The sequence below is a fragment of the Pseudophaeobacter sp. TrK17 genome (assembly GCF_042192375.1).
In the GTDB taxonomy this organism is placed as follows: Bacteria; Pseudomonadota; Alphaproteobacteria; order Rhodobacterales; family Rhodobacteraceae; genus Pseudophaeobacter.
Genome location: NZ_CP071700.1, coordinates 3,417,946 through 3,528,962, shown reverse-complemented (window position 1 = coordinate 3,528,962; position 111,017 = coordinate 3,417,946). Strand labels below are relative to the sequence as shown.

Here is a 111,017-nt window from a genome sequence, read left to right as displayed (position 1 = left end):
CTTTCCTGGCTGAAAGATCACCTCGACACTGACGCATCAGTGGATGAGATCGCTGAAACCCTGACGGACCTTGGCCTAGAGGTCGAAGAGATCAGCAATCCCGGCGATCGGCTCAAGGATTTTACCCTGGGCTATGTGAAACACGCCGAAAAGCACCCGGATGCGGATAAGCTGCGGGTCTGCAAAGTGGACACGGATGAGGGCGAGATGCAGATCATCTGTGGCGCCCCCAACGCCCGCGAAGGCATCACCGTGGTGGTCTGCAAGCCGGGCATGTATATTCCCGGCCTCGACATCACCATTGGCGTCGGCAAAATCCGCGGCGTCGAAAGCTTTGGTATGATGGCCTCTGAGCGCGAGCTGGAGCTGTCGGATGAACACGACGGCATTATCGAGCTGCCCTCGGGCGAAGTGGGGGATCGCTTTGTTGACTGGCTGGCGGAAAACCAGCCCGCCAAGGTGGATCCGGTGATCGAGATTGCCATCACTCCAAACCGCCCCGATGCGCTGGGCATTCACGGCATTGCCCGTGATCTGGCGGCCCGTGGGCTTGGTACGTTGAAAACCTCAGACTTTGCCCCCGTCGCCGGCAGCTTTGCCTGCCCGATCAAGGTTACCATTGATGAGGATACCCAGGATGGCTGCCCGCTGTTCACCGGTCGCCTGATCAAAGGCGTCAAGAACGGCCCCAGCCCCCAGTGGCTGCAGGATCGGCTGACCGCGATTGGTCTGCGCCCGATCTCGACGCTGGTCGATATCACCAACTTCTTCACCTATGACCAGAACCGCCCGCTGCATGTCTTTGACGCGGCCAAGGTCGCTGGCAATCTGCGGGTGCATCGCGCCGCAGGCGGCGAGACCCTGAAGGCGCTGGATGAGAAAGAATATACCTTTGCGCCCGGGCAGATGGTGATCTCGGATGACAACGGCGCCGAAAGCATTGCCGGCATCATGGGCGGCGAAGACACCGGCTGTACGGATGAGACCGTGGATGTCTTCCTCGAGAGCGCCTTTTGGGATCACGTGCAGATCGCCCTTGCCGGTCGCGCGCTCAAGATCAACTCGGATGCGCGCTACCGCTTTGAACGCGGCGTCGATCCTGAGTTCACCATCCAGGGCCTGCATCTGGCGACCCAGATGATTCTGGAGCTTTGCGGTGGCGAGGCCTCGGAGGTGGTGATTGCAGGCGATGTGCCCGATCACTCCCGCGCCTATAGGCTGGATGCGGAACGGGTGCAGTCGCTGGTGGGCATGGATATCCCCGAAAGCGATCAGCGCCAGACCCTGACCCGCCTGGGTTTCCGCCTGGAAGGGAATATGGCCCATGTGCCCAGCTGGCGCCCTGATGTGCAGGGCGAGGCGGATCTGGTGGAAGAGGTTGCGCGCATTGCCTCGCTGACCAAATTGCAGGGCAAGCCGCTGGCACGGATGACTGATGGAATCCCCAAGGCCGTGATGACCCCGCAGCAGCGCCGCCAGCAGATGGCGCGGCGCACCGCCGCCAGCCTCGGCTATAACGAGGTGGTGAGCTACACCTTTATCGACCAGGCTTCGGCGGCCCTGTTTGGCGGCGGCGATGACGCCACTATGCTGGCCAACCCGATCTCGTCGGAAATGTCCCATATGCGCCCTGCTTTGCTGCCGGGCCTGTTGCAGGCGGCAGCGCGCAATCAGGCGCGTGGCTTCATGGATCTGGCGCTGTTTGAGGTTGGTCCGGCCTTCCACGGCGGCGAGCCGGGCGAGCAGCACAATCTGATTTCGGGCATTCTGGTGGGCAACACCGGCCCCAAGGATGTGCATGGCGCGGCGCGCGGCGTTGATACCTTTGACGCCAAGGCCGATATCGAAGCCATCCTGGCCGCCATCGGTGCCCCTGCCAAGGTGCAGATCCTGCGCGGCGCACAGGACTGGTGGCATCCCGGCCGTCACGGCAAGATCTGCCTCGGCCCCAAAAAGGTGCTGGGCATCTTTGGCGAGCTGCACCCCAAGGTGATCAATGCCATGGGGATCAAAGGCCCGGTTGTTGCCTTCAGCATCTGGCCGGATGAAGTACCGCTGCCGCGCAAAAGTGGCGCCACCCGGGCTGCTCTGGGACAAAGCGATCTGCAGGCGGTCGAGCGTGATTTTGCCTTTGTGGTCGATGCCGAGGTCGAAGCGCTGACGCTGGTCAATGCCGCCTCTGGTGCCGACAAGGCGCTGATCACCGATGTGCGTATCTTTGACGAATTCATTGGTGGGTCGCTGGGCGAGGGCAAAAAGAGCCTGGCCCTGACGGTGCGCCTGCAACCCAGTGACAAGACGCTGAAGGAAAAGGACATCGAGGCAGTGAGCGAGAAGATCATTACCAAGGTGACTAAGGCCACAGGCGGCACCCTGCGGGGCTAGTGCCGGTCTGGCGCTATCAGATCCAACGCAGTAAAACGCGCCTTTCGGGGCGCGTTTTATTTTGCTGCAAAGAACTCGGCCAGCAGATCATAGACCAGACGAATGCGTCGGCTGCTGTGTAGCTCACGGTGGGTTGTCAGCCAGACGGGAAAGCGGATGGGGGGCTGATCGGTCAACAGCCGTTCGACGCCGCTGGAGTGTTCGACAACATCATCTGCCATTGCTCCAATGCCAAAGCCCTGCCTGACCAGCTCCCAGGCCGCGAGCCCGCTGTTGGACCCGATACGAAAATTATCTGGTGTCAGGTGGACGCCAAGCGGTGCAAGAAATTCGATAGAACGCTGGATATCTCCAAAATTTACAAATTCATGGGAAGACAGCGCGGCCAGTGAGCCGGGCTGACCTCGGCGAGCCAGGTAACTGGGCGCGGCGTAGAAATGCGCCGTGGCCTCTTGCACCAGACGGGTGATTAGCTCTGGTTGGTCAGGGCGCACATGGCGAATGGCAATATCAGCCTCACGCCGCATCAAATCGCGGATGTCATTTGCGGCCACAATATCGATGGACAGACGTGGGGCCTGTTGGCGCAGTATCTGCAACACAGGAGGCAGCACAAAGGCTGACATCATGTCGCTGGCGGTGATGCGGATTGTGCCTTCGATGGACTGCGCCTGGGCACTGGCGGCAAGGCAGAGCCCATCGGCACCCTCTAACATCTTGCGCCCATGCGGCAAAAGTTCCCGCCCGGCATCCGTTAGGGCAAGTCTGCGCCCAAGGCGCTCAAACAGCATGACGCCCAGACTTTCTTCCAGTGCCGAGACCTGCCGGGACAGGGTTGGCTGGGTCAGGCTCAGTTGGCGCGCTGCTGCTGACAGCGTGCCAGCGTCGGCAGTCGCGAGAAAGGCGCGAATATGGGTCCAGTCAGGTTTGTTCATGCAAATATGTATAAGTTATCCCCGAATTTTAGCAATTTATATGTTGTTTCTGTATGGATAAGCTGGGCGTAAATCAGGAGAGACTGGATGAAAACCGACGCACCGTTCTGGGACAAAATTGCCCCCAAATATGCTCAAAATCCTATTCGCGATGTGGCGGCCTATCGTCAGGCGTTGGCGCGTACCTGTAGCTACCTCAAACCTGATGATCGGGTTTTAGAATTGGGCTGCGGTACGGGCTCGACAGCAATTGAGCTGGCGAGCCAAGTGGCAGAGATCACCGTTTCAGATCTGTCACAGGGCATGCTTGCCATTGCACGGGAGCGGGCCGCCACCGCCGGGGTGGGCAACATGCAGTTTCATCAGGGCAGCGTGGCGCAGGCCCCAGAGGGCACATATGATGTGGTCTTGGCGCATAACCTTTTACACCTGCTGCCCGATTTGCAGGCCGCATTGGCGCTGGTCTCTGCGCGCCTGCCAAAGGGCGCTTTGTTCATATCCAAGACACCCTGCCTAAGGGAATCGCGGAGCAGTGCCAAATATTGGTCATTCAAGGTCATGATCCCGGTGATGCGTCTTCTTGGCAAAGCGCCAACCAGCCCGGTGCATTTTTTCGATATCCCCTCGCTTGAAGCAGCGATTGAGGCCGCCGGTTTTGAGCTGGTTGAAACCGCAAATTACCCGGTTTCGACGCTGGGGCGCTATATCGTGGCCCGCCGTCTATGATTTGTGCTCTGGTGCGGCTGGGCGATCCGACATAGGTCTGGGGCAAACCAACTGGAGCAGGAGCGCAACATGACACTCAACGTTTATCTTTCTGGCGAGATCCATACCGATTGGCGCGAGCAGATCACCGAAGGTGCCAAGGGGCAGGATGTGAGCTTTCAAAGCCCGGTGACAGACCATGCCGCCAGCGATGATTGTGGCGTGGCGATTATGGGGGCTGAGGACAACAAATTCTGGCACGATCACAAGGGCGCCAAGCTCAACGCCATTCGCACCCGTAAAGGAATTGAAGATGCGGATGTGGTGGTGGTGCGCTTTGGCGAGAAATACAAACAGTGGAACGCAGCCTTTGATGCGGGTTATGCGGCGGCGTTGGGGAAATCCATCATCGTGCTAAGCCAGCCCGAGCATCAGCACGCCCTGAAAGAGGTCCATGCCGCAGCCCTGGCGGTGACGGATGAGCCGCGCCAGGTGGTAGAGATCCTGACCTATGTGTTGCAGGGCACGCTGCCCAAATGACAGCTCCAACCTTGTGGACAGAGCGGCTGATCCTGCGCCCACATGGGGTGCAGGATTTTGACGATGTGGCGGCGCTCTGGGCCGACCCGGTCGTGGTGAAATACATCGGCGGCACCCCCAACAGCCCTGAACAGTCCTGGGCGCGACTGCTGCGCTACATGGGCCATTGGCAGGCTTTGGGCTATGGCTATTGGGTGGTTTGCGATCGTGACAGCGGCGCGTTCCTGGGGGAGGTTGGCTTTGCCAATTATCGCCGCGCGGTGGCGCCACCGCTGCCGGATGTCCCCGAGGCAGGCTGGGTTCTGGCGACACAGGCCCATGGGCGCGGAATTGCCAGCGAAGCGGTGGCCTGCATCCACAACTGGGCCGACCAGACGCAGGACTGGGCACAGACGGTGGCAATTTTTGCACCTGAACATGCGGCCTCGCAGCAGGTTGCGGCAAAACAAGGGTATCAAACCTCTGGAGAGGCCACATATTTTGGCGACAGGATCCTGATCATGTCCCGTCAAAAAACTGCGGCACTTTAAAGCGTTTGGCCTCGGCAAAAACCACTCGTTAACGGGCGCTGTCTAGACTGTGGCGCAGCACATTCTTATCCCACCACTTGGTGAGCCCCGCTCTGGGGCTCCAACGGACGATACCTATGCAGAACCGAAGACGCGCGCCGAAAGAGATTACAGTCACAAGTGAAGACCAGGGCCTGTTCAAAAAGGACCTGGGTCAGTTTCGGGTTGCTTTGGTGCCGCATATCAAACGCAGCAGTCGTGGCGACCTTGTGGTGCGTGGCTACCTCGACAACACCAGAGAGGTCTTTGTGATCTTTGCTGGGCGTCGTGCCAAAGAGGCCCTGCCGATCGAGAGCCGGGTGAAAGCCATGTTTGTCCAGGCCAGCCAAGCAGCTGCAAAAGCAGGCCGCAAGCCACCAGAGGTCAATGCAATCCGGCTGCCGATACATGTCGAAGGCTCTTGGCGGTCGCGGTTTCAGCGGGATGTTTCCGGCTGGGACCACAGAAGCTTCCAGCTGCTGGCCTCTCGTTGGGCCTTTTCAGATGCCGACGGCATGACAAATCTGGGTGGTCGCCCTCCGTTTTCGTAAAAACACCCCGCCAAAGGCGGGGTGCTGGGCCCAACGGGAAGAGGGTTTTTCAAAATCCCGATGACGGGCGGGAGAATTAGGAGTCGCGTTTGATTTCCACAGTGTGGGGATAGGGGATCGAGATACCCTTGGTGTCAAAGGCTTCTTTCACCGCCTGGGTCATGGCAAATTTCACTTCCCAGTAATCGGCTGCATCCACCCAGACGCGGGTGGTCAGATCAACCGAGCTATCGCCCAGATTGGTCACCCGCACCCATGGCTCGGGGTCCTGTTTGATACGGCTGTCCGCAGCGGCCTGTTGCAGAATGATCGCTTTGGCCGCATCGGCGCTGTCGCCGTAGTCGATGCCAAAGACCATATCAACACGGCGGGTTGCGTGGTGCGAGAAGTTGGTGATCACCGCGCCCCAGGCCTGGCCATTGGGAATAATGATCTGCACATTGTCCGGTGTTGCCAGCTCTGTCACAAACAGGTTGAGATCTTTAACCGTGCCTGATGTGCCGCCAATATCGACGTATTGGCCAATCTTGTAGGGGCGAAACAACACCAGCATGAAACCGGCGGCCAGATCGCTCAGCGTGCCCTGCAGCGCCAGACCAATCGCCAGAGTGGCCGCGCCCATCATCGCCACCAGGCTGGTGGCTTCGATGCCAAAGATGCCCAGTACGGCAATCATCACCACGGCAATCAGTACCCAACGCACCATGCTGGCAACAAAATTACCCAGGGTGGCGTCGATTTCTGGGGTGGCATTGATGCGTTTGCGCAGGGCGCTGCTCACCATTCCGGCAGCGATCCAACCAATGATGAGAACGGCCAGGGCCTTGCCGCCGTTCAGCACCATGGGCCAGTAGGTAAAGCCCTTTTCAATCATATCGTCCATATCAGTCTCACTCTTCCGGTTATGTGGTTTTGCGCGGATGAAGCACAGGTGGGCGGATCCAGACAAGGGGAGATCCATAAGAAAAGGCCCCCAAAGTGATCTGGGGGCCTGCGTCTGTAAATTATGCCTATGATCCGCGCCCGGCAACAGTATCTGCGTGTTACCGTCTGAGCACAAAACGGCCCGCCGGTCGGTGGAAACTGGCGGGCCATCAGTTTGGCGGGGGGGTTAGGATTTGAGCGCCAGGGTCGGCGAGATCACATCCAGCCCCAGGGCCTTACCAACGGCATTGTAGGTCAGCTTGCCGGCATGGACATTGAGACCGTTCAACAGATGCGGGTCATCCTCGCAGGCCTGACGCCAGCCTTTGTCTGCCAGGCTCAGCATGAAGGGCAGGGTCGCATTGCCAAGCGCCTGGGTCGAGGTGCGGGCAACCGCGCCGGGCATATTGGCGACACAGTAGTGCATGATGCCATCGACCTCATAAATCGGATCGGCATGGGTGGTTGCACGGGAGGTCTCAAAACAGCCGCCCTGGTCGATGGCCACATCCACCAATGCCGCGCCGGGCTTCATATCGCTGAGCATGGCGCGCGATACCAGCTTGGGGGCTTCGGCGCCCGGGATCAGCACAGCGCCAATAACCATGTCGGCCTCGCGGACCAGCTCGGCGGTGGCACCGGCGGTGGCATACTGGTTTTTGAAGTCGCGGCCGAAGACATCATCGAGATATTTCAGCCGGGGCAGAGAACGGTCCAGAATGGTGACATCCGCGCCCATGCCAGCAGCGATCTTGGCCGCGTGGGTGCCGACAACGCCGCCGCCAATGACCACAACCCTGGCCGGGGCCACGCCGGGCACGCCGCCCATCAGAATGCCGCGACCGCCGTTGGCCTTTTGCAGCGTCCAGGCGCCGACCTGCGGCGCCAGACGGCCGGCTACTTCGGACATGGGCGCCAGCAGGGGCAGGCCGCCGGAGGCGTCGGTGACGGTTTCATAGGCGATGGCGGTGCAGCCGCTTGCCAGCAGGTCCTGGGTTTGCGCTGGATCGGGGGCCAGGTGCAGATAGGTGAACAGCAGTTGACCTTCGCGAAGCATCTTGCGCTCAACCGCTTGCGGCTCTTTTACCTTCACAATCATGTCGGCATTGGCAAAGATCTCTTCGGCGGTGTCGAGGATCATTGCCCCGGCGGTGATGTAATCCTCATCGGTAAAGCCGGCACCCAGACCGGCACCCTTTTGAATAAGGGCCTGATGGCCATGATTGACCGCTTCGCGGGCCGCGTCAGGCGTCATGCCAACCCGGAATTCCTGTGGCTTGATCTCTGTGGGGCAGCCGATTTTCATTATCTATCCTCCGTTTCCTTAGCGTCAGTCTGACGCAGGTCTGGCAACAGATGCTGCTTTTTTGGGCGGAATAAAAACATGACATTCGAAGAATCTTCACCTAAACGGGCGGAACCTAGCAAGGATCTTTGAAGAAATGTCTCTTGATAACACGGATCGTCGGATTCTACAGGTTCTGCAACGGCAGGGGCGGATCTCCAACGCCGAGCTGAGCGAGCGGGTAAACCTGTCGGCCTCCGCCTGCCATCGGCGGGTGCAGCGGCTGGAAAGCGACGCCTATATTAAAAGCTACGTTGCCCTGCTGGATGCTCGCAAGATGGCGGTGCCTACCACGGTTTTTGTCGAGATTACATTACAAAGCCAGGCGGATGAGCTGCTGGATGCATTTGAACGGGCGGTGGCGCGTATTCCGGATGTGCTGGAGTGCCATCTGATGGCCGGAACCGCAGACTACCTGCTTAAGGTTGTTGCCGAAAATACCGATGATTTTGCCCGTATCCATCGCCAGCACCTGACCCGGCTGCCGGGGGTGGCGCAGATGCAGTCAGCTTTGCCCTGCGGACCGTGTTCAAAACCACCGCGCTGCCGGTCTAGGGGCAACGGGCAAGGCTCTGAGGGTCAAGGCTTTGATGACAGTGGGTTTTGCAGATTTCCCTCTGTCGCGCTGGGTGCATCTGTGGTCTGTTGCGGAAAAACTGAGGCAGGAGACGGGCGATGGAGTGGGACTATATCGTGGTGGGCGCTGGCAGCGCTGGCTGTGTTGTCGCCAAGCGGCTGAGCGAAGCAGGCCATAAGGTCCTGCTGCTGGAGGCGGGCGGCAAAGACAATTATCACTGGGTCCATATCCCCATGGGCTATCTCTATTGTATCGACAATCCCCGCACCGACTGGATGTATCGCACCGCTGCCGAGGCAGGGTTGAATGGGCGCAGCCTGCTGTATCCCCGTGGCAAGGTGCTGGGGGGATGTTCGTCGATCAACGGCATGCTTTATCTGCGCGGGCAGGCGGCGGATTATGACGGCTGGCGCCAGCGTGGGCTGGCGGGCTGGGGCTGGGACGATGTGCTGCCCTATTTCAAAAAGTCCGAAGACTATGTGGACGGCGCGTCTGAAATGCATGGCGCTGGCGGCGAATGGCGGGTGGAAAACCAGCGGCTGCACTGGGATGTCCTGGACGACTGGATGCAGGCTGCCGCCAGCTGGGGCCTGCCCAAAGTCACCGATTTCAACACCGGCAACAACGAGGGCGTCGGCTATTTCCGGGTCAATCAGCGCGGCGGCTGGCGGATGAACACCGCCAAGGCCTTTTTGCGCACGGTCACTGGCAGCACCCTGAAGGTTGAGACCAAGGCCCATACCCGTCGCATCCTGATCGAGGACGGCCGCGCGGTTGGCGTGGAATATGACAAGGGCGGCAGCACTCATCAGGTGCGGGCGCGTGCTGAGGTGGTGCTGTCTGCCGGGGCGGTGAATTCGCCGCAGATCCTGCAACTGTCCGGGCTGGGGCCGGGGGAGCTGTTGCAGCGCCACGGCATTGCGGTGCAGCGGGATATGCCAGCGGTGGGCGCCAACCTGCAGGACCATTTGCAACTGCGCTGTGCCTGGCGGCTGGAGCGAGGAAAGACCCTGAACACCCTGGCGAACTCAACACTGGGCAAGGCCAAGATTGGCTTGGAATATGCGCTGAAGCGCTCGGGGCCGATGTCGATGGCGCCGAGTCAGCTGGGGGCGTTTTCGCGCTCGCGTCCTGATCTGGCAACTCCGGATCTGGAATATCACGTGCAGCCCCTGACACTGGAGGCCTTTGGCCAGCCGCTGCATGATTTCCCCGGGCTGACCGCCAGTGTCTGCAACCTGCGGCCTGAAAGCCGGGGCACGGTGCAGATCACGTCGGACGATCCCCATCAGGCGCCTGAGATTGCGCCAAATTACCTGTCCACCGAGGGCGATCGTCAGGTGGCGGTGGCGGCAATCCGACAGGCGCGCCAGATTATGGCGCAGCCGGCCATGCAGGGCTATGGCCCGCAGGAGATGAAGCCCGGGGGGGCTTCGGATGCGGTGGAGGATCTGGTAAAGGCCGCCGGGGAAATTGGCACCACGATTTTTCACCCCACCTGTACCGTGCATATGGGGGCAGAGGACACCGCGCCGCTGGATGCAGAGCTGCGCCTGCGAGGGGTCACAGGGCTGCGGGTGGCGGATGCCAGCGCCATGCCCACCATTCCCAGCGGCAATACCAATGCCCCCAGTATCATGATCGGTGAAAAGGCTGCGGATCTGATCCTTGCGGCTGCGCGCGGTTAGCGCTGCTGATCCTTTGAGCAGAGGGGCGATGCAGTGGTGCCGGGATGTCGCAACCGCAGAAATTGCGGTTGCACCCCAGGGGGAAACGCGGTTCCATTGACCCATGGCAGAGTGCCGTGACGGGTCCCGATTTGACTGACCAGACGCGGCTTTGCTCAACAGTCGCGATCCCGCAGTTTTTTTTGCGCGTGACATCAAAGGATCACACTGGCTTGGTAGTGGGATCGACAAAAGACAACACAATATAAGGAATACGCCTGTGACCAGCGATATCGACTCCGACTCCTATGATTGGCTTGAGGCTGAGCTGCAGGACACTTTGGACGAGGATATCGAAATTGAATTTGCCGAACCGATGTTGTCCATGGAGCTGCGCAAGATCTACCGCGAACAGCACCCGGAGATGTTGGATCGCAAAGTCTATTTCCGCAACCTGCTGCGGCTTCAGGCAGAGCTGATCAAGCTGCAGGATTGGGTGGTGGAGACTGGTGCCAAGGTGCTGGTGATCATGGAAGGGCGCGACAGTGCCGGCAAGGGCGGGGTGATCAAGCGGATCACCCAGCGGCTCAATCCGCGGGTGGCGCGGGTAGTGGCGCTGCCGGCCCCCAGCCGACGGGAGCAAAGCCAGTGGTATTTCCAGCGCTATGTGCCACATCTGCCTGCGGGCGGTGAGATCGTGTTGTTTGACCGCTCCTGGTACAACCGCGCCGGGGTGGAACGGGTGATGGGCTTTGCCGACGACGACCAGGTGGAAACCTTCTTTCGAGATGTGCCGGAATTTGAACGCATGCTGGTGCGTTCAAACACCATCGTGTTGAAATACTGGTTCTCGATCACCGATGAAGAGCAGCAGCTGCGATTCATGATGCGCATTCACGACCCGATGAAACAGTGGAAACTGTCTCCGATGGATCTGGAAAGCCGCATCCGCTGGGAACAGTATACCACCTCCAAAGAAGAGATGTTTGAGCGCACCAACATCCCCGAGGCGCCATGGTATATCGTTGAAGGCAACGACAAAAAGCGCGAACGCCTGAACTGCATCGAGCATCTTTTGAGTAAGATCCCCTATAAAGAGGTGAGCAGCGAAAAAGTGTCTTTGCCGGATCGGGAGTATAATCCTGATTATGAACGCCGGGTGCTGCCGGATGAGCTGTATGTGCCAAAAATCTACTAAGATCTAAGGTCATAAAGGCAAAGGGGGGGGCTCCCGCCAGCTTAGCGACCTTCTGACGAAGGCCCCACACTGTTGGGCCTGGCGCTGTGCCTGAGGGCACAGCGCAGGGGCGCCTAAGGTGAGGTTTCGATATTGGCCAGAAACCGTTGCATGTAGGTGATAAACTGGGCGGTCTCTTCGGGGGTGAATCCTTTTAACAAATCCTGCTGACGTTCCAGCGCGCGGGGCAGGATTTTGCCGTGAAGATCCTGGCCTTTTGGGGTGAGGCTCCAGGACTTGCGCCGCTCATCTCCGCTCTGGGCCTCAGACTGTGCCAGCCCGGTGCTTTCGAGCCGCTGCAAAGACCGGCTGACGGCGGCCTTGTCGATGCCTGTAAGGCGGGCCGCCTGGGCGACAGAGCAGCCAGGGCTGCGGGTCAGCATCACCAGCATACGCCAGTCCATCACGCCGATGCCAAATTCGGCCTGATAGGCGCGGGTGGCTTCCCGGGTCAGCCGGTTGCCGGCAAAGGTCACCAGCACAACAGGGCTGTTGCGCAGGCTCAGCGTTGGCGCCGCTGGATCTTCCGCGCTGCCGGTGGCGGTGACCAGGAACATATCGTCAGGCAGGGATTGTCTCTCACTCATGGCTCCATCTTAGAGCTCACGTGTTGACATGACAACTCACTCACCTTTCAGTGAAGACATGCACAACAAGGGGGCGGTGATGGAGCGGGCTGAACGGTATGATATTGACCTTGATCGGTTTTGGCAGGACCCCTATCCCGACCTTGCCCAGATGCGAAAGCGGGCTGCGGTGGTCTATGTGCCGCAGCTGCAGGCCTATTTGATCACACGCCGCGACGACATTTTTCACCAAGAAAAGAAAGTGGCGGTTTTCTCCTCCGAGCAGCCGGATGGGTTGATGGTCCAGTTGATGGGCGAGAACATGATGCGCAAAGATGGCGACGCGCATATGCAAGAACGCCGGGCGATTTTCCCCACGGTCTCTCCCAAAACGGTGCGTGATCACTGGTTGGCGCAGTTTCAGACCCTGACCCAGGATGTGCTTGCGGAGCTGGTGCCCCAGGGCGGCTGTGACCTGGTGCGTGACTACGCGATGGTTGTCTCGGGTGAGGCGCTGAAGCGGATCACCGGGCTGACCAATTTGACAGCTTTTGAGATGGATCAGGTCAGTCAGCATATGATTGATGGCTGTGCCAATTATGCAGGCGATGCCGATATTGAACGCCGCTGCCACGCAGCAACCGACAGGATTGATGCCTGCATCAGCGCCAGGCTGGCGCAACCTTTGGATCCCGAAGATCGCTCTCTTTTGGCGGTGCAGCAACGGGCAGGGCTCAAGGATGCGGCGATACGGGCCAATATCAAGCTTGCCATCTCTGGCGGCCAGAATGAACCACGCGATGCCATTGCCGGCACGGTCTGGGCCCTGTTGCGCCACCGCGACCAGCTGCAACAGGTTCTGTCGGGGCAGATTTCCTGGATGCAGGCCTTTGAGGAATACGCGCGATGGATTTCTCCCATTGGGATGTCGCCGCGCCGGGTGGCACAAGAATACCAACTGCAGGGGGCGACCCTGCTGCCAGAGGATCGGGTGTTTTTGATGTATGGCTCGGGCAATCGGGATGAACGCATCTTTGAACGGCCCGATGCCTTTGATTTGCATCGCGATTGCGCTGCCGCGATTTCTTTTGGGGCCGGGCCGCATTTCTGCGCCGGGGCCTGGCTGTCCAAGGCGCTCATCAGCCAAGTGGCGCTGCCGATGCTGTTCGAGGCGACGCAGGATCTGCGCCTTACAGGAGATACCCAGTTCGGCGGCTGGGCCTTTCGAGGACCAATCTCAGTTCCGGTTACCTGGTCCGTCCCGCCAAACTGAGCGCCCAGCCGGTGAGCGGATCCGGGCAAGGGGTGAGGTCCGCAATTTGAAACCCGGCAGTCGCGGGGAGCAATACGGGCAAGGCTCGGGGAAAGAAGGAAAAGGTCCCGAGGTGACATATGCCTTGAGCGCAGGGGGGCAAGGCGCGCCTAATAACTAGGGGGTGCGCTATGTCACCTCGGGTAGAGCCGGGTGTTCCAAATCCGGCTGCAAGCACATGGGCGGGGAAACCCAGAGGTGTCGCCCAATGCATCCAGTATAGAACCTGTGTGAAAAAAATACACGCTTAAGTTTAGCTGTAGGGGGTTTTTTGCCTACAGGCTGAAAAGACAGGCCGTCACGACTTTGCTCAGCAAGCAAAGCGGGTGCGTCCATGGTGCTAAGCGGCCTGCGCGGAAGGGCGGTAGACGGGATAGCTGGCGGTCTGGATAAGGGGTGCTAGAAATGACAAACCCCCGAGCCATGGCGCGGGGGTCATCAACTTTGTGTCCAGAAAAGAACTGGAAGCCAAAAAGGCCGATAGAAGGAGCTTAGAGCATACCTTCGCGCTGTGCTTTCTTACGCGCCAGTTTACGGGCACGGCGGATCGCTTCAGCTTTCTCGCGCGCTTTTTTCTCGGACGGCTTTTCGAAATGTTGCTTGAGCTTCATTTCGCGGAAGACGCCTTCACGCTGCAGCTTTTTCTTCAGAGCGCGGAGCGCCTGATCGACATTGTTGTCACGAACACTAACCTGCATGTGGTTTTCACCACCTTTCTAGATAGAGTTGCAAGGATTTGCAGGAAGTGGCCATATAGCAAAGCTCCTGTATGTTGTCTAGTACTGTGATATCAGGGCGCGACTCCCCAGATACCGGGGGCCTCATCACTTTCATTTCGGGAGATCCCCCATGAGCAGCCAGGAAAATCAGACAGACCAGCCGAGCGATCTGATGAGCCAATTGCTGGATGCAGCGCTGCTGCATGTGGTGTTTGATGGCTGGTCCGAGGCAACATTTGAGGCGGCGATTGCCGACACCGGCACCAATCCGGTGCTGGCGCGGGCGATCTGCCCCCGTGGCGCGGTGGATCTGGCCCTGGCCTATCACCGGCGCGGTGATCAGATGATGTTGGCGCGTCTGGCGCAGAGCGACCTGTCGGCGCTGCGGTTCCGTGACCGAATCGCTGCCATGGTGCGCTATCGGCTAGAGGTGGCCGACGATAAAGAAGCGGTGCGCCGGGGGGTGACGCTGTTTGCTTTGCCGCAACATGCCGCAGCGGGGGCCAAGGCCGTTTGGGGCACTTGTGATGCGATCTGGACAGCGCTGGGCGACGCCTCGGATGATCTGAACTGGTACAGCAAGCGCACCATTCTGTCGGGGGTCTATTCCTCGACGCTGCTGTACTGGCTGGGGGACGATAGCCCTGACCATCAGGCGACCTGGGAGTTTCTGGACCGGCGCATCGACAACGTGATGCAGTTTGAAAAGGTAAAGGCAGGCCTGCGCAAAAATCCTTTGCTCAAGCCGCTGCTGGCGGGGCCTGAATGGCTGTCCTCCCAGATCAAACCGCCTGCGGCGCAGGATGATCTGCCGGGGCGCCAGGACTAGGGCCAGGGGCCTGGAGGCGGGGTAGGTTTAGGCCTGAATTCAGCGCCATCGGTTTGTGACGCAGGATCCGGCTGGGCTTTGCCCGGCAAAGCGATCAGGGTAGCGTGCAAATCAAGATAGCGGCCGGAGCTGACCACCGGACCACAGCAATAAGGAAATCCAGATATGAGCGACACAATGCGTGCCATTGAAATCTCCAGCCCCGGCGGGCCAGAGGTGTTGACCCTTTGCCAACGGCCAATGCCGCAGCCAGCGCATGGTCAGGTGGTGCTGAAAGTGGCCTACGCAGGGGTCAACCGTCCGGATGCGCTGCAACGGGCCGGGGCCTATAACCCGCCTCCCGGTGCCAGCGATCTGCCAGGGCTGGAGGCTTCAGGCGAAGTTGTCGCCCTGGGTGCTGGGGTCACCGGATTGGAAATTGGCGACCGGGTCTGTGCCCTGTTGCCCGGCGGCGGTTATGCCGAATATGTGGCAACCCCGGCGGCGCATTGCCTGCCCATCCCGGGTGGTATGAGCCTGAAACAGGCGGCCTGCCTGCCAGAGACCTGTTTCACCGTCTGGTCCAATGTCTTCACCCGTGGCGGACTAAAAGCGGGCGAGCGGTTTTTGGTGCACGGTGGATCATCGGGCATTGGCACCACGGCGATCCAGCTGGCCACTGCGCTGGGCGCGCGGGTTTTTACCACCGCCGGGTCGGATGAAAAATGCCAGGCCTGTCTGGATCTTGGCGCCGAGCGGGCGATCAACTACAAAACCGAGGATTTTGTCGAGGTGCTGCGCGCGACGGGCGGTGCTGATCTGATCCTCGATATGGTGGGCGGCGACTACATTCCCCGCAATATCAAGACCCTCGCCGATGATGGCCGCATGGTGCATATCGCCTTTCTGTCCGGTCCCAAAGCCGAGCTGAACTTTGCCCAGATCATGGCCCGGCGCCTGACGGTGACAGGATCCACCCTGCGGCCACAAAGCGATCTGGCCAAGGCGCGCATTGCCCAGGATCTGTTCGAGGTGGTCTGGCCGCTGATTGAATCCGGCAAACTGGCACCGGTAATGGACAGCGAATTCCCCCTGGAGGAGGCCGCCGCCGCCCATGCCCGGATGGAAAGCTCAGGCCATATCGGCAAGATCGTGCTGAAGGTCGCTGGAAGCTGAGTTCTGAAACTTTCCCCGCGCAGGCCACCAAGGTTTGGCTGCGCGGGGGAGCTTTTGATCTGTTGGGGGCCGCCTACCTAGCTGTTGGACATGACCCAAAGCGTTCGCAGGAGCAATGGGATCTGTTGGGCGATGGTGGCGAAGGCCAGCCCTCCCATTAGGATCGCAAACAAATTCAGCGCTGATAGGGTCCAAAAGGCCCAGCGAAACTTGTTCCACATACGGGCGGCAATCTGATTGCATGTGAACAGTAGAATCACCGCAAGCCAGTACAGAACTTGGCGCTGGCTGCTGTGCTGCAACGTCGTTGTGAGGATGTAGGAACTGACCCAGGGCAGTGCAACGTTCAGAAGCACGAGCCAGGCAACCGGCTTGTGCCAGGAATCACCGAATAGGCGCAAAAACCGCATCCTTTAGCGAACAGTCCTTGATCACGTCACGCCCGCAGGGCACGGGCTGCAGGTCGCGGGACAGGCACAGGCGGACCTCCTGGATGTGGTGATCACGGCAGGTCACGGTGACGCTGTCGGCATCAAACTGCGGGTTGGCTTGCAAAAACGCCTGTTCCACCAATGTGGCAGGCAGGGTCACGGGGCGCTCCAGCTTGCGAAAGATTTCCGGCCGGTTGACGCTGTCATAGGCCGTGCGTGACAGGTCCAGATAGGCCCGCGCGCTGAGGCCGGAACAGGTGCCGTGTTTTTTCCACTGGTGCCAGGCCAGACCGGGAGTCCCCATGATATCAGCCATTTGTGCAGTATCACTGCGCCGTGGTGGGGCCTCGGCGGTGTTGCAATAGGAGGGCCAGCCGCGATGGAACTGCGGCCAGAGCCCGTGCAGGGTCCAGCCATAATCATGGCGCGGATCACATTGATCGGAGTTTTTGGCATCGCCTTCGATCTCGCACCAGTTGGGCGACCAGCTGAGCGCCAGTACGTAATAGTCAAACTCACCCGCCTTGTCGCCCTCTGCCCAGGCGGCGGGGGCAAATACCCCGGTGAGAGCCAAAATAGCTGCGAACAAGAACCTGTGCATCGCCTCTTTCCTTATGAAAACAGCGCGACTATATAGGATTGAAGTTCCCCGACAATGGAAACCGACCCCAAATCACCGGGGCAGCCTAATTCAGGCGGCGGGAAAGTTGTATGTTGGGACAGGGTGCAGTTTAGGAGATGAGCACATGGCAAAACCATTGATGGCCAAGGCAACCGCTGTGTGGCTGGTGGACAATACAACGATCAGCTTCAAACAGATCGCGGATTTTGTTGGCATGCACGAATTGGAAATTCAGGGCATTGCGGATGGCGATGTGGCCACTGGGGTCAAAGGGTTTGATCCGGTGACCAACAATCAACTGACCCAGGACGAGATCGATAAGGCCGAGGCCAGCCCGCTGTACAAGCTGAAGCTTAAATTCAACGCTGCAGCGGCTGGTGAAGAAAAACGCCGTGGCCCGCGCTACACGCCCCTGTCCAAACGCCAGGACCGGCCCAACTCGATCCTCTGGCTGGTAAAGTTCCACCCGGAACTGTCGGATGCGCAGATTGCCAAACTGGTAGGCACCACCAAGCCGACGATCCAGTCGATCCGCGAGCGCACCCACTGGAACATCTCCAACATGCAGCCGATTGACCCGGTTGCTCTGGGTCTGTGCAAACAGTCCGAACTGGACTCGATTGTACAAAAGGCCGCCGCCAAGAAGGCTGCCGAAGGCGGCGTGATGAACGATGATGAGCGCCGTAAGCTGGTCTCCACCGAGCAGTCTTTGGGGGCGGAGGCCGAACCCAAGATCCCTGCCGGGATTGAAGGTCTCGAAACCTTTACTCTGGGTGGCGGCAATGAGCGCCCCTCGGCTGATCCTATGGTCGATGCGGATAGCTTCTTTAACCTTCCCGATGCGGATGACGAAGACGACGAAGACAATTCGGATGACCCACGCGGTTAATCGTATCTGCTCTGATGCGCAGAGGTTCAAAGGCCATGCCCCCTGGGTGTGGCCTTTTTTGCTGCCCGGTTTGCGTGGCTGGCGCCGGTGGGGAAAGGTCATTGTGACCGAAACAATAATCTCTTTGTTTTTGCGCCTGACCGCCCCTAGTTTCACACTGGATCAGCTACAGGAGAGCGCAAAGTGAACCAATATGCAGGCACGAGCCCCAGCCTGGGGCGCAATCAGCCGCTGTGTGATTTGCGCAGTGATACAGTGACCCGACCGGATGCAGGTATGATGGCGGCAATCGCTGCGGCGGATCTTGGCGATGACGTCTACGGCGAAGACCCGTCCGTCAACCGGTTGGAGGCCCTGCTTGCCGAACGTCTGGGCAAAGAGGCTGGGCTGCTGCTGCCCACCGGCACCCAAAGCAATCTGGTTGCGCTGCTGGCCCATTGTGGGCGCGGCGAAGAAATTCTGGTGGGCGTCGATTACCACGTCAACAAATATGAGGCCGCCGGGGCGTCGGTGCTGGGGGGCATCGCGCTATGCCCTTTGCCGATCCAAGAAGATGGCAGTTTGCACCCGGATGCAATTGCTGCTGCCGTCAAACCCGATGACAGCCATATGGCGATCAGCCGGTTATTGTCGCTGGAAAACACCCATAACGGCCAGGTTGTTTCGTTGGCGCAGACCCAAGCCGCCGCCGATGCGGCGCGCCGGGTGGGGCTGGCGGTTCATCTGGACGGGGCCCGGTTCTTTAACGCAATCGCGGCGCTTGGATGTGCCGAGCAGGATCTGGCCCAGATCCCTGATACCATTTCGATCTGTCTCTCCAAAGGTCTGGGCACACCTGCAGGATCGGTTCTGGTGGGCCCCAAGGATCTGATCAGCAAGGCGCGCCGCTGGCGCAAGATGCTGGGCGGCGGCATGCGGCAGTCCGGGCTGCTGGCGGCGGCGGGGCTATATGCGCTGGACCACAATGTCGCCCGTCTGAGCGAAGACCACGCGCGGGCCGCAGCTCTGGCCGCAACGCTTGGGAACCTGCAATCTGGCGCGGTAACCCAGGCCAGCAACATGGTCTTCTTTACCCCCGGCGACGGGCGCAATATGGATCTTCAGGCGCATCTGGCCGAAAATGGCGTGGTGATTGGCACCGGGGAAACCGGGCCGATCCGTTTGGTGCTGCACCGTGATGTCAGTGACGCAGGGCTGGAACTGGTGACCCAGGCTGTGCAACAGTTTTACGGCTGACACCCCGACAGGTCTCACCGGTCGTCGGCATCGTACTGTTCTGATTTCAGAGCTGTTTACGGGCTTTGAGCGCGGCAATGATTGTACCGTCATCCAGATAATCCAGCTCGCCGCCAATTGGCACGCCCTGTGCCAGGGTGGTGAGCTGGACCCGATCCTCCAGTTGGTCGGCAATGTAATGGGCGGTGGTCTGGCCGTCGATGGTGGCGTTGAGCGCCAAAATGACCTCGCGCACGCCTTCGCTGGCAACCCGGTCCACCAGTCGCGGAATACGCAGGTCTTCGGGACCAATGGCATCCAGCGCCGACAGGGTGCCACCCAACACATGGTAGCGGCCTTTAAAGCTGGCGGCGCGCTCCATCGCCCAAAGATCCGAGACCGTTTCCACCACGCAGATCTCCCCGTTGGCCCGCCGCTCATCGGTGCAGATGCCGCAGATGTCACGGGTGCCGACATTGCCGCAGTTCAGGCATTCGCGCGCGCTGGTCGCCACCTGTCCCAGACTTTCGGCAAGCGGCGTAAGCAACAGCGCCCGTTTGCGGATCAGATGCAGCACCGCCCGACGGGCTGAACGTGGCCCCATGCCCGGGAGTTTTGCCATCAGAGCAATCAAATGCTCGATCTCGCTGATGCTGTCGTCGTTCATGTCTTGGGTCCTTTGCGATTGCTGCATATAGGCGCAAAGCACCCCGGCGCTGCAAGACCCATGGTGCAACCGCGCGGGCTTTGTTTCCGGGTGTGGTCAAGATCAAGACAGATAAGGCGGGCAAGGCGGGAAACCTGCCTCAATAGGGTTCCGAATCAAGGGCAAATGGGCGCAGCCAGACCCGGCGAAGCCCTGAAAAGCCCCAGCAACAGCGGTTTTAGTCAGGTAGTTTCTGCCATTTGCGTAAAAGGTCGAAAAAAACTTTGGCACCAGAGGAGGCGGGCAGGCTGGGCAAAGAACAGGTAAGGCGCCAGAAAACGACCGCAAGTTGGGCAAAAACGCAGATTTTGCCATATTTTTAGCAAGATAGGCGCTGCTCAGGGGCAATCACCATTTTTGATTGCAGAGGCGCTAAACAGCCTTGGACGTATATTCACCCTTGAAAAAAAATCGACCTCCGCGCATATAGGCACTGCTAACGTTTTTCTTTTTCGACCCACTGTCTCCCGTTTACGGCGTTCAGTCTTCGATCCAGACCTACAACGCCGGGCTGCCGCACCAACGCGGGCAGCATTTAATAGGAGATTACGGACATGGCTTCAGGCACCGTAAAATGGTTTAACTCGACCAAAGGCTTCGGCTTCATTGCACCCGATGGTGGCAGCAAAGACGTATTTGTTCACATTTCTGCTGTTGAGCGTTCCGGTCTGACCGGTCTGGCCGACAACCAGAAAGTGACTTTTGACATCGAACCCGGCCGCGACGGTCGTGAGTCCGCTGTGAACCTCGAACTGGCGTAAGCCTTTTTCGAGCCAGAATTTTGAAAACGCGGTCTTCTTTGGAGGCCGCGTTTTTCTTTTGCGCTTGGCCCTGCGGACACAGGGTCAAAGCCGCAGACAGACAAAAGGCGACCCCTGAGGGCCGCCCTTTGAGCTAGGGTCATGTGCTGCGCAGTTAGAAGGGCAGCTTGATATCCTTGGGCAGGCCCATGCTTTCGGTCAGGTTGGTCATTTCTTCCTGTGCCTTCAGCGCCGCCTTGGACTGGGCATCCTTGATCGCGGCCAGGATCAGATCCTCGACAACTTCTTTGTCATCCCCGGAAAAGATCGACGGGTCAATATCGAGCTCTTTCAGCTCACCCTTGGCCGAGGCCGTGGCTTTGACCAGGCCAGCCCCTGCTTCGCCCACCACCATGACATTGTGCAGTTCTTCCTGCATCTCTGCCATTTTGGTCTGCAGTTCCTGTGCTGATTTCATCATCTTGGCCATATCGCCAAGCCCGCCGAGGCCTTTGAGCATCTGTCTTCTCCTAAAAAGTTCTGTTGGGACCTAAATACGAAGCCAGGGCCAGGCGCACAAGGGTAAGCGCGCGATTAAAGGGGTGGTGCTCCTAAGGCCTGCGAGACTGCGGCGCGGTGCGAAACCGGTCGCGATAGGCACCGGGGGTGAGGCCGGTGACGGCTTTGAAGGCGCGCGAAAAGGCTGGCAGATCCGCATAGCCGACGGCCCAGGAAATCTCGGCAACCGTGGCGGTGCTTTGCTCCAGCCGGTTGCGGGCTTTTTCAATGCGCAGGCTTTGCAGGTAGGCCGCAGGAGTATAGCCGGTGGCTCGGTCAAAGTGGCGGCTGAAGCTGCGCAGGCTCATACTGGCAACCTTCGCAAGGTCGGCGCTGGCCAGGGGCGCGGCAAGATTCTGGTCCATGTGGCGCTGGGCCTTCAGAATGCCGCTGTTGCCATGGCTGCGGTTGGGGCGAAAGCTGGAGTAATGCCGCTGCGCCCGCCCGGCCGGATCGACCAGTAGGTGCCGCGACAGCTTTGACACCATACTTGGCCCATACCATAGCCCGGCAAGGTGCAGCCCCAGATCCAGCCAGGCCATGAGCCCGCCGGCGGTGATCACATCGTGATCATCAATCAGGATCTCTTCTGCCTGCAGGTCGACCTGTGGAAACCGTGTCTGAAACTCCTGCTCTAATGCCCAATGAGTGGTGGCGGGACGTCCCTGCAACAGGCCAGCAGCGCCCAGCCAAAAGGCGCCGGCACAGACCGAACAGGCAATCGCCCCGCCGTGGTGCTGGGATTTGGCCCAATGGGCCAGCGGGTCCTGCGGGCTGCCACGCTGTTGTTCCAGCGAAGGTGGGAACACAAAGGCGGTGAAGCTTTGCTTGGGCAGGGTGGCGGTGCTCACCAGGGTGATCTCTGGCCCGGGCACATCCGGGGCCAGGCGCGGCACCAGCGAAAACAGATCCGCCAGCCCCCAAAGCGCGGATTTCTGCACGCCGGGGTAATCAACCAGCGCAAGGGAGATATTTGGCAGTTCCTGCATATCTATTGTCGTACGCGCCAATGTGTTTTGCAGTCAAGTCCGGGCAATCCTGAGACCATGAAATCAAAAGGAGGCTCAAGATGAGCAAGACTGCATTACTGTTGGTGGATATTCAGAACGATTACTTCCCAGCTGGCGACTGGGAGCTGCATGGGATGGAGCAGGCGGCGGAAAATGCCGCGTCTCTGCTTGCCTCGGCCCGTGAGGCTGGTCAGATGGTGGTGCATATCCGCCATGAAAACCCGTCGCCCGAGGCACCGTTCTTTCGCGCGGGCAGCCACGGGGCTGACATCCATAGCGCCGTTACCCCCACCACAGGTGAGCCGGTTTTGACCAAGGCGCGGCCCAATAGTTTTGTCGACACGGGCCTGTTGGATCTATTGCAAGAGGCCCGTGTTGAGGCGTTGACCCTTTGTGGCGCCATGAGCCAGATGTGCATTGATGCGACAGCGCGGGCGGCGCGTGATCTTGGCTTTGACGTTACTGTGGCAGAAGATGCCTGCGCCGCGCGGGCCATGGTGTTTGGTGGTGTCGAGCTGAGCGCCCAGCAGGTCCATGCGGCCTTTATGGCGCCTCTCGCCATGAGCTATGCGCGGGTCGTTTCAACCGCTGAGGTCCTGAAGGCCCGATAGCCGCCTGACGCGCTGCGATCCATCCCTCGGACCGTAACCTGCGCGGGCAGGAGGTTGCCGACGGCAACCTCTTGGCCCTGCTGTCGCAGTTTAACTGCGCTGCGGCGGCGGGGGCGGCCGGAACAGGACAGGCCAGAACAGTGCAGCACAGGGTTAGTCCTCTTCAAAGGGATCCCATTCGTCTTCCACCTCTGGCAGGGCTTCGGCTTCGACTTCGGCGGCCAGTTCCTGTGCGGTGCGGATGCGGGTGATCTTGGCCTTGGGAAAACTCTCCAGCACGGCCTGCACCAGCGGGTGTTCGCTGGCCTTGGCGCGCAGGGCGTTTTCGGCGGCGTTTTCCAGCTCGGTAATGGTATCGCCACCGCCGTCATTTGCCAGCGAGATGATCCAGCGAGCCTGGGTCCAGTTTTGCAGCTGTTGCCCCAGTCTGGCGGCCAGATCCTTGGGGGCGTCCGCCGTTGGCTGGATGGCAATGCGCCCGGGCTGATAGGAAACCAGACGCAGATAGGTTTTTACATATTCCAGCAATAACCCGTCGCGGCGCTGGCGGATCAGATCGACCACATGCTCAAAGCTTGGGTAGCGGGCGAGGGCCTGAAGGGTTTCTGGCGCCAGCGCTGTTGCGGTGCCGTTGCCACCCTGCGCAACCGGCGCGCCGTGAGGCGCGCCACCGGATGCCATGGGCGCTCCGTCAGGAGCGCCGCCGCCCGCCGCAGGCGCACCCATGCCCTGCATGGGGCCAGAACGCCCTGTGCCAGAGCCGCCTGTGCCATAGCCAGTCGTCGCCATTCCACCGCCGGGGCCACCGTTAGGGGGCGGCGGAGGCGTGTCCTGCAATTTGCGGATCAGCTCTTCCGGGCTGGGCAGGTCGGCCACATGTGTGAGGCGGATCACCGCCATTTCAGCCGCCATCATCGCATTTGGTGCAGCGGCGACTTCTTCCAGTGCTTTCAGCAGCATCTGCCACATCCGGGTCAGAACCCGCATCGCCAGGGCCTCTGCCATGTGCTGGCCACGGGCGCGTTCATCCGGGCTGACGGTGGGGTCTTCTGCCGCGTCAGGGGTGATTTTCACCACTGAGACCCAGTGGGTGATCTCGGCCAGATCGCGCAGGACCGCCAGGGGATCAGCGCCTTCGGCATATTGCGCGCCCAGCTCTGTCAGGGCACCGGCGGCATCGCCGCGCAGGATCATGTCCATCAGATCCAGCACCCGCCCCCGATCGGCCAGACCCAGCATGGCGCGCACCTGATCGGCGGTGGTTTCGCCGGCGCCATGGGAAATGGCCTGATCCAGCAGCGAGGTGGCATCGCGCACCGAACCTTCGGCGGCGCGGGTGATCAGGGCCAGGGCATCCTCGTTGATCTCGGCGTTCTCAGCAGTGGCGATCTTGCGCATCAGGGCGATCATCACTTCCGGTTCAATCCGGCGCAGATCATAGCGCTGGCAGCGCGACAGCACGGTCACCGGCACCTTGCGGATCTCGGTGGTGGCAAAGATGAATTTGACGTGGGCGGGCGGCTCTTCCAGGGTTTTCAACAGCGCATTAAAGGCGCTGGTGGAGAGCATATGCACCTCATCAATGATGTAGATCTTATAGCGAGCGGATGCGGCGCGATACTGGACCGAATCGATGATCTCACGAATGTCGCCGACGCCAGTGCGGCTGGCGGCATCCATCTCCATCACATCAACATGACGGCCTTCCATGATGGCGGTGCAATGTTCGCAGACCCCGCAAGGCTCGGTGGTGGGCTGACCGGTGCCATCGGGGCCGATGCAGTTCATCCCCTTGGCGATGATCCGTGCCGTGGTTGTTTTCCCGGTGCCGCGAATACCGGTCATGATAAAGGCCTGGGCGATGCGGTTGGTTTCAAACGCATTTTTCAGCGTCCTGACCATGGCGTCCTGGCCAACGAGATCGGCAAATGTCTCGGGGCGGTATTTCCGCGCCAGGACTTGATACTGAGGCTGGCTGCTGTCGCTTGTGCTGTCGTTCATAGGTCTCTTGCCGGATTCGGAAGGCGGGATCGCGTCCGGGCAAGGTACGCGGGCTGGCGGGCTTCGTCCACCGCTGTTGACCAACTGGGGTTCGGCAGGTCAGAGTTTGGGGGCGGTGCCTGATTTTGTGCCGGGTGCTGGCCCTTGTGGGGGGCGGTTTTGCTGAGTTGTGCGGCCCCTGTTTTCAACCAGCTTTTTAACAGGGGGTGGGCTCGTGCTGCCTGGGTTGTTTGATATGAGTATGCCAATGTCCAAAAACACCGGATTTTGTAGGCGCTGCCTGATACCATCTGCCTGCGCGGCCGGACAGCAGGAAGGGGCGCGGCATGAATGATCACCTTGCTGACCAATCCGTACGATCCCTGACCCTGCATGCCCTGAGTGTCGCGGATGGCATTCTGGCGCTGTGTCCGCTGCCGGGCAGCGGTGGCGACTACAGGGGAGACATGGATCATCTGCATGACTGGCAGCCAGGACTGGTGATCTCGATGACAACCGAAGTCGAACATGTGGGCGCGGGTGCCGCGCCTTTGGGGCAGGATTTTCAGGCCATGGGGTCGCGTTGGATCCACCTGCCCTTGCCGGATTTTTCTGCCCCGACCAAAGCGATGCTGGCGCAATGGCCCGAGGTCAGCACGCTGGCCCTGCAGGCGTTGCGGGGCGGCGGCCGGGTGCTGGTGCATTGCAAGGGCGGCTGCGGGCGCTCCGGCATGGTGGTATTGCGTTTGATGATCGAAGCTGGGGAAGACCCCGACAAGGCGCTGCGCCGACTGCGTGCTGTGCGCGCCTGTGCGGTCGAGACCGAGGAACAGATGACCTGGGCGCTGGCCGCTGCAAAACGCGCCGGGACACGGAAAGCCAGAAACAAATAAGAAGGGCGAGACGCCCTCCTTAATGGCTTCGACGATGCCGGGGCTACAGGGCAGGGTGGACGGTTTGCGCTGTGGTCTGTTGAGGCAGGGGTTTTGGCAGGGCCTCACCCATGGCGCAGGGGGGCTGATGCAGTTTGGTGGTGGAAAATGCCCGGCTGTCTGGTTGGAACAGGGTATCAGCAAACAGATCCAGGGTTGCTGTATCAGCTGCTTCGCTGACGTCACAAAACACCCGAATGCGGTCATGGCTGGCAATGAACCGGGCTGGGCAATGACGGGCGCAGCCATCCAGCAGACTGTCTCCGCAGAGCTCAAATTCGGCGGATGTCACCGGGCGGGCCTTATCCAATGCCCCGGCAAGCGCCGTGAGCATCCGGCTCAGGGCCGGGCAGGGTTTGCCCAGGTGCATACAGATGCTTTGGGAAAAGTGATGTGTTTCTTTGGTCGTTGTCTGGTCCATCGCTGTCATGATGCGCCCTCCGCGCGCTGGCGGGGAAATCAGTGGCGCAGGCATGAGACCGGGCGGGGCGTCGCCCACATTCACCTCATGCACTCGCCCGGACTCCCCGTCCAGTTTCGAGTTACATTGGTGATGGCAGGTCTCCTGACTTGCGGGTCGATACGGTTTCGGTCCTTCCCGGCCGGGATTACATCCCTGTACCAGTGGTTTACCCGAAGCGCTCGCCGCTTACAGTTGCGGGGGCAGTCGCGGAGTTGGCAGGGCTGCAAAAGCCTGGCCGCACCGCGTTCCCTTTTCATTCTGGACGCAAGGTTATGCGTCGCAGAAACCATCTCTTAATCGCTATCGTTGACGGGTATGAGTCGTCAATCAAGAATTGAGAGCTTGGACAGGACGGCTGATATCGGCACACAGAAACCTGCAAGCAGCAGTCCAGCACGCAGAAATCCGCAGGGGCTGGCCTGCTGCTGGTCAGGGGACACTGTCTGGCAGGCTGCAACCGGGATCAGGCGCTGCGGTTTGCCCGGTCTTCGGTCAGGCTGGCAAACTCTGCCACACGTTGCTTGAAACGGGTGTTGATCTTTGAGCGCGCCAGTTTGAGCGATTGCAACAACAGACGCCCGGACAGGGTTTTGGCCTGCAGATTGACCTTCACCGAAAGACGGGTCCGCCGCGGAGAGAGCGCCAGAAGCTCAATCTGGCCCTTGCCTGACAGGCTGGGGCTCTCGCCATCAAACCCAATCAAGGTTGTGGGCTCATAGCTGGAAAGCTTCAGGTGCAATTTACGCGGTTTGCCGCGAAACTCGGTCTGGATATCCCAAGCCATGCCAACCTGAGGGGTCGGATCATCGCTCAGACGCTGTACCTCGATGCCGCGCCGGATTGCCGACCGTTCAAAGCTGGCAAAATCGGAAATTGCTTCAAAGACTTCAGCCAGAGGCGTGTCGACGTCCTCTTTACTCGTTAATTCCATGATATGCCGCCTGACCTGTCGTCAGCCCTTAGAGAGTAGTGTAGGATTTGGTGATAGAATAATCTCCTTAATCCAAGGTGTCCGCAAGCCAGTTTTCCAGAAGAAAATGTGCAATTGCTCCTTTTCGCGCCGGTTTGATGACAGGGTGTTCTCCTGCAAAGACAGTCATCATATCCTGACGACTGACCCAGATTGCATCTTCGATTTCCTTGGGGTCGATGGTGATGTCGCGGCTGGTGGCCCGACCGCTGCAGCCAAACATCAGTGACATGGGAAAGGGCCAGGGCTGACTGGAGAGATAGCCAACCTCAGCCACAGAAACGCCTGTCTCTTCAAATACTTCCCGCCGCACGGCAGCCTCCAGTGTTTCTCCGGGTTCCACAAAGCCAGCCAGCAGCGAATACATGCCCTCTGGCCACCCAGGGGATCGCCCCATCAGGACGTCATCGCCATGGGTGATCAGCATGATGACAACCGGGTCGGTGCGGGGGAAATGCAGCGCTTTGCAGCTGGGGCATTGGCGCTGCCAGCCGGCCTGCGTGACCAGGCTTTGACCGCCGCAGCGGGCACAGAACTGGTGTGACTGATGCCAGGACAGCAGGGCCTTGGCCGTGGCAGCCAGCTCTGCCTCCAGCGGAGACAGGCGCGCCATGATGCGGCGCAGCTCGGCAAGGACATAGCCTGCGGGCAGGTCCGGGTGCTGTTGTTCGCTGGTATCGGCAAAACTGGCCAGGGCCATTTCATCCAGGGCGTCCGGCTGCCAAGTGCCAAGGTCGCAGGCAAACCGTTCTGCCCCGTCAGGGCTGGCGCCAAGATAGAGCGCCGCGCTGCGGTATTCCATGGCCACGGGGTGGCTGGAGGCAATCCAGGCCAGACCATCTGGCCCGCGATCCGGGTCAGAGCGCTGGCTGAGAACCTTGCCGCGCCAAGTCATCAGAACCTGCGTTTCCGGGGCGGCCCAGGCGGTCTCCAGTGCGGAGGGATCTTCTCGCAGCTGCGCTTTGCGATCCAAACCGCCGCCACCGCCAAAGGTTACCTGTTCTGCTCGTTTCATCCACCGCTCCCCGCATTGACTGTGATGCCAGAGACACGGGGGCCTATCCCGCGATCTGGCGCATTTCTCCAAAGTGATGACGCCTTGGCGCACGAAATACCAGAGTATCTCTGATTTATTGCGCCTCAGGGGCTGTCGGAGTGTTGTCTTGACTTTGGTTGCGCTGGGGCTAGCTCCCCTGCAACTTGGTTAATTTTTCTTAAAGATGATGTGTTTGAAGGCTTTGCAAATTTGTGAAACGCTGTTTCAAATGGGTGGCGGTTCTCAGAAGGGGGGCTGGTGAAGCAAGAGATTGGACCAAGCAGTGACAGCTGTGATATCAGCACAATGACAGATTTGGCCTCTTCCAAATCCGAAGCCTCCGGCGTGTTGCGCATTCTTGCGACAACGGATCTGCACTGTAACCTTCTCAGCCGAGATTACTACGCGGACCGCGAGGACCCGGGCGTTGGCCTGTCGCGCCTGGCCAGTCTCATTTCGGACGCCCGCAACGAGGTCCAGGCTCAGGGGGGTGCGAGCCTCTTGCTGGACAACGGGGACGCTTTGCAGGGCTCGCCGATTGGGGAAACCGCCCTGAAGCTCGACCCAGAAAGCTCCGCCCCCTGCAGCGCTGCCGTGCATCCTTTGATGTCAGCCTTTGCGGCATTGAACTATGATGCCTTGGGGCTGGGCAACCATGATTTCAATTTTGGCCTGCCGGTGCTTGAGGATGTATTGAAAGATGCACCCTGTGCGGTGGTATGCTCCAACATGTCTGCGGTTTCGCCCGGTCGCGCGCTTCCCTTTGTAAAAACAAAGATTATCGAACGGCATCTGGCTGCGCTGCCCGAGGCGCCAGGTCTGCGGATCGGAATTCTGTCGGTGCTGCCTCCGCAGACGATGATTTGGGATGCGGATTTGCTGGAAGGCGAGGTTCAGGTCCAAGACATGGTACGGGCTGCCGCAGCCAGCGCCGCAGAGCTGCGGGCGGCGGGATGTGATCTGGTCGTTGCCTTGGCGCACACCGGGGTTGGCGGGGAGCTCTCTGTTCCGAATATGGAAAACGCCCTGCGTCCGATTGTGGCCACGGCTGGCATTGATGCGGTGATTGGTGGCCATACGCACCTGGTTTTGCCTGACCCTGAACATGCCTTTGCAAAACCCGTGGTGATGCCCGGGGCACATGGCTCCCACCTGGGGCAGATCGACCTGCACCTGCGGTATGGGCCTGACGGCTGGCAGGTGGAGACCTGGCAGGCCAGCGCCCTGCCAATTTCCCGCCGGGATGCCTGGGGCAGGCTGACGCCTCTGGTGGAGGAGGATCCGGCCCTGGTCGAGATCCTGGCAGAGGCGAACGCGCAGACCCAGGCCCGGATGAAAGAACCGGTTGGATATAGTTCCGACGCTCTGCATTCGTATTTTATTTTCTTTGGTCAGGACCATGGTCTGGCCCTGACAGCCTGCGCTCAGATGGCAGCAATGCGCCCTTTGCTGGCCGGATCCCGGGCGGGGGATCTGCCGCTTTTGTCGGCGGTGTCACCGGGCAAATTTGGCGGTCGCTCAGGGCCGGAAAACTACACGGATATTGCGGCGGGGGATCTCTGCATGCGCAATGTTGTGGATTTGCAGGTGTTCCCCAATGCTATCTGGGGCGTGACCGTCACCGGGGATCAGCTGCGGGATTGGCTGGAAATGTCTGCTGGCATGTTCAATCAGGTCACCCCGGAAAGTCGCGACACTGAGCTGATCAACCTGGAGCGCGCTGGGCATAATTTTGATGTGATATTTGGCCTGGAGTACGAAATTGATGTCTCGCAGCCACCGCGATTTTCGTCTTCTGGTCTGGTGATCAACCCGGATTCGCACAGGATCCGAAATCTGCGCTGGAACGGGGCACCGGTTATCGGCACGCAGCAGTTTTCAGTTGCGACAAACAGCTATCGGGCCAGTGGCGGCGGCAACTTCAAAATGGTGCAGGAGGCAGAGAAACTGAACCTGCCCCGGATCAAAATCCGCGATGCGATCTGCGATTACGTATCAGGACGCCTGCCCAAAGATGCCCTGGCACAGGCCGACTACCCCTGGCGGCTCAGTCGGCTTCCAGAGACACGGGTGGACGTCTATACCGGGCCGGTCGCGCGCAATTACCTGGCTGAGTTGCCCGAAGGTCTGGTTGAAGACCGCGGCGTGACGCCAAATGGGTTTCTAAAGCTCCGGCTGAGCCTTTAACCCTGCCCGCTCTGGCCAAGCCTGCTGTTGGGGTTATTTGAAAGCAAGTGAGCTGAGGAGTTGAGCAGCTGCAAACCCGCCAAGGGGCTTATGTTTGCTGCAGGCCATGACCGCATCGCTCTTGTCATCGGGGCAAACTCTGCCTATATCGGGATTCGAGAGGTTGGCGCGGGCAGGCGCCTCGCCAACCTGGTCAGATCCGGAAGGAAGCAGCCACAACGAGCCCCGCTTGGGTCGATGTCCAACCTCTCACCTTATCTCCTGCTAAGTCATTGATCATAAATAAACCCCTTGCAGACAAGGCATTATGCCCGTTTTGTTGTTACAACATTGGTTACAAACGGGGGTTGGTGATGACCGGAAAAATCAAAAATATGGTCAACCGGAAGGGTCGTTATTTTGCCCGACTGGTCGTTCCAAAGGATCTGCGCGGAATTGTTGGGAAAACGGAGTTGCGGACTCCTCTTGGTGGGGATTTTAGGGCGGCCGTCAGACTCCTGCCTGGGGCTGTTGCCCAACTTCAGAATCGGATCGCAGTAGCAGAGCGTCAGGCAAAGCCGCCGCGTGCCCAGGTGCGTTACCCCTTGGCGCCTGATCAGATAGCGCATAGCCATTACGCACAACGCTTGGCCTTTGATGATCAGCTTAGAAACGATCTGCGCTATGCCAGTGTTGGAATTGATGATGTTCTGGTAAGTCGGTTGCGAATGGCGATTGCAGGTCGAGCAGATGATGATGAACTGTCCGCGCTTGTGGGCGCTCAAATCGAACGTTTTCGGCGAACCGGAAATCTTGATGCTGAGGCAGGCAGCCAAGAGTGGCGTGTGATTGCACGTGCACTATGCAGTGCAGAGCTAGAGGCGCTGGCACGGGTCGCAGAGCGTGACGAAGGTGACTACAGTGGTCAGCCTACTGCACCTATCATCAAGGGCGCACAGCCGCCGGATGATCATTCTCAACCGGTGAGCGTGAAACAGCTTTGGAGCGACTATGTATTCAGGCGCCAAAAGCTTGGCTACATGCGTGATGGCGGTCGGAGGCAGGTGCTCGCCGTGGACAGCCTGGTTTCGTTTTTACGCCATGATGACGCCGCCAAAATTTCCAAGAAGAATATGACTGAATGGTTAGACCATACGCTTACTCAAAAGCATCCTACGACAATCAGCAAAGTCTATCTGCCGACGATCCGAAGTCTGTTCAAGTGGGCGGTAGAAAAGCAGCTGATAAAGGAGAATCCAGCTTCTGATATCCGCTTGCCTACCCTCAAGAAAACCCAAACGCGCGAGCGCGGTTATACAGACAGGGAAGCGCTTAAGGTTCTTATGGCAACTCAGAGTTACAGGCCGAAAACGTCGCCCAAGGGCAAACCGCTGGAAGCTCCGAAAACAACTGCAGCAAAAGTGTGGATACCTTGGCTTTGCGCTTTTTCTGGCGCACGAGTGGCTGAAATCGCTCAATTGCGGCGTGAAGATTTCCGAGAAGAAGATGGTGCGCATGTTGTTCGAATTACGCCAGATGCAGGGGTAATCCCCCCATTTTTAATTGGGTCCAGCCGTAGAATTCACGCAGCCGTTTTCAGTTTCATGGCGGGTGTCATGCCGCCGATGCCCATGTTGGGTCGCTCGTTGTTGTAAGTCCAGAGCCATTGTGTTGCCTGGTCCTGTGCCTCCTCGATGGTTTCGAAGATGTATTGCCCCAGCCATTCGCCACGAACGGTGCGGTTGTAGCGCTCGATATAGGCATTCTGTTGGGGCTTACCGGGCTGGATATATTCGAGCCGCACATTGCGTTTCTCAGCCCATTCCATGAGCTTCCCGCTGACGTATTCTGGGCCGTTGTCCACACGAATAGCTTGGGGCTTTCCGCGCCACTCAATGATCTGGTTCAGCGCACGCACGACACGTTCAGCAGGCAGCGAGAAGTCGACCTCAATAGCCAGTCCTTCGCGATTGAAGTCATCCAAGACGTTTAATGCCCTGATCGACCGGCCATCCGCCAGCTGATCCGCCATGAAGTCCATGGACCAAGTTTCATTTGGTCTTTCAGGCACAGCCAGTGGTTCCGGCTTGTCCCGCTTCAAGCGTTTCTTCGGCTTGATACGCAGGTTCAACGCCAGCTCACAGTAGACCCGGTAGACACGTTTATGGTTCCAGCCATAGCCCTGCACGTTGCGCAGATACAAAAAGCACAGGCCGAAGCCCCAGGTCCGCTTGTTAGCCGTCAAGCGTTCAAGCCAATCTGCGATCTCTTCGTTGTCATCGCTCAGCACAGGGCTGTATCTATAGCAGGTCTCGCTGATCTCGAACGCACGGCAGGCCAGAGCTATGCTGACCCCATATTGCGCAACTGCATTCATGGCCATCTCTCGCCGATGAGACGGCCTTAACGCTTTTTTCCAAGCGCTTCTTTCAGCAGGTCGTTTTGCATGCTCATCTCGGCATACATGCGCTTCAGACGACGGTTCTCTTCCGCCATATCCTTCATCTCGGAAATCAAGGACGCGTCCATGCCGCCAAACTTGGCCCGCCATTTGTAAAAACTCGCGCTGCTCATTCCGTGCTCGCGGCAAAGCTCAGAGACCGGCACACCGCCCTCCGCCTGCTTCAACACTGCCATGATTTGCGCGTCGCTAAATCGTCCATTCTTCATCATAAATCTCCTCAGATATCTTGCCGAGAAAATTCTACTTTGGAACACCACTATTTTTAGGGGGGATTACCGTTCGACGCGTCTGTTTCAGGCCCCCCGCCGATGTGTACCCAGGAGCAAAAGAAAGACAAAAGCCGCCCCAACCGATGTGGTGACGATCCCTACGGGCAATTCTTGCGGCGCCAGAAGCAAGCGCGACACGATATCGGAAGCGGTCAGCAGAACCGCGCCGATTATGGCGGCCATGGGCAACAGGCGCCCATGCATCGGCCCGGCAAGCCCACGGGCGATATGGGGCACCATAAGGCCGACAAAGCCGATAACGCCGGCGACGGAAACGAAGGCGGCGGTGGCCAGGGCGCAGATCAGAAACATGCGGGTGCGCAGCGCGCCAACCGGTACGCCAAGGCTGCTCGCGGTAGTGTCCCCCGTCAGGAGCGCGTCCAGCCAGCGGCTGCGCCAAACGGCATAGGTCGCGATGAGCGCCAATCCGGCAGCAACCAGAGGCAGGGTCTCCCAGCGGGCAAGGCCAAGCCCGCCAAGCATCCAGAAAATCACCGAATGGGCCGCGCGGGTATCGCCAGAAAAGATCAAATAATGGGTGATTGCTGCAAACAGAAACGAGACGGCCAGCCCGGCCAGGATAAGCTTCTCCGGAGCGCTGCTTTGCAGAGTTCGCACCAGCAGCAGCACGATACCGGAGGCCACAAGCCCACCGCTAAAGGCGGCGAGGGGCAGGGTCCAAAGCCCCAGAAAATCGCCGGTGACGGTGATGACCAGAACCGCGCCGGCGGCGGCACCAGAGGACAGACCGAACAAAAACGGATCCGCCAGATCGTTGCGGGTTGTGGTTTGAAGCACTACGCCGACCATACCTAATCCGGCACCGATCAGGGCGGCAAACAGCGCCCGCGGCAGGCGCAGGTCAAAAATGATCCGATGTATGGGCTCTGGCTCCAGGCTGCTGAACCCCAATCCCGAAGAGATGGCGGCAAAGACCTGCGCCACCGGCACATCGGTGGACCCATAGAGGACGGAGAGTAAAAGCAGGGCGACCAAAACGGCCGCCCCCAACATCAGCGAAAGGCCAAAACGGCCCATATCAGTTGAGACCCGGATGCATGGCCTTGGCCATTTTCTCGATGGCGGCAATATTTGCCGGTCCAGGGGTCAGCTCTTCGTAGCGCAGCCCTACCCAGCGTTGGTTTTTAACCGCATCCGTATGGGCCATAACCGGGTGCTCCTGCAGGAACTTAAAGGTGTCTTCGGCGCCATTGCCGTTTTGGTAGTCCAGCAGCACCAGAAATTCTGGATTGGCGGCCGCGACCGCTTCCCAAGAGGTGCGCCCCCAGCTGGTGTCCAGATCATGGGTGACGCTGGCGCCCCCTGCAGCCGCAATCATGGCGTCGGGGATGGCAAACCTGCCAGCAGTGAACGGCGCATCTGCCGGGCCGTCCAACAGGAAAACACGAGGTTTGGGCTGTTCTGCGGTTTTGGCTTCAATCTCGGCCAGCTGCTGCTGCCAGCCTGCCACCAGCTCTGCTGCCTTGTCCTCCACCTGCATGACTTTCCCAAGGCGCAGCACATCATTGAACAACAGCTCCATGCTGGCTTCTGGGCGATCCTTGTCCAGATGCACGCAGCTTTCGGTCAGGATCATGGTTTTGATCCCAAAAGGCGCCAGCGTGTCCGGGGTCACATCTCCGCCGGGTTTCATGCCGTAGTACCACCCGGCAAAAAACAGATCCGCAGAGGCCGAAACCAGATTTTCGACGCTTGGATATTTGGGGGCTAGTTCAGGGATGTCGCCGCGAGCCTTGTCGAATTCGGGGCTTGTTTTATACCATCCGCTGATGCCGGTGACGCCGACCATCTTGTCCTGCAGGCCAAGTGCAAACGCCATTTCGGACATGTTGATGTCATGCACAACCAGCCGTTCCGGCATGGTTTCAAAAACCAGCGGCGTGCCGCAATTGTCGACGCTGACGTCATATGCGGCGGCACTACTTGCAGCACTCAGCAGGAGAACAGCAGACCAGAGCGTTTTCATTGTGAATTTTCCTTCGGATTTTGAAAGTCTGTTTTGCGAATATCCAGAGCCGGGATCATCCGGCCCTCATGGGGAAAGCTCAGATAGCTGACCCCAAAGGTCGCCTGGACATTTTCAGGGGTGAGCACCTTGGCGGCGGGACCAAAGGCCACCAGTCGCGTTGATTTCATCAGGGCGGCATGGGTGGCAAACTCCGGGATCATCACCAGATCATGCACCACCATGACAACGGTGATACCCAGCGAGGCAACCAGGGACAGAATGCGGCCTTTGGCATCCGGGTCCAGGTGGTTGGTCGGCTCATCGAGAAACAATAGTTCGGGCTCCTGGGCGAGGGCGCGGGCGATATGGGCCCGTTGGCGCTCCCCTCCTGACAGCTGTGCCATGGGCTTGCGCGCCATCCGCGAAAGCCCTGTAAGATCCAGAATGGCCTCAACGGCTTTGGTGTTTTGATCTGTTGACCGGCGCGCCGCGATTGGCAATTGGCCAAGGGCCACATAATCCTGAAGGCGCAGCCGCCCATCCGGCGAGCTTTGCTGGCTGACAAGGGCAATGCGTCCCGCCCGGTCCTGGGCTTTCATCTGGCGCAGGCTGGCACCACCTATAAAAACTTCTCCGACCGCCAGCGGTTCACATCCTGAAAGCAGGTTCAGCAGGGTCGATTTGCCCGCCCCATTTGGCCCGGCGATGGCGAGGATTGATCCCTGCTGCAACTCAAAGGAAACCCCCGAGACCAGCGCATCCCCGTTCAGGGTAAAATACTCTAGGTCGCGCACGCAGAGAAAAGGTTGGGATAAAGGAGGGGAACCGGTCATGTCTTGACCTCCGGCCTGTAGGCGGGAAGCCGTGCCAGGGTTTTGTCGTACAACCGCTCTGGCCGCTCCGAAGCTGTGCTCCAGCCGGTGTCGCTTGCCAAAAATTGCCGGGCAAAACAGGCGATCGCCTCGATATCTGCCTGCGCATCGATCTCGCCAAACAGATACTGCGTCTTGCCCGGCCCCTGCAGTCCGACTGCGATGGGGCGTTCGCAGCCCGCCATGCAGTCGACAGCCCGCAACGCGAACCGGTTTGACACTCGTTCAGCCAATGCTGCCCGGAGTTCGCGCGCCGCTCCCGGCCCTTTGCAGGTGGCGCAAATCAATATGGAATGATCACTGGTGTTGGTCATGTCCCGCCTCGCTGGTAAACGCACGAAGAGAGCAGGTGCTGGTCCTGGGTCGCCAGTTATTCTGTGCCATCTAAGCCTCCTTCAGGACTCCCCGCCCTGGGTTGAGTGAACAAATGGATGGCAGGTCTCCTGACTTGCGGGTCGAGGCCTTGCCGCGCCTTCCCACCCCAGGGGGCAGTGGCGTGTTGCAGCAGTGCTCTCCGCTCACAGTTGCGGGGGCAGTCACGGATTTGGCGCCTATTGGCTACTCCACACCGTATTCCCTTTTCATTTTTCCGGAGTGACCCCGGTAAAAACCATCTAGGCCATGTATGAGTTCAATCTTGAGACTGTCAATCAAATTGAAAGGCCGCAGCTGAGCTCTGGCGACACTGGTGCGCTCTGCGCCAATACCACCTGGCTGTTGGGCTGCTGGGGCTATGCGCTTGGTCAGGGCTGCACCAGGGGGCAGGGGCGCCGAGATCAGAACAGGGCGATCCAGATGCCTGTAAACATGAGAATGCCGCCAGTATTGACCCATGCGTGCCAGATTGAATAGCGAAACGGCAGGCTCTTGCGGGCGTAGAACCCGATCCCGATTACAAAACTGGTGACGCCAGACAGGATGCACCACAGGCTGGTGTCCGGCACCATGGTCAGATCCGGCAGCGCACACAGTCCCAGCGCGCCCAGCCCAAGATAAGAGGCCGTCGACCAGCGGGACTTGACGTTTTTATTGGTAATCTTGTTCCAGATCGCCAGCGCGGTCAGCCCCCAGCACAGATACAAGAGTGCCCAGGTCCAGGCGGTGCCTGCCTGCACAAAAAAGGGCGTGAAAGTGCCGGTGATGCTGGGATAGATCGCTGCATGGTCGATGCGGCGCAGTAAAACACGGCGGTGATGCCAGGGGCCAAAGTGGTACAGGCTTGACGCGATATTGGAGGCCAGCAGCGAGAGGACATAGACGCCAAGGGCGGCGATCAGTGAAACATCGAGACCGGCGCTGGCCTTGTTAATCAGGGCTGCAGCGGCGGTCAGAATCAGGGTCAGACCAATCGCATGCACCACGATATCGGCGCGGCGATGGGCGGGATTGGCGCTGGGGTAGGTTGTGGCTTGTGGTGTAGCTGTCATGGTGGACTCGCGCAGGGTGTGCCCCAGCGATAAGAAGGATGCGGTGGAGAGTCTAGGGGCGGGACCCAGTGGTCCCTGGGTTCCTATACGTCAGCGCCTGCGCGCCGCTGTACGATCCGCCAGAGTAGCGCAGTCTGGCAAGTGCAGAGAGGCGGGGCCGCTTAAAAGCGGCCATTGTCGGCAGGGTAGACGCCGAGAATTTCCACATTGGTGGTGAAATAAGACAGTTCGTCCATTGCCAGTTGCACGTTTGCATCATCTGGATGGCCGTCGATATCCGCGTAGAACTGCGTCGCGGTGAAGGAGCCATCGACCATATAGCTTTCCAGTTTGGTCATGTTGATGCCATTGGTGGCAAAGCCGCCCATGGCCTTGTAGAGCGCCGCAGGAATGTTGCGGACCTGAAAGACAAAACTGGTGATCATCCCATGGGCGCCGCGACGGGTGGTGTCGGGCTCACGCGACATGATCAGGAAACGGGTGGTATTGTCACCGCGATCTTCGATCTTTTTCTCCAGCACGTCCAACCCGTAGATCTCGCCCGCCAACTCGCTGGCCAGGGCGGCGGTGTGGATATCGCCGGCCGCTGCCACATCGCGGGCGGCGCGGGCATTGTCCGGGCTGACCCGCCCCATGATATTGTTTTTGCGCAAAAATTCCCCGCATTGTGGCAGCAGGACCAGATGCGATTTCGCCTCGCGGATGTCTTCCAGTTTGGCGCCGGGCACGGCCAAGAGATTGATGTGCACCCGCACAAAGGCCTCATCGATGATATGCAGACCGCTGTGGGGCAACAGCCGGTGGCTATCGGCAACCCGCCCGTAGGTGGAATTCTCGACCGGCAGCATCGCCTGGTCCGCCGCGCCTGAGCGCACCGCCTCGATGACGTCTTCGAATGTGCTGCAGGGAAGCACCTCCATATCGTGCCGGGCGTTGCGGCACGCCTCGTGACTATAAGAGCCGAGCTCCCCCTGAATGGCAATTTTTCCGGTCATCAGTGCGACTTTCCTGCAAAACTTCAGCAAACGGGCATTTCGTCGCGTTGTCTATACCTTGCCACTGACGAGTGGAAGCCTTAGACAACGACCCAGACAGCTAAAACGGACACGCGATTCATGTTTGACACGATGACCCTAACCAAAGCGACTGCAGGCGTTTGCGGATCGTTCCTGGTGCTTCTTCTGGGCCACTGGGCCGCGGATGTACTCTATGCGTCAGACGCGCATGGTGAGCAATCTTATGTAATTGAAGTGGCGGATGCGAGCGCCGCCGATGAAGATGTTGTTGAGGTCAGCTTTGAAGAGCTGATGGCCTCAGCGGACGCTGGCAAAGGCGCCAAGGTCTTCAAAAAATGTTCTGCATGCCACAAACTCGAAGAGGGTGTGAACGGCACCGGTCCTTCGCTTTATGGTGTTGTTGGCCGCGCCCAGGCTGGCATGGATGGCTTTGGCTACTCCGGCGCCCTGACCGCACTGGGCGGGACCTGGACAGCAGAAGAGCTGAGCGCCTTCCTTGCAAAGCCTTCGGCCTATGCTTCCGGCACCTCAATGTCGTTCTCTGGTCTGAAGAAAGAAAAAGACCGGGTAAACCTCATTGCCTATCTGGACAGTCTCGACGACTGATCCGGGCCTGGTTTCCTGAACCAGCACACAGATTTCAAAGGGCCGTGGCGGATGCTGCGGCCTTTTGCTTATGCAGCGGGCGCGGAATGCCCTGTTCTCATGGCAGGATCACGCGCTTGCGATCTGATGAGTGCCGGGATCAGGTAATCTCAGCTTGAATGTTACCGCCTGCGGGTTTTAGCTTGAGAGACAGGAAAACACCGGACCAGTTCAAGGCCGGGCAATGGAGGTTGTGACGGATGACATCCCGGATAGCAGGTAATCAGGTGACACGACGCGGCGGCGCCCAAAGCTTTGCACAGGCGCAGGTGCGGGCGCAGGTACAGGTGGCGCCATCAGCCTCTGCAAAATCTGGCCCTGCAAACGCAGTTTACCTGTTGCTTCTGGGGTTGGCACTGGCCTTGTGTCTTGCCCTGCCACAACGGGGCACCGCGCAGGAGGTGATCACAAGCCATGGCTTTGCCGAGTTTGGCGCGTTGAAATACCCCGAAGGCTTTGCCCATTTTGACTATGTGAACCCAGAGGCGCCAAAGGGTGGCGAGCTGTCGATTTCGGCGCTGGGCACCTTTGACAGCATGAACCCCTTTACCCGCAAGGGACGTGCCGGCGCCTTGGCCTCATCACATTTTGAAAGCCTGATGGTGGAATCCTATGATGAACCGGGATCCTATTATGGCTTGATTGCCGAAAGCCTAGAGTATCCCGAAAGCCAGGATTGGGTGATTTTTAACCTGCGCCCCGAGGCGCGGTTCTCGGATGGCACTGCGGTGACGGCGGAAGATGTGGTGTTTTCCCATAACCTTTTGCTGGATCAGGGCCTGCAATCCTACGCCGAAGCGGTGCGCAAACGCATCCCCAAAGCCGAAGCGCTGGCCCCGCATCAGGTGAAATTCTATTTCTCTCCGGATTTTCCCCGCCGGGCCATGATCACCCAGGTCGGGGGCACTCCGGTTTTCTCGAAGGCCTGGTTTGAGGCCGATCCCGAAAACCGTCGCCTGGATGAACCCCGCCTAGATCCGGGCATTGGCTCTGGCCCCTATATTCTGGACAAGGCCGAGATCAACCAGCGCATCACCTACCGCAGAAACCCCGACTATTGGGGCAAGGATTTGAACGTCAACATCGGTCGCCATAACTATGATGCCATCCGGGTTGAGTATTTTGGCGATGCCATTGCCGCCATGGAAGGGTTCAAGGCCGGCGTCTATACGGTGCGGCCTGAAAATAACTCAAAAAGCTGGGCGACCTCCTATGATTTTGACGCGGTTGCGCGTGGCGATGTGATCAAGAACGAGATCCCGGACGGCAATGTGCCCGTGGCCAATGGCTTTGTGATGAACCTGCTGCGGCCCAAGTTCCAGGACATTCGGGTGCGCGAGGCCCTGCAGCTGGCCTTCAACTTTGAATGGACCAACGAGAGCCTGCAATACGGGCTGTTCCGCCATCGCAGCTCTTTCTGGCAGGATAGCGATCTGGAGGCCAAGGGCGTGCCGACGGGGCGCGAACTGGAGGTGCTGACCGCGCTGGACGACCAGATTGATCCGGCGATCCTGACCTCTGTGCCGGTGATGGCCCATGCCTCGAAACCCAAACGTCCCAATGATCGTCGCAACCTGCGCCGCGCCATGAAGCTGCTGGATGAGGCCGGCTGGGAAGTGAACAGCGAGGGCATGCGCCAGAACGCGGCGGGCGAGGTTCTGAAGATCGAATTCCTGCTTGATAGCCCGACTTTGGAACGTATCGTCGGCCCCTATGTGTCAAACCTGCAGGCAATGGGCATCGACGCGGTGCTCAATCGGGTGGATTACGCGCAATACACCAGCCGCCGCCGGGAAAAGGATTTTGACATGGTCTCCTTTGCCTATCCAATGTCACTGGAGCCGTCGACCGGCCTGTATCAGTTCTTTGGGGCCGAGGCGCATAAGTTCTCCGTCTTTAATCCGGCGGGTTTGGCGGATCCGGCAGTGGACGCATTGATTGACAATGTTGTTGACGCCAAAACTCAGGAAGAGCTCTACTCCAATGCCCGTGCGCTGGACCGGGTGCTGCGGGCAAAACGGTTCATGGTGCCAACCTGGTATTTGGACGTCAGCTGGATCGCCCATTGGAAACAATATGCCTACCCTGCAAACCTGCCTCCCTATGACACCGGGTTGCTGGACCTGTGGTGGGTGGATGCCGCGCGCGAGGCTGAATTGAAAGCCTCGGGCGCCTTGCGGTAAGGGCGCGACATGGCAGCCTATATCCTTAGACGTTTACTGCTGGTGATCCCAACCCTGTTTGGCATCATGGTGGTGAACTTTACCCTGGTGCAATTTGTCCCCGGCGGTCCGGTGGAACAGGTGATCGCGCAGCTGCAGGGCGGCGGTGATGTGTTTGAGGGCTTTGCCGGTGGCGGCGGGGACTCTGGTGGATCATCGGTGATCGAAGCCAATGACAGCTACGCAGGCCGTCAGGGCCTGCCGCCGGAACTCATCGAGGAGCTGAAAGAGCAGTTTGGCCTGGACAAGCCACCGCTGGAGCGGTTTGGCCTGATGCTGGTCAACTACATGCGGTTTGACTTTGGTGAGAGCTATTTTCGTAAGATCGACGTGACCGAGCTGGTGTTGGAAAAGATGCCGGTGTCGATTTCTCTGGGACTGTGGTCGACACTGATTGCCTATTTGATTTCGATCCCCCTAGGGATTCGCAAGGCGCTGCGCGATGGCTCGCGTTTTGATACCTGGACCAGTGGCATCATCATCGCCGCCTATGCCATCCCTGGATTTTTGTTTGCGATCATGCTGCTGGTTCTGTTCGCGGGTGGCTCCTACTGGCAGATCTTTCCCCTGCGCGGCCTGACCTCTGACAACTGGGAAAGCCTCAGCCTGTTTGGCAAGATCTACGATTACGCCTGGCACATCGCGCTGCCGGTGATTGCCTCAACCATTGCCTCCTTTGCCACCTTGACGCTTTTGACCAAGAACTCCTTTTTGGATGAGATCAAAAAACAATATGTCATCACCGCACGGGCCAAGGGGCTGTCTGAGAACCGGGTGCTCTATGGCCATGTGTTCCGCAATGCCATGTTGATTGTGATTGCCGGTTTCCCGGCGGTGTTCATCAGCATATTCTTTTCCGGCAGCCTGATCATTGAGACAATTTTCTCGCTGGATGGTCTGGGCCGCCTGGGGTTTGAGGCCGCGGTGGCGAGGGATTACCCGGTGATGTTTGGCACCATGTATATCTTTGGTCTGATGTCCCTGGTGGTCGGGATCATCTCCGATCTGATGTATGTGCTGGTTGATCCCCGCATTGACTTTGAAAAGCGGGAGGGCTGAACCATGGCATTATCCCCGCTTAACCAACGTCGTTGGAACACCTTCCGCCGCAACAAACGCGCCTATTGGTCCCTGTGGATTTTTGCGGTGCTTTTTGGCCTGTCGCTCTTTGCTGAGTTCCTGGCCAATGACAAACCCATCATGGTGAGCTATCGCGGCGAGCTTTATACGCCAATCTTCAAGTTCTATCCCGAAACCAGTTTTGGCGGTGATTTCAAAACTGAGGCAAGCTATCGCGATTCTGAGGTGGAATGCCTGATCCAATCCGGCGGGGTTGAGGACTGCTTTGACGAGCCGGAGGCGGTCATCGAAGAGATCGCGGCCGGCAGCTACGCGGCTGAAGGGTTCTACAAGGGCTGGACGATTTGGCCGCTTATTCCCTATTCCTACAAAACCAATGTGGACCGCCCAGGGGCTGCGCCACTGCCACCCAATGGGCAGAACCTCCTGGGCACAGATGACGCCAAACGTGATGTGCTGGCGCGGGTCATTCATGGCTTTCGGTTGTCGATTGTCTTTACCCTGATGGTGACCGGCGCGGCCACGGTGATTGGTATTCTTGCCGGTGCGGTGCAGGGCTATTTTGGCGGCTGGCTGGACCTGGTGTTTCAGCGGGTGATCGAGGTCTGGGGCTCGGTGAATTCGCTCTATGTCATCATCATCATGTTTGCCATCTTAGGCCGCAGTTTCTGGCTCTTGGTGGGGCTGATGATCCTGTTCAGCTGGACCTCGCTGGTGGGCGTGGTGCGGGCGGAATTCCTGCGGGCGCGCAATCTGGAATATGTCCGCGCGGCCAAGGCCCTGGGAGTGGGCAATATGACCATCATGCTGCGCCACATGCTGCCCAATGCCATGGTGGCGACCCTGACCATGCTGCCTTTTATCATCACCGGCACCATTGGCGGCTTGGCGAGCTTGGATTTTCTCGGCTTTGGCCTGCCGTCCTCAGCGCCCTCATTGGGGGAGCTGACATTGCAGGCAAAACAAAACCTTGAGGCGCCCTGGCTGGCCTTCACCGCCTTTGTTACCTTTGCTCTGATGCTGTCGCTGCTGATTTTTATCTTTGAAGGTATCCGCGACGCCTTTGATCCAAGAAAGACCTTTTCATGAGTGCCGTACTAGAGGTCCGCGATCTGCGTGTGTCGTTCCGTCAGGATGGCAAGATCACCGAAGCCGTTAAAGGCGTCTCGTTTTCGGTTGCACGTGGTGAGACCGTGGCCTTGGTGGGCGAGTCCGGTTCTGGCAAATCCGTCTCGGCACTGTCCACCGTGTCGCTGCTGGGCGACAGCGCCATCGTGGAGGGCTCGGTCACCTATGATGGGGTTGAAATGGTCGGCGCTTCGGAAAAGCACCTGATGCAGGTGCGTGGCAATGACATAAGCTTTATCTTTCAGGAGCCAATGACCTCGCTCAACCCGCTGCACACCATCGAAAAGCAGCTGGCGGAATCGCTGGCGCTGCATCAGGGATTGCAGGGCCAGGCGGCGCGGGGGCGCATTTTGGAACTGATGCAGAAGGTTGGCATTCGCGATGCCGAAAGCCGCCTGAGCGCCTACCCCCATGAGCTGTCTGGTGGTCAGCGCCAGCGGGTGATGATCGCCATGGCCCTGGCCAATAAGCCAGAGGTGCTGATTGCGGATGAACCCACAACGGCGCTGGATGTGACCATCCAGGCGCAGATTCTCGAGCTGCTGGCAGAGCTGAAGAAATCTGAGGGTATGGGGCTGTTGTTCATCACCCATGATCTGAACGTGGTGCGCCGCATCGCTGATCGGGTCTGCGTGATGAAAGGCGGCGAGATTGTCGAGGAAGGTCCGGCAGCGGCGGTTTTTGATAATCCGCAACATGCCTATACGCAAAAACTGCTGGCGGCAGAGCCTTCTGGCATCCCGGAGCCAGTGGCGGCTGACGCGCCGGAGATGATCCGAACCCGGGATTTGAAAGTCTGGTTTCCGATCCAGAAGGGGCTGTTGAAACGCACCGTCGGCCATGTGAAGGCGGTCAATCCGACCTCGATTTCCGTGCGGGCAGGCGAAACTCTGGGCATTGTCGGCGAAAGCGGCTCTGGCAAGACCACCATGGCGCTGGCGATCATGCGGTTGATTGCATCTGAGGGCGAAGTGCGGTTTTGCGGCGACGATCTGCGGCAGTGGTCCACGGGGGAGCTGCGCAGCCTGCGCAAGGATATGCAGATCGTGTTTCAGGATCCCTTTGGCTCGCTCAGCCCGCGGATGACCTGCGCCCAGATCATTGCCGAAGGGCTGGCCATTCACCGGGTCGACCAGCACCGCGCTCCGCGCGAACTGGTGGCGGAGGTGATGGTCGAGGTCGGTCTGGACCCGGCGACGATGGATCGCTACCCGCATGAGTTCTCCGGTGGCCAGCGTCAGCGCATCGCCATTGCCCGGGCCATGGTGCTGCGGCCCAAACTGGTGGTGCTGGATGAGCCGACCTCGGCGCTGGATATGACGGTGCAGGTGCAGATCGTCGAGCTGCTGCGGGATCTGCAAAAGCGCTATGGGCTGGCCTATCTGTTCATCAGCCATGACCTGAATGTGGTGCGGGCGATGTCGCATCAGGTGGTGGTGATGAAACAGGGCGATATCGTGGAGGCCGGCGCCGCCGAGGCGCTGTTTGAACACCCAAAAGAGGCCTACACCCGCGAGCTGCTGGCCGCCGCCCGATAGGCCACAAAGGGGGGGGCTCCCGCCCGCTTAGCCTTTGCCAAAGGCAAAGGCACACCCTTGGGGGTGGCGCCGCTGTCGCGGCGCTGCAGCTCTATCTGGACAGGGGAGGATCTCAGGCCGAGGAGGCCCGCGTGTCTGGCGCTGTGATCGGGAGGCTGTCGGCGCCTGCGGCCTCATAGGTGTCGAAATGGCGTGCAACAATCCGGGTTATGGCACGGGCGCTTTCTGTCACTACAGCGCCATTTGAGGTTTGCACCAGAATACCGGGAAAGGCAGCACAGGCCTGGCCGACCAGGGCGTCAAACCGTGCTTTCTGATCCGGGAAACGTTGCAGGATTTGGTCGCTGGGAATCGAAAACCCGCAGAGTAGCGCCTTGATGATATGCTCGCGCAGCTGATCTTCGCCCTCAAAGGCATGGCCGCGCGCGGCGGCAAAACTCCCGCCTTTGCTCCCGCCCTGGACAGTGGCCATGTATCGCGCGGTACTGGGGGCGTTTTGCGTATACCCTTGGGGGAAGCGCGAAATGGCCGAGGCGCCGAGGCCGATCAGAACCTCTGCCGGATCGTCGCTATAGCCTTGGAACCCCCGTTTGAGGCTCTGAGTCTCGCGGGCAGCACACAGGCTGTCGCCGGGCCGGGCAAAACTGTCGAGACCGATCTGCTGGTAGCCCTGTTGCAGGCAGATGGCCCTGGCGGCGCTGAACAGCTCCAGACGGTCCTCTGGTTTGGGCAGGGTTTCCGACGGGATCATCGTCTGGCGGCGGACCATCGCGGGGAGATGTTTGTAGCCATAAAGCGCCACCCGGTCCGGTGTGAGCGACAGCAATTGGCGGGTGCTGTGACGGATCTGGGCAAGCGTCTGGTGCGGCAGGCCAAAAAGCAGATCGGTGCTCAGATCCTGCACGCCGCCCTGGCGCAGCATGGCAACCACCTGAGCCACCCTGTCAAAGGTCAAGCTGCGGCCAATGGCCTGCTGGGTGGTGTCGTCGAACCCCTGCACTCCAATCGAGGCGCGCGTGAGACCAGCGTCAATCAAGGCCTGGCAACGGACTTGGTCGAACTCATTTGGATCGATCTCAACCGAGAACTCTGCGTCCGCAGCGAGCGGTGCCATATCCAGCAGTGCAGCAGCGAGATCGCGAATCATGTCTGGGGGTAAAATGGTCGGCGTGCCGCCGCCCCAATGGATCCGCGCCAGGGAGACATCCTTGGGCAAATGGGATTTGAGTAGCGAGATTTCCTGTTTCAGCGCCGCAACATAGGCAACGATGGGGGCATCAGATCTGGTCCCCTGGGTGCGGCACATGCAAAACCAGCAGAGGCTGCGGCAAAAGGGGACGTGCACATAAAGGGAGATCTGGCTTCCTGCTGGAATTTGCGCCAACCAGGATTGGAAATGCGCCGCCCCAATGTGCGGCGCAAAATGCGGCACCGTCGGGTAACTGGTATAGCGCGGCACTTTGGCATCGAATAAACCGAGCTTCGCCAATTGTGATTTCTGACACATATCATTATCCTAGCCAGTATTCGCACGAACGAACTTTGACCTGGATCAAACGGGACTGCCCATGAACGCCCCAACCATTTCCCATATCAGCTGCGCTGATTGTCCCATCCGCCACCGTGCTGTTTGCGCGCGCTGCGAGTCCGACGAGCTGGAGGCGTTGGATGCCATCAAATACTATCGCAGCTACGAAGCGGGGCAGCCCATTATCTGGTCCGGCGATGTGATGAACTTTGTCGGGTCTGTGGTTTCGGGTATCGCGACGCTGACGCAGACGATGGAGGATGGCCGCACGCAGATGGTTGGCCTGTTGTTGCCAAGCGATTTTGTCGGTCGCCCGGGGCGCGATGGCGCGGCCTATAATGTGGTTGCGACCACCGATATGGTGATGTGCTGTTTCCGCAAAAAGCCCTTTGAAGAGCTGATGGCGCAAACGCCGCATATTGCCCACCGCCTGCTGGAGATGACCCTGGATGAACTGGATGCCGCCCGCGAGTGGATGTTGGTTCTGGGGCGAAAGACTGCGCGGGAAAAAATTGCCAGCCTGCTGACCATCATTGCCCGGCGCGATGCCTCGCTGACGCCGCGTGGGGCGGTCAATTCCATGACCTTTGATCTGCCACTCACCCGCGAAGCCATGGCGGATTATCTTGGCCTCACACTGGAGACCGTCAGCCGCCAGATGTCGGCGTTGAAACGGGACGGGGTGATTTCGCTGGAGGGTAAGCGCCGGGTATCCGTGCCTGATATGGGGCGGCTGTTCGAAGAAGCGGGCGACGACAGCGACGGCGGATTTATGAGCTAGGGCGCTGATAAGCCGTGGAACTATAGAAATTTTACCGCGGTTCATGTCAGTAGTTGAGAGGGTTTAGGCTGGGTGTGGCAGGGTTTTTCCTGCCTGTGTCAGCCATCTGAACACCTGATGACTGGCGGAGCCAGCGCTGCGCCCAGGCATGCTCCACAGCCTCAGCGCCCGTGCAAGGGTGGCCTTTTGTCCAAAGGGCGCCACCAGTTGCCCCCTGGCCAGATAGGGGGCCAAAAGCGTCTCATGGCCGATCAAGACCCCAGCTCCGTTGAGCGCCTCTTCCACTGCCAGGGCATAGAGCGAATAGACCGGACCGCGCGGCGCGATATGGTGTGGCTGGGCGGCCTGGGCCAGCCAATGCTCCCAGTCCTCTTCCCAACTGGTGTCATAGAGACAGGGGACCGCCAGCAGATCCAACGGGGATTCCAGCCGCTCTGCCAGGGCAGGGGCGCAGACGGGAAAGATGACATCCTCTGCCAGGACCGTGCCGTTGGTATCAGAAAAAAACAGGCAGAGATCATAGGAGGTCCGCTTGAGGTTTGGCGGCTGCTCCAGTGCGGTGATGGAGATTTCGGTGCCGGGCATTTCTGCGCGCAGGCGCGGCAGCCGCGGCGATAGCCAGAACTGTGCGATGGCTGGCAGGGTTGCGATATGGACCACCCGAGGCGCCGCAGCATCGCGCATCCGTTGCACGGCCTCCCCCAGTTGATCAAAGGCCTGGCCAAAGGCTGGCAGCGATTGGGCACCAAGCGGTGTTAGCACCACTCCTTTGGCGGTGCGTTGAAACAGCGGAGCGCCAAGCTCTGCCTCCAGCGATTTGATCTGGGCGGAGATGGCACCAGGTGTCACGCCCAGCTCAGTGGCCGCTGCTGAAAACCCGCCCAAGCGGGCGGCGGCCTCAAACGCGCGCAGGGCGGTCATGGCAAAGGATTTTGGACGGGGGGGCGAAACGGCCATGGTTAGACTCACTTTTTCTAACCCTATATTTTCAGAAAACTGATTTGCGCGCAAGCTTGGCGCGGGATCAACTGGACCAAAGTTGCGGTCGAAAATCGGCCCTAAGCCAAGCCCTATAGGAGTTCTACCATGCGCCATCTTGCCAGCCGCCCCTGGGTGCCTGTCTCTTGCGAAACCCGGGTGCAGACGATTGCTGCGGCGACTGCTGACATGGCTCCGGCAGCAGCAGCCGATCGGATTGAGGCGCTGATACAGCGCAACAGCGCGATCCACGACGAGGAGTGTTTCAACCTCAACCCGGCGACCAATGTGATGAACCCGGCCGCCGAGGCGGTGCTGGCACGCGGGCTGGGCAGTCGCCCGTCGCTGGGCTATCCGGGCGACAAATACGAAATGGGACTGGAGGCCATCGAGGAAATAGAGGTCATGGCCGCCGAGCTGGCGGCGCAGGTCTTTGGTGCCAAATATGCCGAGATCCGGGTGGCATCTGGCGCGCTGGCCAATCTCTATGGGTTCATGGCGCTGACCAAACCCGGCGATTGTATCATCGCACCGCCTGCTGCGATTGGGGGCCATGTGACCCATCATGCGGATGGCTGCGCCGGGCTCTATGGTTTGATTTCTCACCCGGCGCCGGTCAATGCCGATGGCTATACGGTGGATCTGGAGGCCCTGCGGGTCCTGGCGCTGCGGGAGCGTCCCAAACTGATCACCATCGGTGGCAGTCTCAACCTCTTTGCCCATCCGGTACGTGAGATTCGCGCCATTGCGGATGAGGTCGGGGCCAAGGTGCTGTTTGATGCGGCGCATCAATGCGGCATCATCGCCGGGCAGGCCTGGGCGAATCCGCTGAGCGAGGGGGCGCATGTGATGACCATGAGCACCTACAAGAGCCTCGGCGGTCCGGCGGGGGGATTGATTGTCAGCAATGACGCCGAGATCTCCGAACGCCTGGATGCCATTGCCTTTCCCGGTATGACGGCCAATTTTGACGCGGCAAAATCCGCCTCTTTGGCGCTGAGCCTGCTGGACTGGGTCGACCACGGTCCGGCCTATGCCCAGGCGATGATCACCCTGGCGCAGGCGCTGGCCGATGAACTGGAAGCGCTGGGAATGCCGGTGTTTAAGCCAAAGGGGGCCGCAGGCGGGCAGGCGACAAGCTCGCATCAATTTGCCATCGAGGCGGCGTGGTTTGGCGGTGGTCAGGCAGCCTCAAAAAAACTGCGCCGGGCCGGGTTTTTGGCCTGCGGCATTGGCCTGCCGATTGATCCGGTGGAGGGCGATATGAACGGGCTGCGCATTGGCACTCCTGAGCTGGTGCGCCGGGGCGTCACCCCTGCGGAGGCTGCTGAGTTGGCCAGATTGATCGCCGCCGGGCTGACCAGCAATGATCCCGACAGGGTGGCGCAAGAAACCGCACAGATGCGGGCGCGGTTCCAGGGCCTGCAGTACGTCCGCAACTGAGCCGATACCGGCGCAGCACTGTACAGCGTCTGCCATCGCGCCACATAGAAACCCCCGCCCGGCTGGTCGCAGCTGGGCGGGGGTATAGTTTCAGAACGCGCGTACCAGAGCCAAATTTCCAGCACCAAGCTGGATCAGCCCCAGCCGGATCAGTGGGCTAGGAAGATTGGCACGGTTGCATTTTCCAGCATGTTGCGGGTCGCTCCGCCCAGGATCGCCTCGCGGAAGCGGGAATGCCCATAGGCCCCCATCACGATCATGCCGGCATCTGTATCAGCGGCATGGCGGATCAGGATATCAGAGACCCGCGGCATGGTTTTGCTGAGCACATCAATCTCACATTTGACCCCTTGGCGGGCCAGCATCTGCGCCAGCATACCACCGGGGTCCGAGCGCTCTGGCCCGTGCTGCGGCGGGTCGATCACCACAATGCGCACCAGGTCGGCGCCAATGAGAAGCGGCATGGCCTTGCGAATGGAGGTCATTGCCTCGATGCTTTCGTTCCAGGCAACCAGGACGGTTTTGGGCTGGCCGACGGGCTTGGCATCATCAGGAACAACCAGAACCGGCGTGCGGCCCTCAAAAAGCGCGGCCTCGACCACTGGTTCTGCTTCGACACCTTTGCCTTTGCCATAGGGCTGGCCCAGAACCACCAGATCAGAAAACCGTGCCAGTCGCGCCACGTGACGTCCCATGTCGGCAATTTGCGCAATACCTGCATCGGTTGAAAACTGGACGCCGGCTTTTTTCAGATACTCATCTGCATAAGACTGCAGCGCAGTGGCGTCTTCCTTGGCGCGGGTCATGGTTTCTTGCAGAACCATGGCGTTTGCGCCGGCATAATAATACCCGGTCTGGGTGCGATCAACGCCCAGGCACAGAACATCGGTATGGCCGTCAAAGGATCCGGCCATTGAGGCTGCCTGTGACAAGGGAGTTTCGGCCGTGTCCTGCGAGGTCAGGACCGTGAGAATGGTCTTGTAAGTCATGTTTCACCTCATGTGGTAAAAAGAATTCAGAGCTCTAACAAGAACGCCTGTTAGTGTAGCCGTACTCTGCTTGGTCTGTCACAGTTGTTTGGTATGTGTCTTGATGCAGATCAATGCGCTCGGAGCGCATGTTTTGCATCTAGTTCGAGGAATAAATGGGTTTTTCGCGACGCTAAGAATCGCGGGGGACATGGTGAAGGGACGCAATATGTCTAATTATATCAAGCTGATAGCGCTTGGTTTGGTCACGCTTTTTGCGATGATCGGGACCAATTATGCGCGGGATCTGGCTTACCAGGTGCATGCGATAATCGTCATGCTCGTTGCTGGTGGTCTGTTTCTATACACGCTGCGCCGTACAGGCGAGGCAAAGCCGGCTGCTGGCAGCCTGCAAAATGAGTATTTTGACAGCGTTGTGCGCGCTGGCGTGGTTGCCACAGCCTTTTGGGGTGTTGTGGGGTTTCTCGTCGGGACGTTCATCGCTTTTCAGCTGGCCTTTCCGGCGCTGAACTTTGAGTGGGCCCAGGGTTTTGCCAACTTTGGCCGCCTGCGTCCGCTGCATACCTCGGCGGTGATTTTTGCCTTTGGCGGCAACGCTTTGATTGCGACCTCTTTCTATGTGGTACAGCGCACCAGCGCCGCCCGCCTCTGGGGCGGCAACCTCGCCTGGTTCGTGTTCTGGGGCTATCAGCTGTTTATCGTTCTGGCGGCAACCGGCTACCTGTTTGGCAGCACTCAGTCGAAAGAATACGCAGAGCCCGAATGGCATGTTGACCTGTGGTTGACCATTGTCTGGGTGGCCTATCTGGCGGTCTTCCTCGGCACCGTGATCAAACGCAAAGAGCCGCATATCTATGTCGCCAACTGGTTCTACCTGGCCTTTATCGTTACCGTTGCGATGCTGCACCTGGTCAACAACATGACCATTCCTGTGTCCATCTGGGGATCCAAATCGGTCATCGTCTGGTCCGGTGTGCAGGATGCCATGGTGCAGTGGTGGTATGGCCACAATGCCGTGGGCTTCTTCCTGACGGCGGGCTTCCTCGGCATGATGTACTACTTTGTGCCAAAGCAGGCCGAACGTCCGGTGTTCAGCTATAAACTGTCGATCATCCACTTCTGGGCGCTGATCTTCCTCTATATCTGGGCTGGCCCTCACCACCTGCATTACACCGCTTTGCCGGACTGGGCTTCGACCCTTGGCATGGTGTTCTCGATCGTGCTGTGGATGCCGTCCTGGGGTGGTATGATCAACGGTCTGATGACGCTGTCTGGCGCCTGGGACAAGCTGCGGACCGACCCGGTTATCCGGATGATGGTTATCTCGATCGGCTTTTACGGCATGTCGACCTTTGAAGGTCCGATGATGTCGATCCGCGCGGTGAACTCGCTGAGCCACTACACTGACTGGACCATTGGTCACGTGCACTCCGGTGCGCTGGGTTGGAACGGGATGATCACCTTTGGTGCGCTCTACTTCCTGGTTCCGGTTCTGTGGAAGCGCGAGCGTCTCTATAGCCTCAGCCTGGTGTCCTGGCACTTCTGGCTCGCCACTATCGGCATCATTCTTTATGCCGCGTCGATGTGGGTGACCGGGATCATGGAAGGCCTGATGTGGCGCGAAGTTGACGCCAATGGCTTCTTGGTGAACTCCTTTGCCGATACCGTGGCAGCGAAGTTCCCGATGTATGTGGTACGTGGTCTGGGTGGCGTTATGTTCCTCTCCGGTGCGCTTGTCATGTGCTACAACCTGTGGATGACCGTCCGTAAAGCTCCGGCCAAAGAGTCGAGCCTTACTGTCGCGGTTCCGGCTGAATAAGGAGGGAATGGCAAATGGCAATTCTCGACAAACATAAAATCCTCGAGACCAATGCGACCCTGTTGCTGATCTGCAGTTTCCTGGTTGTGTCTATTGGTGGCTTGGTTCAGATCGCTCCTCTGTTCTGGCTGGAAAACACCATCGAGAAGGTGGAGGGCATGCGCCCTTACACCCCTCTCGAACTGGCGGGCCGTGAAGTCTACATTCGTGAAGGCTGCTACGTCTGTCACAGCCAGATGATCCGCCCGATGCGCGATGAGGTCGAACGCTATGGCCACTACTCGCTGGCGGCAGAATCGATGTACGACCATCCGTTCCAGTGGGGGTCCAAGCGTACCGGGCCTGACCTGGCCCGTGTGGGTGGCCGCTATTCGAACGAATGGCACGTCGACCACCTGCGTGACCCGCAGTCTGTGGTGCCGGAATCGGTTATGCCGAAATATGGCTTCCTTGAGCGCAAGATGATCGATGGCAAGTATATCGGTGACGTCATGGCGGTGAACGCTATGCTTGGCACGCCCTACTCAGAGGAGATGCTGGCAAGTGCCCAGGCTGACTTTAAGGCCCAGGCAGACCCTGACAGCGACTATGACGGGCTGCTGGAACGCTATGGTGAAAGCGTCAGCGTCAGTAACTTTGACGGTCAACCCGGTGTTTCCGAGGCCGACGCGCTGATCTCTTATCTGCAAATGATGGGTACGCTGGTTGATTTCTCGACCTTCACACCCGACGCAAACCGCTAAGGAGAGGAACAGATGGAAATCTATACGCTCCTGCGCGAATTTGCAGACAGCTGGATGTTGTTGTTTCTGTTTGTGTTTTTCATGGCTATTGTTGCTTGGGCCTTTCGGCCCGGCAGCTCTAAGGTCTATGAAGACACAGCCAGCATTCCCTTTCGCCACGTAGACGCCCCCGCCCCGGTTGAGGGCGAGGCGACACCCGCCGCAGACAAGGAGGCGAGGACATGAGCAAACCCGTCAAAAAGTACGACGACGACCCAAACACCACTGGCCACTCTTGGGATGGGATCGAAGAATTCGATAACCCGATGCCCCGTTGGTGGCTCTGGACTCTCTATGCCACCATCGTCTGGGCGATTGGCTATACCATCATGTATCCGGCCTGGCCCATGGTGAACTCTGCCACTGCAGGGATCCTCGGGTGGTCAACACGGGGTGATGTGGCAAATGAGATCGCAGCGGTTGAAGAAGCCAACGCGCCAATGAATGCCAAACTGGAAGCCGCAGAGCTGACAGCAATTGCGGGCGATGCCGAGCTTGGATCTTACGCTGTGTCTTCGGGCTCTGCTGTATTCAAGACCTGGTGTGCCCAGTGCCATGGCTCTGGTGCCGCTGGCGCGAAAGGCTATCCCAACCTGCTGGACGATGACTGGCTCTGGGGCGGTTCCGTCGAGGATATCCATATGACGATCTCCCACGGTATCCGTAACGAGGACAGCGACGATGCGCGCTACTCCGAGATGCCTGCCTTTGGTCGTGACGAGCTGCTGGAAAAAGAAGAGATCGACCAGGTTGTTAACTTTGTCATGTCTTTGTCCGGTGACGCAGAGGATGCCACCAAAGTGGAGGCCGGTGCTGTGGTCTATGAAGACAACTGTGCCGCCTGCCACATGGACGACGGCACTGGTGATCGCAGCCAGGGGGCGCCAAACCTTGCGGATGCAATCTGGCTGTATGGTGGGGACTACGCCGCCATCAGCGAGACTGTTAACAATGCCCGTTACGGTGTGATGCCGGCCTGGAACACCCGCCTCACCGAGGCGCAGATCCGTGCGGTTGCGTCTTATGTGCACCAATTGGGCGGCGGCGAATAAGCCACCCTCTGTTTCGCACCTCAAAACAAAGGGCTGCCCCATCGGGGTGGCCCTTTTTTCGTTCAGGTCATTGGCATTAGTATTGGCACGGGCACAGGCACGGGAACCGGAACCAATCGGATGTCAGATCAGCCCCTATGTCAGCCCAATTTTCTTGACCTGCTGCGGTCATTTCTTTGCCAGTTTGATTAGGGTCAAGGTGTGCCGGGCCAAAGGCTGCTTCAATACCCAAAGACAGAGATAGGCTGGCAGATCCTTTTGCGTTCTTTGGGGGAAGAGGATCTGGGCCAGCACAGAATTCCCGCTGCCTGACGTGCTAGGTCGTGGGGATTGGGCGTCGGATTTTCGATCTGTTCGCGCGTTTCCTGGAAAACCGACGCCCATAAGTCTCTGGCGATTTGTCCCCCAAAATTTACATCTAGCCGCTGCGCTTTGGCGTTTTGGTTACAGGTTTTGCAGATCGACGCAGCGCAGGGGCTGTCGCGCCTGGCGGGCTTTCGTAGCCCGCAGTTTGAACAGGCGCAGCATCTTGGCAAACCAACCTGGGGTGGCGTTTGTATCGGGTTCAGCGGCGGTGACTGTGGCTGGTGGGATGTCACGAACCAGCACACAGGGCTGGCGGGCTGCGGTCATCATGGAGCGGGCGTAGATATTGATCAGCATGTTGAAATCTCCTGTGCTGGTGTTTCTGCCTTTGACTGTCGCTGCAAAGGGCGCAAGATGCGACTCAGGAAAAATTCAATTATGTAAGTCAGGATTACATATGGACTGGCTCTCCCTGCCCCCTCTTGCCGCCTTGCGGGCCTTTTCTGCCTATGCGGAACATGGAAATCTTGCCAAAGCAGGGGGGGCGTTGAATGTCAGCCATGCTGCCATCAGCCAGCAACTGCGCAGCCTGGAGGACTACCTGGGCACGCCGTTGCTGGACCGCAGTGGCCGGGCGCTGGAGCTGACCGAGGACGGCAAGCATCTGGCGCAGGCGGTGCTGTTGGGGTTTGGGGCGATCCAGTCGGCGGTGCAGGATCTGAACGCCCAGGGTGCGGCGCGTCCCTTACATATCAGCTGCACACCGATGTTTGCCGCCAACTGGCTGATGCCGCGTCTGGCAGAGTTTCGCATGCAGCACCCGGAAATTGACCTGGTGATTGATCCGCGCGGCGAAGTTGTCGCGCTGCAGCCCGGCGGCGTCGATATTGCCTTGCGCTACGGAGATGGCAATTGGGCCGGGCTGGAGGTTGAGATCCTGTTGTGTTCGCCTATGGTGGTGGTGGCAAATCCCAGTCTTTTGCAGGATCGTTCCATACAGGCGCCGGAGGATCTTTTGGATCTGCCCTGGCTCGAAGAACTGGGCACCACAGAGGCGGCGCATTGGCTGCGCTCACGTGGGGTGGCAGAGGTTATTCGCGGCGCCAGTCTGAAATTGCCCGGCAACCTTTTGATGCAGGCGGTCCGCGAGGGGCAGGGGGTCGCGGTGAGCGTGCGGGACTTTGTCAGCGAAGATCTGGAGGCCGGGCGTCTGGTCGAGCTGTTCACCGGCAGCGAGGGGCGTGGCTATCACATCGTCACCCGCCCCGGCGTGCAGCGTGTGCAGGCGCGGCGGTTTGTCTCCTGGCTGCGACGACACCGAAAAGCCAAAGATCTAGAACGTGATAGATAAAGATGCTTGTGCAATGCTCTTTTTGATCCACGTCAAAGAGCGAGACGTAGAGATTTGAAAGAACCAAGCTAGAGAGACACAAATTCAGTGGAGTGAGTCCGTGAGTGATTCCGATCCCGCCCCCAGCCTTTACGCCGCCAGGGAACCCGTTTTTCCACGGCGCGTATCGGGCGTATTCCGCAACCTGAAATGGTACATTTTGGCGATCACCTTGGGGATTTACTACATAACTCCCTGGATTCGCTGGGATCGCGGCCCATCGCTGCCGGATCAGGCGGTTCTGCTGGATCTGGCCAATCGACGGTTCTACTTCTTCTGGATCGAAATCTGGCCCCATGAGTTCTACTTTGTTGCCGGCCTCTTGATCATGGCGGGCCTGGGCCTGTTCCTGTTCACCTCTGCTTTGGGGCGGGTCTGGTGCGGCTATGCCTGCCCGCAGACGGTCTGGACCGATCTGTTTATTCTGGTGGAGCGATGGATCGAGGGCGATCGCAACGCCCGTCTGCGCCTGCACCGGCAAAAGAAGATGGACTTCCGCAAAGCCCGCTTGCGGCTGACCAAATGGACCGTGTGGATGTTGATTGGTCTGGCCACCGGTGGTGCCTGGGTGTTCTATTTTGCCGATGCGCCAACGCTGTTGGTGGATCTGGTCACCGGTCAGGCTCACCCCATTGCCTATACCACGATGCTGGTGCTGACTGCGACGACCTTCTTCTTTGGCGGTATTGCCCGCGAACAGATCTGTATCTACGCCTGTCCCTGGCCCCGTATTCAGGCCGCGATGATGGACGAGGACACCCTGGTGGTGGGCTACCGCGACTGGCGTGGTGAGCCGCGCGGCAAACTGAACAAGAACAAGGGCAAGGCCGAGATCGCCGCAGAGCCTCAGGGCGACTGCATCGACTGCATGGCCTGCGTCAATGTCTGCCCTGTGGGGATTGATATCCGCGATGGCCAGCAGCTGGAATGCATCACCTGCGCGCTCTGTATTGATGCCTGCGATGATGTGATGGACAAGATCGGCAAGCCACGTGGTCTGATCGACTATATGGCACTGTCGGATGAGGCCCATGAACGGGCTGGCCAGCCGCCAAAAAACATCTGGAAACACATCCTGCGTCCGCGCACCATCATGTATACTTCGATGTGGGGATTTGTGGGCCTGGCGCTGGTTTTTGCCCTGTTCATCCGTTCTGATATCGATCTGACCGTGGCGCCGGTGCGTAACCCCACCTTTGTCACCCTGTCGGATGGCTCTGTGCGCAACACCTATGATGTGCGTCTGCGCAACAAACATGGGGAGCCGCGCCCGTTCAAACTGTCGCTCAAAGGCGATCCGGCGATGCGGGTGCAGCTTGAGGGCACGCCCTATGCCTCGGTTGAGGTTCCGGCCGATACCGCCTATCTTCAAAGGGTCTATATCGTGACACCCAAAGACGCTGCGGCTTCGGAGGCGGAATCGACGCCGGTTCGTATCTGGGTCGAAGATCTCACCAATGGTGAGCGGGCCTATAAAGACACCACCTTTAACGGAAAAGGAAACTGATCATGGCAAAGGGCACGCGGGAATTTACCGGCCGTCATATGCTGATGGTCCTGTGCGGCGCATTTGGGGTGATCATCAGCGTCAACCTGGCGCTGGCCTATAATGCGGTCAAAACCTTCCCCGGCCTGGAGGTAAAGAACTCCTATGTGGCCAGCCAGGAGTTCGACCTGCGCCGTGATGCGCAGCAGTCGCTTGGCTGGTCGGTCTATGCCTCAGCCCAGGAGAACCAGGTCACGCTGGAGATTTCTGACGCCGAGGGAAACCCTGTTGAGGTGGCAAAGCTGAGCGCGATACTGGGCCGGGCGACCCATGTGAAGGATGATCAGAAGCCAGAGTTCAAATTCAACGGGACCGCCTATGTGGCCCCGGCTGATCTGGGGCCGGGCAACTGGAATATCCGCATGGTGGCACGGGCCAAAAATGGCGTTGAGTTCACCCAGCGGGTGATCCTGCACGTAAGAGGCTAGACCAGATATGACTGCCCAGATGCGCCCTGCCATGGCCGTATGCCCCGGCTGCGTTGCCGCCCCAAGCGAGGCGGTGGACACCGCCCCAACAGAGGCGCGTCTGGCGCTGTCGCTGCCGACAATCCACTGTCAGGCCTGTATTTCCAAGGTCGAGCGCGGGCTGAACGCCCATCCCGGCATTCATTCGGCGCGGGTCAATCTGACCCTGAAACGCGCCCTGATCGAAGCCGACCCTGAGGTGCGCGCAGATGATCTGATCCCGGTGCTCGAAGGTCTGGGATTTGAGGCGCATGAGCTGGATCTGGCGACGCTTGCCGCCACCCAAAGCGACCGGGCCGGGCGGGATCTGCTGATGCGGCTGGCGGTTGCCGGCTTTGCCTCGATGAATGTAATGCTCTTGTCGATCTCGGTCTGGTCCGGGGCATCGGATGCAACCCGCGATATGTTCCACTGGATTTCGGCGGCAATTGCCTTTCCGGCGGTGATCTTTGCTGGCAAGCCCTTCTTTATTAATGCCTGGAGCGCCCTGCGTGTGGGGCGGCTCAACATGGATGTGCCGATTGTTCTGGCACTGGCGCTGGCGCTGATCACCTCCCTGTGGGAGACCAGCCTGTCGGGGGAACATGCCTATTTTGACGCGGCTCTGACGCTGACCTTCTTTTTGCTGGCCGGGCGCTATCTGGACTATCGCACCCGTGCCGTGGCGCGATCTGCCGCCGAGGAGCTCGCCGCGCTTGAAGTGCCCCGCGCCATCCGCATGGAGGAAGGCGACAGGGAGGTCGAGGTTGCGGTCTCGGAGCTTGCCATTGGCGATCTTATCCTGGTGCGCCCCGGGGGGCGGATGCCCGTTGATGGCGTCATCGCCACCGGCCAGTCTGAACTGGACCGCTCGCTGCTTACGGGTGAAACCCTGCCGGTCTTTGCCGAGCCGGGCACCCAGGTCTCTGCGGGGGAGGTCAATCTGACCGGCCCGCTGGTGGTCCGCGCCGAAGCGGTGGGCGAAGATACCTCGCTGCACCGGATGGCGGATCTGGTTGCCATCGCTGAATCTGGTCGCTCGCGCTATACCTCGCTGGCCGATAGTGCCGCCAAGCTCTATGCCCCTGGCGTGCATATCCTCTCGGCCTTGGCCTTTATTGGCTGGTATCTCTACACCTATGATCTGCGCATGGCGCTGAATATTGCCGCTGCGGTGCTGATCATCACCTGCCCCTGTGCGCTGGGTCTTGCGGTGCCCGCAGTGACCACCGCTGCCTCGGGGCGGTTGTTCAAGAAGGGCATGTTGATCAAACACTCCACCGCGCTGGAGCGTCTGGCCGGGGTGGATAGCGTGGTGTTTGACAAGACCGGCACCCTGACGGCGGGCACGCCGCAGCTGGAAAACCTCGACGCCTTTAGCCGCGCCGAGCTGGCAATTGCTCTGGCCCTGGCCGAGGGGTCTTCGCATCCCCTGTCACGGTCCCTGACCGCTGCGGCCCGTGCTGCGGGCATTGCTCCTGCTGAGGTCACAGAGCTGCAGGAACGCCCCGGATTTGGCACCGAAGGCCAGTATCAGGGGCGCACAGTGCGCCTGGGGCGCGCCGCCTGGCTGGGCGCCGATCAGGGCAGCCAAACAGCGGCCTGGCTGGACACCGGCGACGGCACGGCCCCGCGTGGTTTTCTGTTCCACGACGCCCTGCGCCCCGGTGCAGCCGAGGCCGTGGCGCAGCTGCATGCTGCGGGCAAAGAGGTGCTGCTGATCTCTGGCGATACCACCGCTGCGGTGGAGGATCTGGCCCATCGTCTGGGCATCCAGAAATGGCTGGCCGAGGCACTGCCGCAGGACAAAGCCGCACGGGTCCAGGCCCTGTCTGATCAGGGCCGCAAGGTGCTGATGGTGGGCGACGGGCTGAATGACACCGCAGCGCTGACGGCGGCGCATGTCTCAATCTCGCCGGCCTCTGCCTTGGATGCCGCCCGCGTGGCCTCTGACATTGTGCTGCTGGGGCAGGATCTGGAACCCATCGCCGAGGCCTGTGTGGTGGCCAGCAAGGCGACCAAACGCATCCGCGAAAATTTCCGCATTGCCACACTCTACAATGTGATCGCGGTGCCCCTGGCCATTGCGGGTTTTGCCACCCCCTTGATCGCGGCGCTGGCGATGTCTAGTTCTTCCATAACCGTATCCCTAAATGCGCTGCGCCTGAAGTAACCCGCGCCGCGCCCGACAAAAGTGTCCTTGCCATGAGCGTCCTTGCCTATCTCATCCCCATTTCGCTGCTGCTGGGTGGCGGCGCTTTGGCGGCCTTTGTCTACACGGTGCGCTCAAACCAATATGACGACCCCGAGGGCGACTCGCGCCGCATCCTCAGCGAAGAATGGGACGATCACCCCAAACCCTGAGCACTGTTCTGAGACAAAGACACCTGGCGGCAAAACCTCTGGGACGGCCCAAGGGGCCCTATGCTGGGCAAAACTGCGGTCTGTGAGACGGGAAACAACGACGGCTTCCAACCCTAGCACAAGTGTTGGGCCTGGGCGGCTAAACACTTGTACCAGAGCGAAGGTCGTGCGGATCGCTCACTTTAAAGCCGACCCAAACTGCTGCGGCGATGTTGCTTCTCGCTCGAGGGTGGGCCAAGCGCAGAAAGCTCCGTTTGGCAAAGGTCGAGGCGGCGCGGCGCGATTTTCGGCAGATCTGTCCCATACTTGTGATTCACATTAGGCGCACAGGATAACATCCCCCCAACCGGTTTTGTGCCAAAAACGCGCACTCTATGGGTGGCAGGCGCACGGATGTTTTCCTCTCTGACATCAAGCTGTTGCAACCGTCCTGCATTGGGCGTGCGTTCTGAATCCCGCGCCCCTTAAGGACGCCGTGTGCATTTCGAATCCATTGCATCCAATGCCAAAAATCTTACGCTGATCGTTGCAGTACGTGGTCCCATAGTCTGGATTTAGCGCGTTCTGTGGATGAGTTTGATTTTTGAGTGCGTTATTTGGAGGTAGAAAAATTGCTGCTCGACAACAATGAACCGCGTACCCGCCTGAGGGAATTGGTGTTTTTTAGCAAGGTTCCCGTTTTACTGGTTACGCTCATTCTTTCTTTAGGGTGCTTTTCAATGGTGCGTGCCCAAGAGCTGGGAAAAACTGCGCAAGTCGTGACTGAACAATTGAATCTCCGCAGTGGGCCGAGCACATCCAACCCCGTAATCCATAAGATGCATCAGGGGACACTGGTAAAAATCTTGGCACGCCGGGAAGGTTGGGTCAGGCTTTCACTGGCTGACAACCCATCGATCACTGGTTGGGCAAGTGCCCGTTACCTCGAGGCGTCTTCCGCGACATTTTCCGCGGGCGCAAATGACTATTTCGCAGAGTTCATTACACGCTATGGCACCCCGAGGGAGCAGGGCTACCTCCCAGAGCTTGACACCCACTTTGCCTTTTTCTGCGCCAATGGGTTCGGCCTTGCGCTCTTTCGCGAGACGGACGAAGGGGGTGTCGGCTGGACGTCGGACGATTGGTGCGTTCGCGATGTGCTCGCGAAAGACATCGACGGTGACGGTCAGTACGAAATTGTCTATTTTTCCGGCGGAGGAGGCACCGGTTCCTTTGGCATAAAAGAGCGCCATCTCTATTGGCCACCCGGTGTCGCGGAGCCGGCGCGCGGTTACGACTACTTAACCTTGTCGCAAAGTCAGGGAATGGTCCCTGATGAGGACGTCGGAGCCCAATGGGAAGAGCATCGCGAAATGCGGTATGGGCAGAAATGCCGCGATAGCGTCTATACGCCGGATTGGCCTGCCGATGCTCTGTCGCGCCCCGTGGTGATCTGTGAACTCTCTGAGCAAAAAACGATTGAGCTGATAGCCTATGGTGGAGGCGGCAACCTCCACGGCAACGCAAACATCGAGGAGTTTGTCAAAGTAAATGCAGCGCGGGGGTTTGAGCTCGTGGGTGCAGGAACGCCCCATGTCCTAAAAGCGCTGTCCCGAGAGCACCTTGAGCGCGCATCTACAGCTCAAGGCGAGGCTCTGGAGAACTTGTCCTTGCAGAGCCTTGACGCGGTGGACACCGGCGTCAGGCAGGAGCTGAGTAAAGAGCGCCAGGCGATGATCGCGGAGTGGCTGAAGTGATCAGGATCCTGGCCGCCGCTCTTTTCCTCATCCTTTCGAGCCCAGCTTTCTCCGCAGCTGTCGTGGAGGAAGCGATTGATGGCAACGCCCGCCTGGATGGCGATCGGGACACTACTGAGGGGGCTACGCTCAGTTTCGATTGGAAGGCGGAGATCCGACTTGGGCTGCTCATGGGAGAGCCTGTGGTTTCTGTGCGTTTTATTTGGGCGGATCCGATCGGAATAGTGACCCTACCGCAATTGACGCCAAGCGGGCGGTCCTATCGTCCCGTGCATTTGACGCAGCTCCCGGTGGATCTGCGCCAACATCCGCGGCTGCTCGATGTGAAACTTAGAATGACGTTCAGCGACGGGGTAAGCCTGCTTGATCACGTGGCCGATGTGGGAGTGACCGGGCCTCCCGGCCAATGGTCGTTTAACGTGCCGGGAAGTCCGGATTGGGAGCGGCTTTTTCGGGTTCACGGCCAGGATGCTTTTGTTTCAGAAAACACTGCAAAAACAGCGGTCCAAAATGGACTGAGTCTGGTTTCTGTCGAGTTAGAGGACGCGACGATCAGCCTGTATCACTTGCACGAAGACTATGTCCGGCTCTACGGCGCACGCGAGGAGTATCGCGTGCTAGGGACTGCCTACAAGCGTGTGCTTGATGGTCTGCAGCGGAGCTACGGCGTCGATGCGAGCGGAATCTCTGGTGGCTGGACGGACGCCTATTTTGTGGCCGAGAACTCCGGGTCGATCGATAGTTCCAAAGTATGGGAAGAGCGAGTACGCAAGCTTGAACAGGTTTTGATAAAGCTATCCAGTTTGCCCGAAGAGCTTCGCGCTGGGGAAAATCACGGCCCCTATGAACAGGCTGTCGCTGATGCCGATTTGATCCAGAGGGTGGCAGGGCCGGCTGTGCGTGGCTACCGAGCCGAGGGGACAAATCCGGACAGCCAGCCGCAGGGGCGCGAGCCCATGTTCGATGGCGCATACAGGCTGGCCCTACTGCGCGGCGAGCATTGGATTGTTGACAGCGACAGTGGCGATGCGATCCGAATGCTCTCGACGGATTCCGAAGTCCTTGTTGCCGGTCTGATACTGTACCGGGAGTCCTTGTCGAACACACCTTGTCGCGATGGCAACATCGCGCTTGCGCTGCATGATCCCGTTTCGGAAGCCGAAGTATCCCATCTGGACATTTCATGTTTTCTGGAAGGGCGCACCGCTTCGGTCAAAGAGGTGGCGACACCAGACGAGGTTTACCCGCGCATAGTGCTGACGCTTCCTACACGGGAACCACGTAAATTTACCAGGACGGTTACCTGTCGACATTGCGGTCGCAGTTCCACCCGGACCGGGAAACTGACCGAATACTATCACGCCGATGTCACGGTTGGGCCGGATCTCAGCGTTACCATGGGGAAAGAGATCTCGGATGTTCCTGGGCGCATTTGCCCAGCCCTCGTGTTGTGCCGAAACTAGTACCCCCAGGACCATTCGGGCTCTAAGCGGGCACTGTTAAACACTCAAAAGGCCCCTCTTTGGAGGGGCCTTTTGTTTGCGACCTGATACGAGAGGTAAGCCCATGGTCGCTTGGATAAGGGGCCTTAGGACGAGGGGCCTAGCGTGTCGCAGGCAACATTGCGGGCGCTCAAGCGGCGGCAGGCGAGGTCGGCCTGTTCTTTGGTCATGCCGAGGAAATTGGCGTCATAGCCCAGACGTGATTTTGCCACCTTGCGCAGGGTGCCGTTCAGGGTCTCCATTTCGGAGAGGGCAGTGCGCAGCAGGACTTTTTCCGCCTGATAGGCACTGGTGTAGCGCCCGACATTGATGCCCCAATATCTGCCGCCCGAGGTCGAGAGCCGGGTCACCACCACGGGCTGTTCGGGGCTGGGCGCCGCCGCATTGGCCAGTTTGATCGGGCGCGCCATGGGCCGCAGTCCGGTAAAGGGCCGGGTTTGCACTCTGACGGGGGCGGAGGACTGCGCGACGGCGGCGGTTACAGTTGCAGCCCCAGCGGTCTGTTCTGATGTGCTGGGAACCGGTCCGGTAGAGGCTGGCAGTACCTTGGCCTCTGCAATGGCTGCGGTGATGCTGGCCTGCAGAATATCGGGATCAATCCCGGTGCCGGTCTGCGCAGGGGAAGTCTCTGCCTGTGCTGCGGTGGCCTGTGCTGCGACGGCCTGGGTCTCGGCTGTCTGCGCTTCGGTTGTCTCGGCTTGCGTGGCGGTGGCAATCTGCACCGCTTCGGCGATGACGTCCGGGTCGACAATTGGGCCGGGGCGGGCCAGGGGGCGAAGGCTGGTTTTTACCAGGCCGGTGACGCGGACCGTCTTACCGGCGCCGCCGTTGCCTGCAACCTGGGTTGTGGCGCCAATGCCGCGATTGCCAACATATGCGGGGCGTCCCGGCGCCTGAACGCGGGCCCGGGAGGGGGCGCGACGAAAACCGAGATCCAGCAGTTCGGCAACCTTGGCATTGCGCGAGGTGGAGGATTTACCGCCGAAAACGGTTGCGATGATGCGCTCATTGCCCCGTTTGGCCGAGGCCACCAGGTTGGAGCCCGCAGCACGGGTATAGCCGGTCTTGATGCCGTCGGCACCTTTGTAGGAGGCCAGCAGGCGTCGGTTTGTATTGGGAACGGTTTTGACGCCCGCATCAATCGATCTGCGCGCAAACAGGTGATAATACTCGGGGTAGTCATACAGGATATGGCGACCCAGGGTTGTCATGTCGCGGGCGGTGGACAAATGCCCCGCCTCGGTCAGCCCATGGGCGTTTTTGAATGTTGTGCGTGTCATGCCGAGCGCTTTGGCGGTGCGGGTCATGCGGCGGGCAAAGGCGGCTTCGGATCCGGAAATGGCCTCCCCAATGGCGGTGGCGGCATCATTGGCGGATTTTACAGCGGAAGCCCGAATCAGATAGCGAAAGGCAATCCGCTGTCCGGTTTTTAACCCCAGTTTTGAGGGCGGTTCGGAAGAGGCGTTTCTGCTGATGAGCACCTTTTGATCCAGCGAGATCTCGCCGTTTCGGACCGCTTCAAAGGCAATATAGAGGGTCATCATCTTGGTCAGAGAGGCGGGATGCAGCCGGGCATCGGCATTGCGGGAATGCAGCACTTCGCCGGTGCGCGCGTCAACAACCACTGCGGCATAGGCCGCCGCCTGCACCTGGGTCGGGGGAATCAGCACCACCCCAAGAGAGAGAAGAACACCCATGATCCACGGCACAGTCCGGGCCAACGCCCGCTGCCCGCGAACCAGGTGGTTAAACCTGATCTGCACGATATCTGCCATTTTTGCCTCTTGCCGCCGGTTTTCCGGCTGACGATTTTGCCTGCTATGCAGAGAGCCTAGCATATTAGATGGCCGGAAGAAACCTTGGCGATAGGCGGGTGAGCAGAGCTGAGAAAGGACTTTTCCTAGATTTAGTTGCCCGGCGGCGGGTTTCGCCTAAATCGGGATTGTCTTAAAGAAGTGTAAACAGAAATGCAGGCTTAAATCCTGTCAGACCCCGGCACGGCAAAGTGCGATTCGCCTTCTGTGCGACCTCTGGGCAACAGGTGCTGAGTTTGTTTGCGCGGGTCAGCGGGATTTTTTCTGTATTGGCGAGGCAGAGATCAGAGATGCCTCAACCTGCGCCGCTGAGCCCCTAGGCTTAGAGTCTGCGGGTGACGTAATGGGGCGTAGAGTAATGCAGCCCAAAGGAGAACTCGCAGGGGCGGGGCAGCATGGCGCTGACCGCCTGTTCCAGGGCGCTGAGCAGAGCGGCTGAAAATGCAGCATCGCGATGTGGTTTCACCAGCAGTGAGACGCTGACGGTGACATGGCTGTGGTGGAATTCATCTGTGGGGTAGGCGCGCCCCTTGCAGGCGCCGGCACCGCCGTCGTGACGCAGGATGATGGTCTCGATCTCAGCCAGAATCGCAGCGCTGTCGAGCTGCAGGTCACTTGAGTATTTGATCTCTGCATGTGGCATCGGCTGTCTGCTCCTATTGGTCTTTTGCTGTGGCGTCTGCTGCGGGCTTACAATGCTGGGCGGTCTTTCTCAATCCGCGACACCAGCTGTGGCAGCTGGCTGAGATCCGCGATGGCGTTATAGCGAGGGCTGGCTTCCGGGGGCTCTGCATGTTCCAGCTCCCAGATCTCGCCGTGGGGTACATAGGTTCCCCAGCCACCTGCGGTGATCGGCGGCACCACATCCGAGCGCATGGAGTTGCCAACCATCATGGCGCGCGCGATGCCGTCGCCGTGGCGGTTGAAAATCTCCTGGTACACCTCAGGGGTCTTTTCCGACACGATTTCAACCGCGTCAAACAAATCGCCCAGACCGGACTGCGCCAGTTTGCGCTCCTGATCCAGCAAATCGCCCTTGGTGATCAGCACCACCCGGTGGTTTGCCGCCAGTTGCGTCACCGCCTCCTGGGCATGGGGCAGCAGGTCAATGGGATAGGAGAGCATCATCTGCCCTGCCACGATCAGCTCTTGGATGACGGCAGCAGGCACCTGTTGATCGGTCACCTCGATTGCGGTTTCGATCATCGACAGGGTAAAGCCTTTGACCCCGTAACCATAGCGCCCAAGGTTGCGTTTCTCCGCTGCTAGCAAGCGTCGCTCCAGCGCCGGGCGGTCCAGATCGGGCGGGGTGTGATCCTGCAGCAGTTCGGCAAAACGGTCCTGGGTGACCCGGAAAAACCGCTCGTTGTGCCAAAGCGTGTCGTCGGCATCAAAGCCTATGGTTGTTAAATTGCCTGTCATGTTGCTGCGTTAATCCCTTTTCCTGCCCCTTTTCCTGAGCCGTCATTACGCTATATAAGCGGGATATAGATTTCCATGCATGACTGGAACACTAAGCTGATGCCGCTGCTGCCTGTGATGATGTCCGAGTTCTCGGATGACGATGATACCGATCTGGGTCTGCTGACCAAGACGCGCCCAAAGACACAGCGCCCACCGCGCTACAAGGTGCTGTTGCTCAATGACGACTACACGCCAATGGAATTTGTCGTGCTGGTGCTGGAGCGGTTCTTTGGCATGACCCATGCGCAGTCCTTTGAAATCATGCTCACCGTGCACAAAAAAGGTGTCGCGGTGGTTGGGGTCTTTACCCATGAAGTCGCCGAGACCAAGGTTGGTCAGGTGATGGATTTTGCCAATCGTCATCAGCATCCGCTGCAATGCACGATGGAAAAAGAAGAATAATATCAACATATAAGAGGCTATGCTATGTCCCTGCGCCTGTCCCTGGCCTTAGAACCGGGTGGCTGTGTCATGCCCCCAGAGGGGCGCATCGCCGTCTTTGCGCCACGTGCTGGCGTGGATCTCACTGCCCTGCCCAAAGACCGGGTGCTGATCCTGCAGCGCCTGCGGCCAGATTTTGAAGCCTATGAGGCGGCTGGTTTTACCTGTCTGCCCGAGGTGGCGGATCTGCCCGCGCCAGAGCGCTTTGCCGCTGCGGTGGTGTTCTTGCCGCGGGCCAAGGCCGAGGCCCGCCAACTGGTGGCCCAGGCGGCGGCTGTGACCACAGGCCCGGTGCTAGTGGATGGGGCCAAAACGGATGGGATCGATTCGGTCCTCAAGGCCTTGCGTAAACTCACCGAAACATCGGCGCCGGTGTCAAAGGCACATGGTAAGATTTTCTGGTTCCAGGGCGGAAACAATGCGCTCAGCGACTGGATCGCGGCTGACGGCATCCCGGTCGACGGTTTTGTCACTGCGCCGGGGGTGTTTTCTGCCGATGGCATTGATCCGGCCTCACAGCTTCTGGCGGAGTGCCTGCCAGAAAAACTGGGTCGCCGGGTGGCTGATCTTGGTGCGGGCTGGGGCTATTTGGCGGCGCAGATCCTGACCCGCGCAGGGGTCGAGCATCTGCATCTGGTTGAGGCCGACCATGTTGCGCTGGGCTGTGCCCGGCAGAATGTTGCGGATGCACGGGCGCAGTTTCACTGGGCCGATGCGCGCAAATGGCAGGCCCCAGAGCAGGTCAACACGGTGGTGATGAACCCGCCCTTTCATGCGGGGCGCAGTGCCGAGCCAGAGCTGGGCCAGGCCTTTATCTCGGCTGCGGCCAATATGCTGGTGGCCTCAGGGCATCTGTGGATGGTGGCCAACCGGCACCTGCCCTACGAGACCCTGCTGGGAGAGCGTTTTGCTGCCGTAAGCGAAGTTGCGGGGAACAACCGGTTCAAGGTCCTGCATGCCCAACGCCCACGGCGCGCCAAAGGCTGATATCTTCCCTCTGACTTCCCGCGCGCGCGGTCCACATTCGCCGTTTCCAAAAGGGGGCGCGGGGGGTAGGCTCGCAGCCAAAATCAAACCACAGGAGTATGCCTCGCATGTCCTTTTCCATCGCTGGCAAGACTGCCATCGTCACCGGTGCTTCGTCAGGTATTGGTCTGGCCATTGGCCGTCAGTTTGTGGCCGCCGGAGCCAATGTCATGTTTGCGGATACCAACGAGGCGGCACTGCTGCGCGAGCTGGGCGAGCAGGCGGACGAGAGCAATATTCGCTACTTTGCCGGCAATTTGCGTGAACGGTTGACCATTGCCAATCTGTTGTCAGCGACAATCGATGCCTTTGATGACATCGACATCCTGGTGAACGGGGCGCGCCAGGTGGTGCAAAGCGATCCCTTGGATCCCAATGACGAATCGCTGGAGATGCTGTTGACCGAGAACCTGCTGCCGACGCTGCGCCTGTCGCAACAGGTGGCGCGCCGAATGATCAAACAGGGCGAGAGCCGCGACGCGGGGGCTCCACTGGGGGCCATCGTCAATCTCTCTTCCATTGCGGCGCGGCGCACCCACCCCGAGCTGATGGCCTATTCTGTCGCCTCGGCGGCGCTGGACCAGCTGACGCGGTCGCTGTCGGTCTCCCTGTCGCCACATCGTATCCGGGTGAACTCCATTGCCTTTGGATCGGTGATGAGCGCCTCAATGCGCTCCACGCTCAAGGACAACCGCAGCTACCGTCAGGACATCGAAGAACACACGCCTCTGGGCCGGATTGCTTCCCCGACCGAGCTGACCGAAACGGCGCAGTTTCTGGCCTCTGATGCCGCTGGGTTTATGACCGGCCAGATCTTGACCCTGGATGGGGGCCGCACCCTGCTTGACCCCGTTGCCGCGCCGGTTCACTAACTCAGCCGTTTCCGTATCCGCCCTGACCCGGCCAAGCCCCCAAGCAGAAAGATCCCGTGATGACCGCCGCCCTCCCGACCGAAATGACCGAAGAAAAAGCCCAGGCCGCCGCCTGGTTCCGCCAGCTGCGCGATGAAATCGTTGCCGCCTTTGAGGCGCTGGAAGACCGCCATGACAGCGGGCCTTTTGCGGATCAGGAACCTGGCCGGTTTGAGGTCTCTGAAACCACGCGGGCCTCTGCGGATGGCTCTGACGCCGGGGGCGGCTTGATGAGCGTGATGCGCGGCGGTCGGGTGTTTGAAAAGGTCGGCGTCAATATTTCAGAGGTCTACGGCACTCTGGGCGAGCGGGCGCAGAACGCCATGGCGGCGCGCAAGGGCCTGCCGGGGATGCGTGAAGATCCGCGATTCTGGGCCTCGGGGATTTCCCTGGTGGCGCATATGCGCAACCCCCATGCGCCGGCGGTGCATATGAACACGCGGATGTTCTGGACCCCCCATGCCTGGTGGTTTGGCGGTGGTTCGGATCTGAACCCCTGCATCGAATACGAGGATGACACCGCGCATTTCCACGCCACTCAGAAGACCCATCTCGACCCCCATGGCGCCGATCTGTATCCCCGGCTCAAGAAATGGGCGGATGAGTATTTCTATATCCCCCACCGCAACCGGGCGCGCGGCGTTGGCGGTATCTTTATGGATGATCACAACACAGGTGACTGGGCTGCGGATTTTGCGCTGACCCAGGATATTGGCCGCGCCTTCCTGCCGGCCTATCTGCCGCTGGTGGACAAGCGCCGGGTGCAGGACTTCTCGGAGGCTGACAAGGACGCGCAGCTGGTGCACCGGGGGCTCTATGCGGAATACAATCTGGTTTATGATCGCGGCACCAAGTTTGGTTTGGAAACCGGCCATGATGCCAATGCGGTACTGATGAGCCTGCCCCCCCTGGCCAAATGGGTCTAAGCATGCTGTCTGGCGGCCTGCGATCTCACGCTCATTTCAGATGACTTGCGGCTTTGCCCTAGGAAAACAGCGCTCTTCGATAGAGACTAACAGAACCGGCTGCACAGGCGCCGGTTCTTTTGTGTTTGGGTTTAGGGTTTGAGATGCACAGCAGGATTTTAGGTGTTTTGGCGAGTTTGGTTCTGGCAAGTTGCAGCCCCAAGGCCCCGCCTCCCCCCGAGGTACATGCAGCCCCGACGCAACGCCCGTCAGAGGCACAGCTGGCGCGGCTCAGCACCTATCCGCGCTTTGGCGACAGTGACCCCCATGAATGGAGCGGACGCGGCCCCAACAGCTATGCGATCCACGGGATTGATGTGTCGCGCTATCAGGGAGAAATCGACTGGCCGCAGGTGCGGCGGGCCGGGGTGTCCTTTGCCTATCTCAAGGCCACCGAAGGCGGCGATGTCGCCGATCCAGCCTTTAGCGACAACTGGCGTGGTGCGGCGCGGGCCGGGGTGCCGCGTGGCGCCTATCACTATTTCTATTTCTGCCGCCCCGCAGAACAGCAGGCGCGCTGGTTTATCAAACATGTGCCGCGTGATGCCAATGCCCTGCCGCCGGTGCTGGATATGGAATGGAACCCACACTCGCGCACCTGTACCAAACGCCCCGATGGCCGGGTGGTGCGGGCCGAGGCGCGCAAATTCCTGTCCCTGCTTGAGGCCCATTACGGTCAGCGTCCGGTGGTCTATACTACAGTGGATTTTTATCGCGAAACTGGCATTGGCCGTTTGCATGGCACCGAATTCTGGTTGCGTTCGGTTGCCGGACATCCCCGACAGGTCTACCCCGGCGCCTTTTGGCGGTTGTGGCAATATACCGGCACCGGTGTGGTTCCGGGTATTCAGGGGGATGTGGATCTGAACGTCTTCCACGACAGCCCCGAATCCTGGCTGCGCTGGTCGGGGCAGCTCTAGGCGCGTTTCCAGCCGGCCTCGGCCAGCGCCTGACCATAGCCGGAGGCAATCCGCATATCCGGGCCGATACCCTTGTCCAGCAGCGCCTTGTGCATGGATTTCAGCTGCCAGCATGGCACATGCATCACCATGTGATGTTCCAGATGGTAGTTGACCCAATAGGGCGCCACAAACAGCCGGGCGATGGGGCCTGCCTTGGTGGTGCGCACGTTTTGCAGCGGGTTCTGCGACTGCTCCACCGCGCCGTGTTCGGCGATATTGCGCACCCGCAGCACAAACTGAAACCAGGTGAGATAGGGCAGCAACCAAAAGGCCAGCCCCCACCACCAGTCGCCAATCAGGCTCATCACCACCGCGACGCCAATAAACACCGGCAGGGATTTCCACAGATGCGGCGCCTTAAAGCTCTGGGCAAAATCCGAAGCCGCCGCCTCGATGGCGTCATCGTCGCCCGCCAGGCGAAAGCTCATCAGGATTTGGCCCAGCAGCTGTTTACCGCCCGTCTGGCCGGTCAAATCGCGGGTGAATTTGCGTTTCAGCGAGGCTTTGGAGGTGGGGAATTTGGCGCTGAGCTTCAGATCCGGGTCTTTGTCCGTCTGGGTAAAGCGATGATGGGTCAGGTGGTAATGGCGATAGGCGGCAAGCTCGGCCAGAATCGGCCGCCCGCATAGCCATTCGCCAATGATGTCATTCCATTTGCGGCTCTTGAACAGGGCATTATGCGCCGCCTCATGCATCAGGATGGCCAATCCCAATTGGCGCGAACCGATCACCATGACGGCAAGCACAAAGGTCAGCGGATTGGGCCAGAGCGCAAACAGCGCCAGCGCGCAGGCGATCATCCCCCAGCAATGCAGCACCAGCCACAGGCCCATGGCATCGGACCGTTCGGCCAGGGGACGGATCTCGTCGCTGCTGAGATAGGATTTTCCGGGTGTCATGATGTGCTCCTCCTGATCACAGGATCGCCTGTATCAGGGGAGGCGGTCAAATGGGGCGCCACGTCATACTTTTGCGTATGTCGTGGCGGCACTTTGCAGGAGCTGTGGCTGAGGGGCTAGGGCGCTACTGACGCCAGTCAAAAAATCCGGGACCGGCTGTGGCCAGCAATTTTGCCGCCATGTCACGCCCCATGTCAGCGCCGTCCTCGATTGCACAGGTCTGTGCATCGGCAATCGCTTCGGAGCCATCGGGGCGCAGCACCTCGCCGCGCAGCCGCAGGCTGCCGCCGTCTAACTCAGCCAGGCCGGCAATGGGCGTCTCGCAGGATCCATCCAGGGCAGCCAGAAAGGCGCGCTCTGCCGCCAGCCGCTGGCCAGTGGTGACATCATGGATCGCCTCAAGCATCGCAGCCACACGGCTGTCATCGTCGCGCCGTTCGATGCCAATTGCGCCCTGGGCCACAGCAGGCAGCATGTCAGTGGTCTCGATCGCGGTGGCAGGCACATCCGCCATCGCCAGCCGGTTCAGGCCGGCCATCGCCAGAAAGGTGCATTCGGCGACCCCTGCGTTCAGCTTTTTCAGCCGGGTCTGCACATTGCCGCGAAACTCCACCACCTTCAGGTCCGGGCGACGGTTTATCAATTGGGCACGGCGGCGCAGCGACGAGGTGCCAACAACAGCGCCGGGCTCCAGATCCTGCAGCCGGGAAAAATTGGGCGACACAAAGGCGTCGCGCACATCTTCGCGCGGCAGATAGCAATCCAGCAGCAGTCCCGCAGGCTGGGCCACCGGCATATCCTTCATCGAGTGCACTGCGATATCAATGGCTCCCGACAGCAGATCCTCTTCGATCTCCTTGGTGAACAACCCCTTGCCACCCAGCTCCTTGAGCGGCTTGTCCGCTGCGATCAAAGCCTGGTTGTCACCACTGGTCTTGATCACCGCGATCTCAAAGGCTTCCGGGGCCAGATCAAAAGCCTCCGCCAGACGGCGGCGGGTCTCATAGGCCTGGGCCAGCGCCAGCGGCGATCCACGGGTGCCAATTTTCAGCGGAGAAGCGGGGGAGGGCAGGTTCTGTGTCATGTAAGAACCTTTAGTAGCGGCGATTTGCCGTTGCAAGCACTGCACAGGCTCCCCTTGACAATTTGCCGCTTTGGGTCGACCTCATGGGCGACGTAAACGAGCAGGCGAAATCGAGGGTGACATGGCTGAACAAAAGAAAATTCTGCGCGCATTGGCAGGGGAAACACAGGACGTGCCACCGATCTGGATGATGCGCCAGGCGGGCCGCTACCTGCCGGAATACCGCGCCACCCGCGCCCAGGCCGGGGATTTTCTCAAGCTCTGCTACAATCCCGAACTCGCGGCTGAGGTCACCCTGCAGCCAATCCGCCGCTACGGATTTGACGCCGCGATCCTGTTTGCCGATATCCTGCTGATCCCCCAGGCGCTGGGCGCCGATCTGTGGTTTGTCACCGGCGAAGGCCCGCGCCTGTCGACCATCACCACCGAGGCGGATTTTGCCAAACTGGGCCCGGTGTCGGACATCCACGAAACCCTGAACCCGATTTACGAGACGGTGAAAATTCTGTCGCGGGAATTGCCCAGCGAAACAACGCTTATTGGCTTTGCCGGGGCGCCCTGGACTGTGGCCACCTATATGATCGCCGGGCGCGGCACCCCGGATCAGGGACCGGCCCATGCCCTGAAACAGGAAAACCGTCCCCTGTTTGAGGCGCTGCTGGCCCGCATCACCGAAGCAACCATCGACTACCTGTCAAAACAGATTGAGGCCGGTGCCGAAGTGGTCAAAATCTTTGACAGCTGGGCAGGCTCGCTCAAAGGTGAAGATTTCCGCAAATATGCGCTTCAGCCCTGCCGCGAAATCACCGCAGCGTTGAAGCAGCGCCACCCCGGCATCCCTGTCATCGGCTTTCCACGGGAAGCGGGCGAAAAATACCTAGGCTTTGCCAAGGAAACCGGGATTGACTGCCTGGCACTGGACAACTCGGTTGATCCGCTTTGGGCGGCGCAGAACTTGCAGGTGGATGGCTGCGTGCAGGGCAACCTGGCCTCGCGCCATATGGTGACCGGTGGTCAGGATCTGGTGGATGAAACCCGCGCCATTGTGCAGGCGTTCAAGAACGGTCCCCATATCTTCAACCTGGGCCATGGCATCACCCCGGATGCGGACCCGGACAATGTGCAGCTGATGATCGATACGGTCCGTGGCGGCTGATCCCAGCCCAGAAGGCCTGACCCTGCGCCCGGCGCGTCTGGATGACGCGTCGAGCCTGGCGGCTTTGTCGATCGAAGTCTGGGTCAGCACCTACCTGCGCCATGGGGTGAACAGCCTGTTTGCTGACTACATCTTTTCTGAACTGACACCCGCCCGGTTCCAATCTTTGCTGCAGCAAAAGAGCGAGACATTCATCGTCTCGCAGAATGTCGAGGGTATCGACGGCTTTATCCGCATTTCAGAGGGGCAATCACCACCTGCAGGCCCCGGTTCGGCGGTTGAGATCGCAACCCTTTATGTTCAGCCGCGCCATCATGGCCGGGGGCTGGGACAGGCACTGCTGCAGGCTGGTTTGCAGTGCTGCGCTGATTTAGCGGCTCCGGCGCCCTGGCTCACCACCAATGCGGAAAACACCGCTGCAATCGGCTTTTACCAGCGCATGGGATTTGAAATCACCGGCGAGACCGCCTTTTGCCTCGGCTCCCAAAGCTACCCCAACACATTGCTGACCTATTGCCCCAAGGCCCGGTAACCACTGGCCTTCGTTTTTCATCTTACTTGAAATACCGCGGGGTGAATTGGCCTTTAGGCCAAGAGGGGCAGAGCCCCGTTTAGCGCGCCTGCCTTGCAAACACCCGGGGTTTGGTGCATCAGCGCCACAGATACGATCCCGTATATGATCTGATATGAAGGCAGCCCCATGGACTACGGAAAAACCGGAAACCCCAAAAAGGGCAGCAATGCTCCGCGCCACGCCGAGCATAACGCCAAGGGCAGCCGCAAAAACCCCTATGACAAGACAGCGGACAAATCGGTGCTGCTGGCCCGGATGAAAGCCGCAGCCGAGGCCAAAGCCAAAGGTTGAAGTGCCTGCCTTTGAACCCGCCTCCCCCCCACGCATCACCCGGCGCATCACCCGGGGGAGGGGGCCTTGCTCCATTTGCGCCAGGCCGTCACTCAGGTCGTCACTCAGGGCGCCGCTGAGCCGGCGATCAGGCGGTCAAGCTGCGGGCAATCAGTTCCTTCATGATCTCGTTTGATCCCCCATAGATCTTTTGCACCCTGGCATCGGCATACATGGTCGAGATCGGATACTCCGACATATAGCCATAGCCGCCAAACAGTTGCAGGCATTCATCGATGGTGTCGCATTGCATCTGGGTTACCCACCATTTCGCCATCGAGGCAGTGGTGGCATCCAGTTCACCGCGCAGATGTTTAGCAACGCAGTCATCCAGAAACACCCGCGCAATATGGGCAATGGTCTTGACCTCGGCCAGTTTGAAACGGGTGTTTTGCATCTCCAGCAGCGGCTTGCCAAAGGCGATGCGCTCGGCTGTATAGGCAACTGTTTCCTCCAGCGCCTTTTCCATCGCGGCAGCGCCGCCCAGGGCGACCACCAGGCGCTCCTGTGGCAGGGATTTCATCAGCTGATAAAACCCCTGGCCCTCAGTTTCGCCCAGCAGGTTCGCCGGTGGGACCCGCACATTGTCAAAGAACAGCTCCGAGGTGTCCTGGCTTTTGAGACCCAGTTTTTCCAGATTGCGCCCGCGGGCAAACCCCGGTGCATCGGCGGCCTCGACCACGATCAGCGAAATACCTTTGGAGCCGAGGCTCGGGTCGGTTTTGGCCACCACGATGATCAGGTCCGCCTGTTGGCCATTGGTGATAAAGGTCTTGGAGCCGTTGACCACATATTCGTTGCCCTCCAGCCGGGCTGTGGTCTTGATGTTTTGCAGATCCGATCCGGTGCCGGGCTCTGTCATGGCAATGGCGCAGACCATTTCGCCGCTGGCCATTTTGGGCAGCCAGCGCTTTTTCTGCGCCTCAGAGCCATAGTCAAGAATATAGCCCGCGCAGATCTGGCTGTGCACCGAATTGCCAAACCCTGAAAACCCCGCGGCGCGGAATTGTTCGGTGGCAATCACAGCCTCATGGCGAAAATCCCCGCCCATGCCGCCGTATTCTTCCGGCACCGAGGCGCAGAGAATGCCAAAATCCCCGGCCTTGTTCCAGAAATCGCGGTCGATATGGCCCTGTTGTTGCCAGCGGTCCTCATGTGGGACCATTTCCTTGGCGTAAAAGCCGCGCAAGGACTCCTGCAACATGGTGAGCTCGTCATCCATCCAGGGTGAGATATGGGCAGTCATGTGGATCAATCCTTGTTGAGGCCAAGTTCGGCGAGAATTTCAGCGCTGTGCGCCCCGCGTTCGGGGCTGGCTGCCGGAGCCCAGGCCGCCTGCGGCCCGGCGGAGGCATCAGCAAAGCGGGGGGCGGGGGCGGCCTGCAGCACGCCGTCATGTTCCACCCAAGCGCCACGGACATTCATCGGATGGTGCAGGGCCTCATCGGGGCTCAGGACCGGGGCAACGCAGGCATCGGTGCCGTCAAACAGCGCCGCCCAATGGGCGCGGGGCTGGGCGGCAAAGATCCCGGCCAGCCGCGCGGTCAGGACGGGCCATGTGTTGCTGTCGAACTGCTGTTTAAAATCGGCGTCCTCGCTGAGCTCCAGCAGGGCCAGAAACTGGGCGTAGAATTTGGGTTCCAGACATTGCACCGTCATATAGCCGCCATCGGCGCAGGCATAAGAGCGGCTCCAATGGGGGCCATCCAGCAGGTTCTGCCCACGTGTCTCGCCAAAGCCCCCGGCCTGGCGGATGCTCATCAAGAGGTTCATCATATGGGCCGAACCATCGTAGATCGCGGCGTCGACCACCGTGCCGGCACCGCTGGTTTTTGCCCGCAGCAGCCCGGCCAGCATGCCACCCACCAGATACATCGCACCGCCGCCGATATCACCGACCAGCGTGGCGGGTGTCAGGGGGGCGTCGCCGGGGTTAGACGCATACCAAAGCGCGCCGGAAAGCGAGATATAGTTCAGATCGTGCCCCGCTGTCTCAGACAGGGCACTGTCCTGACCCCAGCCGGTCATGCGGCCAAAGACCAGCGCGGGGTTCACCGCCTGGCAGGCCTCGGGGCCGATGCCCAAGCGTTCCATCACACCGGGGCGAAACCCTTCGATCAGCCCGTCTGCGGTGGCCACAAGGGCAAGGAAGGTCTTGATGTCCTCCGGGTCTTTCAGGTCCAGCGCAATAGAGCGCTTGCCCCGATCCAGCACCGAGCGTTCTGGCATGCCGGGGGTGACACCACCGCCCTTGCGATGGACGCAGATCACATCGGCGCCCATATCGGCCAGCCACATGGCGGCAAAGGGGCCAGGGCCGAGGCCTTCCACTTCGATAATGCGTGTCCCTTGGAGCATCCTGCCCTCCCTGTTGGGTCTGTTTTTCGCCGGGCTATGTGGGGGGAGGCGCCGCTGTCAGCCCCTCCCCTGGCTGTTTAGTAGCCGCCGTAGCCACCGCCGACGATCAGTGTCTGCCCCGAGACATAGTTGCTTTCGGGAATGCAGAAGAGATAGACGCCACCGGCGGCCTCTTCGGCGGTACCAGCGCGCCCCAGGGGGATCATCATTTCCATGCCCTGCACCAGTTTCTTGGGGATGCCGATGGCGACTTTGTTGCCTTCGACCTCGATGGATTTCTTTTCATCGGTGGCTTCGGTCAACCGGGTGGAGATCATACCAAAGGCCACGGCGTTGACGTTTACTTTGAAGCGCCCCCATTCCTTGGCCATGGTTTTGGTCAGGCCAATCACGCCGGATTTGGCAGCTGAGTAATTGGCCTGGCCCGCATTGCCGCCGGTGCCGGAAATGGAGGAGATATTCACCACCTTGCGAAACACCTCGCGCCCTTCTGCGGTCTCTTGCGCCACCTGTTCGGCAATAAAGGGGGCTGCCGCGCGCATGATCTGAAACGGTGCTTTCAGGTGCACATCAATCATGGCGTCGAACTGTTCGTCGCTCATCTTGCCGATGAAACCATCCCAGGTGTAGCCAGCATTGTTGACGATCACATCGACGCCGCCAAACCTGTCGATGCCTGCCTGGATGAAACCATCGGCAAAGCCGGGCGCGGTGACCGAGCCCGCAACGGCCAGGGCCTTGCCGCCCATGGCCTCAATCTCTGCCACTACCTCCTGTGCGGGCTCCGCATCTAGGTCATTGAGCACTACATTGGCACCATCTTCCGCCAGTTTCAGCGCGATGGAGCGGCCAATACCGCGTCCGGCGCCGGTGACATAGGCGGTTTTGCCTGTGAGTTTGCCTGTGAGTTCGGTCATAGTTCAAGTTCCAGTTCATTCTCAGTTGAAGGCCCACCCGGCCTGTGGCCGGGTAGCGCCCCTCCGCCCCCATGGGCGGGCGCTTCGCTTGCATCCGCGGACGGGCTGCAGCTATCGCTAGGGCAGCTCCACCACGGCTTTGCCTGCCAGTTTTACGTCGCCATGCTGATCTGCGGCCTGGATCTCCAGTGCGACCAGATTGCCTTCGCGTTTCTCCACCACCCGGCCGGTGCAGGTCACCACCGCATGGACCTGGGTGATCGAGACAAACCTGGTGGAAAATTCCCGTACCGCGCGCTGTGGCACCCATGCGGTCAGCAGGTGGCCCAGATAGGCCATGCCCAACATGCCATGAGCAAAGACATCCGGCACGCCTGCGGCCTTGGCAAAATCAATGTCGATATGGATCGGGTTGTGATCACCAGAGGCGCCGGCAAACAGCGCCAGGGTGGTGCGGCTGATGGGTTTCGAGGTCACCGCTGGCAGGCTGTCGCCCACGTCTACCCCGGCATAGGTTACGCCCTGTGCAAATGCGCTCATTTTGGATCCCTCACAACGATGGTGCCGGTCATACCGCCCAGGTCTTCGCCCAGTTGGTTTGTGGCTTGGGTTTTCAGGATAACAAACTCCATGGCGCCGCCCTTTTTGTCGTAGATGTCCATGCAGGTGCAGGTGAGGGTCACGCGGTCCCCGGCGCAGATCGGCGCGCCATAGGTAAAGGCCTGTTCGCCGTGCAGCACATGGCCCAGCTCAATGCCCATGGCGTTGATGAAATAGAACCGGTCCTCGCGGTCCTGATCCAGGGTAAACAAAAAGGTCAACGGCGCGGGCAGGGCGCGATAGCCTGCGGCCCGTGCTGTCTCCTCGTCCCAATAGATCGGGTCACGCTGGCCGGTGGCGCGGGCAAAGGCGCGCAGCTGAAAGGGCTCTACATCTACATGCAGCGGCGGAAAGCTGCGGCCAATGAAGGATCTGTCGATCATGTGGTTCTCCTCAGGCTGCCTGGTACAGGGTGACGACACAGGCACCACCCAGACCAAGATTATGCTGCAGGGCGGTGCGTGCGCCCGCGACCTGAGTAGGACCGGCAGTGCCGCGCAATTGCCGGGTCAGCTCGTAACACTGCGCCAGACCGGTGGCGCCCAGGGGATGGCCCTTGGACAGGAGCCCGCCCGAGGGGTTGGTCACATATTTACCGCCGTAGGTGTTGTCGCCATCGGCGATGAACTTGCTGGCGCCGCCTTCGGGGCAAAGACCCAGACCCTCGTAGGTGATCATCTCGTTATGGGCAAAACAATCGTGCAGCTCGACCACATCCACGTCGTCGATGCTGATGCCGGTCTGTTCCTGAACCTGTTTGGCGGCGGCGGCGGTCATGTCGTAGCCCACCAGCTGCATCATGTCATGGGCCTCAAAGGTCGAGGCATAGTCCGTGGTCATCGCCTGACCTTTGATACGCACCGCCTGATTGAGCCCGTGTTTCTTGGCGTAAGACTCGCTCACCACGATGGCAGCGGCGGCGCCACAGGTGGGCGGGCAGGCCATCAGCCGGGTCATCACGCCCTCCCAGATCATCGGGCTGTCCAGCACGTCCTGGGGCGACAATTCCTGCCGGAACAGCGCCAGCGGGTTGTTCACCGCGTGGCGGCTGGCCTTGGCACGGATGCGGGCCAGATCGGTCAGGGAGGAGCCGTGTTTCTCCATGTGGGATTTACCGGCGCCGCCAAAATAGCGCAGCGCCAGCGGAATTTCAGGGCGGCCAACCAGATCGTCGGTCTCCGAATCGAAGGCATCAAAGGGGCTGGGGCGGTCGTCCCAATGGGAGGTCAGAGCGCCGGGCTGCATATGTTCAAACCCAAGCGCCAGCGCCACATCTACCGCTCCGGACTGCACCGCCTGGCGCGCCATGAACAGCGCGGTCGAACCGGTCGAGCAGTTGTTGTTCACATTCATCACCGGAATGCCGGTCATGCCCACCTTGTATAGCACGGCCTGACCACAGGTGCTGTCCCCGTAGACATAGCCCGCATAGGCCTGTTCAACGGCGTCATAAGGCAGGCCTGCATCGGCGAGCGCGTCGCGCAGTGCGGCGGCTCCCATTTCGGTATAGGGGGCGTTTTGACCGGGTTTGGCAAACTTGGTCATGCCCACTCCGGCAACCAGTACCTCTGATGACATTGGTCTCTCTCCTTGCTGATGCTTTGGACGCAGGTGTTGCGCACCGACGCAATTTTGCTTCTTGCGTACTGTTTGCCGGGGCTGGGCAAGAGGTCAAGTTTCATGTAACTGATGAGTGTAATTACCGGGCGTCACCTGGCTGTCAGCTGGCGTTCTCTGGGAAAACTGGTCGGGTAGGCGGTGGCATTTTGGTCAATGTGTTGAGAGCAGAACGGCAATATGGGCAATAACAGCTGGATCAAACCCGGGGCGAGTCGTGACGCCCAGCGAGAGGCCAAGCGGCAAGCGGTGCTGCAGGCCGGCGCCTGCCTGTTCAACGATCAAGGCTATGAGCAAACCTCGCTGGAGGATATTGCGGCGGCGCTCAATATCACCAAACGCACGATCTATTATTATGTGCAAAGCAAAGAGGACATCCTGTTTGGCTGCCACCTGCTGGGGTTGGAATTTCTGCGCGAAACCATGCAGCAGAGCCAGGATGCAGCCCTGCCGGTGGTGGATCGTATCGCCCTGTTGATCCGGGGCTATTGCGCCTGGGTTTCCACCGATCTGGGCGCGACACTTGCTATGGTCCGTGAACACAGCCTGTCGCCAGAGCGCCGCCACGCGTTGCGCGCCAGCAAGGCCGAGGTGGACTTTCACCTGCGCGGCCTGATCACCCAGGGGGTGGCCGAGGGCAGCCTGCGCCCCTGCGATGCACGCTTGGTGGCGGCGGCGGTTTTTGGCGCCTTGAATTGGATCCCCCATTGGAATCGGGTGCCTGATCCGGTGCCGCAGGGTGAGATCGCAGAGCAAATTCTGCAGCTGGTCCTGTCTGGGATGACGGCGCAGAATTAAGGGGTCCTGCCCCTGGGTGAAAAGCCCTGCGCTAGGCCTCGCTGACCTTTTTGCGAAACAGTTTCGGCGGCGTGCCGGTGCCCTTGGTAAAGACCCGGCTGAAATGCGCCGGGTCGGAAAACCCCAGATCATAGGCGATCTGCGCTGCGGTCAGATTGGTATAGATCAGCATCCGGCGCGCCTCGCGCAGCATGCGGTCGTTGATCAGTTGCGAGGCTGACTGTCCGGCAGATTGATGGGTGATCCGGTTCAGATGGGTGGGAGAGATCGCCAGATCGCGGGCATAACCGGCCAGGGGGCGGCGGGTGCGAAAATCCCGTTCGATCATTTCCTCAAACCGGGTGAACAGCTGGTTGCCCGCCCGATGCTGATTGGCGCTATCCGCCTCAAAAATGGCGCGGGCGGCCAGGGCGATCAGGGCGCCCGCCAAAGAGCGCAGCACCTGGGCGCGGGCAAAATCCTGTCGGTGGTATTCATCAAACAGATGTTCGGCCAACTCGCCCAGCTCCCCGGGCAGAGGCAGGATCGCAGGCCGTTCCAGCGGTGCCCGCACCCCTTCGCTGGCCTGGATGCAGTGGTCCAGCAGGTCAGAGGTCAGCGTTACCACCCAGCCGTGGGTTTCTGGCGCAAAGTCATAGCCGTGTACCACGCCGCGCGGAATATTGACAAAACTGGCGGTTGGAATCGCCTGGGTTTTGCCGTCGATTTCGGCCACGCCATTGCCCTCTGTCAGGAATAATAGCTGGTGCAGCCGGGCGTGGCGATGGGCCTTTAGCTGCCAGTCATGCAGGGCCGAGCGCGAGCGAATGGTCTCGACATGGAGCACATCTGCCAGTTCTTCGGTTTCGCCAAACAGGTTGTAGCTGCTGATGTGGGAGGCATGGGGCATGTGTGAAATGTACAAGAAGTTGCGCAGTCAGTCCATTCGCAAAGTAATTTTCTCAATGCATATTAGATGACAGATCCACGGGCAAACTCCAGCCCCGCATGTTTAGGGAGACGTGTTCATGTCGCAAACAACCACTCAGGTTGCCATCATTGGCGGCGGGCCTTCGGGGCTGCTTTTGTCACAGCTTTTGCACCGTCAGGGCATTGATACCGTGGTACTGGAGCGGCAGACGCGGGACTATGTGCTGGGGCGTATTCGCGCCGGGGTGCTTGAACATGGTTTTGTCGAGCTGATGCGCGAAGCCGGCTGCGCCGCACGTATGGAGGCCGAGGGCGAAGAGCATCACGGAGTCTATCTGGCGCATCAGGGGCGGATGGACCGCATTGATCTGGCGGGCTCTGCGGATGGTGCCACGGTGATGGTCTATGGCCAGACCGAGGTGACACGCGATCTGTACGCGGCGCGCGATGCCATGGGGGGCAGTGTCATTCATCAGGCCGACAAGGTGCAGCCCCATGATCTGAAATCGCAAACCCCCTATGTTACCTATGAAAAAGACGGGTCAGAGCACCGCATTGACTGTGACTTTGTCATTGGTGCCGATGGCTTTCACGGGGTCAGCCGCAAGTCGATCCCGGCGGATGTGCTGCGCGAATATGAAAAGGTTTATCCCTTTGGCTGGCTTGGTGTCCTCTCTGAGACCAAACCCGCCTCGCCCGAGCTGGTCTATGCCCGCCATGAGCGTGGCTTTGCGCTGTGTTCCATGCGCAGCCAGGTATTGAGCCGCTATTACATTCAGGTGCCGCTGACCGATAAGGTCGAAGACTGGTCGGATGAGGCCTTCTGGACAGAGCTGAAGGCGCGCCTGCCCAAAGAGGTTGCCGAGGGGCTGCAAACTGGTGCCTCGATTGAGAAATCCATCGCGCCGCTGCGCAGCTTTGTGGCAGAGCCGATGCGCTATGGTCAGTTGTTTCTCGCTGGGGATGCGGCGCATATCGTGCCGCCAACCGGGGCCAAGGGGCTGAACTCGGCGGCGTCCGATATCTACTATCTTTATCACGGGTTTCTGGATCACTACAAAAACGGCGACAGTGCCGGCCTGGAAGGCTATTCGGAAAAAGCCCTGGCGCGGGTCTGGAAGGCCGAGCGGTTTAGTTGGTGGATGACCAACCTGCTGCACCGTTTCCCGGATATGAGCGAGGCGGACCTGCGGCTGCAATGCGCCGACCTGGACTATCTGTTCTCCTCCGAGGCGGCGCAGGCCTCGATGGCGGAAAACTACGTGGGCTTGCCTTACTAAGGGCGCCCCATATGCAGTGACGCCACGTAGGCCGGGTAGCGTCCCGGCCTAATCAGTCTAGCCTGATGGCAAAGAGCATGCTCTCCTGAGTGCAAGCAAGGGAGAGAGACATGTCGACAGTAGCCTATGAAAAGACTGGCCGGATTGCGCGGATCACGCTCAACCGGCCAGAGGTGATGAATGCCATCAATGATCAGCTGCCCAAAGATCTGGCGGCAGCGGTGGCGCGGGCCGATGCCGATCCCAGCGTCCATGTCATGGTGCTGTCGGGTGCGGGCGAGGCCTTTTGTGCCGGCTATGACCTGACCTTTTATGCGGAGGGTAATGGCTCCGGCGCGGCAACGCAGGAGATGCCCTGGGATCCGATCAAGGACTACCGTTTCATGTGGGAAAACACCCAGCACTTCATGTCCCTGTGGCGGGCGGTGAAACCTGTTTTGTGCAAGGTGCATGGCGCAGCGGTGGCTGGCGGATCCGATATCGCGCTTTGTGCGGATATGACCATCATGGCAGAGGAGGCGCAGATCGGCTACATGCCGACCCGGGTCTGGGGCTGCCCAACCACCGCAATGTGGGTCTATCGGCTGGGGGCAGAGCGCGCCAAACGCATGTTGTTCACCGGCGACAAGATCTCAGGGCGCGAAGCGGCGGACATCGGGTTGGTGATGCAGGCGGTGCCGCAGGCCGAGCTGGAGGATGCGGTCGAGGCCATGGCATCGCGCATGTCCACGGTGCCGATCAATCAACTGGCGATGCAGAAACTGGTGATCAATCAGGCGGTTGAGCAGACCGGCCTGATGCAGACCCAGCGGCTGGCGACGATCTTTGACGGCATCACCCGGCATTCACCTGAAGGGCTGAACTTCAAGGCGCGCTCTGAAGAGATGGGCTGGAAGCAAGCGGTGCGCGAGCGCGACGAGGGCACCTTTGACTGGACCACAAACGAGGAAATCCCAAAGGGAAATCGCTAGGGCCCTGCGGCTGAGTAGACCATCCGTCAAGCCTGCAACTAGTCAGGGGCCTTTCACGAACCAAGCCTTCCCCTCAAAAGGGCGTTCCAGCCAACTCCAGAGATGCGGCAGGGCACGCTCTTTTCTCCCCTTGGGGTGAGGCTCAGAAACCTGCAGGTCCAGTCCTGAACTGAGGCCCAGTCCTAATGTTCGGTTCCGGTATCTGGGGCTGGATCTGAGGCTGGTGCCTGGATCGTTTCGTCTGGTGCAGCCTCGGAGAGGACCATCAGAACCGTTTTGTGGTTCAGCTCCTGGCCCGTGTTCTTATCGGTCAAAACCGGGTCCACTTGGGCACCGGTGTCGCGGGTTACAAAGGTAAAGGGAGCGGGCTCCTGGCTGGGCAGGTTGTGCTGGGCCCAATCCTGCATCGCCAGTAGCACCGGGGCAAACTCTTTTCCAGAGGCGGTCAGGCGATATTCATGGCGCAGGGGGCGTTCTTGATAGGGGCGCCGTTCCAGAACCCCCATGGCCTCCAGCCGCTTTAGCCGTTCGGCCAGCAGATGCCGGGTCACGCCCAGACGTTTCTGGAATCCATCGAACCGGCGCACCCCTAGGAAACATTCCCGCAGGATGAGCAGCGTCCAACGATCCCCAACCACCCCCATAGCGCGGGCAAGCGGACAGGTGTCACCAGTGAGATCATGCCATTTCATGGGCGGAACCTTAGCACGGATTGACAGAGTTCTCAATTGGAACTGATAATGAGTTCCAAATTAGAACTCATATTTGATTCGCGTGTCATACCGGGCACGCAGCGCCGGGCCAGCACAGTCTGGCACAGTCCGGCACAGAAACTTCGAGGAGGCCGCCAGATGGTCACGACTTCAACTGCCCGCCCAAAGGTTAGCGCCACAGCGCAACCAGCAGCCGCCGCGAAATCCAAGCGGCGCCAAGCGGGTGCCCCTAAATGGTTTCACCGCACCACCGGGGCGCTCAGCCGGGTCAGCCCTGGGTTGGCCTCCGCCGTGTTTGCCTATTTGTTTACCCGGCCCCAGCGGCAAAAACTGCCGCGCCGGGAACGGGACTGGTTGCTTCAGGCGACGGCCACCCCTTTGAAATTGACCGACGGCACCCAGGTGCCGCTCTATGAATGGCGCGGCGCGCGGCCCTTGGCGGGTGTGCGCGACGAGGCACCACTGCCGACGGTATTGCTGGTGCATGGCTTTGGTGGTCGCGCCGGACAGATGGGCGGTTTTGCGGCGCCCTTGGTGGCGGCCGGATATCGGGTGATTGCCTTTGATGCCCCGGCCCATGGGGCGGCGGCTGGAAGCCGCAGTTCGCTGCCGGAAATGTTGGAAGTGACGCAGCAGGTCGCCGCCCGGCTTGGCCCGCTGGCCGGGGTTGTGGCGCATTCCAACGGCGCGGCGGCGGTGATTGCGGCGCTCACGCGGGGGATGCAGGCTGACAGGGTGGCGCTTTTGGCGCCGATGCCGGATCTGCAAAGCTTTATCCAGCGCCTGGCCAGCCAGCTTGGCTTTTCTGCCAGCGTGGCAAAAGGAGCGCAAAGCCGGGTGGAAGCACGCTATGGCCTGCCGTTTTCGGCGCTAAAAGCCGCGACGCTCACCCCGCAGCTGACCTTGCCGACCTTGATCCTGCACGACAGCGGGGATCGGATAATCCCCTTGCAGGAGGTCGAAGATCTGGCGCGGGTCTGGAAGGCTGCGCGGCTGGAGGTGAGTGACGGGCTGGGCCATAACCGCTTGCTGCGGGACGCGACGGTGATTGCCTCGGTGGTTGCCCATTTGGGCGTGGCTACGCCGCGTTAGCGGCCAGCAGAGTGCGGCAGCTGACGGCTTGCATCTTGGCAGCGGCCCCGTGGGTCGGTTAGGTCTAGAGGCAGAGACAAACCACGAGGCAGAGAGGCAGAGGCGTACCGCAATGGTTGGTCTGGCCCGCTCACCCGCCCAAAGGAGGCCCCCGCCATGCAGATGAGTGACAGCAAAGAGATTGCCGCCCCCCCCGCCGAGGTCTACGCGGCCCTGCTGAACCCGGAGGTTCTGAAGGCCTGCGTCCCCGGCGCCCAAGAGGTGAACGGCAGCGTTGAAGAGGGCTTCGAGGCCTCGGTGACGCAGAAGGTCGGCCCGGTCAAAGCCACCTTCAAAGGCCAGGTCACCCTGTCGGATCTGATCGAGAACGAAAAGCTCACCATCACCGGCGAGGGCAAGGGCGGCGCGGCTGGCTTTGCCAAGGGCGGCGCGGTGGTCAGCCTGACCCCCTCTGAGACCGGCACCCTGTTGTCCTACGAGGTCGAGGCCAAAGTCGGCGGTAAGCTGGCGCAGCTGGGTAGCCGGATCATTGATGGTTTTGCAAAAAAGATGGCGGATCAGTTCTTTGTCAACCTGCAGACCCATCTTGCCCCCGAAGAGGCCGAGGCCGAAGAGGATGCGGGCGAGGGTGAGGAGAAAAAGGGTTGGTTCAAAAAGATCACCGGGAATTAACTCGCAAACCAGCTCCGCTGGCCATCCCGGCAACTTGCCCGCAGGCCTGCCAAGGGCTGCGGTGAAAAATCTCTCTGCGCAGGCGCACATATGTCTGCGCATGTCTTTGTGCTCCCGCTTACTGGTCGTGGCCTCCTGCGCTGGGTAGGGTGCAGCAAAATTGAAGCCTTTTGATCAAGGGAGGTCCCATGGCGGCGATCCTGACCATTTCCGATCTGCGCAAATCTTATGAGGGCGGCTTTGAAGCGCTCAAAGGGGTTTCGCTGGATATTGATGAGGGTGAAATCCTTGCCCTGCTGGGGCCAAATGGCGCTGGCAAGACCACGTTGATCTCGACCGTTTGCGGGATCACCACCCCCACCTCTGGGTCCGTGAAGGTGGGGGGACATTGTATCCTGACCGACTTTCGCGCCGCCCGCGCGCTTATCGGGCTGGTGCCGCAGGAGATCAATCTCGAACCCTTTGAAAAGGTGATCAACTCGGTGCGGTTTTCGCGCGGCCTGTTTGGCAAGCCCCGCAATGAGCCGCTGATCGAAGACATCCTGAAAAAGCTGTCGCTCTGGGATAAGCGCAACGCCCAGGTCAAAGAGCTGTCCGGCGGCATGAAACGCCGGGTGCTGATCGCCAAGGCGCTGGCCCATGAGCCGCGGGTTTTGTTCCTGGATGAACCCACCGCGGGGGTTGATGTCGAGCTGCGCAAAGACATGTGGGACGTGGTGCGGGAGCTGAAAGGCAACGGTGTGACCATCATCCTGACCACCCATTACATCGAAGAGGCCGAGGCAATTGCCGACCGCGTCGGGGTGATTGCCGATGGCCAGATCCTGTTGGTCAAAGACAAGGACGAGTTGATGGCGCAGCTGGGCAAAAAGCAGCTCTGCGTGCACCTTTCCGCGCCAATCACCGAGGTGCCCGCCAGCTTGGCAGAGCATGACCTGGCGCTGAGTGAGGCAGGTGATGCGCTGATTTACACCTATGACACCAAGGCCGACCGCACCGGCATCACCGCGCTGCTGAACGATGTGGCAAGTGCTGGCCTGGTGTTGGCGGATGTCTCCACCCGGCAATCCAGCCTTGAAGATATTTTTGTCGGCCTCGTGTCAGGAGAGAAGTCATGAACTGGACTGCTATCTGGTCAATCTACCGCTTTGAAATGACACGGTTCTTCCGCACTTTGTTCCAGAGCTTTCTGTCGCCTGTGCTGTCGACATCCTTGTATTTTGTGGTCTTTGGTGCCGCCATTGGCAGCCGCATTGATCAGGTGGATGGCATCGCCTACGGCGCCTTTATTGTCCCCGGCCTGATCATGCTCAGCGTGATGACGCAGAGTATTTCCAACGCCTCGTTTGGCATCTATTTCCCCAAGTTCATCGGCACGATTTACGAGCTGTTGTCAGCGCCGATAAATTTTCTGGAGATCGTGTTGGGATATGTGGGCGCGGCGGCAACCAAGGCCTTGTTCATTGGCGTTGTCATCCTGGCCACCTCAACCCTGTTTGTGGACATTTCAATCGCCCACCCCTTTGCCATGGTGGTGTTTTTGGTGCTGACCTGCCTCAGCTTTGCGCTGATGGGGTTTATCATCGGCATCTGGGCAAAGAATTTTGAGCAGTTGCAGCTGGTGCCGCTGCTGATCGTGACGCCGCTGGTTTTCCTGGGGGGATCGTTTTATTCGATCTCCATGCTGCCACCGATCTGGCAGAAAATTACCATGTTCAACCCGGTGGTCTATCTGATTTCCGGCTTTCGTTGGTCCTTCTTTGGCACCTCGGATGTGCCGGTGGGCACCAGCCTGATGGCAATTGGGCTGTTTACAGCGCTTTGCCTTGGGGTGATCTGGTGGATCTTCAAGACCGGCTGGCGCATCCGCTCCTGAGTGCTGTGCCGGGTTGGCCTAACGGTAGGAAATGCAAATAAAAGACTGACAATTAAGCAAAGGCTTCCAGCCTGGGCCGGGAGCGTTGCAAATATACACAGACACCCCCGGATTTTGACCGGAACAGGTTTTGTATCGGCGCCTCCCTTGTTTCACCCCCTACGGCGATCTACATCGGCGCAATGATGTTGCGCTTACCCTTTTTGAAAAAACCGCCCCTCGTCTCTGTTGTGCGCCTGTCCGGGGCCATTGGCATGGCCGGGCGTGGCGCCCTGAACGATGCGTCGCTGGCGCCGGTGCTGGAAGCGGCCTTTAGCAAGGGCAGGCCAGACGCTGTGGCGTTGGAGATCAACTCTCCCGGTGGCTCGCCGGTGCAAAGCTCGCTGATTGGCGCGCGCATTCGGCGCCTGGCAGAGGAAAAGGACGTCCCTGTCTTTGCCTTTGTCGAGGATGTCGCGGCCTCGGGGGGCTATTGGCTGGCGGTTGCAGCGGATGAGATCTGGGCCGATGCCAGCTCGATTGTTGGCTCTATCGGGGTGATTTCTGCGGGCTTTGGCGCCCAGGAGCTGCTCAACCGACATGGGGTTGAGCGCCGGGTCTATACCGCAGGCGAAAGCAAATCCATGCTCGACCCGTTTCAGGCAGAAAACCCGGAAGACGTTGCCCGTCTCAAGGGCTTGCTGGGCGATATACATGACAATTTCATCGACCACGTCACCGACCGGCGTGGCGATAAGCTCGACGGCAGTCATAAGCTGTTCACCGGCGAGATCTGGCTGGCCAAACGGGCCGCTGAGCTGGGCTTGATCGACGGTATCGGCCATATCAAGCCGACTTTGATGGCGCGCTTTGGCGACAAGGTGAAGCTGCGGCGCTACGGCGTCAAAAAACCCTTCCTGAGCCGGTTTGGTATCGAGCTGGCCAAAGATGTCGTGGCGGGCATCGAGGAGCGTGCGGATTTCGCGCGTTTTGGGCTGTGAAGTGATTTTTAAGATTGTAACCCTGTTTTTGGTGGTCATAGCGGTGCTGGCTATGTTCGGAAAGTTTACCTTTCCCGGGCAAAAAAGACTGCAATCCGCGCGCTGCTCCTCTTGTGGGCGGTTCAAGATTGGCAAAGGCCCCTGTGGCTGCAAGTTAAAAGGACCGCGCAAATGATGCCGTGGCTGCTTTGTGGGTTGGGTCTGGTGATCCTGCTTTTGGCTGGGGATGCACTGGTACGTGGTGCGGTGAACCTATCGCTGCGCCTTGGGGTGCCTGCCTTGATCGTCAGTCTGACGATTGTGGCCTTTGGCACCTCTGCACCTGAGCTGCTGATCGCGATCAAAGCGGTTGCAGAAAACGCCGATGGCATTGCAATGGGCAATGTGGTGGGCTCCAATACCGCCAACATTCTGATGGTTCTGGGCATTCCTGCCATCCTGGCCACTCTGCATACCAGCCAATGTGACAGCCGCAAAAGCTATGTGCTCATGCTTCTGGCCTCTGTCTTGTTCATTGGTCTGTCGATGTGTGGCACCCTGACGATCTGGTCTGGGTTGATCCTGCTGACGGCCCTGGCGCTGTTTCTGGGCGATGCCTTTCGCGATGCACGCAGCCATCGCAAAAACTGTTGCAGCGGCGACGAGGATGAGCCGCTGGAGGGGCTGGAAGAAGCCGACCCCAGCATGCCGGTCTGGAAGATCGCGATCTTTCTTGGGCTGGGCCTGATCGGCCTGCCACTGGGCGCGGATCTTTTGGTGGATAATGCCACGATCATTGCCCGGATGTACCAAGTCAGCGAGCCGGTCATTGGCCTGACCCTGGTTGCCATTGGCACCTCGCTGCCCGAGCTGGCCACTACGGTTATGGCAACCCTGCGCAAACAGGCGGATGTGGCGCTGGGCAATGTCATCGGTTCCAATATGTTCAACCTGCTGGCCATCATCGGCATTGCCACCCTGATCGGACCGATCACCGTGGATCCTGAATTCCTGCGCTTTGACCTTTGGGTCATGCTTGGTGCTTCGCTGCTGATCTTTCCTTTTGTGTTCTTCAAAAAGAACATCACCCGACTTTGGGGCTTTGGCCTGACGGGGCTTTACATTGGATATATCCTGGTGCTGTTTTGATCGCGGCAGCTGCTTTGCAGCAGTGAGAGGGAGCAAAAGATGCGTGCATTGGTAACAGGGGCGGGCAAGCGGCTTGGCCGGGCCATGGCGCTCAAGCTGGCGGCAGAAGGATATGATGTAGCGGTGCATTACGACCAGTCCGCCGCAGCCGCGGAGGACGTCGCTCAGGAAATCCGCGCCTTGGGACGTCGGGCAGTCACCCTGCAGGCGGATCTGCTCTGCCAGCAGGCCAGCCGGGATCTGCTGCCCCATGCGGCCTCTGCTCTGGGCGGTGCCATCACCTGCCTGGTGAACAATGCGTCGATTTTTGAACCAGACCTGCTGGAAACCGCCAGCACCACCAGCTGGGACCGTGCCTTTGACAGCAATCTGCGCGCACCTTTTCTGCTGACCCAGGCGATGGCGGCGCAAACTGTCGCGCTGCCCACAGACGCGGCCGGAGAGCCACAGGCCTGGGGGCTGGTGGTCAATATGATTGATCAGCGGGTGCGCAACCTGACGCCTGATTTCATCAGCTACACCCTGGCCAAATCAGCGCTTTGGACCCTGACGCAGACTGCAGCCCAGGCGCTGGCTCCAAGAATTCGCGTCAATGGGATCGGACCGGGTCCAACCCTGGCCAATGCCCATCAAAGCAGTGAGACCTTTGCCAAACAACGGGCTGCGACCATCCTGCAGCGCGGTGTCGATCCGGCGGATATTACCGCAGCCCTCGGCTATCTGCTCACCGCGCGGGCGGTGACAGGACAGCTCATTTGCGTCGATAGCGGCGAACACTTGGGCTGGGTCGAGAGCGAGAATTTTGACCGCGGCTGATTGCTGGTGCAATTACCCTAGGGAAAGTTGTGCACGTTTGGTGGTGTCGTCACAGATCCGTTACAAAAGAGTCTTTGTTTTCAAAAACTTGACAGGTAAGCAAAAAAGTTTCCTTTAGTTTCAGGTTGTTACAAATTAGCCTAAAAATTAAGCAGTGGTGAATTTCCCGCGCGAAATAAGGGAAAAGCGGGGATAGCCCAAAGATATCTTCAGGCTTATCCACAGGGGTGGTGGATTTGTTCAGGGCTTGAACCCGACGGTGGGTCATTGCAGCCGGGCGTTGGGAATCATATCACTGTGGCATGACAGATCAGACGCCAGAACAGCCCTCAGACAGCTCCGCAGACCACAGCGCCGAACTGCCGATTGCCGCCACCTCTGACGGGGAGGTGCCGCGCAGGGGCTATGCTGTGATTCAGGACTATCTCAAAACCCTGGATGCCTCTCCCGGGGTTTACCGGATGCTCGATTCTGAGAGCCGGGTGCTCTATGTGGGCAAGGCGCGCAATCTGCGGGCGCGGGTGTCGAACTATAGCCGCCCGGGCAACTCTGCCCGGATCGAGCGGATGATCGCGCTGACCACGCGGATGATGTTCCTTACCACCCGGACCGAGACCGAGGCGCTGCTGCTCGAGCAGAACCTGATCAAACAGCTGAAGCCCAAATACAACGTGCTGCTGCGCGACGACAAAAGCTTTCCCAGTATTCTGGTGGCCAAGGATCACCCCTTTGCGCAGCTCAAAAAGCATCGCGGTGCGCGCAAGCAAAAGGGCAGCTATTTTGGCCCCTTCGCCGGGGCGGGGGCAGTCAACCGGACGCTCAATCAGCTGCAAAAGGCATTTTTGCTGCGGGATTGTTCCAATGCGATGTTTGAGAGCCGCACGCGGCCCTGTTTGCAGTATCAGATCAAGCGCTGTTCGGCCCCCTGTACCGGCGAGATCTCTGAGGAGGAATACGGCCTGGCGGTGCGCGATGCCGAGAGGTTCCTGTCCGGGCGCTCCACCAAGATCCAGGAGGAACTGGCGGCGGAGATGATGAAGGCCTCCGAGGCGATGGAGTTTGAACGCGCTGCCGCCCTGCGGGACCGTATCAAGGCGCTGACCCAGGTGCAGTCCAGCCAGGGGATCAACCCGCGCGGGGTTGCCGAAGCCGATATCATCGGGCTGCATATGGAGGGCGGTCAGGCCTGTGTGCAGGTGTTCTTTATCCGCGCCAATCAGAACTGGGGCAATCAGGATTTCTACCCCCGTGTCGATGCGGATATGAGCCCCGCCGAGGTGATGGAGGCCTTCTTGGGTCAGTTCTATGACAACAAGGAACCACCACGCCAGCTGATCCTGTCGGATGCGATCGAAAACACCGACCTGATGGAAGAGGCGCTCAGCGGCAAGGCAGAGCGCAAGGTCGAGATCCTGGTGCCCCTGCGCGGTGAAAAGACCGAGCTGGTGGCGGGCGCCGTGCGCAATGCCCGCGAAAGCCTGGCGCGGCGCATGGCCGAAAGCGCCACCCAGATCAAACTGTTGAAAGGTCTGGCAGAGGCCTTTGGCCTGAAGGCTCCGCCGCAGCGGATCGAGGTCTATGACAACTCGCATATTCAAGGCACCAATGCGGTTGGCGGCATGATCGTGGCCGGCCCCGAGGGCTTTATGAAAAACGCCTATCGCAAGTTTAACATCAAGGGGGACGATCTGGTGCCCGGCGATGACTTTGGCATGATGAAAGAGGTGCTGAACCGGCGCTTTTCCCGCCTGAAGAAAGAAGACCCTGACCGCTCCAAGGGGCAGTGGCCTGACCTGCTGCTGATCGACGGTGGCGCCGGGCAGGTCTCGGCGGTGGCAGAAATCATGGCGGAACACGGCGTCGAGGATATTCCCATGGTGGGGGTCGCCAAGGGCGTGGATCGCGACCACGGTAAGGAAGAATTCCACCGGCTGGGGGAGAATGCCTTTGCCTTGCAGCGCAATGACCCGGTGCTGTATTTTGTCCAGCGCATGCGCGACGAGGCGCACCGCTTTGCCATTGGCACCCACCGGGCCAAACGGGCCAAGGCAGTGGGGGCAACACCGTTGGATGATGTTCCAGGTGTTGGCGCCGGCCGCAAACGCGCCTTGCTCAGGCATTTTGGCAGCGCCAAAGCGGTGAGCCGCGCCGATCTGCTGGACCTGAAGGCGGTTGACGGCATTTCAAGCGCCCTGGCGGAAACGATCTACGATTTCTTTCATGAAAAAGGGTAGGGGCTACGGTGCCTCCTCCTTGGGGGTGCGACTAATTGCTCTCGTTGGTCTGACTGCTTGCGCCCAGCCTGCAGATTGGCCTCAGAAAGAGGTGCTGTTTTTCGGCGCACCGGGTCGAACCGGAACTCAGCTGGTTGGGTGCATTGTTGCCATTTAACTTGATGGCAAAAGGCGTTCACAACTCCGGCGACCAGTCATTCTGTCGACGACCCATTCTGTCGACTACCCGGGGAGCCAATTCCCTCAGCCCCGCGCGCCTTTATCCGCAGATTTTGGGGGATTGTTTTCGCCCTGGCTCATAGCAAGAAAATCACCTCTGCGTGCTTTCCCTTGGGGAAAGTGCCTTATGCGTCTTTTATGTTTGAAAGGCCCATTGTAGGGTCGCCTGCATGAAATGGACCCTGCCCAATATCCTGACTGTGGTGCGCCTGCTGGCAGCGCCGGGTCTCGCCGTTATGTTTCTCTATTTTGCCCGCCCCCTGGCGGATTGGTTTGCGCTGATTCTGTTTGTCGGGGCGGCTGTCACCGATTGGTTTGATGGCTATCTGGCACGCGCCTGGCAGCAGGAAACCAAAATGGGGGCGATGCTGGATCCCATTGCGGACAAGGCCATGGTGGTTGTGGCGCTGATGATCCTGGTGGGCTATGCGGATGAGCACTGGACGCCCTGGCTGGTGCTGCCTGCCACGGTGATCCTGTTTCGCGAGGTTTTTGTCTCGGGCCTGCGTGAGTTTCTGGGCGACACCGCTGGAACTTTGAAGGTGACGCAGTTGGCCAAGTGGAAGACCACGGCTCAGATGGTGGCAATTGCCACGCTGTTTTCCCAAGGGGTTTTTGAGCACTATCTGGTGATGTCCTCCTTTGGCATGGATGAGGCGCTGGTGGCTGAGATTCTGTCGGGGCAGGTCGAAGACCTGCATGGGCTGCGCTGGAAGCTGGACGGCATGTTCTGGACCGGGCGTATCGGGCTGTGGCTGTTGTGGATTGCGGCGGCTCTGACCCTGATCACCGGGGCTGATTACATGCGCAAGGCGCTGCCGCATCTGAAGGAGAGCAACTGATGGATGTCGTCTATTTTGCCTGGGTGCGTGAACGTATCGGAGTGCCCCGCGAGCGGGTTGAAACCAGCGCCGCCACGGTAGCGGACCTGGTGGCAGAACTGTCAGCGCGCGAAGAACGCTATAGCGCGGCCTTTGCCGATCTTTCCGCCCTGCGGGTGGCCTTGGATCAGGAGCTTTCAGATTTTGCGGCCCCTCTTGAGGGGGTGCGCGAAGTGGCCTTCTTTCCGCCGATGACCGGGGGCTAGGGGCATGCAGGTGCGGGTGCAGCAAGAGCATTTTGAGCTCGGGGCGCAAAGCGATGCCTTTGCCGCCGTGGTTGGTGGTGCCGGCGCGATTGTCACCTTTACCGGTGTGGTGCGCGATGCGGATGCCGGGGATCTGGTGGCGATGGAGATTGAGCATTATCCGGCGATGACCCAAAAGGCGCTGGAGGCGATAGCCGCTGAGGCCAAGACCCGCTGGTCGCTGGCGGATGTGCTGGTGATACACCGCTACGGCCGCCTGGTGCCGGGCGAGCGGATCATGATGGTGGCCACAGCCGCGCGCCATCGCAAACATGCTTTTGAGGCGGCTGAATTCCTGATGGATTATCTGAAGTCGCGGGCGCCCTTCTGGAAGAAGGAGATCCTGGCGGATGGCCAAGCGGATTGGGTGGCTGCCAAGGCAGATGACGAGGCCGCGCTAGAGCGCTGGTAATTAAGCGACGCAGCTGATTTCGTAAAACAACAAGACGTCAGGTCCAGCAACAGGGGGGGCTCCCGCCTGTTGCGGCACATTCAAAGAATGTACCTGCTCAGTTGGGCCCCGCACCGCGCTGCGCGCGGTGCGGTTGCGTATTATCAGCAAAGAGGCACCTGTGGTGGCAGACCTGTTCTAGTGCCCCTGCTTCTAGTGGCCCTGTATTCAGCCGTGTCCAGCCGTTGGAACTGGCCTGCCGGTGAGATCAGCCCTGTTTGGTTAGAAAGGGGGGAAACGGGTCTACGGGCTGAGCGGGGCTGGGTGGCATTGGGCTGACAGGCGCACGGTGGCGCGCCTCGCGGCAGCGAGGCGCTGGGCCCAAGGCCTTTCAGCGTGGCTATGCCACTCTGAGGGCGCGGGAGCCCCCCCCTTCTTTGAGGCGCCGTCCATTGAACCTGTCCAGCTTTGAGATCCCGTCCTATTGCGCGGCTTTTTTTCGAGGGAGCACGATCGCCAGGGATGTGATTTTGGCAGATCTGACATCCATATGACGGCCCGCCCTTGCCAGCCTTGGGCTGCGCGGGCGGGTGGAGGCCGCGAGGCCGCTTAGTCCTGTTGCAGGTAGCTGCGCAGCTCTTCTGCCTCGCGGCGGGCATCGCGCAACCCGTCCATGGCGGCGCTGAGTTCCGCCTCTGTCTGGGTCAGTTGATTGCTCAGCTCGGCCTCGCGTTGCTGCAGGTAGGTGATGGCCTGATCGCGGGTTTCTTCGGCTTCGTGCAGTTCCTGGCTCATCCGGTCCAGATCGGCAACGTCGCTTTGGCGCACACGGGTAAACCGGTGCACCAGCCAGTTGGCAAACCAGCCCATGGCGAAGGCCACAAACAGGATGATGGCGGTGGTGAGGATGAACTCTGCTCTGTTCATTGTCCTGTGTTCTCCTGTTCGTTGCTATCCGGGGCTGTCGCGCCCGCAGCGGCGTCCTGCGCTGTTTCTGCGGCCTCTTCGAGGGTGGTTTCTCCCTCCGAGGTGGTTTCGGGGAGGATCAGGCGGAATTCGATCCTGCGGTTGGCTTCCCGCCCTTCCTCGCTGTCATTGGTGGCGATCGGCTGGCTTTCGCCATAGCCGGTGGCAATAAAGGCAGAGGTGCGGATGCGGCGGGCGCGCAGTTCATTCAGGATCGACTGCGCCCGCGCCTGGCTCAGCGTCTGGTTCATGCCCTCGCGACCCTGACTGTCGGTATGGCCTTGTATTTCCAACCGGATTGGCCCGCATTTTTCCAAAATGATAGCGATGTGATCCAGCACCACGCTGCTGCCCGCTGCCACTGTTGCCGAGCCGGGCTCAAAACCGATCTTGCCGCTGCTGGCCTGCGCTCCGGTCAGCTGCGCAGCGCAAAGCTCTGCGCTCAGCGGCTGGTCTTTGGGAGCTGGCGGTTCTTCATAGGTCACCGCCAGCTCGTAGCTTTCTGCCTCACCAAGCTTGGCGGCGAGGAAGCCCGACACCTCGGCCAGGGTGTCTTCCTGATGGCTCATGCCGCGCAGCTGCAGATTGTCCGGTGTCACGGTGACCGAGCCGCGTGCAAGATGCGACAGGGCTTCCAAACCGGCCAAAACCCGCACTGGCCAGTCGGCGGGCAGATCGGCAACCACACGGGTGGCCGTATGAACCTGATCCGAGCCAAACCGCGCCTTGGCGTAGCTGCTGGCGATATCGCGCGAAATGGCATCGTTGATACGGCCACGCAACTGCACCTGCCCCTCAGGGCTGAGTGTCGCAGTGAACTCCGGGGGGCCGGCGGTGCCGTCGCTGTCGGGCACCGGCAGGACCGCATGCAGAGAGAAGACCTCTGGCAGGGCGTTTTCCAGCTCTCCCACGATCTTGTCAAACCGATCAGGGGCGGTGCCTTCGGCGGCAACCAGGGTGATATCGGCATTGGCGATGGTGACGGTGCCCTGACCCAAGGCGGCAAGGCTGGAAATGCTCAGGGCGCTGGCCCGGGACCAGTTCGGCGACGGCACCCCCATGCCAATGACGCAATCTACCTGGCCCTCAAGCCCGGCGGCACGGGCGGCGCTGAGGATCGCCGCACGGCTTTCGGCGCTTTCGGCAGAGCAGGCATCAAAACGTGCACCACCTTCGCCAATCAGGAAGCGCAGGGTAAAGGGGCTGATCACCGGGCGGGCGGCGGTGATATCGAGCACCAGATGAAGTTCGGGCGGCGCCATGCGGGTCAGTTGGGTCTGCAGTTTGTCTTTTGCGGCATCCGATTTTGCCATGGTGGTGATCTTGATGGTTTCTGCATCCACCGAGATCTTGGCGCGTGGCAACAGCTCCAGCGCCGAAATGGCATAGCGCAGGGCCTCCGACCAGCCGTCTGGCGCCGGATACCGTGCGGTCTCCAGAAGGTCGGCGACCTGTCCTGCCTCTTTCATGTCGTTCAGCTGGTTCACCAGCTCCGCGCGTGAGGTCGTGGTCGGGATCAGGCCAATGATAGAGATGCCACTGTGATTGCGCAGAATTTCCGCCGAAAACCGGGGTGCGGCGATGCCCTTGGAGGGGGGGACCGACATTTCATCAATCACCCGCGAAGCATCCACCACCCCGCCGGCCAGCGACAGCGCGGCAAAGCGGGTGGCCTCATCCGGGGCAACCCCCTGCAGGGTTACTCGCAGCCCGTCAGAGATCACTTCAGCCCAGCCCATGCCGCCTTCGTCCAGGGCACGGCGCAGGGCGGTTTCGCTGTTTTGCTCCACCGCGGTCACTGCAAAACTGGCCGCAACCAGGCTGATGCCGGCAGCCGCTGCAAAGGTCAGGGTGGGGGTCAAAAGCGAAGACAGGCGCATAAAACGGCTATTCCTTGGAAAAACTGCGTCTTGTGTATAGCCCCGCGCCGGGCGTTTCAATCAGAGGAAGGCTGCCAGAACAAAGAATATAAGCGGAATCAAGCCGGTATCTCGGTTCAGCCGAAACAGCTGCAACAGACGCTGATTGTTCTCGGCGTCAAAGATCCGCAATTGCCAGGTCATATGCCAGCCCATTGCCCAGGGACCGAGCAAGGCAAGCCCCAAAGCCCAGAAATTGTCATCAAGGTCCAGGCTCAGAATAATGGCAAAGGCCATCAGGCTGACAGTGCCAACGATAAAGCGACGCAGCCAGGTGGGGGTATTGGTGCCAAACAGCCGGGCGGTGGATTTCACCCCGATCAGCGCATCATCCTCGGTATCTTGATGGGCATAGATGGTGTCATAAAACAGCGTCCAGCTGATGCCGGCAAAATACAGGAACACCGCAGGCCAGTGCAGGGCGCCGGTATGTGCGGTCCAGGCCCACAGGGCGCCCCAGTTGAAGGCCAGCCCTAAAAACACCTGCGGCCACCAGGTAAACCGCTTGGCAAAGGGATAGATCGCCACCGGCAACAGTGCCAGAATCCCCATCGAGATCGCCATCGGGTTAAAGGTCAGCAGGATGCCAAAGGCGATCAGCGCCTGCGCCACCATCCAAAGGACCGCGCCCCTGACCGTCACCTGTCCCGAAGGGATCGGCCGCGATCGGGTACGTTCAACCGCGCCGTCAATATCGCGATCCGCAATGTCGTTCCAGGTGCAGCCGGCGCCGCGCATCAGCCAGGCACCCAGGGCGCAGGCAATGGCGATCCAGGCATCTTCCCAGCGCGGGCTTCCATCCCACAGGATCGCCAGGGCCAGCCCCCACCAGCAGGGGATCAACAAGAGCCAGGTGCCAATGGGGCGGTCGGCACGGCTGAGCCGCAGATAGGGGCGGCTCCAGCCTGGTGCATATTGATCAACCCAGTTGTCTTTGACCGCATCTGCGACCTGGCCATCTGGTTTTGGCGCGTCACCTTGCATATGTAGGGCCTCATGAGTGCAAAAATCAGACTGTATGTAGAGCACCCCTTGGGTGCAGGGCAATCCATTCCTCTGACCAAGGAGCAGGCGCATTACTTATTTGGGGTGATGCGGCAGCGTTTGGGCGGCGCTGTGGCGCTGTTCAACGGTGTCGATGGCGAATGGCAGGCCGAAGTGACCGAGGCAGGCAAACGCGGCGGCACCTTGACCTGTCGCGTGCAAAGCAAGCCGTTGCAGATGCCGCCGGATCTGTGGCTGATCTTTGCCCCGATCAAAAAGGCGCGCACCGACTTTATTGTCGAAAAGGCCGCAGAGATGGGTGCCGCCCGCATTCTGCCAGTGGGAACGGAATACACCAATTCCGAGCGCATCCGGCAGGACCGTCTGCAGGCCCATGCCGTTGAGGCCGCCGAGCAATGCGGCGGCACCTATGTGCCGCAGGTTGCTGATCTGCAAAAACTGTCGCAGTTGCTGGATCATTGGCCAGCCGAGCGTCAGCTGATGTTCTGCGACGAGGCCGAGGTGGGCAATGCGCTGCAACTGGCGGCGCAGGACCACAAAGACGCGCCCTGGGCCATTCTCATCGGCCCCGAAGGTGGCTTCTCCGAAAAAGAACGCAAGCGATTGCACGCGATGGCGCAGTCCCATGTGGTCAGCCTGGGCCCCCGCATTTTGCGCGCAGATACCGCTGCCGTTGCCGCGATGACCCTGTGGCAGCAAGCCCTGGGGGATTGGTAACAATGCGCCGCGCCACCCAGGCTGATCTTGCCGCTGTACAGGATTTTCTGGCGCCTCGGGTGGCGACCTCGATGTTTCTGTCCGGCAATCTGCGCGATCAGGGGCTGACGCAGACCGATGCGGGGGACACTGGTCCTGATGCTGGCGCGGATCACCGCAAATCCATGACGCTTTGGCTCAGCGAAGGGGCGGGTCAGATCACCGGTGTGATCGGCTATGCCGCAGCGGGGTATGTGGTGTTTGAGGCCCCGGCGCTGACAGCGGCAGACTATCCGGCGATCCGCGCGGCCCTGTTTGGGCGCGCGTTGTTGGGGCTCAACGGTGCGGTAGATCAGTTGGCCCATTTGGTTGCGGCTTTGGATTTGCCCTGCCACCGCGCCGCAATGGATGAGGTGGAGCCACATTATCATCTGGCCCTTTGCGATCTGACGATTCCAACCGGCGCGGGTCAGCTGCGCCCGGCAGTGACACAGGATCTGCCGCTGTTGACCCAGTGGCGTATGGCTTCCGAGGTGGAAATTTTGGGCGCCCGCGACAGCGTCGAGAACCGGGATCGGGCGCGGGCCAGCCTGGAAGAGCTGCTTGCGGCGGATCGGTTGCGGCTGCTGGAACAGGATGGCGTGGCGGTGGCGATGACCAATTTCAACGCCGCTTTGCCTGCCATCGTGCAGGTGGGTGGGGTCTATACGCCGCCGGATTTGCGCGGGATGGGATATGCCCGCCGCGCCGTTGCGCTGCATCTGGCTGAGGCGCAGGCGCAGGGGGTGACAGAGGCCATCCTGTTTGCCGCCAATGCCGCCGCCGCCCGCGCCTATGAAGCCATAGGTTTTGCCCAGATCGGCAGCTACCGGATTGTAAATTTTGATCCAGGTATCACATTGGGTGAAACCTGATTGGGAGAGTCGCCATGAGTTTCATTCGTCCCGAGGCCCGTGTCGCCATCTGGCGCTGGCGCGAGCTGATTGTCGCCACGCTGATGCTGCTGGTGGGGTTGAAATGGGCCTTTACCTCCTTTGGGGTGACGGCGGCCACCGGCTGGGCGCTGGTGGTGGTGGGGCTGGTCATTGCTGTCATCGGCGCTCAGCGGTTGCGCTTTCGCCTCGGCGCGGGTGGTCCCGGCGTGGTGCAGGTGGACGAGGGGCAGATTGCCTATTTTGGCCCGCTCACCGGGGGGGCCGTTGCGGCGTCTGAGCTGCAATGCCTGCGGCTGGATCACACCGCTAAACCACCCCATTGGGTGTTGGAGCAAGACGGCCAGCCAGCCTTGTCCATCCCGGTCAACGCCGCTGGCAATGAGGCGCTGTTTGATGTCTTTGCCGCGCTGCCGGGGCTCAAGACAGAACGCATGCTGAGCGAGCTGCGACGCCAGGGGCCTCACCAGGTCGTGATCTGGGAACGCAGCCCAAGCCGCCCGCCTCTGCACAGGCTGCATTGACACCGGGAACGATTCCGCTCACCACTGATTTCCCAAACCAACCCAACAGGACGGAGTGCCCGGCATGTCCATTCCCCAGTCCGGCGGCGGACCCATTGAGCGCCACGAAGATCTGGCTGAGTATCTGGCCAGTGGCTGCAAGCCACGCGATGCCTGGCGCATCGGCACCGAGCACGAGAAGTTCGGCTATTGCAAAGACACGCTAAAGCCGCTGCCCTTTGAGGGGGAGCGCTCGATTGTGGCGGTGCTGCAGGGGCTGCGCGACAGCTATGGCTGGTCTGAGGTCACCGAAGGCGGCAAGCTGATCGGGCTGGAAAAAGACGGCGCCAATGTCAGCCTCGAGCCGGGCGGTGCCCTGGAGCTGTCAGGCGCGCCGCTGGAGACCATTCACGAGACCTGCGACGAGGTGAACACCCACCTGCGCGAGGTCAAGGATATCTCGGACAAGATTGGCGTTGGATTTATCGGACTGGGGGCAGCCCCGATCTGGTCCCATGACGAAATGCCGCTGATGCCCAAGGGCCGTTACCGGCTGATGAATGACTACATGGCCAAGGTTGGCACCATGGGCCGCGACATGATGCGCCGCACCACCACGGTGCAGGTCAATATCGACTTTGGCTCCGAGGCAGACATGGTGCAGAAGCTGCGCGTTGCCCTGGCGCTGCAGCCGGTGGCCACCGCACTGTTTGCCAATTCGCCCTTCTTTGAGGGCAAGCCCAACGGCCATAAGTCCTGGCGCAGCAAGATCTGGCGGCATCTGGACGACAGCCGCACCGGCATGTTGCCCTTTGTCTTTGACGAAGGCTTTGGCTTTGAATCTTATGTGCAATATGCGCTCGATGTGCCGATGTATTTTGTCTACCGCGACGGCGAATATATCAATGCGCTGGGCATGTCGTTCCGCGACTTCCTGCAGGGCAAACTGCCAGCCCTGCCCGGTGAAACCCCCACTATGTCGGATTGGGCGGATCATCTGACCACCGCCTTCCCCGAGGCGCGGATCAAGAAATACATGGAAATGCGCGGCGCCGATGGTGGCCCCTGGCGGCGTCTTTGTGCCCTGCCGGCCTTTTGGGTGGGCCTGACCTATGACCAGAGCGCGCTGGATGCGGCCTGGGATCTGGTCAAGGGCTGGGACGCCGAGACCCGCGAAGAGTTGCGGGTTGCGGCCTCCCGCGACGGGTTGCAGGCCGAGGTCAACGGCATCAAGATGCATGATCTGGCCCGCGAAGTGGTGGCGATTTCAAACTCCGGCCTGAAAAACCGCGCCCGTCCCGGCGCTGGTGGCTTGGTGCCCGATGAGACCCATTTCCTCAACGCGCTGAAAGACAGTCTGGACAGCGGCAAAGTGCCGGCCGATGAGCTGTTGGAGCGCTATCATGGCGATTGGAATGGCGATCTGACCCGGATCTACGCTGACTACAGCTACTAAATAGAGACCAAACGACAAAAAGGGGGCGCCGCTGAGACGCCCCTTTTTCTTGCTGCTGTTGATCCTAGGCGGCGCTTGCCAATGGATCGGGGGTGGTGGGGGCCGCGTGTGGCGGGGTCAGGGCTTCGCGGACGACGGCCCGCAGGGTTGCCACCGCGTGACCAAAGCCGAGGCCGAGGCAGAGGGCTGCAAAGCCTAGGGCGGGCAGGACGCCAATAACACCTATATCCATAAGCGGAATGGTGGAGCCTACCAAGGCGACGCCGCCAAATCCGATCATCCCATAGCCGGTGGCGATGGTGACCGCCGCAGCCCTGGCGGCGCGGCCAGAGGCGGGACAGTCCCCAAGTAGTTTTCCGATCTTCAGGATCATGAGCGCCATTGCGGTGACCATGACGAGGCCGAGGCCGATGTAGAGGCTGATGTGAAAAAGCATGGGTAAGGTCCTTTCAAAGTCAGATGGTTTGTTTGTAGAAATCGCGTTCAAATCTGCCATAGATATAGCCACTGACCGCGCCCCAAATAGGCGCGAAGAGGCTGCCGAATATGAGGAAAAAGCCGGGAATGCGTTGGTTTGCGTCGGTTAGAGCGGTGAAGAAGTACATCGGCAGACAGAGTAAAACAAAGCTGGTGAAGGCCAGCATGGCCCATCTGCCTGACGTCACCGGGTTGCGGCGCATGTCGACCAGCAGCACCGGAATGCCAATCAGCAGATAGAGCGGGCCACCGAACACCACTGCCATGACGGGGATGGCTAACAGAGGTGCGCCAATCGTTGCCACAACCAGCGGGCCACCAACAATCGCCAGGGCAAAGGCAACCGGGTCCACCAGCTGTGTTGGGGTTGTTGCTTTGGGGAATAAGATGCATGAACTTGCAGTTATTTCTGTCATTTGTGAAATCTCCGGGTAAAAAATTTTTGCGCCAGATTTAGTCCTTGGGTTTACCCCCTGGCAGGAAACGCACCAGCTTGGCGCCGAGTTTCAGCACTGCCAGATGCACGGATCGGGGCAGGCGGGCAAAATCGACATACCAGTCGTCAAACATCTGCATCACCCGCAGGGTCTCGCCCATGCGGTCCTTGACCACCGCAGGGGTTTTGTCCGTTTCGGCCTCTTGCATCACCGCGTCCAGCGCCCGCAGGGTGGGGGCGAATTCGCGCTCGCGCCGGGCCTTGATCACTGCATCAACCAGATCAAACATGTCGCGGATCGAGGTGAAGTGATCGCGTCGGTCGCCCAGCTGACGTGATGCTTTGACCAGCCCCTGGGACTGCAGCTCTTTCAGCCCGTTGGAGACATTGGAACGCGCCAGATTCAGCGTTTCGCAGATCTCATCGGCGGTCATGGCGTCGGGGGAGATATGCAGCAGCGCGTGGATCTGCGCCACCGAGCGGTTGACCCCCCATTTGGAGCCCATCTCTCCCCAGTGGAGGACAAAGTTCTGCATGGCGGGGGTGAGGTTCATTTTGCTTTTCCTGTATTTTCTGTAAGGACAGAATTGAATGGAAGATCGAGTCGCGTCAAGCATTTTTTCTTGATTGCGGGGGCGCGCAGCTTGCACAGTGGTGGATATTTTTAATCTGGGAGTTTGGGAAATGCGTGATCTGTTTATAGGACTATTTGAGAAACTCGTCGGCGCTGTCGTGATCCTGCTGTGCCTTGGGGTTCTGATCGCTGCGGGCGCGGCCCTTGTGGCACCTGGGCCAAATGGCGGTTTGCTGCCGGCGCTGGCAATCCTCGTGGGGGGATCAATCTATGCCATTTTGATGGGCGGGATGATGTATCTGTTTTTGGGCGTCTACCACAACACCAAACGCACAGCTGAAGCGATCGAGGCGCTTGCCAAACGCTGATTTGAACCAAAACAAAACCGGCGAAGCCTTTGGGCGTCGCCGGTTCAAAATTTTACCAGTTCAGGAAAATACCTGTGATTGGCTTACTGCTGCAGGGCTGCAGGCTCGATGTCTGCAATGTTTGCCCAGTGGCCGTTGGCGTCCTGGACAAAGCCTGGGATATTGCCTTCCCAGCGTTCCTGGATGTCCTTGGACAGGTTCAGGTACAGTGTGTTGTCGACGATTTTCCAGTAGGTTGGGTCGCCGTCGAATTTAAAGCCCATGGCGGCGCCAAAGGCGCAGTAGCCGCCATATGCGGGCAGATATGCTTCGGGGTTGGCCTCAAACTGCGCTTTGTGCTCTTCGGAGGCAAAGCGGTAGGTCGCGTCATTAAAAACAGTTGTGATTTTGTAGCTGCCTTTGGCGGGGGCACCGTCGGTGAAATAGGCGACGGGGTCGTAGCCCTGCATGGCAAGACCGGTGGAGGATGCGTTCAGCTCAACGCCTGCGGCCAATGCCGAAGTTGCCATTGCAACGGAAAGTGCCACGCCGCTCAGCAGGGATTTAAATGTGTTCATCAGATCGTTCCTTTTCCTGTCCAGTCAGGGGCTGCTTTAGCGGCTGACCGGCACGTATGAGATTTGTATGATGGCCTGTCTGGCTGTCATGGACCCCATGTGGAGAGGGGGTCGATCACGTTCAATCAAACTGTTTTTGATTGCGCATATACTCAGAATTGCTGTGCGTGGATGCGCAGACCTGGCGCATCACAATATGCGGAGGTCCTTATTTTGCTGACAGATTGCTTGGTGTGCGGCACAGTAAAACCAGTTTGCAGGAGGAATTCGCGATGAATGTTTTTTGGTCACGTCGGGTGATGATTGCCGGACTATTTGCATCCACTCTCTTGGCAGCGGGCGGCGCCCTGGCCCAAAGCGTTACGGGGCTGTACCGGGCAGAGGGGCGCAACCCCGATGGCAGCAGCTATAGTGGCACGGTGCAGATCCGCGACAGCAAGGGGGTGATCAAGGTGAACTGGCAGGTTGGCAGCCAAAGCTATTCTGGCAGCGGCACCCGCAGTGGCGATGTGATTTGGGTCGATTGGGGGGATCAGTATCCGGTTGTCTATGTGCGCATGCCCAGCGGCGAGCTACACGGCACCTGGGCCAATGGCCGCGGTCTGGAACGGCTCATCCCCTAATGCCACAGGCGCGGCATTAGGATGGTGCTAAGCGGCGGCGGGCGTCAGGCTATTTCTGCCCGATACGTGGCTCACTCCCCGAGAGCAGCCGGTTGATATTGCCTCCATGGCGCCAGAACACCAGGGCCGTCAGCAAAACCGCAAGCAACATCACCGACGGGTAGCCCATCAGGTAACACCAAAGCGGTGCAGACAGAGCTGCAATCAGGGCGCTTAGGGAGGAGATCCGGCTGATGGCGGCACTGGCCACCCAGATCAGGCAGCAGGCGATGCCGACGGGCCAGGCCAGTGCCAACATCAGCCCCAGGAAGGTTGCTACCCCCTTGCCACCCTGGAATTTCAACCAAACCGGAAAGCAATGGCCGAGGAAGGCCGTGAGCCCAGCCAGTTGCGCCGCATCTTCGCCTGCCAGAAAACGCGCCAAAAGCACCGCCGCCGCGCCCTTGCCGCCATCCAGGATCAGCGTCGCTGCCGCGGCGGCTTTGCTGCCGGTGCGCAGCACGTTGGTGGTGCCAATATTGCCCGAGCCTATCTCGCGCAGGTTTCCCAGCCCCATTGCCTTGGTCAAAACCAGACCAAAGGGGATCGACCCCAGCAGATAGCCGATCACGGCCCAAAGCAACAGGATGGTGGCGGCACTTTCGATCAGGGGCATCAGTCTCTCCGGTATACCGGCGTACCGGTGACATAGGTTGCCAGCACTCTGCCCTGCATCCGCTGCCCATCATAGGGCGTATTTTGCGATTTTGACTTCAGCTGGAAGCGATCCATTACAAACGGCATGTCGGGATCAAACAGCACCAGATCCGCCGGCGCCCCGGCGCTGAGCCGACCCGAGCCCAGCCCCAGCCGTTTGGCCGGGTTCAGTGCCATGGCGCGAAACAGTGTTGGCAGGTCCATGAGTTCTGCGTGATACAGCCGCATTGCGGCCGGCAGCAGGGTTTCCAGCGCCACGGCACCGGCGGCGGCTTCCTCAAAGGGCAGGCGTTTGCTTTCTTCATCCTGCGGCGTGTGCATCGAGGAGATCGTGTCGATCAGCCCGCTGCGCACTGCCTCGGCCACCGCCAGCCGGTCTTCTTCGCTGCGCAGCGGCGGTTTCACCTTAAAGAAGGTGCGATAGTCGGCCAGGTCCAGCTCGTTCAGGGTCAGATGGTGGATCGAGGTGCCGGCGGTGATGTCCAGCCCATTTGCCTTGGCCCGTTCCAGCGCCGGCAGGGCGCGGGCGGTGGTGATCTGATCGGCGTGATATTTGGCGCCAGTCATTTCCAGCAGCGCAATGTCGCGGTCCAGCCCCATGCGTTCCGCCATCGGCGACACCGCAGGCAGCCCCCGCAGGGCGGCAAACTTGCCGGATGTCGCGGCAGCCCCGGCGCTGAGCAGAGGTTCTTGCGGGTGGGCAATCACCAGTGCCCCACAAGAGCGCGCGTAGGTCAGGGCGCGGGAAAACACCTTGGTATTGCTGACCACATGGTCGCAGTCGGAAAAGGCCACCGCGCCGGCATCCATCAAAAAGCCGATCTCGGTCATCTCGCGCCCTTCGCGCCCCTTGGTCAGTGCGGCCATGGGCAGCACATGCACCGGTGCGTCGGCCTGGGCGCGGCGGGTGACAAATTCCAGGGTTTCCGGGCTGTCGATGCTGGGGCTAGTATCGGGACGGGTGACAATGGTGGTCACACCGCCAGCGGCGGCGGCGAGGCCAGCGGTCTTGTAGCTTTCCTTGTGGCGCTCGCCCGGCTCGCAGACTTTGACGCCGATATCGACAATGCCGGGGGCGAGGCATTTACCCTCACAGTCGATGATTTCGACAGCGCTGGCATCAATGTTTCGCGCACGAAACAGTTGCGCGGGCTCCGTACCCTCGGGCAGGAGTTCGGCAATCTTACCATCCTGAACCAGCAGGCCCCCCAGGCTATCGGTGCCAGCTTCGGGGTCGATCAGGCGGGCATTGATAAAGAAAAGGGTCATGCAACGGGCCTTTCGATGGCGTGATTTAGGGCAGCGACGGTGGTGCTGGGCGACGATTGATACTTGATCAGATGCTTGTCACCGCCTTTGGTGATCACCTGCACGTAGGATCCCATGGTCTTGACCGCCGCGATCTGATCCAGTGGCACCCTGCGCTCGGCGGGGCCACTCAGCACGCCGTCAGAGATCCGCCAGATCACGGCCAGTTCTTCGCTCATCATGTACCAGCCGCGCAGTCCGATGGCGCCCAGCCCGCCGATGGCTCCGGTCCAGACATGAGGATTGCCAACGGCCCAAAGAATGACCATCCCGGCCACCATGGCAATCGCTGCCATCCAGGCATGGGCGGTGATATAGGCGCTGCGGTTGGGGGTGAATTCGATCACAGTCATCTCAAAACACCAGAACATAGAGGGTGAGGGCAATAAGCAGCATCACCACGGTAAAAAGGCTGGCGCCAATGCGCCGGGCGGCAGCGCGGGTGTCGCGCGGCGAAGGTCTGGCACCAGTGTAGAGCTTGCTGCTCTCAGGCGCAGGCTGGGGCGGGGCGCTCCAGCTGATTGGCCGCTCACCGTAGCTGGCGACATGGGTGATCTGGCTGGAGAGCGTCAGGCGGCGGGCGGCACCAGCAAAGGCGCGCGAGCGCAGCAGCAGCACATGGCCCTGCAATGCGGCGAGCCGCTCCCGGTCCGGGGTGATCTCAGTCTCGGCAATGCCGCAGCCCTGGGTGAGATAGCCCGCCAGTCCCAGCTCTTCGAGGTCCGAGACCGGGAAGATCTCAACATGGTTCAGGTCGATCTCATCAATTCCCAGCACCTGAGCCAGGGCACCGGGTTCGCGCAGGAAACGGGCCTGTTCGGGCGCCATGTCCAGATTGAAAATCCGGATCACGCCACGCTCTTCGGCTGGAATTTCGATCACACCTTGCACAGGATCAGCCTGCTGCCGGAGTGTTGCGGCTTTGGCGCAGGTTTTGCGCCAACAGATCCATTGCGGCCATGCGCACGGCGACCCCCATTTCCACCTGTTCCTGGATCACCGACCGGTTGATGTCATCGGCCAGGGTGCCGTCAATCTCAACGCCTCGGTTCATCGGGCCGGGGTGCATGACGATGGCATCGGGTTTGGCATGGGACAGTTTTTCAGCGTCCAGTCCGTAGCGGTGAAAATACTCGCGCTCAGAGGGGATAAAGCCGCCGTCCATCCGTTCCTTTTGCAAACGCAACATCATCACCACATCGACGTCTTTCAGGCCTTCGCGCATGTCGTCGTAAATCTCGGCGCCAAAGTCGGCGAATTGGCCGGGAACCAGGGTGGGCGGGCCAATCAGCCGGATGCGGTTTTCCATCTTGCCCAGCAGGATCAGGTTTGAGCGCGCCACGCGGGAATGTGCGACATCACCGCAGATGGCGATGTTCAGCCGGTGCAGGCGACCTTTGGCCCGGCGGATGGTCAGCGCATCCAGCAGCGCCTGGGTTGGGTGCTCGTGTTTGCCGTCGCCGGCATTCAGCACCGCGCAGTTGACCTTTTGCGCCAACAGATCCACCGCGCCGGAATGGGGATGGCGCACCACCAGCAGATCGGGGTGCATGGCGTTCAGGGTCATCGCGGTATCAATCAGGGTTTCGCCCTTTTTGATCGAGGAGGCCTGCATCGCCATATTCATCACATCAGCGCCCAGACGTTTGCCGGCAATCTCAAAACTCGCCTGGGTGCGGGTGGAGTTTTCAAAAAACATGTTGATCTGGGTGAGACCCGCCAAGGCATCCGAATGTTTCTCGGGGCGGCGGTTCAGATCGACATAGCTGTCGGCCAGATCCAGAATCGCGGTGATCTCATGGGGTTTGAGCGGCTCGATCCCCAAAAGATGGCGGTGGCCAAAACCGGTGGGAGAGAGGGGGGAAGAGGTTGGGGAAGACATCTGGGCAGGCTCCGCTCTGTTTGTCGCACCTTATAGGCAGCACGGCCTTTTGGGGCAAGGTCGATAGGCGGGTTTGATTGCGGCTGCCCCGGCCAAATCACCGCAGGTGCGGCTGCGGCACTGCGGCTGCCGTGGCCTGCATTAGGGGTGTTCCGCTCACCCGCGTGGCGGGGTAGCTTAGGCCATGGAATCGGCAATTGATTATTGGAGCGCCAAAGCGCTGTTGGAGTGGCAGGTGGAGCTTGGCGCCACCGAAGCCCTGTGTGAAGAGCCGGTCAACCGCTATGAGCTGGCCGCGCCTGCGCCCAAGGCGCGTCAGGGGCAACAGTCGGATCAGGCCTCTGGTCAAAAGCCGGGTATGCCGCCCCCCGTTGCTCCCAGGCCCAAACCCGTCGATCCGGTGGCCGAAGCCCGCAAGGCCGCTGCTGCCGCGCCCGAGTTGCCCTCGCTGCGGGCGGCCCTTGCGGAGTTTCGTCATTGTGAGCTCAAGCTGGGCGCGCGCAATCTGGTCTTTGGCGATGGTCAGCCCGGCGCGCGGGTGATGGTAATCGGCGAGGCCCCTGGGCGCGAAGAAGACCAGCAGGGCAAGCCCTTTGTCGGCCCGGCGGGGCAGTTGCTGGACCGGATGTTGGCAGCAATTGATCTGGACCGTGCGAAAAACGTCTATATCACCAATGTGT

The 111,017-nt window shown here is 59.9% G+C and carries 113 protein-coding genes, 1 other RNA gene, 1 pseudogene and 2 riboswitches (2 of these 117 only partly in view); of the genes and pseudogenes, 66 read left to right on the top strand and 49 right to left on the bottom strand.

All coding sequences use genetic code 11. From position 1 onward, the window contains the following. A protein-coding gene (gene pheT / locus JZI28_RS16705) for a phenylalanine--tRNA ligase subunit beta (RefSeq protein WP_375698337.1) crosses the window boundary here: on the top strand, positions 1–2,385 show its 3' portion. Its footprint begins 12 nt before the window's first position; 2,385 of the gene's 2,397 nt are visible here — the last part of the coding sequence; its start codon lies beyond the left edge, outside the window; it ends in the stop codon at positions 2,383–2,385. A gap of 56 nt (positions 2,386–2,441) precedes the next feature. On the opposite strand, the gene JZI28_RS16700 is transcribed toward pheT, so the two are convergent. Continuing rightward, on the bottom strand, positions 2,442–3,320 hold the full coding sequence (locus JZI28_RS16700; protein WP_375698336.1) for a LysR family transcriptional regulator: 879 nt from the start codon (positions 3,318–3,320) through the stop codon (positions 2,442–2,444). An 87-nt stretch (positions 3,321–3,407) separates the two neighbouring features. On the opposite strand from JZI28_RS16700, the gene JZI28_RS16695 reads away from it, so the two are divergent. The 4 genes from JZI28_RS16695 (at position 3,408) to JZI28_RS16680 (ending at position 5,664) form a co-directional block, all read left to right on the top strand. Beyond that, positions 3,408–4,046, top strand: a complete 639-nt coding sequence (locus tag JZI28_RS16695; RefSeq protein WP_295452223.1) for a class I SAM-dependent methyltransferase — start codon at positions 3,408–3,410, stop codon at positions 4,044–4,046. Positions 4,047–4,115: 69 nt separating this feature from the next. Beyond that, positions 4,116–4,565 (top strand): YtoQ family protein, encoded by a 450-nt coding sequence (locus JZI28_RS16690; RefSeq protein ID WP_375698335.1) that lies wholly within the window; start codon positions 4,116–4,118, stop codon positions 4,563–4,565. Further along, positions 4,562–5,095, top strand: a complete 534-nt coding sequence (locus JZI28_RS16685) for a GNAT family N-acetyltransferase (RefSeq protein WP_375698334.1) — start codon at positions 4,562–4,564, stop codon at positions 5,093–5,095. The genes JZI28_RS16690 and JZI28_RS16685 overlap by 4 nt, the downstream gene beginning before the upstream one ends. Positions 5,096–5,211: 116 nt before the next feature. Next, positions 5,212–5,664 (top strand): hypothetical protein, encoded by a 453-nt coding sequence (locus tag JZI28_RS16680; RefSeq protein ID WP_375698333.1) that lies wholly within the window; start codon positions 5,212–5,214, stop codon positions 5,662–5,664. 76 nt (positions 5,665–5,740) lie between these two features. Here JZI28_RS16680 and JZI28_RS16675 read toward each other — a convergent pair whose 3' ends face one another. Continuing rightward, complete coding sequence (locus tag JZI28_RS16675; RefSeq protein WP_375698332.1) at positions 5,741–6,547, bottom strand: mechanosensitive ion channel family protein; 807 nt, start codon at positions 6,545–6,547, stop codon at positions 5,741–5,743. 228 nt (positions 6,548–6,775) lie between these two features. Continuing rightward, positions 6,776–7,894 carry an alanine dehydrogenase gene (ald, locus tag JZI28_RS16670; RefSeq protein ID WP_375698331.1) on the bottom strand — a complete coding sequence of 373 codons (1,119 nt, stop codon included), beginning with the start codon at positions 7,892–7,894 and terminating at the stop codon, positions 6,776–6,778. 136 nt (positions 7,895–8,030) lie between these two features. On the opposite strand from ald, the pseudogene JZI28_RS16665 reads away from it, so the two are divergent. The 3 genes and pseudogenes from JZI28_RS16665 (at position 8,031) to ppk2 (ending at position 11,375) form a co-directional block, all read left to right on the top strand. Beyond that, positions 8,031–8,488: pseudogene (locus JZI28_RS16665) on the top strand (Lrp/AsnC family transcriptional regulator). A gap of 120 nt (positions 8,489–8,608) precedes the next feature. Beyond that, positions 8,609–10,198: a GMC family oxidoreductase gene (locus tag JZI28_RS16660; RefSeq protein ID WP_353397814.1), complete on the top strand. Its 1,590-nt coding sequence runs from the start codon at positions 8,609–8,611 to the stop codon at positions 10,196–10,198. A 259-nt stretch (positions 10,199–10,457) separates the two neighbouring features. Further along, a complete protein-coding gene (gene ppk2 / locus JZI28_RS16655) occupies positions 10,458–11,375 on the top strand; it encodes a polyphosphate kinase 2 (protein ID WP_295452202.1) in 918 nt (305 codons plus the stop codon). A gap of 113 nt (positions 11,376–11,488) precedes the next feature. Here the strand turns inward: ppk2 and JZI28_RS16650 are convergent, their stop codons facing one another. Beyond that, the gene (locus tag JZI28_RS16650) at positions 11,489–12,001 is read right to left on the bottom strand and encodes a MarR family winged helix-turn-helix transcriptional regulator (RefSeq protein ID WP_375698330.1); all 513 of its coding nucleotides are present in this window, start codon (positions 11,999–12,001) and stop codon (positions 11,489–11,491) included. A gap of 28 nt (positions 12,002–12,029) precedes the next feature. On the opposite strand from JZI28_RS16650, the gene JZI28_RS16645 reads away from it, so the two are divergent. After that, positions 12,030–13,253 carry a cytochrome P450 gene (locus JZI28_RS16645; protein WP_375698329.1) on the top strand — a complete coding sequence of 408 codons (1,224 nt, stop codon included), beginning with the start codon at positions 12,030–12,032 and terminating at the stop codon, positions 13,251–13,253. A 530-nt stretch (positions 13,254–13,783) separates the two neighbouring features. On the opposite strand, the gene rpsU is transcribed toward JZI28_RS16645, so the two are convergent. Continuing rightward, positions 13,784–13,990, bottom strand: a complete 207-nt coding sequence (rpsU, locus tag JZI28_RS16640) for a 30S ribosomal protein S21 (RefSeq protein ID WP_008207378.1) — start codon at positions 13,988–13,990, stop codon at positions 13,784–13,786. 151 nt (positions 13,991–14,141) lie between these two features. Between rpsU and JZI28_RS16635 the strand changes: the two genes are divergently transcribed. Both JZI28_RS16635 and JZI28_RS16630 read left to right on the top strand, forming a co-directional pair. After that, positions 14,142–14,840: a COQ9 family protein gene (locus JZI28_RS16635; protein WP_295452820.1), complete on the top strand. Its 699-nt coding sequence runs from the start codon at positions 14,142–14,144 to the stop codon at positions 14,838–14,840. Positions 14,841–15,005: 165 nt separating this feature from the next. Next, a complete protein-coding gene (locus tag JZI28_RS16630) occupies positions 15,006–15,995 on the top strand; it encodes an NAD(P)H-quinone oxidoreductase (protein WP_375698328.1) in 990 nt (329 codons plus the stop codon). 384 nt (positions 15,996–16,379) lie between these two features. On the opposite strand, the gene JZI28_RS16625 is transcribed toward JZI28_RS16630, so the two are convergent. After that, positions 16,380–17,027, bottom strand: coding sequence for a ribonuclease T (locus JZI28_RS16625; protein ID WP_375698327.1), 648 nt, complete (start codon positions 17,025–17,027; stop codon positions 16,380–16,382). Between the two features lie 145 nt (positions 17,028–17,172). Here JZI28_RS16625 and JZI28_RS16620 point away from each other — a divergent pair, with 145 nt between their 5' ends. Together JZI28_RS16620 and ltaE are read left to right on the top strand one after the other, a co-directional pair. Continuing rightward, the gene (locus JZI28_RS16620) at positions 17,173–17,937 is read left to right on the top strand and encodes a DUF1013 domain-containing protein (protein WP_297340819.1); all 765 of its coding nucleotides are present in this window, start codon (positions 17,173–17,175) and stop codon (positions 17,935–17,937) included. 183 nt (positions 17,938–18,120) lie between these two features. Continuing rightward, the gene (gene ltaE / locus JZI28_RS16615; protein ID WP_375698326.1) at positions 18,121–19,173 is read left to right on the top strand and encodes a low-specificity L-threonine aldolase; all 1,053 of its coding nucleotides are present in this window, start codon (positions 18,121–18,123) and stop codon (positions 19,171–19,173) included. 46 nt (positions 19,174–19,219) lie between these two features. Here ltaE and recR read toward each other — a convergent pair whose 3' ends face one another. Continuing rightward, complete coding sequence (recR, locus tag JZI28_RS16610; protein ID WP_375698325.1) at positions 19,220–19,819, bottom strand: recombination mediator RecR; 600 nt, start codon at positions 19,817–19,819, stop codon at positions 19,220–19,222. A gap of 593 nt (positions 19,820–20,412) precedes the next feature. Between recR and JZI28_RS16605 the strand changes: the two genes are divergently transcribed. Then, entirely contained in the window at positions 20,413–20,619 is a 207-nt protein-coding gene (locus JZI28_RS16605; RefSeq protein ID WP_009809887.1) for a cold-shock protein, read from the top strand. Between the two features lie 154 nt (positions 20,620–20,773). Here the strand turns inward: JZI28_RS16605 and JZI28_RS16600 are convergent, their stop codons facing one another. Together JZI28_RS16600 and JZI28_RS16595 are read right to left on the bottom strand one after the other, a co-directional pair. Further along, complete coding sequence (locus JZI28_RS16600) at positions 20,774–21,118, bottom strand: YbaB/EbfC family nucleoid-associated protein (RefSeq protein ID WP_295452804.1); 345 nt, start codon at positions 21,116–21,118, stop codon at positions 20,774–20,776. A gap of 91 nt (positions 21,119–21,209) precedes the next feature. Next, positions 21,210–22,145, bottom strand: coding sequence for a GlxA family transcriptional regulator (locus JZI28_RS16595; protein WP_375698324.1), 936 nt, complete (start codon positions 22,143–22,145; stop codon positions 21,210–21,212). An 80-nt stretch (positions 22,146–22,225) separates the two neighbouring features. On the opposite strand from JZI28_RS16595, the gene JZI28_RS16590 reads away from it, so the two are divergent. After that, positions 22,226–22,777: a cysteine hydrolase family protein gene (locus tag JZI28_RS16590; protein ID WP_375698323.1), complete on the top strand. Its 552-nt coding sequence runs from the start codon at positions 22,226–22,228 to the stop codon at positions 22,775–22,777. 153 nt (positions 22,778–22,930) lie between these two features. On the opposite strand, the gene JZI28_RS16585 is transcribed toward JZI28_RS16590, so the two are convergent. Further along, positions 22,931–24,778 carry a DNA polymerase III subunit gamma/tau gene (locus tag JZI28_RS16585; protein WP_375698322.1) on the bottom strand — a complete coding sequence of 616 codons (1,848 nt, stop codon included), beginning with the start codon at positions 24,776–24,778 and terminating at the stop codon, positions 22,931–22,933. Between the two features lie 326 nt (positions 24,779–25,104). Here JZI28_RS16585 and JZI28_RS16580 point away from each other — a divergent pair, with 326 nt between their 5' ends. Next, a complete protein-coding gene (locus tag JZI28_RS16580) occupies positions 25,105–25,650 on the top strand; it encodes a protein-tyrosine phosphatase family protein (protein WP_375698321.1) in 546 nt (181 codons plus the stop codon). Between the two features lie 43 nt (positions 25,651–25,693). On the opposite strand, the gene JZI28_RS16575 is transcribed toward JZI28_RS16580, so the two are convergent. The 3 genes from JZI28_RS16575 to nudC form a co-directional block, all read right to left on the bottom strand. Further along, positions 25,694–26,119: a hypothetical protein gene (locus tag JZI28_RS16575; protein ID WP_375698320.1), complete on the bottom strand. Its 426-nt coding sequence runs from the start codon at positions 26,117–26,119 to the stop codon at positions 25,694–25,696. Positions 26,120–26,226: 107 nt separating this feature from the next. Beyond that, a riboswitch (cobalamin riboswitch) is annotated at positions 26,227–26,458 on the bottom strand. Between the two features lie 157 nt (positions 26,459–26,615). Continuing rightward, positions 26,616–27,083 (bottom strand): SRPBCC family protein, encoded by a 468-nt coding sequence (locus tag JZI28_RS16570; RefSeq protein ID WP_295452789.1) that lies wholly within the window; start codon positions 27,081–27,083, stop codon positions 26,616–26,618. 67 nt (positions 27,084–27,150) lie between these two features. After that, entirely contained in the window at positions 27,151–28,137 is a 987-nt protein-coding gene (gene nudC, locus JZI28_RS16565) for an NAD(+) diphosphatase (protein WP_375698319.1), read from the bottom strand. A 327-nt stretch (positions 28,138–28,464) separates the two neighbouring features. Between nudC and JZI28_RS16560 the strand changes: the two genes are divergently transcribed. The 3 genes from JZI28_RS16560 to JZI28_RS16550 all read left to right on the top strand — a co-directional run bounded on the left by JZI28_RS16560 (position 28,465) and on the right by JZI28_RS16550 (position 31,979). Next, complete coding sequence (locus tag JZI28_RS16560) at positions 28,465–30,345, top strand: 5'-nucleotidase C-terminal domain-containing protein (RefSeq protein ID WP_375698318.1); 1,881 nt, start codon at positions 28,465–28,467, stop codon at positions 30,343–30,345. A gap of 156 nt (positions 30,346–30,501) precedes the next feature. After that, positions 30,502–30,600: signal recognition particle sRNA small type (ffs, locus tag JZI28_RS16555), an RNA gene on the top strand. A 98-nt stretch (positions 30,601–30,698) separates the two neighbouring features. Continuing rightward, positions 30,699–31,979, top strand: a complete 1,281-nt coding sequence (locus tag JZI28_RS16550; RefSeq protein WP_375698317.1) for a DUF6538 domain-containing protein — start codon at positions 30,699–30,701, stop codon at positions 31,977–31,979. Here the strand turns inward: JZI28_RS16550 and JZI28_RS16545 are convergent. The 7 genes from JZI28_RS16545 to JZI28_RS16515 all read right to left on the bottom strand — a co-directional run bounded on the left by JZI28_RS16545 (position 31,907) and on the right by JZI28_RS16515 (position 38,320). Then, positions 31,907–32,994 (bottom strand): IS3 family transposase gene (locus JZI28_RS16545; protein ID WP_375697739.1). Its coding sequence is split into 2 segments (ribosomal slippage): positions 31,907–32,733 and positions 32,733–32,994, totalling 1,089 coding nucleotides; the frame shifts between segments, so codons are not numbered across the junction. The genes JZI28_RS16550 and JZI28_RS16545 overlap by 73 nt on opposite strands. An 87-nt stretch (positions 32,995–33,081) precedes the next feature. Next, positions 33,082–34,095, bottom strand: coding sequence for a FecCD family ABC transporter permease (locus JZI28_RS16540; RefSeq protein WP_375698316.1), 1,014 nt, complete (start codon positions 34,093–34,095; stop codon positions 33,082–33,084). A gap of 1 nt (position 34,096) precedes the next feature. Continuing rightward, positions 34,097–35,044, bottom strand: a complete 948-nt coding sequence (locus JZI28_RS16535) for an ABC transporter substrate-binding protein (RefSeq protein WP_375698315.1) — start codon at positions 35,042–35,044, stop codon at positions 34,097–34,099. Beyond that, positions 35,041–35,859 carry an ABC transporter ATP-binding protein gene (locus JZI28_RS16530; RefSeq protein ID WP_375698314.1) on the bottom strand — a complete coding sequence of 273 codons (819 nt, stop codon included), beginning with the start codon at positions 35,857–35,859 and terminating at the stop codon, positions 35,041–35,043. The genes JZI28_RS16535 and JZI28_RS16530 overlap by 4 nt, the downstream gene beginning before the upstream one ends. Further along, entirely contained in the window at positions 35,856–36,212 is a 357-nt protein-coding gene (locus JZI28_RS16525; RefSeq protein WP_297339680.1) for a DUF1636 domain-containing protein, read from the bottom strand. The genes JZI28_RS16530 and JZI28_RS16525 overlap by 4 nt, the downstream gene beginning before the upstream one ends. A 101-nt stretch (positions 36,213–36,313) precedes the next feature. Further along, positions 36,314–36,528: riboswitch (cobalamin riboswitch) on the bottom strand. A 146-nt stretch (positions 36,529–36,674) separates the two neighbouring features. Then, on the bottom strand, positions 36,675–37,325 hold the full coding sequence (locus JZI28_RS16520; RefSeq protein WP_375698313.1) for a hemolysin III family protein: 651 nt from the start codon (positions 37,323–37,325) through the stop codon (positions 36,675–36,677). A 161-nt stretch (positions 37,326–37,486) separates the two neighbouring features. Then, the gene (locus tag JZI28_RS16515; protein ID WP_295452767.1) at positions 37,487–38,320 is read right to left on the bottom strand and encodes a prephenate dehydratase; all 834 of its coding nucleotides are present in this window, start codon (positions 38,318–38,320) and stop codon (positions 37,487–37,489) included. Positions 38,321–38,440: 120 nt separating this feature from the next. Between JZI28_RS16515 and JZI28_RS16510 the strand changes: the two genes are divergently transcribed. From JZI28_RS16510 to JZI28_RS16490, 5 genes are all read left to right on the top strand, one after another. Next, a complete protein-coding gene (locus tag JZI28_RS16510) occupies positions 38,441–38,947 on the top strand; it encodes a cytochrome c family protein (protein WP_295452764.1) in 507 nt (168 codons plus the stop codon). A gap of 239 nt (positions 38,948–39,186) precedes the next feature. Further along, entirely contained in the window at positions 39,187–41,169 is a 1,983-nt protein-coding gene (locus tag JZI28_RS16505; protein ID WP_375698312.1) for an extracellular solute-binding protein, read from the top strand. Between the two features lie 9 nt (positions 41,170–41,178). After that, the gene (locus JZI28_RS16500) at positions 41,179–42,267 is read left to right on the top strand and encodes a microcin C ABC transporter permease YejB (RefSeq protein WP_027241634.1); all 1,089 of its coding nucleotides are present in this window, start codon (positions 41,179–41,181) and stop codon (positions 42,265–42,267) included. Between the two features lie 3 nt (positions 42,268–42,270). Beyond that, positions 42,271–43,377, top strand: coding sequence for an ABC transporter permease (locus tag JZI28_RS16495; protein ID WP_375698311.1), 1,107 nt, complete (start codon positions 42,271–42,273; stop codon positions 43,375–43,377). Then, complete coding sequence (locus JZI28_RS16490; protein ID WP_348154644.1) at positions 43,374–44,954, top strand: ABC transporter ATP-binding protein; 1,581 nt, start codon at positions 43,374–43,376, stop codon at positions 44,952–44,954. Before JZI28_RS16495 ends, JZI28_RS16490 begins: the two co-directional genes overlap by 4 nt. Positions 44,955–45,066: 112 nt before the next feature. On the opposite strand, the gene hemN is transcribed toward JZI28_RS16490, so the two are convergent. Continuing rightward, complete coding sequence (gene hemN, locus JZI28_RS16485; RefSeq protein WP_375698310.1) at positions 45,067–46,461, bottom strand: oxygen-independent coproporphyrinogen III oxidase; 1,395 nt, start codon at positions 46,459–46,461, stop codon at positions 45,067–45,069. A gap of 61 nt (positions 46,462–46,522) precedes the next feature. Between hemN and fnrL the strand changes: the two genes are divergently transcribed. Beyond that, the gene (gene fnrL / locus JZI28_RS16480; protein WP_295452750.1) at positions 46,523–47,263 is read left to right on the top strand and encodes a transcriptional regulator FnrL; all 741 of its coding nucleotides are present in this window, start codon (positions 46,523–46,525) and stop codon (positions 47,261–47,263) included. A gap of 63 nt (positions 47,264–47,326) precedes the next feature. On the opposite strand, the gene JZI28_RS16475 is transcribed toward fnrL, so the two are convergent. After that, entirely contained in the window at positions 47,327–48,220 is an 894-nt protein-coding gene (locus tag JZI28_RS16475; RefSeq protein ID WP_375698309.1) for a LysR family transcriptional regulator, read from the bottom strand. 129 nt (positions 48,221–48,349) lie between these two features. On the opposite strand from JZI28_RS16475, the gene glyA reads away from it, so the two are divergent. Beyond that, on the top strand, positions 48,350–49,684 hold the full coding sequence (gene glyA / locus JZI28_RS16470; protein ID WP_375698308.1) for a serine hydroxymethyltransferase: 1,335 nt from the start codon (positions 48,350–48,352) through the stop codon (positions 49,682–49,684). Between the two features lie 149 nt (positions 49,685–49,833). Here the strand turns inward: glyA and JZI28_RS16465 are convergent, their stop codons facing one another. Further along, complete coding sequence (locus JZI28_RS16465) at positions 49,834–50,673, bottom strand: universal stress protein (RefSeq protein WP_375698307.1); 840 nt, start codon at positions 50,671–50,673, stop codon at positions 49,834–49,836. 208 nt (positions 50,674–50,881) lie between these two features. Here JZI28_RS16465 and ccoN point away from each other — a divergent pair, with 208 nt between their 5' ends. Genes ccoN through ccoP form a run of 4 tightly spaced genes read left to right on the top strand, consistent with a single transcriptional unit; the run spans position 50,882 to position 54,326 of the window. Beyond that, positions 50,882–52,492: a cytochrome-c oxidase, cbb3-type subunit I gene (gene ccoN / locus JZI28_RS16460; protein ID WP_295452707.1), complete on the top strand. Its 1,611-nt coding sequence runs from the start codon at positions 50,882–50,884 to the stop codon at positions 52,490–52,492. A 14-nt stretch (positions 52,493–52,506) separates the two neighbouring features. Continuing rightward, positions 52,507–53,235 (top strand): cytochrome-c oxidase, cbb3-type subunit II, encoded by a 729-nt coding sequence (gene ccoO / locus JZI28_RS16455; RefSeq protein WP_375698306.1) that lies wholly within the window; start codon positions 52,507–52,509, stop codon positions 53,233–53,235. A gap of 12 nt (positions 53,236–53,247) precedes the next feature. Next, a complete protein-coding gene (locus tag JZI28_RS16450) occupies positions 53,248–53,460 on the top strand; it encodes a cbb3-type cytochrome c oxidase subunit 3 (RefSeq protein WP_295452701.1) in 213 nt (70 codons plus the stop codon). Then, positions 53,457–54,326 carry a cytochrome-c oxidase, cbb3-type subunit III gene (ccoP, locus tag JZI28_RS16445; protein WP_375698305.1) on the top strand — a complete coding sequence of 290 codons (870 nt, stop codon included), beginning with the start codon at positions 53,457–53,459 and terminating at the stop codon, positions 54,324–54,326. Before JZI28_RS16450 ends, ccoP begins: the two co-directional genes overlap by 4 nt. A 444-nt stretch (positions 54,327–54,770) precedes the next feature. On the opposite strand, the gene JZI28_RS16440 is transcribed toward ccoP, so the two are convergent. Beyond that, positions 54,771–54,989: a hypothetical protein gene (locus tag JZI28_RS16440; protein WP_353397890.1), complete on the bottom strand. Its 219-nt coding sequence runs from the start codon at positions 54,987–54,989 to the stop codon at positions 54,771–54,773. Between the two features lie 100 nt (positions 54,990–55,089). Here JZI28_RS16440 and JZI28_RS16435 point away from each other — a divergent pair, with 100 nt between their 5' ends. From JZI28_RS16435 to JZI28_RS16405, 7 genes are all read left to right on the top strand, one after another. After that, a complete protein-coding gene (locus JZI28_RS16435) occupies positions 55,090–55,983 on the top strand; it encodes a LysR family transcriptional regulator (protein WP_375698304.1) in 894 nt (297 codons plus the stop codon). A 100-nt stretch (positions 55,984–56,083) separates the two neighbouring features. Next, positions 56,084–57,529: a cytochrome c oxidase accessory protein CcoG gene (ccoG, locus tag JZI28_RS16430; protein WP_375698303.1), complete on the top strand. Its 1,446-nt coding sequence runs from the start codon at positions 56,084–56,086 to the stop codon at positions 57,527–57,529. Between the two features lie 2 nt (positions 57,530–57,531). Then, positions 57,532–57,996 carry a FixH family protein gene (locus JZI28_RS16425; protein WP_297340899.1) on the top strand — a complete coding sequence of 155 codons (465 nt, stop codon included), beginning with the start codon at positions 57,532–57,534 and terminating at the stop codon, positions 57,994–57,996. 7 nt (positions 57,997–58,003) lie between these two features. Continuing rightward, complete coding sequence (locus JZI28_RS16420) at positions 58,004–60,187, top strand: heavy metal translocating P-type ATPase (RefSeq protein ID WP_375698302.1); 2,184 nt, start codon at positions 58,004–58,006, stop codon at positions 60,185–60,187. A 32-nt stretch (positions 60,188–60,219) separates the two neighbouring features. Beyond that, the gene (gene ccoS / locus JZI28_RS16415) at positions 60,220–60,378 is read left to right on the top strand and encodes a cbb3-type cytochrome oxidase assembly protein CcoS (protein ID WP_009809750.1); all 159 of its coding nucleotides are present in this window, start codon (positions 60,220–60,222) and stop codon (positions 60,376–60,378) included. Between the two features lie 587 nt (positions 60,379–60,965). Beyond that, complete coding sequence (locus JZI28_RS16410) at positions 60,966–62,114, top strand: SH3 domain-containing protein (protein ID WP_375698301.1); 1,149 nt, start codon at positions 60,966–60,968, stop codon at positions 62,112–62,114. Then, entirely contained in the window at positions 62,102–63,577 is a 1,476-nt protein-coding gene (locus JZI28_RS16405; RefSeq protein WP_375698300.1) for a hypothetical protein, read from the top strand. Before JZI28_RS16410 ends, JZI28_RS16405 begins: the two co-directional genes overlap by 13 nt. Before the next feature lie 125 nt (positions 63,578–63,702). On the opposite strand, the gene JZI28_RS16400 is transcribed toward JZI28_RS16405, so the two are convergent. The 3 genes from JZI28_RS16400 to JZI28_RS16390 all read right to left on the bottom strand — a co-directional run bounded on the left by JZI28_RS16400 (position 63,703) and on the right by JZI28_RS16390 (position 66,852). Further along, the gene (locus JZI28_RS16400) at positions 63,703–65,391 is read right to left on the bottom strand and encodes a D-alanyl-D-alanine carboxypeptidase family protein (RefSeq protein WP_375698299.1); all 1,689 of its coding nucleotides are present in this window, start codon (positions 65,389–65,391) and stop codon (positions 63,703–63,705) included. 361 nt (positions 65,392–65,752) lie between these two features. Beyond that, a complete protein-coding gene (locus JZI28_RS16395) occupies positions 65,753–66,073 on the bottom strand; it encodes a hypothetical protein (protein ID WP_297340667.1) in 321 nt (106 codons plus the stop codon). A 47-nt stretch (positions 66,074–66,120) separates the two neighbouring features. Then, on the bottom strand, positions 66,121–66,852 hold the full coding sequence (locus tag JZI28_RS16390) for an HAD family hydrolase (protein ID WP_375698298.1): 732 nt from the start codon (positions 66,850–66,852) through the stop codon (positions 66,121–66,123). Positions 66,853–66,951: 99 nt separating this feature from the next. Between JZI28_RS16390 and clpS the strand changes: the two genes are divergently transcribed. The 5 genes from clpS (at position 66,952) to JZI28_RS16365 (ending at position 71,157) form a co-directional block, all read left to right on the top strand. Further along, positions 66,952–67,296: an ATP-dependent Clp protease adapter ClpS gene (clpS, locus tag JZI28_RS16385; protein WP_375700115.1), complete on the top strand. Its 345-nt coding sequence runs from the start codon at positions 66,952–66,954 to the stop codon at positions 67,294–67,296. 24 nt (positions 67,297–67,320) lie between these two features. Beyond that, positions 67,321–68,322, top strand: a complete 1,002-nt coding sequence (locus JZI28_RS16380; protein WP_353397915.1) for a class I SAM-dependent methyltransferase — start codon at positions 67,321–67,323, stop codon at positions 68,320–68,322. A 107-nt stretch (positions 68,323–68,429) separates the two neighbouring features. Then, positions 68,430–69,233: an SDR family NAD(P)-dependent oxidoreductase gene (locus tag JZI28_RS16375; protein ID WP_295454802.1), complete on the top strand. Its 804-nt coding sequence runs from the start codon at positions 68,430–68,432 to the stop codon at positions 69,231–69,233. Between the two features lie 59 nt (positions 69,234–69,292). After that, on the top strand, positions 69,293–70,198 hold the full coding sequence (gene hemF / locus JZI28_RS16370; RefSeq protein ID WP_348154617.1) for an oxygen-dependent coproporphyrinogen oxidase: 906 nt from the start codon (positions 69,293–69,295) through the stop codon (positions 70,196–70,198). Between the two features lie 143 nt (positions 70,199–70,341). Continuing rightward, complete coding sequence (locus JZI28_RS16365; protein ID WP_375698296.1) at positions 70,342–71,157, top strand: GH25 family lysozyme; 816 nt, start codon at positions 70,342–70,344, stop codon at positions 71,155–71,157. Here JZI28_RS16365 and JZI28_RS16360 read toward each other — a convergent pair. Both JZI28_RS16360 and hemC read right to left on the bottom strand, forming a co-directional pair. Then, the gene (locus JZI28_RS16360; RefSeq protein WP_375698295.1) at positions 71,154–72,098 is read right to left on the bottom strand and encodes a fatty acid desaturase family protein; all 945 of its coding nucleotides are present in this window, start codon (positions 72,096–72,098) and stop codon (positions 71,154–71,156) included. The two genes, JZI28_RS16365 and JZI28_RS16360, sit on opposite strands and share 4 nt — an antisense overlap. A 124-nt stretch (positions 72,099–72,222) precedes the next feature. Then, the gene (hemC, locus tag JZI28_RS16355; RefSeq protein ID WP_375698294.1) at positions 72,223–73,182 is read right to left on the bottom strand and encodes a hydroxymethylbilane synthase; all 960 of its coding nucleotides are present in this window, start codon (positions 73,180–73,182) and stop codon (positions 72,223–72,225) included. Between the two features lie 121 nt (positions 73,183–73,303). Between hemC and hemE the strand changes: the two genes are divergently transcribed. The 3 genes from hemE (at position 73,304) to JZI28_RS16340 (ending at position 75,203) form a co-directional block, all read left to right on the top strand. Then, positions 73,304–74,338: a uroporphyrinogen decarboxylase gene (gene hemE, locus JZI28_RS16350; protein ID WP_375698293.1), complete on the top strand. Its 1,035-nt coding sequence runs from the start codon at positions 73,304–73,306 to the stop codon at positions 74,336–74,338. Further along, positions 74,328–74,870 carry a GNAT family N-acetyltransferase gene (locus JZI28_RS16345; protein ID WP_375698292.1) on the top strand — a complete coding sequence of 181 codons (543 nt, stop codon included), beginning with the start codon at positions 74,328–74,330 and terminating at the stop codon, positions 74,868–74,870. The genes hemE and JZI28_RS16345 overlap by 11 nt, the downstream gene beginning before the upstream one ends. Before the next feature lie 168 nt (positions 74,871–75,038). After that, on the top strand, positions 75,039–75,203 hold the full coding sequence (locus JZI28_RS16340) for a hypothetical protein (protein WP_375698291.1): 165 nt from the start codon (positions 75,039–75,041) through the stop codon (positions 75,201–75,203). 127 nt (positions 75,204–75,330) lie between these two features. Here JZI28_RS16340 and JZI28_RS16335 read toward each other — a convergent pair whose 3' ends face one another. The 6 genes from JZI28_RS16335 to JZI28_RS16310 form a co-directional block, all read right to left on the bottom strand. Beyond that, positions 75,331–76,488 carry an acyl-CoA dehydrogenase family protein gene (locus tag JZI28_RS16335; protein WP_375698289.1) on the bottom strand — a complete coding sequence of 386 codons (1,158 nt, stop codon included), beginning with the start codon at positions 76,486–76,488 and terminating at the stop codon, positions 75,331–75,333. Positions 76,489–76,493: 5 nt separating this feature from the next. After that, entirely contained in the window at positions 76,494–77,600 is a 1,107-nt protein-coding gene (locus JZI28_RS16330) for a CaiB/BaiF CoA transferase family protein (RefSeq protein WP_375698288.1), read from the bottom strand. A gap of 77 nt (positions 77,601–77,677) precedes the next feature. Then, positions 77,678–78,517 carry an SDR family NAD(P)-dependent oxidoreductase gene (locus JZI28_RS16325; protein ID WP_348154601.1) on the bottom strand — a complete coding sequence of 280 codons (840 nt, stop codon included), beginning with the start codon at positions 78,515–78,517 and terminating at the stop codon, positions 77,678–77,680. A gap of 117 nt (positions 78,518–78,634) precedes the next feature. Further along, on the bottom strand, positions 78,635–79,057 hold the full coding sequence (locus JZI28_RS16320; RefSeq protein ID WP_295454820.1) for a MaoC family dehydratase: 423 nt from the start codon (positions 79,055–79,057) through the stop codon (positions 78,635–78,637). Next, positions 79,054–79,500, bottom strand: coding sequence for a MaoC family dehydratase N-terminal domain-containing protein (locus JZI28_RS16315; protein WP_375698287.1), 447 nt, complete (start codon positions 79,498–79,500; stop codon positions 79,054–79,056). The genes JZI28_RS16320 and JZI28_RS16315 overlap by 4 nt, the downstream gene beginning before the upstream one ends. Before the next feature lie 10 nt (positions 79,501–79,510). After that, positions 79,511–80,695: a lipid-transfer protein gene (locus tag JZI28_RS16310; protein ID WP_295454824.1), complete on the bottom strand. Its 1,185-nt coding sequence runs from the start codon at positions 80,693–80,695 to the stop codon at positions 79,511–79,513. 219 nt (positions 80,696–80,914) lie between these two features. On the opposite strand from JZI28_RS16310, the gene JZI28_RS16305 reads away from it, so the two are divergent. Next, entirely contained in the window at positions 80,915–81,532 is a 618-nt protein-coding gene (locus JZI28_RS16305; RefSeq protein WP_375698286.1) for a TetR/AcrR family transcriptional regulator, read from the top strand. 31 nt (positions 81,533–81,563) lie between these two features. Here the strand turns inward: JZI28_RS16305 and JZI28_RS16300 are convergent, their stop codons facing one another. Continuing rightward, positions 81,564–82,421, bottom strand: coding sequence for a helix-turn-helix domain-containing protein (locus tag JZI28_RS16300; protein ID WP_295454827.1), 858 nt, complete (start codon positions 82,419–82,421; stop codon positions 81,564–81,566). Between the two features lie 118 nt (positions 82,422–82,539). On the opposite strand from JZI28_RS16300, the gene pobA reads away from it, so the two are divergent. Together pobA and JZI28_RS16290 are read left to right on the top strand one after the other, a co-directional pair. Further along, complete coding sequence (pobA, locus tag JZI28_RS16295) at positions 82,540–83,721, top strand: 4-hydroxybenzoate 3-monooxygenase (RefSeq protein WP_295454829.1); 1,182 nt, start codon at positions 82,540–82,542, stop codon at positions 83,719–83,721. A 110-nt stretch (positions 83,722–83,831) separates the two neighbouring features. After that, entirely contained in the window at positions 83,832–84,692 is an 861-nt protein-coding gene (locus tag JZI28_RS16290) for a crotonase/enoyl-CoA hydratase family protein (RefSeq protein ID WP_375698284.1), read from the top strand. Positions 84,693–84,874: 182 nt separating this feature from the next. Here the strand turns inward: JZI28_RS16290 and JZI28_RS16285 are convergent, their stop codons facing one another. Then, positions 84,875–85,384: a winged helix-turn-helix transcriptional regulator gene (locus tag JZI28_RS16285; protein WP_375698282.1), complete on the bottom strand. Its 510-nt coding sequence runs from the start codon at positions 85,382–85,384 to the stop codon at positions 84,875–84,877. Positions 85,385–85,543: 159 nt separating this feature from the next. Between JZI28_RS16285 and JZI28_RS16280 the strand changes: the two genes are divergently transcribed. The 11 genes from JZI28_RS16280 (at position 85,544) to JZI28_RS16230 (ending at position 95,960) form a co-directional block, all read left to right on the top strand. Continuing rightward, positions 85,544–86,497, top strand: a complete 954-nt coding sequence (locus JZI28_RS16280) for an alpha/beta hydrolase (RefSeq protein ID WP_375698281.1) — start codon at positions 85,544–85,546, stop codon at positions 86,495–86,497. A 156-nt stretch (positions 86,498–86,653) separates the two neighbouring features. Beyond that, positions 86,654–87,169, top strand: coding sequence for a CoxG family protein (locus JZI28_RS16275; protein ID WP_295454836.1), 516 nt, complete (start codon positions 86,654–86,656; stop codon positions 87,167–87,169). 188 nt (positions 87,170–87,357) lie between these two features. Next, on the top strand, positions 87,358–88,287 hold the full coding sequence (locus tag JZI28_RS16270; RefSeq protein WP_297341169.1) for an ABC transporter ATP-binding protein: 930 nt from the start codon (positions 87,358–87,360) through the stop codon (positions 88,285–88,287). Further along, positions 88,284–89,045, top strand: a complete 762-nt coding sequence (locus JZI28_RS16265; protein ID WP_297341170.1) for an ABC transporter permease — start codon at positions 88,284–88,286, stop codon at positions 89,043–89,045. The genes JZI28_RS16270 and JZI28_RS16265 overlap by 4 nt, the downstream gene beginning before the upstream one ends. Positions 89,046–89,227: 182 nt before the next feature. Further along, positions 89,228–90,025, top strand: coding sequence for a S49 family peptidase (locus JZI28_RS16260; protein WP_375698279.1), 798 nt, complete (start codon positions 89,228–89,230; stop codon positions 90,023–90,025). Between the two features lie 171 nt (positions 90,026–90,196). Next, positions 90,197–91,153, top strand: coding sequence for a calcium/sodium antiporter (locus tag JZI28_RS16255; RefSeq protein WP_297341172.1), 957 nt, complete (start codon positions 90,197–90,199; stop codon positions 91,151–91,153). A gap of 39 nt (positions 91,154–91,192) precedes the next feature. Then, a complete protein-coding gene (locus tag JZI28_RS16250; RefSeq protein WP_375698277.1) occupies positions 91,193–91,969 on the top strand; it encodes an SDR family oxidoreductase in 777 nt (258 codons plus the stop codon). Positions 91,970–92,271: 302 nt separating this feature from the next. Next, entirely contained in the window at positions 92,272–94,203 is a 1,932-nt protein-coding gene (uvrC, locus tag JZI28_RS16245) for an excinuclease ABC subunit UvrC (protein ID WP_375698276.1), read from the top strand. Between the two features lie 389 nt (positions 94,204–94,592). Then, entirely contained in the window at positions 94,593–95,264 is a 672-nt protein-coding gene (gene pgsA / locus JZI28_RS16240) for a CDP-diacylglycerol--glycerol-3-phosphate 3-phosphatidyltransferase (protein ID WP_295454847.1), read from the top strand. Continuing rightward, entirely contained in the window at positions 95,264–95,509 is a 246-nt protein-coding gene (gene moaD, locus JZI28_RS16235) for a molybdopterin converting factor subunit 1 (RefSeq protein ID WP_295454849.1), read from the top strand. Before pgsA ends, moaD begins: the two co-directional genes overlap by 1 nt. A gap of 4 nt (positions 95,510–95,513) precedes the next feature. After that, on the top strand, positions 95,514–95,960 hold the full coding sequence (locus JZI28_RS16230; protein WP_375698275.1) for a molybdenum cofactor biosynthesis protein MoaE: 447 nt from the start codon (positions 95,514–95,516) through the stop codon (positions 95,958–95,960). Positions 95,961–96,548: 588 nt separating this feature from the next. Here JZI28_RS16230 and JZI28_RS16225 read toward each other — a convergent pair. The 3 genes from JZI28_RS16225 to ubiA are packed head-to-tail and all read right to left on the bottom strand — an operon-like array spanning position 96,549 to position 99,808. Then, positions 96,549–96,866, bottom strand: a complete 318-nt coding sequence (locus tag JZI28_RS16225; protein WP_295454852.1) for a hypothetical protein — start codon at positions 96,864–96,866, stop codon at positions 96,549–96,551. Further along, a complete protein-coding gene (locus tag JZI28_RS16220; protein ID WP_375698274.1) occupies positions 96,863–98,785 on the bottom strand; it encodes an OmpA family protein in 1,923 nt (640 codons plus the stop codon). Before JZI28_RS16220 ends, JZI28_RS16225 begins: the two co-directional genes overlap by 4 nt. Before the next feature lie 60 nt (positions 98,786–98,845). Further along, positions 98,846–99,808, bottom strand: coding sequence for a 4-hydroxybenzoate octaprenyltransferase (gene ubiA / locus JZI28_RS16215; protein ID WP_375698273.1), 963 nt, complete (start codon positions 99,806–99,808; stop codon positions 98,846–98,848). A 12-nt stretch (positions 99,809–99,820) separates the two neighbouring features. Here ubiA and JZI28_RS16210 point away from each other — a divergent pair, with 12 nt between their 5' ends. From JZI28_RS16210 to JZI28_RS16195, 4 genes are all read left to right on the top strand, one after another. Further along, a complete protein-coding gene (locus JZI28_RS16210) occupies positions 99,821–100,546 on the top strand; it encodes a 16S rRNA (uracil(1498)-N(3))-methyltransferase (RefSeq protein ID WP_295454858.1) in 726 nt (241 codons plus the stop codon). A gap of 2 nt (positions 100,547–100,548) precedes the next feature. Further along, complete coding sequence (locus JZI28_RS16205) at positions 100,549–101,439, top strand: GNAT family N-acetyltransferase (RefSeq protein WP_375698272.1); 891 nt, start codon at positions 100,549–100,551, stop codon at positions 101,437–101,439. Positions 101,440–101,453: 14 nt separating this feature from the next. Continuing rightward, positions 101,454–101,981, top strand: a complete 528-nt coding sequence (locus tag JZI28_RS16200; protein ID WP_375698271.1) for a hypothetical protein — start codon at positions 101,454–101,456, stop codon at positions 101,979–101,981. A gap of 64 nt (positions 101,982–102,045) precedes the next feature. Next, positions 102,046–103,416, top strand: a complete 1,371-nt coding sequence (locus tag JZI28_RS16195; RefSeq protein WP_375698270.1) for a glutamate--cysteine ligase — start codon at positions 102,046–102,048, stop codon at positions 103,414–103,416. A gap of 64 nt (positions 103,417–103,480) precedes the next feature. On the opposite strand, the gene JZI28_RS16190 is transcribed toward JZI28_RS16195, so the two are convergent. From JZI28_RS16190 to JZI28_RS16180, 3 genes are all read right to left on the bottom strand, one after another. Next, complete coding sequence (locus JZI28_RS16190; RefSeq protein ID WP_375698269.1) at positions 103,481–103,852, bottom strand: hypothetical protein; 372 nt, start codon at positions 103,850–103,852, stop codon at positions 103,481–103,483. A 19-nt stretch (positions 103,853–103,871) separates the two neighbouring features. Beyond that, positions 103,872–104,246 (bottom strand): hypothetical protein, encoded by a 375-nt coding sequence (locus JZI28_RS16185; protein WP_375698268.1) that lies wholly within the window; start codon positions 104,244–104,246, stop codon positions 103,872–103,874. Between the two features lie 100 nt (positions 104,247–104,346). Next, on the bottom strand, positions 104,347–104,883 hold the full coding sequence (locus JZI28_RS16180; RefSeq protein WP_375698267.1) for a GbsR/MarR family transcriptional regulator: 537 nt from the start codon (positions 104,881–104,883) through the stop codon (positions 104,347–104,349). Between the two features lie 130 nt (positions 104,884–105,013). Between JZI28_RS16180 and JZI28_RS16175 the strand changes: the two genes are divergently transcribed. Beyond that, positions 105,014–105,271: a hypothetical protein gene (locus JZI28_RS16175; protein WP_295454871.1), complete on the top strand. Its 258-nt coding sequence runs from the start codon at positions 105,014–105,016 to the stop codon at positions 105,269–105,271. A gap of 83 nt (positions 105,272–105,354) precedes the next feature. On the opposite strand, the gene JZI28_RS16170 is transcribed toward JZI28_RS16175, so the two are convergent. Continuing rightward, positions 105,355–105,828 (bottom strand): YHS domain-containing (seleno)protein, encoded by a 474-nt coding sequence (locus JZI28_RS16170; protein WP_297340374.1) that lies wholly within the window; start codon positions 105,826–105,828, stop codon positions 105,355–105,357. A gap of 272 nt (positions 105,829–106,100) precedes the next feature. Here JZI28_RS16170 and JZI28_RS16165 point away from each other — a divergent pair, with 272 nt between their 5' ends. Further along, positions 106,101–106,451 carry a hypothetical protein gene (locus JZI28_RS16165; protein WP_348154564.1) on the top strand — a complete coding sequence of 117 codons (351 nt, stop codon included), beginning with the start codon at positions 106,101–106,103 and terminating at the stop codon, positions 106,449–106,451. Between the two features lie 49 nt (positions 106,452–106,500). Here JZI28_RS16165 and plsY read toward each other — a convergent pair whose 3' ends face one another. Genes plsY through JZI28_RS16140 form a run of 5 tightly spaced genes read right to left on the bottom strand, consistent with a single transcriptional unit; the run spans position 106,501 to position 110,337 of the window. Further along, positions 106,501–107,106 (bottom strand): glycerol-3-phosphate 1-O-acyltransferase PlsY, encoded by a 606-nt coding sequence (gene plsY, locus JZI28_RS16160; protein ID WP_375698266.1) that lies wholly within the window; start codon positions 107,104–107,106, stop codon positions 106,501–106,503. Further along, positions 107,106–108,416 (bottom strand): dihydroorotase, encoded by a 1,311-nt coding sequence (pyrC, locus tag JZI28_RS16155; protein ID WP_375698265.1) that lies wholly within the window; start codon positions 108,414–108,416, stop codon positions 107,106–107,108. Before pyrC ends, plsY begins: the two co-directional genes overlap by 1 nt. Next, complete coding sequence (locus JZI28_RS16150) at positions 108,413–108,808, bottom strand: hypothetical protein (protein ID WP_375698264.1); 396 nt, start codon at positions 108,806–108,808, stop codon at positions 108,413–108,415. Before JZI28_RS16150 ends, pyrC begins: the two co-directional genes overlap by 4 nt. Position 108,809: 1 nt before the next feature. Further along, positions 108,810–109,337 (bottom strand): hypothetical protein, encoded by a 528-nt coding sequence (locus tag JZI28_RS16145; protein ID WP_375698263.1) that lies wholly within the window; start codon positions 109,335–109,337, stop codon positions 108,810–108,812. A gap of 13 nt (positions 109,338–109,350) precedes the next feature. Next, the gene (locus tag JZI28_RS16140; protein WP_348154556.1) at positions 109,351–110,337 is read right to left on the bottom strand and encodes an aspartate carbamoyltransferase catalytic subunit; all 987 of its coding nucleotides are present in this window, start codon (positions 110,335–110,337) and stop codon (positions 109,351–109,353) included. Positions 110,338–110,521: 184 nt separating this feature from the next. Here JZI28_RS16140 and JZI28_RS16135 point away from each other — a divergent pair, with 184 nt between their 5' ends. Then, positions 110,522–111,017 carry the 5' portion of a uracil-DNA glycosylase family protein gene (locus tag JZI28_RS16135; protein ID WP_375698262.1) on the top strand. It continues 305 nt past the right edge of the window, so 496 of the gene's 801 nt are visible here — the first part of the coding sequence; the start codon lies at positions 110,522–110,524; the stop codon falls past the right edge of the window.

Coding starts and splice junctions, on each gene's coding strand:
- JZI28_RS16540 (WP_375698316.1), bottom strand. CDS start 34,095: ATGGGCCGTTTTGGCCTTTCGCTGATGTTGGGGGCGGCCGTTTTGGTC.
- JZI28_RS16150 (WP_375698264.1), bottom strand. CDS start 108,808: ATGACTGTGATCGAATTCACCCCCAACCGCAGCGCCTATATCACCGCC.
- JZI28_RS16325 (WP_348154601.1), bottom strand. CDS start 78,517: ATGACCGAACTCACAGGCAAACTCACAGGCAAAACCGCCTATGTCACC.
- JZI28_RS16570 (WP_295452789.1), bottom strand. CDS start 27,083: ATGGAATTAACGAGTAAAGAGGACGTCGACACGCCTCTGGCTGAAGTC.
- clpS (WP_375700115.1), top strand. CDS start 66,952: ATGCCGCTGCTGCCTGTGATGATGTCCGAGTTCTCGGATGACGATGAT.
- JZI28_RS16335 (WP_375698289.1), bottom strand. CDS start 76,488: ATGACTGCCCATATCTCACCCTGGATGGATGACGAGCTCACCATGTTG.
- hemE (WP_375698293.1), top strand. CDS start 73,304: ATGGCTGAACAAAAGAAAATTCTGCGCGCATTGGCAGGGGAAACACAG.
- JZI28_RS16465 (WP_375698307.1), bottom strand. CDS start 50,673: ATGACTTACAAGACCATTCTCACGGTCCTGACCTCGCAGGACACGGCC.
- fnrL (WP_295452750.1), top strand. CDS start 46,523: ATGAACGCCCCAACCATTTCCCATATCAGCTGCGCTGATTGTCCCATC.
- JZI28_RS16200 (WP_375698271.1), top strand. CDS start 101,454: ATGAGTTTCATTCGTCCCGAGGCCCGTGTCGCCATCTGGCGCTGGCGC.
- JZI28_RS16530 (WP_375698314.1), bottom strand. CDS start 35,859: ATGACCGGTTCCCCTCCTTTATCCCAACCTTTTCTCTGCGTGCGCGAC.
- JZI28_RS16590 (WP_375698323.1), top strand. CDS start 22,226: ATGAGCAAGACTGCATTACTGTTGGTGGATATTCAGAACGATTACTTC.
- JZI28_RS16600 (WP_295452804.1), bottom strand. CDS start 21,118: ATGCTCAAAGGCCTCGGCGGGCTTGGCGATATGGCCAAGATGATGAAA.
- JZI28_RS16165 (WP_348154564.1), top strand. CDS start 106,101: ATGAATGTTTTTTGGTCACGTCGGGTGATGATTGCCGGACTATTTGCA.
- JZI28_RS16550 (WP_375698317.1), top strand. CDS start 30,699: ATGACCGGAAAAATCAAAAATATGGTCAACCGGAAGGGTCGTTATTTT.
- JZI28_RS16250 (WP_375698277.1), top strand. CDS start 91,193: ATGCGTGCATTGGTAACAGGGGCGGGCAAGCGGCTTGGCCGGGCCATG.
- uvrC (WP_375698276.1), top strand. CDS start 92,272: ATGACAGATCAGACGCCAGAACAGCCCTCAGACAGCTCCGCAGACCAC.
- hemC (WP_375698294.1), bottom strand. CDS start 73,182: ATGACACAGAACCTGCCCTCCCCCGCTTCTCCGCTGAAAATTGGCACC.
- JZI28_RS16440 (WP_353397890.1), bottom strand. CDS start 54,989: ATGCTGATCAATATCTACGCCCGCTCCATGATGACCGCAGCCCGCCAG.
- JZI28_RS16675 (WP_375698332.1), bottom strand. CDS start 6,547: ATGGACGATATGATTGAAAAGGGCTTTACCTACTGGCCCATGGTGCTG.
- plsY (WP_375698266.1), bottom strand. CDS start 107,106: ATGCCCCTGATCGAAAGTGCCGCCACCATCCTGTTGCTTTGGGCCGTG.
- JZI28_RS16340 (WP_375698291.1), top strand. CDS start 75,039: ATGGACTACGGAAAAACCGGAAACCCCAAAAAGGGCAGCAATGCTCCG.
- hemF (WP_348154617.1), top strand. CDS start 69,293: ATGACCGCCGCCCTCCCGACCGAAATGACCGAAGAAAAAGCCCAGGCC.
- JZI28_RS16620 (WP_297340819.1), top strand. CDS start 17,173: ATGGCAAAACCATTGATGGCCAAGGCAACCGCTGTGTGGCTGGTGGAC.
- pobA (WP_295454829.1), top strand. CDS start 82,540: ATGTCGCAAACAACCACTCAGGTTGCCATCATTGGCGGCGGGCCTTCG.
- ccoP (WP_375698305.1), top strand. CDS start 53,457: ATGAGCAAACCCGTCAAAAAGTACGACGACGACCCAAACACCACTGGC.
- JZI28_RS16300 (WP_295454827.1), bottom strand. CDS start 82,421: ATGCCCCATGCCTCCCACATCAGCAGCTACAACCTGTTTGGCGAAACC.
- ald (WP_375698331.1), bottom strand. CDS start 7,894: ATGAAAATCGGCTGCCCCACAGAGATCAAGCCACAGGAATTCCGGGTT.
- JZI28_RS16265 (WP_297341170.1), top strand. CDS start 88,284: ATGAACTGGACTGCTATCTGGTCAATCTACCGCTTTGAAATGACACGG.
- JZI28_RS16275 (WP_295454836.1), top strand. CDS start 86,654: ATGCAGATGAGTGACAGCAAAGAGATTGCCGCCCCCCCCGCCGAGGTC.
- JZI28_RS16520 (WP_375698313.1), bottom strand. CDS start 37,325: ATGACAGCTACACCACAAGCCACAACCTACCCCAGCGCCAATCCCGCC.
- JZI28_RS16525 (WP_297339680.1), bottom strand. CDS start 36,212: ATGACCAACACCAGTGATCATTCCATATTGATTTGCGCCACCTGCAAA.
- JZI28_RS16450 (WP_295452701.1), top strand. CDS start 53,248: ATGGAAATCTATACGCTCCTGCGCGAATTTGCAGACAGCTGGATGTTG.
- JZI28_RS16490 (WP_348154644.1), top strand. CDS start 43,374: ATGAGTGCCGTACTAGAGGTCCGCGATCTGCGTGTGTCGTTCCGTCAG.
- JZI28_RS16375 (WP_295454802.1), top strand. CDS start 68,430: ATGTCCTTTTCCATCGCTGGCAAGACTGCCATCGTCACCGGTGCTTCG.
- JZI28_RS16205 (WP_375698272.1), top strand. CDS start 100,549: ATGCGCCGCGCCACCCAGGCTGATCTTGCCGCTGTACAGGATTTTCTG.
- JZI28_RS16380 (WP_353397915.1), top strand. CDS start 67,321: ATGTCCCTGCGCCTGTCCCTGGCCTTAGAACCGGGTGGCTGTGTCATG.
- JZI28_RS16690 (WP_375698335.1), top strand. CDS start 4,116: ATGACACTCAACGTTTATCTTTCTGGCGAGATCCATACCGATTGGCGC.
- JZI28_RS16635 (WP_295452820.1), top strand. CDS start 14,142: ATGAGCAGCCAGGAAAATCAGACAGACCAGCCGAGCGATCTGATGAGC.
- rpsU (WP_008207378.1), bottom strand. CDS start 13,990: ATGCAGGTTAGTGTTCGTGACAACAATGTCGATCAGGCGCTCCGCGCT.
- JZI28_RS16685 (WP_375698334.1), top strand. CDS start 4,562: ATGACAGCTCCAACCTTGTGGACAGAGCGGCTGATCCTGCGCCCACAT.
- JZI28_RS16310 (WP_295454824.1), bottom strand. CDS start 80,695: ATGTCATCAGAGGTACTGGTTGCCGGAGTGGGCATGACCAAGTTTGCC.
- ubiA (WP_375698273.1), bottom strand. CDS start 99,808: ATGCAAGGTGACGCGCCAAAACCAGATGGCCAGGTCGCAGATGCGGTC.
- JZI28_RS16475 (WP_375698309.1), bottom strand. CDS start 48,220: ATGGCCGTTTCGCCCCCCCGTCCAAAATCCTTTGCCATGACCGCCCTG.
- JZI28_RS16140 (WP_348154556.1), bottom strand. CDS start 110,337: ATGTCTTCCCCAACCTCTTCCCCCCTCTCTCCCACCGGTTTTGGCCAC.
- JZI28_RS16535 (WP_375698315.1), bottom strand. CDS start 35,044: ATGAAAACGCTCTGGTCTGCTGTTCTCCTGCTGAGTGCTGCAAGTAGT.
- JZI28_RS16505 (WP_375698312.1), top strand. CDS start 39,187: ATGACATCCCGGATAGCAGGTAATCAGGTGACACGACGCGGCGGCGCC.
- JZI28_RS16495 (WP_375698311.1), top strand. CDS start 42,271: ATGGCATTATCCCCGCTTAACCAACGTCGTTGGAACACCTTCCGCCGC.
- JZI28_RS16220 (WP_375698274.1), bottom strand. CDS start 98,785: ATGCGCCTGTCTTCGCTTTTGACCCCCACCCTGACCTTTGCAGCGGCT.
- JZI28_RS16360 (WP_375698295.1), bottom strand. CDS start 72,098: ATGACACCCGGAAAATCCTATCTCAGCAGCGACGAGATCCGTCCCCTG.
- JZI28_RS16630 (WP_375698328.1), top strand. CDS start 15,006: ATGAGCGACACAATGCGTGCCATTGAAATCTCCAGCCCCGGCGGGCCA.
- JZI28_RS16625 (WP_375698327.1), bottom strand. CDS start 17,027: ATGCACAGGTTCTTGTTCGCAGCTATTTTGGCTCTCACCGGGGTATTT.
- JZI28_RS16510 (WP_295452764.1), top strand. CDS start 38,441: ATGTTTGACACGATGACCCTAACCAAAGCGACTGCAGGCGTTTGCGGA.
- JZI28_RS16435 (WP_375698304.1), top strand. CDS start 55,090: ATGGACTGGCTCTCCCTGCCCCCTCTTGCCGCCTTGCGGGCCTTTTCT.
- pyrC (WP_375698265.1), bottom strand. CDS start 108,416: ATGACCCTTTTCTTTATCAATGCCCGCCTGATCGACCCCGAAGCTGGC.
- ccoO (WP_375698306.1), top strand. CDS start 52,507: ATGGCAATTCTCGACAAACATAAAATCCTCGAGACCAATGCGACCCTG.
- JZI28_RS16560 (WP_375698318.1), top strand. CDS start 28,465: ATGACAGATTTGGCCTCTTCCAAATCCGAAGCCTCCGGCGTGTTGCGC.
- JZI28_RS16170 (WP_297340374.1), bottom strand. CDS start 105,828: ATGAACACATTTAAATCCCTGCTGAGCGGCGTGGCACTTTCCGTTGCA.
- JZI28_RS16425 (WP_297340899.1), top strand. CDS start 57,532: ATGGCAAAGGGCACGCGGGAATTTACCGGCCGTCATATGCTGATGGTC.
- ccoN (WP_295452707.1), top strand. CDS start 50,882: ATGTCTAATTATATCAAGCTGATAGCGCTTGGTTTGGTCACGCTTTTT.
- JZI28_RS16365 (WP_375698296.1), top strand. CDS start 70,342: ATGCACAGCAGGATTTTAGGTGTTTTGGCGAGTTTGGTTCTGGCAAGT.
- nudC (WP_375698319.1), bottom strand. CDS start 28,137: ATGAAACGAGCAGAACAGGTAACCTTTGGCGGTGGCGGCGGTTTGGAT.
- recR (WP_375698325.1), bottom strand. CDS start 19,819: ATGAACGACGACAGCATCAGCGAGATCGAGCATTTGATTGCTCTGATG.
- JZI28_RS16595 (WP_375698324.1), bottom strand. CDS start 22,145: ATGCAGGAACTGCCAAATATCTCCCTTGCGCTGGTTGATTACCCCGGC.
- JZI28_RS16260 (WP_375698279.1), top strand. CDS start 89,228: ATGATGTTGCGCTTACCCTTTTTGAAAAAACCGCCCCTCGTCTCTGTT.
- JZI28_RS16305 (WP_375698286.1), top strand. CDS start 80,915: ATGGGCAATAACAGCTGGATCAAACCCGGGGCGAGTCGTGACGCCCAG.
- JZI28_RS16285 (WP_375698282.1), bottom strand. CDS start 85,384: ATGAAATGGCATGATCTCACTGGTGACACCTGTCCGCTTGCCCGCGCT.
- JZI28_RS16230 (WP_375698275.1), top strand. CDS start 95,514: ATGCAGGTGCGGGTGCAGCAAGAGCATTTTGAGCTCGGGGCGCAAAGC.
- JZI28_RS16290 (WP_375698284.1), top strand. CDS start 83,832: ATGTCGACAGTAGCCTATGAAAAGACTGGCCGGATTGCGCGGATCACG.
- JZI28_RS16270 (WP_297341169.1), top strand. CDS start 87,358: ATGGCGGCGATCCTGACCATTTCCGATCTGCGCAAATCTTATGAGGGC.
- JZI28_RS16575 (WP_375698320.1), bottom strand. CDS start 26,119: ATGACAGCGATGGACCAGACAACGACCAAAGAAACACATCACTTTTCC.
- JZI28_RS16315 (WP_375698287.1), bottom strand. CDS start 79,500: ATGATCGACAGATCCTTCATTGGCCGCAGCTTTCCGCCGCTGCATGTA.
- JZI28_RS16395 (WP_297340667.1), bottom strand. CDS start 66,073: ATGCCACATGCAGAGATCAAATACTCAAGTGACCTGCAGCTCGACAGC.
- JZI28_RS16515 (WP_295452767.1), bottom strand. CDS start 38,320: ATGACCGGAAAAATTGCCATTCAGGGGGAGCTCGGCTCTTATAGTCAC.
- JZI28_RS16680 (WP_375698333.1), top strand. CDS start 5,212: ATGCAGAACCGAAGACGCGCGCCGAAAGAGATTACAGTCACAAGTGAA.
- JZI28_RS16180 (WP_375698267.1), bottom strand. CDS start 104,883: ATGAACCTCACCCCCGCCATGCAGAACTTTGTCCTCCACTGGGGAGAG.
- JZI28_RS16645 (WP_375698329.1), top strand. CDS start 12,030: ATGACAACTCACTCACCTTTCAGTGAAGACATGCACAACAAGGGGGCG.
- JZI28_RS16500 (WP_027241634.1), top strand. CDS start 41,179: ATGGCAGCCTATATCCTTAGACGTTTACTGCTGGTGATCCCAACCCTG.
- JZI28_RS16400 (WP_375698299.1), bottom strand. CDS start 65,391: ATGGCAGATATCGTGCAGATCAGGTTTAACCACCTGGTTCGCGGGCAG.
- JZI28_RS16660 (WP_353397814.1), top strand. CDS start 8,609: ATGGAGTGGGACTATATCGTGGTGGGCGCTGGCAGCGCTGGCTGTGTT.
- JZI28_RS16175 (WP_295454871.1), top strand. CDS start 105,014: ATGCGTGATCTGTTTATAGGACTATTTGAGAAACTCGTCGGCGCTGTC.
- JZI28_RS16700 (WP_375698336.1), bottom strand. CDS start 3,320: ATGAACAAACCTGACTGGACCCATATTCGCGCCTTTCTCGCGACTGCC.
- JZI28_RS16255 (WP_297341172.1), top strand. CDS start 90,197: ATGATGCCGTGGCTGCTTTGTGGGTTGGGTCTGGTGATCCTGCTTTTG.
- pgsA (WP_295454847.1), top strand. CDS start 94,593: ATGAAATGGACCCTGCCCAATATCCTGACTGTGGTGCGCCTGCTGGCA.
- JZI28_RS16390 (WP_375698298.1), bottom strand. CDS start 66,852: ATGACAGGCAATTTAACAACCATAGGCTTTGATGCCGACGACACGCTT.
- JZI28_RS16650 (WP_375698330.1), bottom strand. CDS start 12,001: ATGAGTGAGAGACAATCCCTGCCTGACGATATGTTCCTGGTCACCGCC.
- hemN (WP_375698310.1), bottom strand. CDS start 46,461: ATGTGTCAGAAATCACAATTGGCGAAGCTCGGTTTATTCGATGCCAAA.
- JZI28_RS16280 (WP_375698281.1), top strand. CDS start 85,544: ATGGTCACGACTTCAACTGCCCGCCCAAAGGTTAGCGCCACAGCGCAA.
- JZI28_RS16580 (WP_375698321.1), top strand. CDS start 25,105: ATGAATGATCACCTTGCTGACCAATCCGTACGATCCCTGACCCTGCAT.
- JZI28_RS16585 (WP_375698322.1), bottom strand. CDS start 24,778: ATGAACGACAGCACAAGCGACAGCAGCCAGCCTCAGTATCAAGTCCTG.
- JZI28_RS16195 (WP_375698270.1), top strand. CDS start 102,046: ATGTCCATTCCCCAGTCCGGCGGCGGACCCATTGAGCGCCACGAAGAT.
- JZI28_RS16420 (WP_375698302.1), top strand. CDS start 58,004: ATGACTGCCCAGATGCGCCCTGCCATGGCCGTATGCCCCGGCTGCGTT.
- ccoS (WP_009809750.1), top strand. CDS start 60,220: ATGAGCGTCCTTGCCTATCTCATCCCCATTTCGCTGCTGCTGGGTGGC.
- JZI28_RS16320 (WP_295454820.1), bottom strand. CDS start 79,057: ATGAGCGCATTTGCACAGGGCGTAACCTATGCCGGGGTAGACGTGGGC.
- JZI28_RS16605 (WP_009809887.1), top strand. CDS start 20,413: ATGGCTTCAGGCACCGTAAAATGGTTTAACTCGACCAAAGGCTTCGGC.
- JZI28_RS16695 (WP_295452223.1), top strand. CDS start 3,408: ATGAAAACCGACGCACCGTTCTGGGACAAAATTGCCCCCAAATATGCT.
- JZI28_RS16330 (WP_375698288.1), bottom strand. CDS start 77,600: ATGCTCCAAGGGACACGCATTATCGAAGTGGAAGGCCTCGGCCCTGGC.
- JZI28_RS16225 (WP_295454852.1), bottom strand. CDS start 96,866: ATGAACAGAGCAGAGTTCATCCTCACCACCGCCATCATCCTGTTTGTG.
- JZI28_RS16190 (WP_375698269.1), bottom strand. CDS start 103,852: ATGCTTTTTCACATCAGCCTCTACATCGGCCTCGGCCTCGTCATGGTC.
- moaD (WP_295454849.1), top strand. CDS start 95,264: ATGGATGTCGTCTATTTTGCCTGGGTGCGTGAACGTATCGGAGTGCCC.
- JZI28_RS16210 (WP_295454858.1), top strand. CDS start 99,821: ATGAGTGCAAAAATCAGACTGTATGTAGAGCACCCCTTGGGTGCAGGG.
- glyA (WP_375698308.1), top strand. CDS start 48,350: ATGCGCCATCTTGCCAGCCGCCCCTGGGTGCCTGTCTCTTGCGAAACC.